General features: G+C 46.8%; 115 protein-coding genes, 2 tRNA genes and 1 pseudogene (2 of these 118 cut by a window edge). 62 read left to right on the plus strand and 56 right to left on the minus strand.

Going from position 1 to position 112,279, the window contains the following annotated elements:
* Positions 1-103 carry the final stretch of a DUF1223 domain-containing protein gene (locus ACOGW3_RS12830; protein WP_419903333.1) on the plus strand. Its footprint begins 740 nt before the window's first position, so 103 of the gene's 843 nt are visible here — the last part of the coding sequence; the start codon falls outside the window, past its left edge; it ends in the stop codon at positions 101-103.
* A gap of 100 nt (positions 104-203) precedes the next feature.
* On the opposite strand, the gene htpG is transcribed toward ACOGW3_RS12830, so the two are convergent.
* The gene (gene htpG, locus ACOGW3_RS12835; protein WP_419903334.1) at positions 204-2,105 is read right to left on the minus strand and encodes a molecular chaperone HtpG; all 1,902 of its coding nucleotides are present in this window, start codon (positions 2,103-2,105) and stop codon (positions 204-206) included.
* 254 nt (positions 2,106-2,359) lie between these two features.
* On the opposite strand from htpG, the gene ACOGW3_RS12840 reads away from it, so the two are divergent.
* Positions 2,360-2,971, plus strand: a complete 612-nt coding sequence (locus ACOGW3_RS12840) for a hypothetical protein (RefSeq protein WP_419903335.1) — start codon at positions 2,360-2,362, stop codon at positions 2,969-2,971.
* Between the two features lie 2 nt (positions 2,972-2,973).
* Here ACOGW3_RS12840 and ACOGW3_RS12845 read toward each other — a convergent pair whose 3' ends face one another.
* Both ACOGW3_RS12845 and ACOGW3_RS12850 read right to left on the minus strand, forming a co-directional pair.
* Positions 2,974-3,873 carry a copper resistance D family protein gene (locus ACOGW3_RS12845; protein WP_419903336.1) on the minus strand — a complete coding sequence of 300 codons (900 nt, stop codon included), beginning with the start codon at positions 3,871-3,873 and terminating at the stop codon, positions 2,974-2,976.
* 9 nt (positions 3,874-3,882) lie between these two features.
* The gene (locus ACOGW3_RS12850; RefSeq protein ID WP_419903337.1) at positions 3,883-4,239 is read right to left on the minus strand and encodes a copper resistance CopC family protein; all 357 of its coding nucleotides are present in this window, start codon (positions 4,237-4,239) and stop codon (positions 3,883-3,885) included.
* A 233-nt stretch (positions 4,240-4,472) separates the two neighbouring features.
* Here ACOGW3_RS12850 and ACOGW3_RS12855 point away from each other — a divergent pair, with 233 nt between their 5' ends.
* The 3 genes from ACOGW3_RS12855 to ACOGW3_RS12865 are packed head-to-tail and all read left to right on the plus strand — an operon-like array spanning position 4,473 to position 8,306.
* Positions 4,473-7,253, plus strand: coding sequence for a helicase-related protein (locus ACOGW3_RS12855; RefSeq protein WP_419903338.1), 2,781 nt, complete (start codon positions 4,473-4,475; stop codon positions 7,251-7,253).
* 12 nt (positions 7,254-7,265) lie between these two features.
* Positions 7,266-7,658, plus strand: a complete 393-nt coding sequence (locus tag ACOGW3_RS12860; RefSeq protein WP_419903339.1) for an RNA-binding S4 domain-containing protein — start codon at positions 7,266-7,268, stop codon at positions 7,656-7,658.
* 39 nt (positions 7,659-7,697) lie between these two features.
* Positions 7,698-8,306, plus strand: a complete 609-nt coding sequence (locus ACOGW3_RS12865) for a hypothetical protein (RefSeq protein ID WP_419903340.1) — start codon at positions 7,698-7,700, stop codon at positions 8,304-8,306.
* A gap of 16 nt (positions 8,307-8,322) precedes the next feature.
* Here ACOGW3_RS12865 and ACOGW3_RS12870 read toward each other — a convergent pair whose 3' ends face one another.
* Entirely contained in the window at positions 8,323-8,991 is a 669-nt protein-coding gene (locus ACOGW3_RS12870) for a DUF938 domain-containing protein (protein ID WP_419903341.1), read from the minus strand.
* A gap of 148 nt (positions 8,992-9,139) precedes the next feature.
* Between ACOGW3_RS12870 and ACOGW3_RS12875 the strand changes: the two genes are divergently transcribed.
* The 5 genes from ACOGW3_RS12875 (at position 9,140) to ACOGW3_RS12895 (ending at position 12,747) form a co-directional block, all read left to right on the plus strand.
* Complete coding sequence (locus tag ACOGW3_RS12875; protein ID WP_419903342.1) at positions 9,140-9,571, plus strand: TerB family tellurite resistance protein; 432 nt, start codon at positions 9,140-9,142, stop codon at positions 9,569-9,571.
* A gap of 80 nt (positions 9,572-9,651) precedes the next feature.
* Complete coding sequence (gene fdxA / locus ACOGW3_RS12880) at positions 9,652-9,993, plus strand: ferredoxin FdxA (protein WP_419903343.1); 342 nt, start codon at positions 9,652-9,654, stop codon at positions 9,991-9,993.
* A 477-nt stretch (positions 9,994-10,470) separates the two neighbouring features.
* Entirely contained in the window at positions 10,471-10,968 is a 498-nt protein-coding gene (locus tag ACOGW3_RS12885) for a CarD family transcriptional regulator (protein ID WP_419903344.1), read from the plus strand.
* 289 nt (positions 10,969-11,257) lie between these two features.
* Positions 11,258-12,058, plus strand: coding sequence for a hypothetical protein (locus ACOGW3_RS12890; protein ID WP_419903345.1), 801 nt, complete (start codon positions 11,258-11,260; stop codon positions 12,056-12,058).
* Positions 12,058-12,747 (plus strand): helix-turn-helix transcriptional regulator, encoded by a 690-nt coding sequence (locus tag ACOGW3_RS12895; protein WP_419903346.1) that lies wholly within the window; start codon positions 12,058-12,060, stop codon positions 12,745-12,747. The genes ACOGW3_RS12890 and ACOGW3_RS12895 overlap by 1 nt, the downstream gene beginning before the upstream one ends.
* Positions 12,748-12,767: 20 nt before the next feature.
* Here the strand turns inward: ACOGW3_RS12895 and ACOGW3_RS12900 are convergent, their stop codons facing one another.
* Entirely contained in the window at positions 12,768-13,496 is a 729-nt protein-coding gene (locus ACOGW3_RS12900; protein ID WP_419903347.1) for a substrate-binding periplasmic protein, read from the minus strand.
* Positions 13,497-13,526: 30 nt separating this feature from the next.
* Positions 13,527-14,759, minus strand: coding sequence for an ISL3 family transposase (locus ACOGW3_RS12905; protein WP_419901077.1), 1,233 nt, complete (start codon positions 14,757-14,759; stop codon positions 13,527-13,529).
* Between ACOGW3_RS12905 and ACOGW3_RS12910 the strand changes: the two genes are divergently transcribed.
* Entirely contained in the window at positions 14,746-14,907 is a 162-nt protein-coding gene (locus tag ACOGW3_RS12910) for a hypothetical protein (RefSeq protein WP_419903348.1), read from the plus strand. The two genes, ACOGW3_RS12905 and ACOGW3_RS12910, sit on opposite strands and share 14 nt — an antisense overlap.
* A 43-nt stretch (positions 14,908-14,950) precedes the next feature.
* Here ACOGW3_RS12910 and ACOGW3_RS12915 read toward each other — a convergent pair whose 3' ends face one another.
* The 4 genes from ACOGW3_RS12915 to ACOGW3_RS12930 all read right to left on the minus strand — a co-directional run bounded on the left by ACOGW3_RS12915 (position 14,951) and on the right by ACOGW3_RS12930 (position 19,784).
* The gene (locus ACOGW3_RS12915) at positions 14,951-16,789 is read right to left on the minus strand and encodes an adenylate/guanylate cyclase domain-containing protein (RefSeq protein WP_419903349.1); all 1,839 of its coding nucleotides are present in this window, start codon (positions 16,787-16,789) and stop codon (positions 14,951-14,953) included.
* Between the two features lie 73 nt (positions 16,790-16,862).
* Positions 16,863-18,347, minus strand: a complete 1,485-nt coding sequence (locus tag ACOGW3_RS12920) for a M48 family metalloprotease (protein WP_419903350.1) — start codon at positions 18,345-18,347, stop codon at positions 16,863-16,865.
* 82 nt (positions 18,348-18,429) lie between these two features.
* Complete coding sequence (locus tag ACOGW3_RS12925; RefSeq protein WP_419903351.1) at positions 18,430-18,840, minus strand: rhodanese-like domain-containing protein; 411 nt, start codon at positions 18,838-18,840, stop codon at positions 18,430-18,432.
* A 41-nt stretch (positions 18,841-18,881) separates the two neighbouring features.
* Positions 18,882-19,784: a thermonuclease family protein gene (locus ACOGW3_RS12930; protein ID WP_419903352.1), complete on the minus strand. Its 903-nt coding sequence runs from the start codon at positions 19,782-19,784 to the stop codon at positions 18,882-18,884.
* Between ACOGW3_RS12930 and pip the strand changes: the two genes are divergently transcribed.
* Positions 19,773-20,726 carry a prolyl aminopeptidase gene (pip, locus tag ACOGW3_RS12935; RefSeq protein ID WP_419903353.1) on the plus strand — a complete coding sequence of 318 codons (954 nt, stop codon included), beginning with the start codon at positions 19,773-19,775 and terminating at the stop codon, positions 20,724-20,726. The genes ACOGW3_RS12930 and pip overlap by 12 nt on opposite strands.
* 146 nt (positions 20,727-20,872) lie before the next feature.
* A tRNA-Arg gene (locus ACOGW3_RS12940) sits at positions 20,873-20,949 on the plus strand.
* A gap of 3 nt (positions 20,950-20,952) precedes the next feature.
* On the opposite strand, the gene ACOGW3_RS12945 is transcribed toward ACOGW3_RS12940, so the two are convergent.
* Together ACOGW3_RS12945 and ACOGW3_RS12950 are read right to left on the minus strand one after the other, a co-directional pair.
* Positions 20,953-21,630, minus strand: a complete 678-nt coding sequence (locus ACOGW3_RS12945) for a YczE/YyaS/YitT family protein (RefSeq protein WP_419903354.1) — start codon at positions 21,628-21,630, stop codon at positions 20,953-20,955.
* A gap of 41 nt (positions 21,631-21,671) precedes the next feature.
* The gene (locus ACOGW3_RS12950; RefSeq protein WP_419903355.1) at positions 21,672-22,577 is read right to left on the minus strand and encodes a radical SAM protein; all 906 of its coding nucleotides are present in this window, start codon (positions 22,575-22,577) and stop codon (positions 21,672-21,674) included.
* A gap of 674 nt (positions 22,578-23,251) precedes the next feature.
* On the opposite strand from ACOGW3_RS12950, the gene ACOGW3_RS12955 reads away from it, so the two are divergent.
* The 3 genes from ACOGW3_RS12955 (at position 23,252) to ACOGW3_RS12965 (ending at position 24,551) form a co-directional block, all read left to right on the plus strand.
* Positions 23,252-23,461: a hypothetical protein gene (locus tag ACOGW3_RS12955; protein ID WP_419903356.1), complete on the plus strand. Its 210-nt coding sequence runs from the start codon at positions 23,252-23,254 to the stop codon at positions 23,459-23,461.
* A 411-nt stretch (positions 23,462-23,872) separates the two neighbouring features.
* Positions 23,873-24,160, plus strand: coding sequence for a hypothetical protein (locus tag ACOGW3_RS12960; protein ID WP_419903357.1), 288 nt, complete (start codon positions 23,873-23,875; stop codon positions 24,158-24,160).
* A complete protein-coding gene (locus ACOGW3_RS12965) occupies positions 24,150-24,551 on the plus strand; it encodes a hypothetical protein (protein WP_419903358.1) in 402 nt (133 codons plus the stop codon). The genes ACOGW3_RS12960 and ACOGW3_RS12965 overlap by 11 nt, the downstream gene beginning before the upstream one ends.
* 197 nt (positions 24,552-24,748) lie before the next feature.
* Here the strand turns inward: ACOGW3_RS12965 and ACOGW3_RS12970 are convergent, their stop codons facing one another.
* Together ACOGW3_RS12970 and ACOGW3_RS12975 are read right to left on the minus strand one after the other, a co-directional pair.
* Entirely contained in the window at positions 24,749-25,261 is a 513-nt protein-coding gene (locus tag ACOGW3_RS12970; protein ID WP_419903359.1) for a hypothetical protein, read from the minus strand.
* A gap of 48 nt (positions 25,262-25,309) precedes the next feature.
* Positions 25,310-26,542, minus strand: a complete 1,233-nt coding sequence (locus ACOGW3_RS12975; protein ID WP_419901077.1) for an ISL3 family transposase — start codon at positions 26,540-26,542, stop codon at positions 25,310-25,312.
* Between ACOGW3_RS12975 and ACOGW3_RS12980 the strand changes: the two genes are divergently transcribed.
* The gene (locus tag ACOGW3_RS12980; protein WP_419903360.1) at positions 26,529-26,690 is read left to right on the plus strand and encodes a hypothetical protein; all 162 of its coding nucleotides are present in this window, start codon (positions 26,529-26,531) and stop codon (positions 26,688-26,690) included. The genes ACOGW3_RS12975 and ACOGW3_RS12980 overlap by 14 nt on opposite strands.
* Before the next feature lie 510 nt (positions 26,691-27,200).
* On the plus strand, positions 27,201-27,524 hold the full coding sequence (locus ACOGW3_RS12985) for a hypothetical protein (protein WP_419903361.1): 324 nt from the start codon (positions 27,201-27,203) through the stop codon (positions 27,522-27,524).
* Positions 27,525-27,653: 129 nt separating this feature from the next.
* Here the strand turns inward: ACOGW3_RS12985 and ACOGW3_RS12990 are convergent, their stop codons facing one another.
* From ACOGW3_RS12990 to ACOGW3_RS13005, 4 genes are all read right to left on the minus strand, one after another.
* Positions 27,654-28,139 carry a PAS domain-containing protein gene (locus tag ACOGW3_RS12990; protein ID WP_419903362.1) on the minus strand — a complete coding sequence of 162 codons (486 nt, stop codon included), beginning with the start codon at positions 28,137-28,139 and terminating at the stop codon, positions 27,654-27,656.
* Between the two features lie 120 nt (positions 28,140-28,259).
* Positions 28,260-31,415, minus strand: coding sequence for an efflux RND transporter permease subunit (locus tag ACOGW3_RS12995; RefSeq protein WP_419903363.1), 3,156 nt, complete (start codon positions 31,413-31,415; stop codon positions 28,260-28,262).
* Positions 31,412-32,680 carry an efflux RND transporter periplasmic adaptor subunit gene (locus ACOGW3_RS13000; RefSeq protein ID WP_419903364.1) on the minus strand — a complete coding sequence of 423 codons (1,269 nt, stop codon included), beginning with the start codon at positions 32,678-32,680 and terminating at the stop codon, positions 31,412-31,414. Before ACOGW3_RS13000 ends, ACOGW3_RS12995 begins: the two co-directional genes overlap by 4 nt.
* A 289-nt stretch (positions 32,681-32,969) precedes the next feature.
* Entirely contained in the window at positions 32,970-33,410 is a 441-nt protein-coding gene (locus ACOGW3_RS13005) for a MarR family winged helix-turn-helix transcriptional regulator (protein WP_419903365.1), read from the minus strand.
* Positions 33,411-33,553: 143 nt separating this feature from the next.
* Here ACOGW3_RS13005 and ACOGW3_RS13010 point away from each other — a divergent pair.
* Positions 33,554-33,808 (plus strand): annotated as a pseudogene (locus ACOGW3_RS13010) (glutathione S-transferase N-terminal domain-containing protein); the annotation flags it as partial.
* A gap of 18 nt (positions 33,809-33,826) precedes the next feature.
* Here the strand turns inward: ACOGW3_RS13010 and ACOGW3_RS13015 are convergent.
* Positions 33,827-34,024, minus strand: a complete 198-nt coding sequence (locus ACOGW3_RS13015) for a hypothetical protein (protein WP_419904075.1) — start codon at positions 34,022-34,024, stop codon at positions 33,827-33,829.
* Here ACOGW3_RS13015 and ACOGW3_RS13020 point away from each other — a divergent pair.
* Both ACOGW3_RS13020 and ACOGW3_RS13025 read left to right on the plus strand, forming a co-directional pair.
* Positions 34,011-35,243, plus strand: coding sequence for an ISL3 family transposase (locus ACOGW3_RS13020; protein WP_419901077.1), 1,233 nt, complete (start codon positions 34,011-34,013; stop codon positions 35,241-35,243). The two genes, ACOGW3_RS13015 and ACOGW3_RS13020, sit on opposite strands and share 14 nt — an antisense overlap.
* Before the next feature lie 22 nt (positions 35,244-35,265).
* A complete protein-coding gene (locus ACOGW3_RS13025; protein ID WP_419903366.1) occupies positions 35,266-35,943 on the plus strand; it encodes a helix-turn-helix domain-containing protein in 678 nt (225 codons plus the stop codon).
* A gap of 110 nt (positions 35,944-36,053) precedes the next feature.
* Here ACOGW3_RS13025 and ACOGW3_RS13030 read toward each other — a convergent pair whose 3' ends face one another.
* On the minus strand, positions 36,054-36,953 hold the full coding sequence (locus ACOGW3_RS13030; protein WP_419903367.1) for a leucine-rich repeat domain-containing protein: 900 nt from the start codon (positions 36,951-36,953) through the stop codon (positions 36,054-36,056).
* Positions 36,954-37,149: 196 nt separating this feature from the next.
* On the opposite strand from ACOGW3_RS13030, the gene ACOGW3_RS13035 reads away from it, so the two are divergent.
* Complete coding sequence (locus ACOGW3_RS13035; RefSeq protein WP_419903368.1) at positions 37,150-38,337, plus strand: glycine C-acetyltransferase; 1,188 nt, start codon at positions 37,150-37,152, stop codon at positions 38,335-38,337.
* A gap of 327 nt (positions 38,338-38,664) precedes the next feature.
* Entirely contained in the window at positions 38,665-39,699 is a 1,035-nt protein-coding gene (gene tdh, locus ACOGW3_RS13040; protein WP_419903369.1) for an L-threonine 3-dehydrogenase, read from the plus strand.
* Position 39,700: 1 nt separating this feature from the next.
* On the opposite strand, the gene ACOGW3_RS13045 is transcribed toward tdh, so the two are convergent.
* A complete protein-coding gene (locus ACOGW3_RS13045; protein ID WP_419903370.1) occupies positions 39,701-40,645 on the minus strand; it encodes a hypothetical protein in 945 nt (314 codons plus the stop codon).
* Between the two features lie 183 nt (positions 40,646-40,828).
* Between ACOGW3_RS13045 and ACOGW3_RS13050 the strand changes: the two genes are divergently transcribed.
* The 4 genes from ACOGW3_RS13050 (at position 40,829) to ACOGW3_RS13065 (ending at position 43,712) form a co-directional block, all read left to right on the plus strand.
* The gene (locus ACOGW3_RS13050) at positions 40,829-41,731 is read left to right on the plus strand and encodes a LysR substrate-binding domain-containing protein (RefSeq protein ID WP_419903371.1); all 903 of its coding nucleotides are present in this window, start codon (positions 40,829-40,831) and stop codon (positions 41,729-41,731) included.
* 270 nt (positions 41,732-42,001) lie between these two features.
* On the plus strand, positions 42,002-42,637 hold the full coding sequence (locus ACOGW3_RS13055) for a LysE family translocator (RefSeq protein ID WP_419903372.1): 636 nt from the start codon (positions 42,002-42,004) through the stop codon (positions 42,635-42,637).
* A 2-nt stretch (positions 42,638-42,639) separates the two neighbouring features.
* Positions 42,640-43,203 carry a cysteine hydrolase family protein gene (locus ACOGW3_RS13060; protein WP_419903373.1) on the plus strand — a complete coding sequence of 188 codons (564 nt, stop codon included), beginning with the start codon at positions 42,640-42,642 and terminating at the stop codon, positions 43,201-43,203.
* 23 nt (positions 43,204-43,226) lie between these two features.
* Positions 43,227-43,712, plus strand: a complete 486-nt coding sequence (locus ACOGW3_RS13065) for a cupin domain-containing protein (protein ID WP_419903374.1) — start codon at positions 43,227-43,229, stop codon at positions 43,710-43,712.
* A gap of 316 nt (positions 43,713-44,028) precedes the next feature.
* Here ACOGW3_RS13065 and ACOGW3_RS13070 read toward each other — a convergent pair whose 3' ends face one another.
* The gene (locus tag ACOGW3_RS13070) at positions 44,029-44,655 is read right to left on the minus strand and encodes a LysE family translocator (protein ID WP_419903375.1); all 627 of its coding nucleotides are present in this window, start codon (positions 44,653-44,655) and stop codon (positions 44,029-44,031) included.
* A gap of 223 nt (positions 44,656-44,878) precedes the next feature.
* Here ACOGW3_RS13070 and ACOGW3_RS13075 point away from each other — a divergent pair, with 223 nt between their 5' ends.
* A complete protein-coding gene (locus ACOGW3_RS13075) occupies positions 44,879-45,247 on the plus strand; it encodes a hypothetical protein (RefSeq protein ID WP_419903376.1) in 369 nt (122 codons plus the stop codon).
* Positions 45,248-45,426: 179 nt separating this feature from the next.
* On the opposite strand, the gene ACOGW3_RS13080 is transcribed toward ACOGW3_RS13075, so the two are convergent.
* Together ACOGW3_RS13080 and ACOGW3_RS13085 are read right to left on the minus strand one after the other, a co-directional pair.
* Positions 45,427-46,686 carry an MFS transporter gene (locus tag ACOGW3_RS13080; RefSeq protein ID WP_419903377.1) on the minus strand — a complete coding sequence of 420 codons (1,260 nt, stop codon included), beginning with the start codon at positions 46,684-46,686 and terminating at the stop codon, positions 45,427-45,429.
* A gap of 130 nt (positions 46,687-46,816) precedes the next feature.
* Entirely contained in the window at positions 46,817-47,698 is an 882-nt protein-coding gene (locus tag ACOGW3_RS13085; protein ID WP_419903378.1) for an AraC family transcriptional regulator, read from the minus strand.
* Between the two features lie 29 nt (positions 47,699-47,727).
* Between ACOGW3_RS13085 and ACOGW3_RS13090 the strand changes: the two genes are divergently transcribed.
* Entirely contained in the window at positions 47,728-48,135 is a 408-nt protein-coding gene (locus ACOGW3_RS13090) for a DUF2000 family protein (protein ID WP_419903379.1), read from the plus strand.
* A 306-nt stretch (positions 48,136-48,441) separates the two neighbouring features.
* On the opposite strand, the gene purH is transcribed toward ACOGW3_RS13090, so the two are convergent.
* The 7 genes from purH to ACOGW3_RS13125 all read right to left on the minus strand — a co-directional run bounded on the left by purH (position 48,442) and on the right by ACOGW3_RS13125 (position 58,298).
* A complete protein-coding gene (gene purH, locus ACOGW3_RS13095; protein ID WP_419903380.1) occupies positions 48,442-50,016 on the minus strand; it encodes a bifunctional phosphoribosylaminoimidazolecarboxamide formyltransferase/IMP cyclohydrolase in 1,575 nt (524 codons plus the stop codon).
* Positions 50,017-50,227: 211 nt separating this feature from the next.
* The gene (locus ACOGW3_RS13100; protein ID WP_419903381.1) at positions 50,228-52,153 is read right to left on the minus strand and encodes a polysaccharide biosynthesis protein; all 1,926 of its coding nucleotides are present in this window, start codon (positions 52,151-52,153) and stop codon (positions 50,228-50,230) included.
* Between the two features lie 152 nt (positions 52,154-52,305).
* Positions 52,306-53,316, minus strand: coding sequence for an MraY family glycosyltransferase (locus tag ACOGW3_RS13105; RefSeq protein WP_419903382.1), 1,011 nt, complete (start codon positions 53,314-53,316; stop codon positions 52,306-52,308).
* Positions 53,313-55,106, minus strand: coding sequence for a heparinase II/III family protein (locus ACOGW3_RS13110; protein ID WP_419903383.1), 1,794 nt, complete (start codon positions 55,104-55,106; stop codon positions 53,313-53,315). The genes ACOGW3_RS13105 and ACOGW3_RS13110 overlap by 4 nt, the downstream gene beginning before the upstream one ends.
* A 13-nt stretch (positions 55,107-55,119) precedes the next feature.
* Positions 55,120-55,782: a ribulose-phosphate 3-epimerase gene (rpe, locus tag ACOGW3_RS13115; protein WP_419903384.1), complete on the minus strand. Its 663-nt coding sequence runs from the start codon at positions 55,780-55,782 to the stop codon at positions 55,120-55,122.
* 150 nt (positions 55,783-55,932) lie between these two features.
* Positions 55,933-57,117 carry a diaminopropionate ammonia-lyase gene (locus ACOGW3_RS13120; protein WP_419903385.1) on the minus strand — a complete coding sequence of 395 codons (1,185 nt, stop codon included), beginning with the start codon at positions 57,115-57,117 and terminating at the stop codon, positions 55,933-55,935.
* Between the two features lie 11 nt (positions 57,118-57,128).
* Positions 57,129-58,298 (minus strand): M20 aminoacylase family protein, encoded by a 1,170-nt coding sequence (locus ACOGW3_RS13125; RefSeq protein ID WP_419903386.1) that lies wholly within the window; start codon positions 58,296-58,298, stop codon positions 57,129-57,131.
* A 124-nt stretch (positions 58,299-58,422) separates the two neighbouring features.
* On the opposite strand from ACOGW3_RS13125, the gene ACOGW3_RS13130 reads away from it, so the two are divergent.
* The gene (locus ACOGW3_RS13130; RefSeq protein ID WP_419903387.1) at positions 58,423-58,881 is read left to right on the plus strand and encodes an Lrp/AsnC family transcriptional regulator; all 459 of its coding nucleotides are present in this window, start codon (positions 58,423-58,425) and stop codon (positions 58,879-58,881) included.
* 313 nt (positions 58,882-59,194) lie between these two features.
* Positions 59,195-61,387, plus strand: a complete 2,193-nt coding sequence (locus ACOGW3_RS13135; protein ID WP_419903388.1) for a methyl-accepting chemotaxis protein — start codon at positions 59,195-59,197, stop codon at positions 61,385-61,387.
* Between the two features lie 9 nt (positions 61,388-61,396).
* On the opposite strand, the gene ACOGW3_RS13140 is transcribed toward ACOGW3_RS13135, so the two are convergent.
* Positions 61,397-62,776: an RsmB/NOP family class I SAM-dependent RNA methyltransferase gene (locus ACOGW3_RS13140; RefSeq protein ID WP_419903389.1), complete on the minus strand. Its 1,380-nt coding sequence runs from the start codon at positions 62,774-62,776 to the stop codon at positions 61,397-61,399.
* Positions 62,777-62,979: 203 nt separating this feature from the next.
* On the opposite strand from ACOGW3_RS13140, the gene ACOGW3_RS13145 reads away from it, so the two are divergent.
* Positions 62,980-63,240 (plus strand): DUF1674 domain-containing protein, encoded by a 261-nt coding sequence (locus tag ACOGW3_RS13145; RefSeq protein ID WP_419903390.1) that lies wholly within the window; start codon positions 62,980-62,982, stop codon positions 63,238-63,240.
* A 67-nt stretch (positions 63,241-63,307) separates the two neighbouring features.
* Positions 63,308-63,589, plus strand: coding sequence for a chorismate mutase (locus ACOGW3_RS13150; protein ID WP_419903391.1), 282 nt, complete (start codon positions 63,308-63,310; stop codon positions 63,587-63,589).
* 70 nt (positions 63,590-63,659) lie between these two features.
* Here the strand turns inward: ACOGW3_RS13150 and ACOGW3_RS13155 are convergent, their stop codons facing one another.
* Positions 63,660-64,580 carry a DMT family transporter gene (locus ACOGW3_RS13155; RefSeq protein WP_419903392.1) on the minus strand — a complete coding sequence of 307 codons (921 nt, stop codon included), beginning with the start codon at positions 64,578-64,580 and terminating at the stop codon, positions 63,660-63,662.
* A gap of 222 nt (positions 64,581-64,802) precedes the next feature.
* Between ACOGW3_RS13155 and ACOGW3_RS13160 the strand changes: the two genes are divergently transcribed.
* From ACOGW3_RS13160 to ACOGW3_RS13170, 3 genes are all read left to right on the plus strand, one after another.
* A complete protein-coding gene (locus ACOGW3_RS13160; RefSeq protein ID WP_419903393.1) occupies positions 64,803-66,344 on the plus strand; it encodes a PLP-dependent aminotransferase family protein in 1,542 nt (513 codons plus the stop codon).
* A 146-nt stretch (positions 66,345-66,490) separates the two neighbouring features.
* Entirely contained in the window at positions 66,491-67,279 is a 789-nt protein-coding gene (locus ACOGW3_RS13165; RefSeq protein ID WP_419903394.1) for an HAD-IIB family hydrolase, read from the plus strand.
* Positions 67,279-68,238 (plus strand): LysR family transcriptional regulator, encoded by a 960-nt coding sequence (locus tag ACOGW3_RS13170; protein ID WP_419903395.1) that lies wholly within the window; start codon positions 67,279-67,281, stop codon positions 68,236-68,238. The genes ACOGW3_RS13165 and ACOGW3_RS13170 overlap by 1 nt, the downstream gene beginning before the upstream one ends.
* Positions 68,239-68,244: 6 nt before the next feature.
* Here ACOGW3_RS13170 and pgsA read toward each other — a convergent pair whose 3' ends face one another.
* Positions 68,245-68,805, minus strand: a complete 561-nt coding sequence (gene pgsA, locus ACOGW3_RS13175) for a CDP-diacylglycerol--glycerol-3-phosphate 3-phosphatidyltransferase (protein ID WP_419903396.1) — start codon at positions 68,803-68,805, stop codon at positions 68,245-68,247.
* A gap of 246 nt (positions 68,806-69,051) precedes the next feature.
* Between pgsA and ACOGW3_RS13180 the strand changes: the two genes are divergently transcribed.
* Complete coding sequence (locus ACOGW3_RS13180; protein WP_419903397.1) at positions 69,052-69,618, plus strand: DUF2062 domain-containing protein; 567 nt, start codon at positions 69,052-69,054, stop codon at positions 69,616-69,618.
* Positions 69,619-69,666: 48 nt separating this feature from the next.
* Here the strand turns inward: ACOGW3_RS13180 and ACOGW3_RS13185 are convergent, their stop codons facing one another.
* Complete coding sequence (locus ACOGW3_RS13185) at positions 69,667-69,921, minus strand: DUF1344 domain-containing protein (protein WP_419903398.1); 255 nt, start codon at positions 69,919-69,921, stop codon at positions 69,667-69,669.
* A gap of 288 nt (positions 69,922-70,209) precedes the next feature.
* Between ACOGW3_RS13185 and ACOGW3_RS13190 the strand changes: the two genes are divergently transcribed.
* Together ACOGW3_RS13190 and ACOGW3_RS13195 are read left to right on the plus strand one after the other, a co-directional pair.
* Positions 70,210-70,632, plus strand: a complete 423-nt coding sequence (locus tag ACOGW3_RS13190) for a GFA family protein (protein ID WP_419903399.1) — start codon at positions 70,210-70,212, stop codon at positions 70,630-70,632.
* 3 nt (positions 70,633-70,635) lie between these two features.
* Complete coding sequence (locus ACOGW3_RS13195; protein WP_419903400.1) at positions 70,636-71,331, plus strand: DUF2461 domain-containing protein; 696 nt, start codon at positions 70,636-70,638, stop codon at positions 71,329-71,331.
* 25 nt (positions 71,332-71,356) lie between these two features.
* Here the strand turns inward: ACOGW3_RS13195 and ACOGW3_RS13200 are convergent, their stop codons facing one another.
* Positions 71,357-71,710 carry a winged helix-turn-helix transcriptional regulator gene (locus ACOGW3_RS13200; RefSeq protein WP_419903401.1) on the minus strand — a complete coding sequence of 118 codons (354 nt, stop codon included), beginning with the start codon at positions 71,708-71,710 and terminating at the stop codon, positions 71,357-71,359.
* Positions 71,711-71,869: 159 nt separating this feature from the next.
* On the opposite strand from ACOGW3_RS13200, the gene ACOGW3_RS13205 reads away from it, so the two are divergent.
* Positions 71,870-72,790, plus strand: a complete 921-nt coding sequence (locus tag ACOGW3_RS13205) for a hypothetical protein (RefSeq protein WP_419903402.1) — start codon at positions 71,870-71,872, stop codon at positions 72,788-72,790.
* 89 nt (positions 72,791-72,879) lie between these two features.
* Here ACOGW3_RS13205 and ACOGW3_RS13210 read toward each other — a convergent pair whose 3' ends face one another.
* The gene (locus tag ACOGW3_RS13210) at positions 72,880-73,440 is read right to left on the minus strand and encodes a histidine phosphatase family protein (protein ID WP_419903403.1); all 561 of its coding nucleotides are present in this window, start codon (positions 73,438-73,440) and stop codon (positions 72,880-72,882) included.
* A 31-nt stretch (positions 73,441-73,471) separates the two neighbouring features.
* On the minus strand, positions 73,472-73,786 hold the full coding sequence (locus tag ACOGW3_RS13215) for a hypothetical protein (protein WP_419903404.1): 315 nt from the start codon (positions 73,784-73,786) through the stop codon (positions 73,472-73,474).
* A 64-nt stretch (positions 73,787-73,850) separates the two neighbouring features.
* On the opposite strand from ACOGW3_RS13215, the gene ACOGW3_RS13220 reads away from it, so the two are divergent.
* Positions 73,851-74,765 carry a LysR family transcriptional regulator gene (locus ACOGW3_RS13220; RefSeq protein WP_419903405.1) on the plus strand — a complete coding sequence of 305 codons (915 nt, stop codon included), beginning with the start codon at positions 73,851-73,853 and terminating at the stop codon, positions 74,763-74,765.
* 83 nt (positions 74,766-74,848) lie between these two features.
* Here ACOGW3_RS13220 and acs read toward each other — a convergent pair whose 3' ends face one another.
* From acs to ACOGW3_RS13235, 3 genes are all read right to left on the minus strand, one after another.
* Positions 74,849-76,789 (minus strand): acetate--CoA ligase, encoded by a 1,941-nt coding sequence (acs, locus tag ACOGW3_RS13225; RefSeq protein WP_419903406.1) that lies wholly within the window; start codon positions 76,787-76,789, stop codon positions 74,849-74,851.
* 269 nt (positions 76,790-77,058) lie between these two features.
* A complete protein-coding gene (locus tag ACOGW3_RS13230) occupies positions 77,059-78,291 on the minus strand; it encodes an EAL domain-containing protein (RefSeq protein ID WP_419903407.1) in 1,233 nt (410 codons plus the stop codon).
* Between the two features lie 52 nt (positions 78,292-78,343).
* Positions 78,344-78,874: a PAS domain-containing protein gene (locus ACOGW3_RS13235; protein WP_419903408.1), complete on the minus strand. Its 531-nt coding sequence runs from the start codon at positions 78,872-78,874 to the stop codon at positions 78,344-78,346.
* A gap of 420 nt (positions 78,875-79,294) precedes the next feature.
* Between ACOGW3_RS13235 and ACOGW3_RS13240 the strand changes: the two genes are divergently transcribed.
* On the plus strand, positions 79,295-80,449 hold the full coding sequence (locus ACOGW3_RS13240; RefSeq protein ID WP_419903409.1) for an MFS transporter: 1,155 nt from the start codon (positions 79,295-79,297) through the stop codon (positions 80,447-80,449).
* Between the two features lie 26 nt (positions 80,450-80,475).
* Here the strand turns inward: ACOGW3_RS13240 and ACOGW3_RS13245 are convergent, their stop codons facing one another.
* Entirely contained in the window at positions 80,476-80,604 is a 129-nt protein-coding gene (locus ACOGW3_RS13245; RefSeq protein ID WP_419903410.1) for a hypothetical protein, read from the minus strand.
* Here ACOGW3_RS13245 and ACOGW3_RS13250 point away from each other — a divergent pair.
* Positions 80,591-81,823, plus strand: coding sequence for an ISL3 family transposase (locus ACOGW3_RS13250; RefSeq protein ID WP_419901077.1), 1,233 nt, complete (start codon positions 80,591-80,593; stop codon positions 81,821-81,823). The genes ACOGW3_RS13245 and ACOGW3_RS13250 overlap by 14 nt on opposite strands.
* Positions 81,824-81,972: 149 nt before the next feature.
* The gene (locus tag ACOGW3_RS13255; RefSeq protein ID WP_419903411.1) at positions 81,973-82,449 is read left to right on the plus strand and encodes a hypothetical protein; all 477 of its coding nucleotides are present in this window, start codon (positions 81,973-81,975) and stop codon (positions 82,447-82,449) included.
* Between the two features lie 27 nt (positions 82,450-82,476).
* Here ACOGW3_RS13255 and ACOGW3_RS13260 read toward each other — a convergent pair whose 3' ends face one another.
* From ACOGW3_RS13260 to tsaD, 5 genes are all read right to left on the minus strand, one after another.
* Positions 82,477-82,893 (minus strand): EVE domain-containing protein, encoded by a 417-nt coding sequence (locus ACOGW3_RS13260; protein WP_419903412.1) that lies wholly within the window; start codon positions 82,891-82,893, stop codon positions 82,477-82,479.
* 135 nt (positions 82,894-83,028) lie between these two features.
* Positions 83,029-83,715: a tetratricopeptide repeat protein gene (locus ACOGW3_RS13265; RefSeq protein ID WP_419903413.1), complete on the minus strand. Its 687-nt coding sequence runs from the start codon at positions 83,713-83,715 to the stop codon at positions 83,029-83,031.
* A 127-nt stretch (positions 83,716-83,842) separates the two neighbouring features.
* Complete coding sequence (locus tag ACOGW3_RS13270; RefSeq protein WP_419903414.1) at positions 83,843-84,124, minus strand: YciI family protein; 282 nt, start codon at positions 84,122-84,124, stop codon at positions 83,843-83,845.
* A 27-nt stretch (positions 84,125-84,151) separates the two neighbouring features.
* Positions 84,152-85,162, minus strand: coding sequence for an NAD(P)H-dependent glycerol-3-phosphate dehydrogenase (locus ACOGW3_RS13275; protein ID WP_419903415.1), 1,011 nt, complete (start codon positions 85,160-85,162; stop codon positions 84,152-84,154).
* A complete protein-coding gene (gene tsaD / locus ACOGW3_RS13280) occupies positions 85,159-86,229 on the minus strand; it encodes a tRNA (adenosine(37)-N6)-threonylcarbamoyltransferase complex transferase subunit TsaD (RefSeq protein WP_419903416.1) in 1,071 nt (356 codons plus the stop codon). Before tsaD ends, ACOGW3_RS13275 begins: the two co-directional genes overlap by 4 nt.
* Before the next feature lie 250 nt (positions 86,230-86,479).
* On the opposite strand from tsaD, the gene ACOGW3_RS13285 reads away from it, so the two are divergent.
* The 7 genes from ACOGW3_RS13285 to ACOGW3_RS13315 all read left to right on the plus strand — a co-directional run bounded on the left by ACOGW3_RS13285 (position 86,480) and on the right by ACOGW3_RS13315 (position 93,434).
* Complete coding sequence (locus ACOGW3_RS13285) at positions 86,480-87,289, plus strand: alpha/beta hydrolase family esterase (RefSeq protein ID WP_419903417.1); 810 nt, start codon at positions 86,480-86,482, stop codon at positions 87,287-87,289.
* Positions 87,290-87,444: 155 nt separating this feature from the next.
* The gene (locus ACOGW3_RS13290) at positions 87,445-88,308 is read left to right on the plus strand and encodes a hypothetical protein (protein WP_419903418.1); all 864 of its coding nucleotides are present in this window, start codon (positions 87,445-87,447) and stop codon (positions 88,306-88,308) included.
* 55 nt (positions 88,309-88,363) lie between these two features.
* Positions 88,364-89,317: a hydroxymethylbilane synthase gene (hemC, locus tag ACOGW3_RS13295; protein ID WP_419903419.1), complete on the plus strand. Its 954-nt coding sequence runs from the start codon at positions 88,364-88,366 to the stop codon at positions 89,315-89,317.
* Positions 89,318-89,363: 46 nt separating this feature from the next.
* Entirely contained in the window at positions 89,364-90,080 is a 717-nt protein-coding gene (locus tag ACOGW3_RS13300) for a uroporphyrinogen-III synthase (RefSeq protein WP_419903420.1), read from the plus strand.
* A gap of 81 nt (positions 90,081-90,161) precedes the next feature.
* Positions 90,162-91,832, plus strand: coding sequence for a COG4223 family protein (locus tag ACOGW3_RS13305; RefSeq protein WP_419903421.1), 1,671 nt, complete (start codon positions 90,162-90,164; stop codon positions 91,830-91,832).
* A 1-nt stretch (position 91,833) separates the two neighbouring features.
* On the plus strand, positions 91,834-93,270 hold the full coding sequence (locus ACOGW3_RS13310) for a heme biosynthesis protein HemY (RefSeq protein ID WP_419903422.1): 1,437 nt from the start codon (positions 91,834-91,836) through the stop codon (positions 93,268-93,270).
* An 88-nt stretch (positions 93,271-93,358) separates the two neighbouring features.
* Positions 93,359-93,434, plus strand: a tRNA-Thr gene (locus ACOGW3_RS13315).
* Between the two features lie 16 nt (positions 93,435-93,450).
* Here the strand turns inward: ACOGW3_RS13315 and ACOGW3_RS13320 are convergent.
* On the minus strand, positions 93,451-94,182 hold the full coding sequence (locus tag ACOGW3_RS13320; protein WP_419903423.1) for a hypothetical protein: 732 nt from the start codon (positions 94,180-94,182) through the stop codon (positions 93,451-93,453).
* A gap of 213 nt (positions 94,183-94,395) precedes the next feature.
* Here ACOGW3_RS13320 and ACOGW3_RS13325 point away from each other — a divergent pair, with 213 nt between their 5' ends.
* Entirely contained in the window at positions 94,396-95,013 is a 618-nt protein-coding gene (locus ACOGW3_RS13325; protein ID WP_419903424.1) for a hypothetical protein, read from the plus strand.
* Between the two features lie 123 nt (positions 95,014-95,136).
* On the opposite strand, the gene ACOGW3_RS13330 is transcribed toward ACOGW3_RS13325, so the two are convergent.
* Positions 95,137-95,370, minus strand: coding sequence for a hypothetical protein (locus tag ACOGW3_RS13330; RefSeq protein ID WP_419903425.1), 234 nt, complete (start codon positions 95,368-95,370; stop codon positions 95,137-95,139).
* A 295-nt stretch (positions 95,371-95,665) separates the two neighbouring features.
* Here ACOGW3_RS13330 and ACOGW3_RS13335 point away from each other — a divergent pair, with 295 nt between their 5' ends.
* A complete protein-coding gene (locus ACOGW3_RS13335) occupies positions 95,666-96,121 on the plus strand; it encodes a CoA-binding protein (RefSeq protein WP_419903426.1) in 456 nt (151 codons plus the stop codon).
* 75 nt (positions 96,122-96,196) lie between these two features.
* On the opposite strand, the gene ACOGW3_RS13340 is transcribed toward ACOGW3_RS13335, so the two are convergent.
* Together ACOGW3_RS13340 and ACOGW3_RS13345 are read right to left on the minus strand one after the other, a co-directional pair.
* On the minus strand, positions 96,197-96,856 hold the full coding sequence (locus ACOGW3_RS13340) for a substrate-binding periplasmic protein (protein WP_419903427.1): 660 nt from the start codon (positions 96,854-96,856) through the stop codon (positions 96,197-96,199).
* 259 nt (positions 96,857-97,115) lie between these two features.
* Positions 97,116-97,316, minus strand: coding sequence for a hypothetical protein (locus ACOGW3_RS13345; protein ID WP_419903428.1), 201 nt, complete (start codon positions 97,314-97,316; stop codon positions 97,116-97,118).
* A 495-nt stretch (positions 97,317-97,811) separates the two neighbouring features.
* Between ACOGW3_RS13345 and ACOGW3_RS13350 the strand changes: the two genes are divergently transcribed.
* The 5 genes from ACOGW3_RS13350 (at position 97,812) to ACOGW3_RS13370 (ending at position 103,680) form a co-directional block, all read left to right on the plus strand.
* Positions 97,812-98,342 carry a hypothetical protein gene (locus tag ACOGW3_RS13350; protein ID WP_419903429.1) on the plus strand — a complete coding sequence of 177 codons (531 nt, stop codon included), beginning with the start codon at positions 97,812-97,814 and terminating at the stop codon, positions 98,340-98,342.
* A gap of 135 nt (positions 98,343-98,477) precedes the next feature.
* A complete protein-coding gene (locus tag ACOGW3_RS13355; protein WP_419903430.1) occupies positions 98,478-98,963 on the plus strand; it encodes a hypothetical protein in 486 nt (161 codons plus the stop codon).
* A gap of 374 nt (positions 98,964-99,337) precedes the next feature.
* Positions 99,338-100,546 carry a M24 family metallopeptidase gene (locus tag ACOGW3_RS13360; RefSeq protein ID WP_419903431.1) on the plus strand — a complete coding sequence of 403 codons (1,209 nt, stop codon included), beginning with the start codon at positions 99,338-99,340 and terminating at the stop codon, positions 100,544-100,546.
* Between the two features lie 115 nt (positions 100,547-100,661).
* Positions 100,662-101,573: a LysR substrate-binding domain-containing protein gene (locus ACOGW3_RS13365; RefSeq protein WP_419903432.1), complete on the plus strand. Its 912-nt coding sequence runs from the start codon at positions 100,662-100,664 to the stop codon at positions 101,571-101,573.
* Positions 101,574-101,712: 139 nt separating this feature from the next.
* Complete coding sequence (locus ACOGW3_RS13370; RefSeq protein WP_419903433.1) at positions 101,713-103,680, plus strand: acetoacetate--CoA ligase; 1,968 nt, start codon at positions 101,713-101,715, stop codon at positions 103,678-103,680.
* Between the two features lie 77 nt (positions 103,681-103,757).
* Here ACOGW3_RS13370 and ACOGW3_RS13375 read toward each other — a convergent pair whose 3' ends face one another.
* From ACOGW3_RS13375 to ACOGW3_RS13390, 4 genes are all read right to left on the minus strand, one after another.
* A complete protein-coding gene (locus tag ACOGW3_RS13375; RefSeq protein WP_419903434.1) occupies positions 103,758-105,671 on the minus strand; it encodes an MOSC N-terminal beta barrel domain-containing protein in 1,914 nt (637 codons plus the stop codon).
* 174 nt (positions 105,672-105,845) lie between these two features.
* The gene (locus tag ACOGW3_RS13380; RefSeq protein WP_419903435.1) at positions 105,846-106,772 is read right to left on the minus strand and encodes an arginase family protein; all 927 of its coding nucleotides are present in this window, start codon (positions 106,770-106,772) and stop codon (positions 105,846-105,848) included.
* A gap of 27 nt (positions 106,773-106,799) precedes the next feature.
* The gene (locus tag ACOGW3_RS13385; protein ID WP_419903436.1) at positions 106,800-107,468 is read right to left on the minus strand and encodes an SOS response-associated peptidase; all 669 of its coding nucleotides are present in this window, start codon (positions 107,466-107,468) and stop codon (positions 106,800-106,802) included.
* 32 nt (positions 107,469-107,500) lie between these two features.
* Complete coding sequence (locus tag ACOGW3_RS13390; RefSeq protein ID WP_419903437.1) at positions 107,501-108,307, minus strand: dimethylarginine dimethylaminohydrolase family protein; 807 nt, start codon at positions 108,305-108,307, stop codon at positions 107,501-107,503.
* A 265-nt stretch (positions 108,308-108,572) separates the two neighbouring features.
* On the opposite strand from ACOGW3_RS13390, the gene ACOGW3_RS13395 reads away from it, so the two are divergent.
* Both ACOGW3_RS13395 and ACOGW3_RS13400 read left to right on the plus strand, forming a co-directional pair.
* Complete coding sequence (locus ACOGW3_RS13395; protein WP_419903438.1) at positions 108,573-108,998, plus strand: hypothetical protein; 426 nt, start codon at positions 108,573-108,575, stop codon at positions 108,996-108,998.
* Between the two features lie 335 nt (positions 108,999-109,333).
* The gene (locus ACOGW3_RS13400; RefSeq protein ID WP_419903439.1) at positions 109,334-109,744 is read left to right on the plus strand and encodes a hypothetical protein; all 411 of its coding nucleotides are present in this window, start codon (positions 109,334-109,336) and stop codon (positions 109,742-109,744) included.
* A 10-nt stretch (positions 109,745-109,754) separates the two neighbouring features.
* Here the strand turns inward: ACOGW3_RS13400 and ACOGW3_RS13405 are convergent, their stop codons facing one another.
* Positions 109,755-110,054: a PilZ domain-containing protein gene (locus ACOGW3_RS13405; protein WP_419903440.1), complete on the minus strand. Its 300-nt coding sequence runs from the start codon at positions 110,052-110,054 to the stop codon at positions 109,755-109,757.
* 253 nt (positions 110,055-110,307) lie between these two features.
* Here ACOGW3_RS13405 and ACOGW3_RS13410 point away from each other — a divergent pair, with 253 nt between their 5' ends.
* Together ACOGW3_RS13410 and ACOGW3_RS13415 are read left to right on the plus strand one after the other, a co-directional pair.
* Entirely contained in the window at positions 110,308-110,946 is a 639-nt protein-coding gene (locus tag ACOGW3_RS13410; protein WP_419903441.1) for a glutathione S-transferase family protein, read from the plus strand.
* A 252-nt stretch (positions 110,947-111,198) separates the two neighbouring features.
* Positions 111,199-112,279, plus strand: the 5' portion of a protein-coding gene (locus ACOGW3_RS13415; RefSeq protein WP_419903442.1) for an MFS transporter. 350 nt of this gene lie beyond the right edge of the window; only the first 1,081 of its 1,431 coding nucleotides appear in the window; it begins with the start codon at positions 111,199-111,201; its stop codon lies off the right edge, out of view.

Below are 112,279 nucleotides of genomic sequence, written 5' to 3' on the forward strand. Positions count from 1 at the left end.
CTTTAAAGAACTTGGTATCACGCCTGGTGATGGGTACGCCCTTATCCTTCAAAATGGCCTTGGTGGAGCGGTGCTCGGGGCAGCAATTCAAGATAAATCTTGAATTGAATTATTTGTGCTCAAGAATATTTTTTGTACAAAAAAAGGTGATGCAAAACGCATCACCTTTTTTACATAGACTAAACGAGCTTCAGGGTCGAAGCTTAAGAAAGGCCCTTGCCCATCACCCGTGACATACGTTGGGCGAAGGTGGTTACATCAGAAGGCATTTGCCCTTCGAGAATTCTCGCTTGATCGAGTAGTAGCCAGGCAATGTCTTCGAGATCAGAAGCGGCCCCATCCTGTTTGATAAGATCAGAAAGACGTTTGACCAAATCGTGCTTGGGGTTGATCTCGAGAACGCGTTTACTGTCTTGGTCAACCTGATTGTGGCTGCGAAGAATACGCTCCAGGTGGATGTCCATGTCGCCCTCATCAGCAACCAGACACACGGCAGAATCAGTCAGACGTTCTGAGCTTCTAATATCTTTAACTTCGTTTTCGAGCGTTAGCTTCATATAACCAAGTAAGGCACCGAGTTCCGCTTTATCGTCTTCTTTGTCCTCAGACTTTTCGTCTTCAGCTTCAGAACTGTCGATTTTACCGAGATCGGCACCACCACGTGTAACGGATTTGAAGCTTTTACCTTCGAATTCGTTGATAGAAGTAACCCAAAATTCATCGACTGAATCGTTGAGAATAAGGACGTCAACGCCCTTGGCTTTAAAGCCTTCGACCTGAGGACTTCTGCGGAGCGCTTTTTCATCTTCACCAGAAATGTAATAGATGTGCTCCTGGCCCTCTTTCATGTTTGCAATGTAATCCGCCAGACTTATCCAGCCATCGTTATTGACGGAACGGAAGCGACAGAGCTTGAGAATCGGATCTTTCTGGGACAGATCTTCGTATAGGCCTTCTTTGAGAACGGGGCCGAAGTTTTCCCAAAACTTGATGTATTCTTCAGGCTCATTCTCAGCTTTTTTATCCAGCAGACCTAGGACACGTTTGACAATGCCGCCGCGAATTTTGCGAAGCATCGGATTGTCCTGCAGCATTTCCCGGCTGATGTTGAGCGGAAGATCTTCGGAATCAATCACACCTTTGAGGAAGCGCATGTAAGCGGGAACAAGTTCCTGGCAATCATCAGTGATAAAGACGCGGCGAACATAAAGCTTTACGCCGTGTTTGCGATCAGGATGGAAGAGATCAAAAGGCTTGCTGCCAGGGATGAAAAGTAATCCGGAATATTCCAAGACGCCTTCGACGCGGAAGTGTTCACGCAGCCACGGATCGTCATAAGCGTGAGCGACGTGGTGATAGAATTCTTTGTACTGTTCATCTGATACGTCAGATTTGCTTCGGGTCCAGATGGCAGAAGCAGAATTCAGTGTTTCCCATTCTTCCACATTTTCAATTGTACCGTCTTCACTTTCTGAAGCAGCCTTTTTGAACCGGATTGGAATCGGGATGTGATCAGAATAGGTTTTGATGATGGTGCGCAGACGCAGCTCTTCGCCAAACTCTTTCTGTTCTTCTTTTAGATGAAGCTCAATGCTGGTGCCGCGTGTATCTTTGTCAACTTCGCTAACGGTAAAGGTTCCCTTGCCATCGGATACCCACTTCCAGCCTTGATCTTCACCAGCACGGCGACTGGTCACTGAAATTTTATCTGAAACCATATAGGCAGAATAAAAACCAACCCCAAATTGGCCGATAAGGTTACTACCGTCCTTGTTATTCTCCATCTGGGCCATGAAAGCGTCTGTGCCAGAACGGGCAATCGTACCGAGATTGTCGATTAGCTCCTGACGGTTCATGCCCACGCCATTATCGCTAATGGTCAGAGTTTTTCCGTCTTTATCGATTTCAAGATCAATCCGAAAATCGGGATCATCTTTCATCAAATCGCCATCGGTAACGGCGAGATAACGGAGTTTGTCACAGGCATCGGATGCGTTTGAAATCAGTTCCCGTAAGAAAATTTCTTTGTTGGAATAGAGAGAATGGGCAACGATGTCCAAAAGGCGAGAGACCTCGGCCTGAAAGGATAGCTTTTCCTCAGACATGATTTTTATGTCCACCTTTAACTTTTCAAATTGATGTTGTCGTGCAGATGATGAATATCCATCAATGCATAGAGAGATATGGCGTAAGATCGTTATTTTTTCAAGTTATCTCGGATTCCATTGCCGTCAGTTTTCTGAAGAGGGTTGCAGAGTTTTGCCATTTCTGTAACAAATCAAGTATAAGTAACGATTATGCAATGCAATCTATGCGCGAAATTAAGTGACGTATGTTAAGCTCAATTCGAGTCCCGTTATTGGTAGGTACAGCCACCTTATTGACTGCTTGTGCTGCGGGACCTAATTCCTCGCCCAATATGATTTTTGAACGCAAAGGGCTAACCGAACCTACCCTGAGCTCTTTTCAATACTGTCATGGATATGGTTGCCTGAAGAAAGAGAACTTATCCCTCAATGAAGTTGAAAAAACCGGTTTGATATCTGCTTTTGGAGCCGTAGCTTCTGCACAAGAAGAACGGGCCGCGATGGCGAATGCTGTCGCTTATATGGAGCGTATCAACGCAGCCAAAGCCGGGACTGAAAATGATGTCGGTGGTACCTTTGCCGGATATGGCCAGTCAGGGCAGCTTGATTGTGAGGACGAGGCTGCCAATACCACGACAACGCTGATTTTTCTTCAGGACTTGGGTTTATTGAAACATCACAGGTTACGCTCTCAGGTGACCCGCGGTTTCTTTATTGGCGGCTGGCCCCATACTTCTGCGGCTGTTGTTGATAACGTGTCAGGTGAAAACTTTGCCATTGATTCGTGGTTCGAAAGCAGTGGTGTGAAACCGCATGTGGTTCCCTATGATGCCTGGTCATCAGGTTGGGACCCGGCCAGGGATGGGCCGATCGTCGTTGAATAAGTCTAACTTATTCTGTGACCAAGCTCGGCTGGTGATATCAGGGTCGTGAAAATAGCGGTGGCGAGTAAAACGATCAAAACCAATGTGATTTCAAGTTTGATTGACCGGCGCAGTTTTTTAATTGCGATCTGATGAAAATTATCTCCATGACCAATCTTGCTCAGATTAGGCACAAGTCTAAATTTATTAATACCTGCGAGCCCGAGAACCAGTACGACGATTGCGAGTTTTCCCAATAACATCCAGCCGTATCTCGTTTCCGTAAGGCCGTGGTATCCGCCGGCAATAAACCAGGACATCGTCAGCCCGGAAATTAATAGGACTGGGATCGCCCAGGCTGCCGTTTTGCCAAAATGTTCAAGGGTGGGTGCTGCAAGTTCGTCGTGTTCTTTCATCAAAATAAGCAGTGGAACGAAGCTCCCGGCCCAGAAGCTGGCGATAAGAAGGTGGATGAGAATGAGGGGTTTGAGCAAGAATACCGGCTCGTATGCTCCGGTATGGCCACTGAGAATATAAAGTCCGAGAACGGTGAGAATACCGAGTAGGCTAAAGATCCAGTTTCGAACTTTTGTGGCGATAAAAATAATGGCAAAGCCCAGGCTGAGTAAGATTTGAAGCTTTCCGCTGGCCGAGAAAAGTACCAGATCAATCATGTCTGGATCTAACAAGGCTTCGAACTCGCCCCCTGAAAGCCAGATGATGTTTACACAGAGATGGACTAAGACGAGGACAACTCCAATTGTGCAGAGTTTTCTGATGTGCTGGTAGAGTTCTTCCTCAACAATTGAAATATCTGATTTATAGAGATGGCTGAATAAAATTGAGCCACAGGCAAAAAGGCTGGCGGCGTAAAGGCTGGCCTTAATCAGTGTCAGTACCAGCTCAATAGTGTCGAAATGCATGAATACTGCTTAAGGTGCTATGGTAAAGTTGAAGTGACCTTTGATCGGATGGCCATCCGAAGACAATCCTCTCCATTTTACGTTATAAGTCCCTTTATGAAGTTCAGGCGGTGTTGCATTGATCTCTTTGGTCGGAGTAAGACTTTTCCCGCCTTCGACGGATACTTCGTCACCGTTCTCATTTTCAAGCTTAAAGGATGTAACTTTTAAAGCCTCTGGAAAAGTAAGTGTAATTTTCTCTGGAGATGTTTGTAATACGGCTTCATTTGCCGGTGACGTTTTCAAGACTTTGGCATGACCAAAACTAAGTGTTGGTACTGCCGCGGCGATCAGAAATGTTACGATGATCAGGGTTTTATTAAACATACTCTTCTCCATATTGCCGGGGAATTTTAATCCTTCCCCTAGGAGGAAGGTCAAGAGAGGCAATACATCTAATTTGGTACGCATTACTTAGTGCTCAAATCTTATTATCACGACGCAGAATTTAATTTTCCATAACAGCGATTTCTGTGTATAGAATTATGCATTGATTTATGAATTTCAGTTCGGATTTTTCTATTGCGGTTGTTACAGCATCCCTTGGTTCGGAGGGATAGATGAGCCTTTTAACATCAGACAGAATTACCGCTGTTCTAGGTCCCACCAATACTGGGAAAACCTATTTGGCGATGGAGCGTATGTTGGCATACAGCTCCGGTATGATTGGCTTCCCGCTTCGTCTTCTTGCCCGTGAAAATTATGACAAGGCTGTTGCTATCAAAGGCGCGGCCAAGTGCGCGCTCGTGACAGGTGAAGAAAAAATTCTGCCCAAAGGGGCAAGGTATTTTTTCTGTACTGTTGAATCCATGCCGGTGGATCGGCTTGTAGAATTCCTCGCGGTTGATGAGATCCAGTTGGCAGCGGATGAAGAGCGCGGCCACATCTTTACGGATCGGTTGCTCAATGCACGTGGCACGTCCGAGACCATGTTTATGGGCTCAACCACCATCGAACCAATTTTGAAGAAACTCATAAAAGGCATTGAGTTTGTAGAGCGCCCTAGATTCTCTAACCTTTCATTCTCTGGCAGCAAGAAGATTATCCGTTTGCCGCCGAGATCGGCCGTTGTGGCCTTTTCTGCGGCGGATGTTTATAGCCTTGCTGAAACTCTGCGCCGGCACCGTGGCGGGACCGCCGTGGTTCTTGGCTCACTTAGCCCCAGAACCCGGAATGCACAGGTCGAACTTTTTGAAAACGGGGATGTGGATTATCTGGTCGCCACGGATGCGATTGGGATGGGGTTGAACCTCAATGTTAATCACGTCGCTTTTTCCCGCATGGAAAAATTTGACGGTAGAATATCCCGATATCTGTATCCGGCAGAGGTAGGTCAGATTGCAGGCCGGGCTGGGCGCCATACAAGTGACGGCACTTTTGGCACGACCAATAATGTTGGTCCTCTCGACGAAGATTTAATAGCTCGCGTTGAAAACCACGAATACGAATCTCTTCGCATGCTCTATTGGCGCAACGGTGACTTGGACTATGGAACGCCAGAAACTCTTCTAAAGTCTTTGGAACGCCGTTCTGAAGAAAAAATCTTGATGAAGATAAGAGATGCTGAAGATCATCAGGCGCTAAGGGCGTTGGCCCAAGAGGCGACGGTACAAGACAGCGCGACATCCAAAGCAACGGTTAAGTTGCTTTGGGAGGTTTGTCAGGTGCCAGATTTCAGAAAAATCCTAACAGATCAACATATTCGGTTGCTTTCTCAGATGTATCATTATTTGATAAGCAACCGTAGGCTGTTGCCCGAAGACTGGGTTGCAGCTCAAATCAGAAGAATCGATCGTACAGATGGTGATATCGATACCTTGGTATCCCGCATATCTCATATCAGAACTTGGACCTATATAAGCCATAGGGCGGACTGGATTGAAGATAATGAGCATTGGCAAGGCGTAAGTCGTGCGATAGAAGATCGGTTATCAGACGCATTACATGATCGTCTTACTCAACGTTTTGTTGATAGACGTGCAGCAAAATTAGTACGAAGCCTCCAGGCGGGAGAAAATATAGTGTCGGCGGTAAAAGCAAATGGTGATGTGATTGTCGAGGGTGAACACCTTGGGCGTATCATTGGGTTCTCCTTTGTACTGGATGAAAGTTTACAGGGAACAGATATTAAGCCTGCCCTGACAGCAGCGCGTAAAACCTTGTTGAGCGAGATGCCAACACGGGTAACCGTTCTCGAAGAAGATAATGATGGTTCGTTCTTGCTCAATGATACGGGTGAGCTGACTTGGCGCGGGGTTCCTATTGGGAAGCTGATCAAAGGTGATGTGCCCCTGAGCCCTGCTGTTGATGTGTACTCTACCGAGTTCATTGATAGTGGGATGCGCGAAAAGATTCGCTTACGTCTTGTTGCATGGCTAGAGCGCCATCTGCGTGCGCAGCTGAAGCCGTTGTTTTATCTTTCGGATGCGACGCTGGAAGGCACTGCCCGGGGGATCGCATTTCAGGTCCTCGAGGGTCTCGGCCTCGTGCCACGCTATCTCTTACGCGATCAGATCAACGGTCTTAGCAAAACAGATCGTAAAGCTCTGGCTGACTTGGGGCTACGTCTTGGCCGCGAGAGTGTTTTCTTGCCGAATCTAAATCGACCCCGTCCTAGCCGCATCCGGGCCCTTTTATGGGCTGCTTGGAACGAAGTTGACGTTCCTGTCATGCCGGAATTCGAAGAAAGTAGCTTTCAGCCGGTGGCTTCGCAAACGGATGGATTCTGTGCATCGGTTGGTTATCGTCACCTTTCTGACCGGAAAGGCAGGGAGCTGGTGTTGCGTGCAGACGCCTTGGAGCGGGTATCGCACGAAGCCTATAAACTACTTCGCCTGAGTAAAGACAGTGGGGAAGAGAAGCCCGCCAAGAAATCAGCTACTGATACTGCTAAAGTAACAGAAATAGAGACGCCTTCGGTCGAAGCGCCTGTTGTTGAAGATACTGTTGTTTCTGAGGCTACGAATACAAATGCAGGCAGTACGGATTCTGGTGTCGATAAAGCTGCCGCTGTTGAAGCAGAAACAAAGTCCGCTGAGGCATCACCATCTGAGGCATCCAAAGAAGAGAGCACGCCTCAGTTACCTGCGGGATCTTTTGCCATCAATGATGAGATGCGTAAGGTATCTGGCTTGGATGATCAGGCAATCTCATTTGTGTTGAAGTCGCTTCGTTTCCATCCAAATCGCCTAAAAGGTGGAATTACGGCATTTAGTCAGCGGGCCCCAAGAAAACAGGATCCGAAGAAAAAAGAAGCACGGAAAAAGCAGGTTGAGGCTGAAAAGGCACGTATGGCTGATTCTCCCTTTGCTGTTCTTCAGGATATGTCCTTCAAACGTTAAGGGTTACGATTGATGGCTGCAGAAAGTAAAGAAACTCTGCGCATTGATAAGTGGCTTTGGTACGCGCGATTTTTTAAAACGCGAACGCTTGCAAGTGCTGTCTGTAATGGTGGTCGCGTCCGGGTTGGGGGCGCGACTGTCCGTAAATCGAGCCATGTTGTTAAGGTCGATGATGTCCTGACATTCACCCAGGGGCCAAATATCCGGGTGATCCGTATACTTGGCCTGGGCTCTCGTCGAGGTCCAGCCTCTGAAGCACAACAGCTCTATGAAGACCTGGCTCCAATAGAAAAAACTGCTTCTAGCTCAAATGTCGACAGTGGGGATGGTGGTGTCAGGGACCTGGGGTCCGGGCGTCCTACAAAAAAGGAACGCAGGGATACGGATAAGCTCCGGGGAGATTGATCAATTTTCGATAAATTTGAGTCCGGATCTAAAGCAGATGTGAAACAGAAAGCTGCTTATCGTGAGTTTTTACATGAAGTTTTATCCAAGCTAGAAGATTCGAGCCATATCGGTATATATCATCACGTCAGGCAAATACCTTATGGCGGTGTCGGACAGAGAGACCCGCAGCAGGTATACGAGCGCAATCTAGGAACCTGTTCTGGAAAACACGTTTTACTTCGTGATTTATTGCAGGCTGCGAATTACAACGCGGATGTGCTCAATATTTTTACCCATTTCAATAAATACATACCGTCACACTCCACGATGTCACCCCACCTTTTGGAATTGCTCGAAAATGGAGATGTTCCCGACTTCCATAATATAGTTCAGCTCAGCCTGAGTTCTAAAAACGGTAATGTAGACCGATACTTGCTTGATGCAACATGGCCGGATGCTATGGCGTGTTATGGATTTAAGATAAACAGTTCTTGGGCTGGTAGCGGCGACACGGTCTTAGCAGGACCTTTGCTCACTAGATATCCTGTTTGTTCATCTGTGGTGGAGCAAAAAGAGCAACTTTTACTTACCCTGAGCAAACCGGATCTTGAAAGACGAGCATTCTTTCTCGACCTTCTGACAAGCTGGATTTCTGATCAGGAATGATTATTTAGATCCTTGGTTAAGCAGATTTTCTAAATATGACGGATAGATTATTAGCTGGCATTTGGATGACCTCCTCAAGGGTGAGGCCGTTGGATTTGGCAACTTCTTCAACTGTGTTGAGGTCTCTTATTCCCCAGGAGTCATTTTGTTGGCGGAGAGAATAATCAAACTGACTATTACTGGGCGCTGTTTCTACACTATCTTGAAAAAAGGGGCCGTAGAGATAAAGAACGCCATCTTTTTTAAGAATGTCCGCTGCTCCTGATAATAAGCCGAGCGTTGCTTCCCAGGGCGAGATGTGAATCATGTTGATACAAGTGATCACATCTACGTTGTTAATTAGCTTATCCTGGGTTTTGGTCTCGAAGCTCCAATTATTTTGAATGACGTCAACATATACAGGGTTGAGTATGTTGCTAGATTCTGTATGGGCAATATGAGCGCAAATACTCGGAAATAAGTCTTTGTTATATTCAGTCGTCTGCCACTTTACGGGGGCTATTTTAGGTCCTATCCAAGCTGCGTGATCTCCTGTCCCACTGGCGATTTCAAGTAAAATCCCCTTATTTGGAAGGAATTTTTTAAGAACCTTATATATGAAATCACGATTTCTTTCCGCAGAAGGAGAAAATCGCCTCTTGTCTGTTTTGTGTTGGACGGGGCTTGAAGTTTTATCTGATGACATAATGTTTAAGTTTGTGGAGTTGTTTGCGGGCGGAAGTGACATTAAGTTAAGTATGAAACGTGATCACGAAATCATCAAGTTTACAGATTTTAGCAAATAAGCGTGAGGTAAGACCTTGTTCGGCCGTATTAAAGAGTTATTAGGAGAGTTGACCAAGCAGCCTGAAGGGGCACTGGTTAGTCACAGTGATAAAAAGGTAGCTGCAGCTGCATTGATGGTTGAAGCCGCGCGCATGGATGAAGATTTTGGTTCTGAAGAACGGACAAAAATCATTGAGTTGATTGAAAGTCGGCTTGGCTTAAGTTCTGATGATAGCCAGGAACTTCTTGCGCTCGCGGAAGAAAAATCAGGAGAATCCAGTCAGCTTTTTGGTTTTACGCGTGTTATTAAAAATAGTTATAGCCCTGAAGAACGATTAGATTTCATGGAAATGATGTGGGAAGTGGTTTACGCCGACGGTGAACTGCACCATTACGAAGGCAGCTTGATGCGACGTATTGCCGGATTGCTCTACGTTTCTGATCACGATAACGGTACTGCTAGGAAAAAAGCACTTGCTCGTTTAGGCCTGACAGGTTAGGCCCTGTGCAATAATTCTGGGAACCAGAGTTGGGATCAATGATCCCGAGTATTGGTCAGGAGCCAAATGGAGATTAGACGATGACATATGTCGTCCTGGAAAATTGCATTAAATGCAAATACATGGATTGCGTGGAAGTTTGCCCGGTAGATTGTTTCTATGAAGGTGAAAACATGCTCGTCATTCATCCGGATGAATGTATTGATTGCGGTGTGTGTGAGCCTGAATGTCCCGCTGAAGCGATATTACCCGATACTGACCCTGCGTCAGAGGCCGTGATGGAGCTCAACAAAAAGTGGGCAGACATTTGGCCTAATATCACTCAGTTGGGTGTGAAGCCGGATGATGCAGATGAATGGAATGGTGTTCCTGATAAGCTGGAAAAACATTTCAGTGAGAAACCTGGCGATACCGACGGGTAACGTTGGTTGAGCACCTTTGCCAGACAAAAGGTAGGGGTGCTCATCTATAGTGTGCTTAACTTTATGGCTATTAAGTCATATTTATCATGTGTTTGAGTAAAGTTCGGGCAATGTCACGAAAGGATATGAGAAATAATCCCTAAAATATCTATGCTGTTTTCGCGCAGCAGACATGCTCTACGTGAATATTGAAATTTTGTTAAATTTCCTGTATAAGAATATCGTGACAGACGGATGCTGAGAAGGTGATGGGTGCGATAAGAACACTCTCACAGAGTTAGTTTCACATTTATGGATAGATTTACCCCCGCCAATTTTTTTTTAATTGAGTGGGGAGGTCTTGTCTGTGCGTGTTTTGGTATATTTTCTGCCGCATACACTTAATGCTGCATTTGGTGGGTTGGTAAATCCTTAAATGTGACTATATGAATATACAGCCTGTGATGTCAGGTGGTTAAAACGGAGAGACAAGATCCTATGGGTAAGCAGATAGAATACAGTGCTGGTGATTACGTGGTCTATCCAACACATGGTGTAGGGCGTGTTCAAGGCATTGAAACCCAGGAAATTTCTGGTGTTACTCTTGAATTACTTATTGTGACCTTTGAACAAGACAGGATGACTTTACGTGTCCCAATGGCACGTGCAGAAAGCTCTGGCCTGCGTAAATTGTCCAGCCGTAAACTTATGGAAGATGCCCTTACAACTTTAAAGGGTCGTTCACGTGCAAAGCGGACAATGTGGAGCCGTCGAGCACAGGAATACGAATTGAAAATTAACTCAGGTGATCCTGTGATGATCGCGGAAGTGGTTCGTGACCTTCACCGTGGTCCAGAACAGCCTGAACAATCATTCAGTGAACGTCAAATGTACCAAGCAGCTCTTGAGCGTTTGGCTCGTGAATTTGCTGCCGTTGAAGATATTGATGAAGATTCTGCTGCGGTAAAACTAGAAGAAATGCTTGCAGCAGCCTAGTTTTCCGGAGAACATGTAAAGCGCGGCTCCGTTTACGCGGAGCCGCGCTTGATTCTTCTTCGCTTTAACCGCTCGTTAGTTTGAGCAAAAGAGCTGGAAAATTAGTTGAGAATGGCCCGATAGGTAAATTTGGAAACTCTTCCAAGGTACATCTTACACTATTGCTGTTTGGGTCATGCGGCTCTGGAATTGAATAGTTTCCAGAGATACTGTTTGAGGGCCATGGGTTTCTTGGATTAATCGACTTATTTTCTCGTTCTAGCTGTAGACAGGGGTACCGTCCTTTCAAATGGGCGACCGTCAAAAATTTGCTGTCCTAACTGCTACACACCGTATTTGGGCCATTGGGGCCATTCACGGTGAAGTGGAACAATTGCGCCATATTCATGGGGCTTTGGAAACACGCCTCAAGCGTGGAGATAGAATAGTCTATCTTGGCAACTTTATGGGGCAGGGTTCTCATACCTGCGAAACCTTAGACGAGTTGATTTCTTTCCGTCGCTTCTTTTTGGCCAGATATCAAAACTTCCCTCGTGACATTGTATATCTTCGCGGCTCCCAGGAAGAGATGTGGCAAAAGCTTTTACAGCTTCAATTTGCTACTGACCCAAGGGGTGTGTTGCAGTGGATGCTTGATCAGGGTGTTGGTGCATCTCTTAGCGCCTATGGTTTTGATCCCAAAGAAGGTTTTAGGGAAGCTGCGGCGGGGGCAATGCAATTGACGCGATGGACAAACAAGGTTCGTCGTGCGATGCAGGAGAAGCCGGGGCATTACCAAGTTCTTGGGGAGCTAAAGCGGGCCGCTTACCCAAACAATGGGACAACACTTTTTGTAAACAGTGGGATTAACCCTAGTCGTCCTCTCGAGACTCAAAAAGATAGTTTTTGGTGGGCGAATAAAGGCTTTTCTCGTTTGAATGAAAACTTTGGTCCCTTTACCCGATTGATACGGGGCTACGATCCAAACCATGCGGGGGTTGCTTATACCAAACACTCCGTGACTGTGGATGGTGGCTGTGGTTTCGGTGGCAAGCTGGTTGCTGCTTGTATGGCTTTGGACGGTCAAGTCATCGAACTTTTGGAAAGCTGATGCGTCGGGCAGACCGATTGTTCCGTCTCGTTCAAATTCTCCGTAGGGGCAAGTTGATTACCGCGGCGAGCTTAGCCGAAGAGCTGGAGATCTCCACGCGGACCGTCTATCGTGATATTAAGGATTTGATCTGCTCAGGGGTCCCTGTCGAAGGGGAGGCTGGTGTTGGCTATTTACTATACGAAGGTTATGACCTGCCGCCTTTGATGTTTGATCCTGAAGAACTTGAAGCCTTGGCCTTTGGTATGACGATGGTACAGGCCTGGGCCGATCCGAAGTTGGCACGGGCGGCGACTGATGTTTTGCAAAAAATAGAGAGTGTTCTCCCTGATCCCTTACGTCCCCGTCTGGCAAAGCCAAGCTTGGTCGCGCATGGCGATGCCCTTCCTGAACCCATAACCATCGATGTCGGCGACCTGAGGTTGGCTATTCGTAGTCAAGCTAAGGTATTGCTGAACTATCGGGATGGTAAGGGGGATAAAAGCCAACGTGTTCTCTGGCCTCTAGGTCTTCAACTCTATCGTGCAATATGGATGCTTGGTGCATGGTGTGAGCTTCGACAGGGTTTTCGCGTTTTCAGGTTGGATCGAATAGAGCAAATGATTGTTCTAAAAGAAGAATTTCCTCACGAACGCGGGAAAACACACGATGATTTCCTCCGCCATTTAGAGCGCGAAAGCTCGGCCTGATCATTGTGAGCGTTTATGGGTTAGTTTAATAAAAAATACCGACGCTGAATTTCGTCGTATAGGCCATTTTCCTTTATGGATTGAAGTCCGGCCCTGAATTTGTTGACGAGTTCTGTGTCTGAGTTTTTATTGAAGGCCATGTAGAGAGAGCCTGATAGTTCCAGTAACGGGTTTATTTTTTCGAACTTGGATAAATCTAAACCCATTGAACGAACAATATAAACAAAAGAAGCATCGTCGTAGGCAATGAGGTCTACCCTGCCTGATAAAAGCTTTTTGATGTTTATTGAGTCGTGGTTAGAAATGTCGAAGGTTACGAAACCCTTACGCCGCAAGTAGGTCGTGATAACATCTTCACGAGAGACCCCGACTAGATAGTTTTTTGCATCGCTTAGGGTGTGAACTTTAATATTTGTATTGGATTTCAGTTTGTAGAGTGAAGTACTGTAAGGGGCTATCTTGCCGACCCATTGAAATTGCTCCTCTCTTTCTGGAATCCGCACAATTGAATAGATCAGGTGATTTTTTCGTTGTTGAGCTATTTTGTACGCCCTGGCCCAGGGGTAAAAATTAATTTCGGCCTGGACATCGATCTCCTGCAAAACCGCTTGAATTACCTCTGTTGAAAGCCCCTTTGCGTTCGAATCTTCTTGGTAATTATACGGGGGAAACTCTTCCGTAACGATGTGTACGGTATCGGCTATAACAGTTTTGGTGCACAAAACACATAAGGCGATTGCCAATAACAATTTGGCACTTCTCCGCTTTGTTGAGTAGATTTAGGATTTCAAATAGAGCATAGATTGATTATCTGGAATGGATGATTGTCTAATTTTGAGTTTGAAGTATTCGGTATCCTTGATGCCTCTGGCTCGCTTACGGATCATTCCTATACTGACATTACCAGCCTCTATCCTGGCGCTTGTGAGCTTGTGTTTGGCGTAGTTGCAGATGCCCACACAATGTTTCCGTAGGGATTTCGCGAACTTTTTTAGATAGAGCATCTGTGACTGATCTGCTATCAGGCACCAACGTTCCAGTTGCTCCGCCATCGCCTCAAATGAAGCGGCACTCCACAGCAGCTGAAGCTGTTCTTTCAAGACGTAAAGTGCATTCAGGTTGCTATTGCTCTCCAGCAACCTTTGCAGCTTGTCACTTTGTTTTTCACTCAACTTATCCGCATTTTTGAGCAACAGATAATGTGTCCCTTTCATCAACTCTTTACCACTTGGATCGGCCTTTCTGAACTCAAGTCGACGCTGATTATGGATAGCTTTGCTGTAGTTTTTCATGACGTGGAAACGGTCAAATACTATGTCGGCCAACGGCAAGGACTCTCTGACAGCCTTTTGGTAGGCAGGCCCCATATCCATCGCTACGGCCTTTATTTTGCAGGCTGTATCTGGTTGCAGTTGTTTCAAAAACCTTGAAAAAACCTCGGCAGTTCGGCCTGCTTCAACCCAGATCAGATGACCGCCAACCATATCGTAGACCACCGTCATGTAGTCATGACCTTTCGCCCGGGCAACTTCATCTACACCAATATATTCCAAGCCAGTTAGCTCTGCAGGATCAAGCGTAGGGAGAGTTTCAATAAGGTATGCCCTGTCGATATTCTTGACCGTTTCCCATCGTATATCCAAATGTCTGGAAACCGCTTGAATAGACATATGCCGACATAATCCACTGATCAGTCGGCAAAATCGGTGAGTGAAACGGCACCCTTTATCAACAAAATCACACCCCTCAATGCGGCGTTCGCCCTTGTTAATATAAACCTGCGCCAGCTCAATCTCGACCACACAAGGATACCCAAAAAGGGGGATGTCGTTTACTTGTCGGCGGACATGCTGGTTGATGCTTCCCTTCTGGCCTGTAGCAGGGTCTATAGCCCTCCTACGCGCGTCTCGGCTGCAGTGAATGACAATCTTAACACCGCCGTCATCCAGTTTAATTTCATTTACACGTTGCCCTTTGAGGCCTAAAATATGCTGCGAGATGTTGATTGTCATATACCTGCTCTATGTAAAGTTATCAGAAACCATACATATCAACAGGTTACTTGGCGGTCGGCATCTTTTTCTACTCAACAAAGCGGAGAAGAGCCAACAATTTCATGTCGAATACCTAGAGCAAGGGAGACCTATGTTTGTGCTCTAAGTATTTCATAAATGGTTTAACAAACAGGAAAATGATACTTCGATTATGATTCTGTATTCTTGGCAGAGTTCGTGAGCTCATAGGCCTCAGTTTTGTTTCCCTGTCCCCTTAAAGAGAAGTTACCCTTATGTTCGGTACTCATATCTGTTTCTTTGTTGATGTGATTCCATGTAGTTGATGAGATAAGTGTCTTGGCGGTTTGAGTACTTTCGTTAAGAACTTCTTTACCGAGGCTTTCCAAACGCTGGGCTGTGTTTACCGTATCACCAATCAGAGTGTAGTTTACCCGTCCCTTAGCCCCGATGTTCCCGGCAACGGCTAAACCACTATGAATGCCAATTCTGATATGTATTGGTTCTAGGCCTTGTTTTTGCCGGACTTTATTGTCCTCTTGTAGGGTTTTCTCTATTGCCAAGGCAGCACGACAGGCCCGTTGCGCGTGATCTTCCTGGATTGAAGGCGCGCCCCAGAAAGCCATGATTGAATCGCCGATGTATTTATCGATCGTGCCGTCTTCTGCTTCGATTTTTGCGCCCAAAAGGTCGAAATGATGATTAAGGAGGCCAGCAAGCTCTCGTGCGGGCATGCTTTCGCTCAAGGCCGTGAAGCCTACGATATCGGTAAACATAACCGTGATCTCACGTTCCTCAGATGCGATGCCCTCACCATCGGTGTCCATCAACTGTTTGACCAATTTTTTGGGAACATAGTTCTCAAACCACTTTAATCCACTGAGCATGGAATTATAGGCATTGGCAGCGGTGTCGAGCTCTCTGAACATGGATCCAGGCAGGCGCTCTGCATGGGCGAGATCAAGCTGTCCTACTTGCTGAGAAGCGTGGGAAAGTCTTTGCAAAGGTCTGGCGATAAACTTGCCTGCAAGGAAAATTGTAACCACAGTTATAAGGGCAATAACCAGGGCCAACACACCCGTGAACCAAAGGCGTTCGTAATAACCTTCGAGCTCGCCTTCCATAAAATAAATCCCGAGAGTGAGGTCATTAAAACCATAGTCGGAAAAACTTGTGTGTAAAAAGGTAAGTTCACCTGCGAAGGAATCAACTGCATGGCCCTTGATTTCCCCTTTGCCGAGGACTTCGCTAAATTCAAAAAGTGGTTCGTCCCAGATTTTGCGTAGGTTGCCATCGATCACCTGGTTTAAGGTCGGGAGTGGATTATCTGCTGTCAGACCGGACCTACTCATATCGATCAAGGAAGGGTGGGCCAGAACTTTGTTCCGATCCATAAGAAGATAGGTGTGATTCCCGGTCTCTTTATCCAGTTTATTAAGGTACTCGGACAGGGAGCTGATCGAAATAATCGCGCCCATTGCGCCTATATATACATCGTCTTTGTAAACTGGATGGAAGACGGAAATGTGCGGCTCTTTCACCTCTTCGATCCAGATGATGCCGCCCCAATAAATTCCATCCGCATTTCTGAGCTCTTGCAGAAGTGCTGCGAAACGATATTCGTTATCGCCTTTCTTGTTCCTGCTGAAAAATGACGTATCGTCGAGCCATCCGGCTTGTATAGAGGAGCCATCTGTTCGCATCAAAGTCATGCCCCGAACCTGGGGAGTGGCAGCCAGAGCCCCTTTGATCGTTTGGGTTATCGCTTTCTCATCACGAGGATCAAGCAGGCCTTGCTCTACCAGATCTGCCATATAGGTGACCTGGCGGGCAGCGGCAGTAAGATTGTTGTCGATGTGAGAGCGGATCGACCCGAAACTGATCTCGGTGACTTCCTGAGTAAGGGCAAAGGTATTGTCCTTAGCTGTATCAAAAGATAGCCAAATCACGATGGCCAGAGCAACCATAGTCATGCCCCCAAAGCCAAAGGATAGTGCCATTGCGAGTGAAGGACGCCAGTGTTGCTTCATGGCACAATCTGTTCTGCTTGAGATTGTTTTTGAGGTATTTTCCTCAGTTACTCTTGCCAATATCGGGTCCTACTCACTCGGTAATAAGTTTGATTTTTTGGCCGCGTTGCAAGCGACTGTTTTTGTTGAGACCGTTGAGAACCAATAATCTTTCCAGTTTGTAATCGGCAAAAGGCATTTTTTTAGCAAGGCTGGTCACGGTTTCACCGGAACGTACAGTATGAATTTTAAGGCGGTAGGGCTTCAGCTTAGCAGCTTCGGACCGGGAGAGCTTCCTGAAAGAATATGTTGTGCGCCGGAAGTCTTCTGACAAGCTATTTGTTTGATTTGGGTTTGTAATAAAGGTGAAACGGTAAACTTTGTTACCGTCAAACCGGATCGCGATCAGTCGAAAATCTCGTTTACCGTTTCTGCCATTAATACTGATACTGCCTGTAACGGCCTCCATGCCGTTGATGGTGATTTTTTCAACGTTTCTGATATCAGCTTTCTCGGCCCACTTATTCACAACATAGTTTTTGAGGCTACCGTTAAATTCGCCCTTGGCGCTGTCAAAAATAATGACGGAATCGCTGGGACCAACGGCGGCCACCTTGGTTTTAGAGTTGATAAGGCGAAAACCCTTTGGCGCGGTAAAGGTGAGCTTGAGTTCGGGGTGGGAGAATTTTTGCCCCCGGATGTACCCCTGACTAGGGTCGTCCCCGTAAAGCATGCCGTCAATCTTCTTTAGATAGACATCGCGACCGACGATGGGGTTTTTAACAGTGGTTGTGCCTGCCTGTTTGATCGCGCGATCAATCCGATCAGCGGTACGCGGGTGGGTTTGCATGATGTTGAATTTATCGGCGCGACCGGGGTCGCCGGCTATGGTCGCGTCCAGGCGACTGCTGGCCTGGAGCTGGGTTAAGAACTCTCCCATGCCATTGGGATCAAATCCACCGCGAGTGAGATAGCGCACGCCGAGAAGATCTGCTTCAAATTCCTGTTCGCGAGAGAACCCGGTAACTGCTAGGTTGCCCACGGTATTAACCGCCCGGGCAGCCTCGCCACTGCCTGTGAGTATACCAACCCCCGCGGCAAGAATTCCTGCTGTCAGGGTAGATCCGTAGCGCTCTGCAGAGTGCTTGGCAGTGACATGTCCTATTTCGTGTGCAATCACCCCGGCAAGCTCGGCTTCATCATTGGCGAGCGCGAGAAGGCCGCGGGTGGTGTAAACATAACCGCCGGGTAGGGCAAAGGCATTGACCACGGGACTGTCGAGCAGGGTGAAGGTGAACTTCTGGTTCGGAGTTTCCGATGTTTTGCCCAGGAAAGTGCCAAGCTTTGTGATGTAATTGGTCAGTGCCGGATCTTCGTCGTATACCCCGCCAAATTCCTTGACGATCTTGACGTGTTCGGTGCGGCCGACTTCCTGTTCTTGTTCCGGAGACATGCCGCCATTAAAAAACGTTCGCCCGGTCGCCTCGGATGTGGAACAGGCCGATAGCAGCGGTCCGGTCGCAATCAAGGCAATGGCGAGCAAGGGTTTTCTATAAGAAGACAGTTTTGAATAAGTCATCGGTCTTATGCATCTCACTTGGGAGTTCTAGGCTAAGTTAACGTAACGATTTTGATCGTAGCTTAAGAAATTTATCTGGAAATTATGTCTTTTCTTCGACCTCAAGGCCACTTTCTTTCCAGGCGCCAAAGCCGCCTTTCATGTGGCTGACCCTTGCCACTCCCATATCCTGCAAGGTCTTGGCGGCGAGGGCGGAGCGCCAGCCAGAGGCGCAGTGAAGAATGAAATGATGATCTGGAGACAGGGCTTCCTTGTAATAGGGGCTGCCGGGGGCAATCCAGAATTCCAGCATGCCGCGTGGACAGTGAAAGCTGCCGGGGATCTTGCCTTCGCGGCCCAGTTCACGCACGTCCCTGATGTCGAGCAACAGCACGTTATCTTGGCTGAGAAGTTCTTTGATCTCAGCGGGTGAGTGTTCTGTGATTTCCGTACAAGCGACTTCTAGCAGCGCCTTCAGGCTGACCTCGGAAGAGGCCTTCTGATTTTGTGACATGATTTCCCGATCCCTATTTTAAGTAACCCTTATTATGGGTCTTATTCTTGATTTAGAATTTCCAGCTGTTCCGGATTGTGCAGGGATATCATAGGGCCGTTTTCCCAGAACAGCCAGCCCCGGATGCGGATCGGGTGATCTTTCAGCGCGAGCAGGGATTGCCCCTTGTCGGCGAATTTATGACGCATGTCTTTGGCGAGCTTGATGGTGAAATCCTCGCGCCAGTTGTCACCAAAATTCAGGTAGATCACGCCCCTAACCTCGGCGGTTTTATGGATGGTACCTTCGATAATCTGAAAGCGGTCCATCCGGGCCTTGGGAATATCCGGCGTGAGCGGTTTAAAGGCCTTGAGTGACCAGATGCCCTTTTCCTGCTTGCGGGCGTTGGCTTCAATGCCGAGCAGAAGCGGCGTGGTTGTCGGAGAGCTTTCCGTGGCTTCGACCCGGGCCAGTCCCTGGTGAAACAGACTGTGTTGTAACCAGTGACCGTCAGCGCTTTGGATATGGGCGTGCAGCCGGTTATAGCGATCGTGGAACGAGCTACCTTTATCGATGTAAACCCGTCTTCCCACCATATGTTGCTGGTGATAACCCTGGATTTCTTTAACCAGAGTACAGACTTTCGGCAGGCGCTCACAATCCCCTGCTTTGGGCAGCATGAGTTCTGCGGGCCGCAAAATCTCTCCGGACTTCAGGATAAAATCACCCTCTTCGTTCATCGCCATGACTTCAACCTGCTGGTCAAAACTCAGGGCCGTTTGCGCGCGCACCGGACCAAAAGTGATCCCCGCCATAAACAAAGCCAATAATAGCGCCAATAATAGAGGGCGGGCAAAGAGAGGAAGCGCTAACAGGATCAGGGCTTTTAAAGAAGACATAGTCCCGTCATAGTGTGAGGAGTAACCGCTTGCAACCATTAATGGAATTTTTTGATGAGCCGCCAAGACCCCTTTCCTGAAATTGAACCCTATGATTTCGGCTTTCTTTCTGTTGGAGATGGCCACGAAATTTATTGGGAAACATCGGGAAATCCAGATGGTAAGCCGGTTGTTTTTGTCCACGGCGGTCCCGGCGGCGGCACCGCCCCCAAACAGCGTCAGTTCTTTGACCCGGCCCATTATCGCATTGTGTTGTTCGATCAACGCGGGTGTGGCAAGTCGATCCCGCTGGGCTCGCTGGTCAATAATGATACCCAGCACCTGATTTCCGATATGGAGGCCTTGCGCACGCAGCTTGATATCGAAAGCTGGGTTGTCTTTGGCGGGTCCTGGGGCAGCACCCTGTCTCTCGCCTATGCTCAGGCCCATCCCGCGCGGACAGAGGCCTTGATTCTTAGGGGGATCTTCCTCTCGCGGCAGAAAGAGTTGGACTGGTTTATGTCGAGCGACGGCATGGGCGCGATCTTCCCAGAGGCCTATGACGATTTTATCGCCAGTCTTCCTGAAGAAGAGCACGGCGATATCTTTAATTCTTTCTACACAAGACTGACCGACCCGGATCCGGCCATACACATGCCGGTTGCAAAGGCGTGGAGTGGTTATGAGGGATCGTGTGTCAGCCTGGTGCCTGACCCTGAAATCGTCGCGGCGTCGCGGATGGATAACAAAGCCCTGAGCACCGCCCGGATTGAAGCCCACTATTTCAAACACCGAAGCTTCCTGCCCGAAGAGGGCCTGCTCGGCCATATGGATACTATCCGGCACATCCCCGCTGTTATCGTGCACGGCCGCTATGACATCGTCTGCCCGATCACCACGGCGTATGAGCTCTCCAAGGCCTGGCCGGAAGCAGAGTTCAGGGTCATCGACGCCGCCGGACACTCCGCCAGCGATCCCGGCATCTGCTCTGCCCTGGTCGAAGCCACCGAAAAGTATAAGAGCCTCTAGGGTTCAAGAACCTCTAGAGTTCAATAGTCTAGGAAGTATAAAACACCTGGTTAGCCAAGGGGCATAACTCGGGGATCAAAAAGCTTTTACAGAGAGATTTTCGCCCCTTGGCAGCGACGGATCTCTCGATTATACAGAGTACAAGTGGTCCCGTAGCTCAGCAGGATAGAGCATCAGATTCCTAATCTGAGGGTCACGCGTTCGAATCGCGTCGGGATCACCATTTCTACTTCTCCCCGTCGAACATCTTGGTCAGCACGAACAGGCTGAGCGCGACGGAGGGGCCGATGAGCAGGGCGAACAATACCGTGCCGAGGCCGACGACACCGCCCAGGGTCCAGCCGGCGATAACCGCGCCGAGCTCTATGCCAGATCTAACCCAGGCTATGGGAAAGTTGGTCAGTTGCTGTAGTCCGGTCATCAAGCCGTCTCTGGGGCCGGGGCCCAAATTGGCGATCAGGTAAATGCCGCCGCCTAATCCGGTCACCAGAACACCTGATATGGCGAGTAAGATCTGAAACAGATAGGTTTCGGGCCTGGGCATGTAGGGCAGGGCGAATTCGAACACCAGGGCGATGATAACGGCGTTCAGGATGGTGCCGATGCCCGGTACCTGTTTGAGCGGCCACCACAGCACAAGCACGGTCAGGCTGACAATAAAGGTCGATAACCCGATGCTCCAGCCGGTTTTGTTGCTCACACCCTGCGCAAGCACAGTCCAGGGGCTCACGCCTGTTCCCGCGGCGATCAGAAGCGCTTCCCCAAGGCCAAATATGACCAGGCCAACCACCAGTAGCAACACGGTGACAAGGTCGGGCCGTAAATTCAGCGGCTTTGGCGAGCTCCAGGACAGGGAGGGGATACCCTTGACCGACAGGAATGAGAGAGAGGAAAGTACTTTCATTAAAACCTACGCATCACAAACTACCCATCATAACCCACGCATCACAACCCACGCATCCTGTGAGATCTGAGCATGTGGGTCTGGGTTTTTGCCGTGGTAATAACGTCCAGTAATTTGTCGCGGTCCCGGGGCAGATTACCCGCCAGTGGCAAGCAGTTCGACGCATGGTTGGAGCGAAAGATTACCGGCTTTGGCGGGTCGAGGAGCTTGAGCAACTGCTCCTGCTCGATGAGAATGGCATCGTCATCCTGAAACTCAAACCCCGCTTCCTGTCCTGCCATGAACTCATCAACCACCCCTTCATCGAGGGTGAGTTGAAGGGTTGAGAGATAGGTCGGCGGATGTTCATTGATCAGTTTTGCCGTCCCCGCAATGTGGTCTTCCCACCCTGCGCGCCCGGCGAGCCCCAGGATCACGGTCGCAGACACTTTCAACCCTGCCGCATTGGCATTGTCCAATGCCATGCCATGGGTCTTTTGCGAGGCCCCTTTGATCACGCGCTTGAGGACGTCCGTCGATCCTGATTCTATCCCCATGTAGACGAAGTTAAGCTTCATAGATTTCAGCTCACGCAATTCATCAACGGATTTGTCGATCAGGTTCTTGGGCGTTGCATAGGCCGACACCCTTGTCAGCGCGGGGAAGGTTTCGTGCAGTTTGTTGAGGATCGCGCGCAGTGTATCCATCGACAGGGTGAGGGCATCGCCATCGGCCAGGAATACGCGGCTTGCCGTGGGCCACTCACGCGCCGCTCTGTCTATATCTGCGAATACCTGCTCCAGCGGTCGGGCGATGTAGGACTTCGTCTTATACATAGAGCAAAAGGTGCAATAGTTTGCAGAGCACCCAAGAGTGGCCTGTATGATCAGGTTATTACCTTCACTCGGAGGGCGATAGAGCGGCATATCGTAAAAAATTGCAATTCCTCCAACGGGAGATTTTTCCATAGGAGGCACCACAGTAAAAGGCCCCCAACGGGAGGCATCATATTAAATGGCCTCCAAAGGAGGGCACCATAGCAAAAGGGGTGATACCCGACAAATTCAAACTCATTCTTGGCTTGGCCAGGATGTAACAGATCCTTGGCCTGATCTCTGGCCCGGCTTTTTGAAACAAGATATCGGTCCGGTTCTTGTTCTAATTATTGTCCCAATTATTATCCAGGCCACCGCTCAAGGACACTCTAGCCCCAATTCCCCCTTAAGCCGGAGCCCTACTGCGCCGCTTTTCGCATTACGCATTGCATTTTGCCACGACTGGCTGCTGTTTTTATTGCAATATGCAATTAAAAGACTGTGTGTTAATTGGTAAATACAGCCTTTGCGAGTGCTAAGCATCCGTTTTAATTGCATAAATTGACAATCATGAGCTGTGATTTGCAGTAGCCTTGCCACTTGAATTGTTTGAGGTCCGCAGAAACCCTCACTTTTTCATTTTTAAGTGGCGTGTCCCGCGTTGATTGAGTTTTTATCGAAAAATAATTTTCTTATTATATTCAGTTAGTTGTGGGTGAAATTCTCAATAAAAATGCACTCACTGCTAAAGTTGGCGCGCCACCTGCACTACTCATGGTTAGGAAGTCTGTTGCGAGCCAGAATTCCTAACATAACTGGAGAAACCCATGGCACAGCAAAACATGACAGCGAGCACCATCGGCAGCAGGGCATTGGCAACCGCCCTAAACGCCGTATCCGTCATGGGACAAACGGGTCATATAATGACACCGACAACTCCAAACCCTACGATCTCCATTGTAGGATTAAAGAAAAACGACTTAGGCGAAGATAAAATTCGGCAACTCTTCGGTGATATGATTGAGGCAGAACAGTAACCCCCTCACGCTCTCAATTATCTAGGTCAAATACACGTTATCTCAAGCCTGTGTGAGATAACATGTATGGCGGGAAGTTTACTTCCCGCCATTTCTTTATGCGCTGCACCCAAATTCTTCGACAATTCATATACCAGTATTTTGGGGCCGTGAAATATGGGGCGTAATTTCAGCTGATTTATGCTTGGCTGCTTCGTGCCAAAAGCGGTCATCCAAATATTATTAATTTAAGATACTTTGTCGTTATTAGAATATTTCAATAATTTTATACTTTACACGGTGATGAATCTCCTTCTAAAAAACCAAGAATAGAGACCCGTTATTAAATGAGTGGGCACTACTTTTGGTCGAATTGTCACTAATTTTATCAATTAGATTGAATCTCTAATTTCAGTATGGGATACATTACAAATGGGCATATTTTTAATTACTCATCACGGATCTCAAAAAGCTGAGCTTACGCAGGCAATTGAAACGAAATTTCCTGATGATCACTTTAAAGTCAGTACGATGACTTGGCTTGTGTCTTTCGAGGGTACAGCTGAAAGTTTATCAAGAGATCTTGGAATCGTATCTGATGATGGGTCAAATATTGGGAGAACAATGGTAACGGGAGTTTCAAGTTACTATGGTGTTGAGCCTGTTGATGTCTGGGAGTGGATTAGAGTCAATTGGCCAGGAGGTCCTCATGGTAGATAATAGAGAACGTTTACAAGGTGTGGTGCCTGAGCGGATGGCGGAAGCTGCTCCTAACTATTCTCAACCAAGCCATGACTTTACTTTACAAGCAGTTATGGAGCTTCAAAAAAGTGTCGGAAAATTAGAAGCCACACTTGATAATGTTGCTCAAAAAATTGATGACCAAAAAAATGAAGTGAAAGGAGTTTGTACTCGTCTCGACGCTGTAGATAAAACGTTAAATAGAACAATAGGGGGAGCCGTAGTAAGCGCTATTTTAATAGTTGCGGCCTCTAGTGTTGTATGGTGGTTGATCGGAGATACTGTTGTTAATATGCGTGATCAAATGATTTCAGCGCCCGTCGTCATAAAATCTCCTGTTGTAGATAACGTGTCCCCTAAGAAAAAATAATTATTTTATTCTGCTTATTTCCATCAAAGCTATTCGATTTCACTGCAATTTCCTTTCCCAAGCTCCCAAAAATTATCACCATTGTAATTTAACTAAATGTTGAATTCCTCTTCTAATGAAGCTTAGAATTCAGGCTGGTGCCAGAAGCAGAACTCCTAAGGCACTTAATAGATTTATTTATTAGACCTACTTAATAATTAGATTTTTTCTTCTAGTTTTGGATATATCCAATTCCAACTTGCATCTATTTGATTTTCTTTAGACACATGTCTGTCTACCAAAGACTTTAAATCAATTGTAATTTCATCCAAATTTTTAGTGAGTTGATTAATATTTTCTTGTGTTAAAGAGAACCTATATTCACGATTTTTAACAGTTATTTTTCTTGGAGATGTAACATCAAACGATACAACATAATTGCCTGATTTCCACCTAAATAGGCTTTTTAAGTGTTCAATGTAATTATACATTTCTTGTGTATTCATAATTTGATCACTATGAATTTCATCATTACTTTTGAGAAATGCAATCTTCTCAATAAGGGAAGCCATCAAATTAGGTTGAGTGTCTACAAATTGTGAACTTTGAAATCTGAAAAATTTCTCAACCAGTGAGATCATGTTTAATTTTACAGCGATTGCATTTTGGTTTTTTGATACTGTTTGTGTCGCCCCTGCAGAATCTCGAATTTCACTGAATGTCTCACTCATACCCATCCATTTAAAAATATGGGCTCTTCTCCGCTTTGTTGAGTAGATTTAGGATTTCAAATAGAGCATAGATTGATTATCTGGAATGGATGATTGTCTAATTTTGAGTTTGAAGTATTCGGTATCCTTGATGCCTCTGGCTCGCTTACGGATCATTCCTATACTGACATTACCAGCCTCTATCCTGGCGCTTGTGAGCTTGTGTTTGGCGTAGTTGCAGATGCCCACACAATGTTTCCGTAGGGATTTCGCGAACTTTTTTAGATAGAGCATCTGTGACTGATCTGCTATCAGGCACCAACGTTCCAGTTGCTCCGCCATCGCCTCAAATGAAGCGGCACTCCACAGCAGCTGAAGCTGTTCTTTCAAGACGTAAAGTGCATTCAGGTTGCTATTGCTCTCCAGCAACCTTTGCAGCTTGTCACTTTGTTTTTCACTCAACTTATCCGCATTTTTGAGCAACAGATAATGCGTCCCTTTCATCAACTCTTTACCACTTGGATCGGCCTTTCTGAACTCAAGTCGACGCTGATTATGGATAGCTTTGCTGTAGTTTTTCATGACGTGGAAACGGTCAAATACTATGTCGGCCAACGGCAAGGACTCTCTGACAGCCTTTTGGTAGGCAGGCCCCATATCCATCGCTACGGCCTTTATTTTGCAGGCTGTATCTGGTTGCAGTTGTTTCAAAAACCTTGAAAAAACCTCGGCAGTTCGGCCTGCTTCAACCCAGATCAGATGACCGCCAACCATATCGTAGACCACCGTCATGTAGTCATGACCTTTCGCCCGGGCAACTTCATCTACACCAATATATTCCAAGCCAGTTAGCTCTGCAGGATCAAGCGTAGGGAGAGTTTCAATAAGGTATGCCCTGTCGATATTCTTGACCGTTTCCCATCGTATATCCAAATGTCTGGAAACCGCTTGAATAGACATATGCCGACATAATCCACTGATCAGTCGGCAAAATCGGTGAGTGAAACGGCACCCTTTATCAACAAAATCACACCCCTCAATGCGGCGTTCGCCCTTGTTAATATAAACCTGCGCCAGCTCAATCTCGACCACACAAGGATACCCAAAAAGGGGGATGTCGTTTACTTGTCGGCGGACATGCTGGTTGATGCTTCCCTTCTGGCCTGTAGCAGGGTCTATAGCCCTCCTACGCGCGTCTCGGCTGCAGTGAATGACAATCTTAACACCGCCGTCATCCAGTTTAATTTCATTTACACGTTGCCCTTTGAGGCCTAAAATATGCTGCGAGATGTTGATTGTCATATACCTGCTCTATGTAAAGTTATCAGAAACCATACATATCAACAGGTTACTTGGCGGTCGGCATCTTTTTCTACTCAACAAAGCGGAGAAGAGCCAAAATATGATTATCACCATTTTCATGTTTTATGGTGATGTAAATTCCATCTAGAATAGCATCTTTTTGCTCTATTCCTATTGCCATATTCAAATTAAAAATTGGACCAAGGGTAGTAAAACCAATTTGAACAGATGATTCAGGAATGAATATCACAAGCGGTTTTATTAAATAACTACGAACCATATTCCAAAGATGCGGTGCCCATGCTGCTGCGCCTACGAAGGCAGCTATTTCTGCGGGTTTAAGCACTTCAAATATATCACTAAGTGTCTTCATGTAATAAATCCTATAATAAGAAACACTGGCCAATCAGTTCGTTTAGTTGGCATCGTTCCATGTGAGTTTGATGAAGGTCAGCTATGGGTCGAAAACAGTCATTCCTCGCCTAACATCCAAACGCGTTTACTTATTTGGTCACAACATGCTTTAGTTGTAAAACTAATATCAATTGATGCTGGGTTGATTTTATTCAGAAGATAGTGGGCTATGGTGGCTTGTCTGGATTGCAGTTAATAGGGAACTACACAGACATATGCACAAATACTTATGAGGTGAGCAGATTTGAGTGTATCGCGTCAAGATTCTCAGACAGAAATTCCAGAACTGGTAGGGACGCGCTGTGAAGAGTTTTGTGGAGTAGGGAGGAGTCTTAAAGATGGCCTTGGCGTATTTTATATTTGCCTCTCTCGAACGTCCTATAGGTTTTTTATTGATGTAGGCGTTTTATTTTGGAGTGAGTCTCCAAAAGATCCTGAAGATGATCTTCTTGAGGGGGAAAGTTACATAGATTTACTGCCATCTTTCGGTATTCAGCCTTTGAGTAAAGTCACCAAGATTGAAATGAAGGAAGGTAAATTACTCATTCAACTAAATGAAAAAAATTGATGTTTGGGAATGACGACGATGATTCTACCTATGTGGAACAGCTCTAGTTCTTGGTTAGAAAGGATCATTGCCCACAAATTCGCCTGATAAACCAAACCTCAATTCAGAGTGGTTAGCTCGTACCTCATATTACGCCATATTCTCAGATATTCTTCTCTGAATACTATACAACATCACGATATTCACATGCTCCCCATCTCCGGATAACGGTACAAATACGGTTTCGTCTTCGACCATGGCGCCGTTTGAATTTGGGATGTCTGAATTATCATAGGCAACGCCTTTGGTCAGGATGACGTGACCATAATTGCCCCAGGCGTCTTCCCAGCTGTTGGCGTGGAAATTATCTCTGACACGTTCTCCCGTGGGGTCTTTCCCCCTGACGTCGACTTCGTTGGTGCCCACCAGTCGATAGGTTAATTCGTGGGTTTCCCGGTCGACATCAACTAGGGTTATCCCGGATAAAAACTGGACCATTTCGACGGGGTCAAAATCGCTGCGCGAAGGGATGGTATCATCCCCGCATTTTGCTTTCCACATCTGATAAAAAGCGGCGATGCGTTCATCATATTGCTGCAAAAAACTATCGTCAAAAACCCGGGCATTAAATTTCATCAACGGTGTCATTACAATTTACTTTCACGAATGAAATTCAATTATCGCGCTAGAGTAATCGGTTTTGATAATTGATAGCAAAAGTATTTTCAATAAAGTTTCATGAACGGTTGTAATGGCTTAGACCTCAATCGCTTTGGGTGCGGGCGGGGCCTCAACCCGCTCGCGATGTAACAGCACATAAACCGCCGGCACAAACACCAGTGCCAGGATCATGGAACCACCAACGCCGCCGGCGAGCACGATCGCTAGGGAAGGCCAGAAGTCTCCCCCGACGATGATTAGCAGAGGTAAGAAACCCCCGATTGTGGTCAGAGTGGTGGAGAGAATGTGGCGGGTGGTGCCGATGATCTGTTCGGCAATGGCCTGCCTGTTGCCCGCTTTGGCATCCGGGTTCGACTGGATCGCGGCGAGGACCACGATAGAGTTATTAAAGGCGAGCCCGATCAAGCCCAAAGTACCCAAGATGGTGTTGAAGCTGATCGGGAACTGGATCGACCAGGTCGACAGGAAGCCAAGACCAACGGACAGAACCGCGACCACCCCAAGCAGGATGGCGAGTTGAACGGAACGAAACACCAGAATCAGTGTGGCAATGGTGAGAGTGACCAGAATGGGGACATAGGTCACAAGGTTGCCTTTGGCCTCTGAATCTTTTTCGATCGCACCACCGAGTTCAACCCGGTAGCCCGCGGGCAGGGCAAAGCCTTCGGCCTCGAGTTGCTCCAGAACCCGTTTGGTCACATCGATGGGCAGGGCACCATTGCGGGTATAGCCCTTTATGATGTTGGTGCGCTCGCCATTATAGCGGGTAATGCCGCCGAGCTCGGGCCGCAGTTCGATCTTTCCAATCGCGGCGAGCGGAACCCAGGTATTGCTTCCTCCAGTTCCCGGGCCAGACTGAATTCCAGGTGAAACCAGCTGCATTGAAGATATGTCATTTAAGCTTGTACGTTGGCTGTCGTGATAACGTACACGTACGGGCATCTGTTCCAGATTTTCAATCACCGAGCCGCCAACGTTGCCTTCCAGATTGGCCTGCATTTGCTGGGCGATGTTACTCAGGGTCAGCCCCGCCAGCTTTGCTTCGTTTTCATCGGCGTTGAGCCAAAGCTTGGGCTCTCCGCGCGGCATGGTGACCTGGGTGTGGAGGATTTCGGGGTTCGATTGCAGGGTCAAACGCACCCGCTCGCCAAGGTCCTGTAGCTGATCCATGCTAGGGCCAAAGATGCGGTATTCGATATCGGCAACCACGGGCGGGCCCTGGCTGAATTGACCGATCACGATCTGGGCTTCGGGAAAGCGCTGGTCGAGCTTGGTCTGAAGCGGGGCAATCATCGCCTTGGCGGCTTCGCTGGTTTCTGCGGTCACGATGGCCTGGGCGTAGTGGGCGGCATTGTCTTTGTTCATGACCAGATTGTAATAGACGGTAGGGAAGGATCCGCCGACCAGCCAATAGACGCGCTTGGTTTTGGTATCCTCGCGTATAACCGCCTCGATGGCCTCGACCTCACGGCGGGTGTTTTCAATCGATGAATCGCTCGGCATCCAGACCTGAACCTCGAACATGTCGCGGTCGACCGGGGGGAAGAACTCGTTACCGAGGGATTTCAGGGCAATAAAACCGCTGATCGGCATAAAGCAGGCCAGCAGGATCGCGGCCATCGGTAGGCGCAAACCAAGGTGCAGACTGCCCCGATAAAACTTGGTCAGCCATGGCATGCTCAACCCATCGCGCCAAAAGCGCTTGGGCAGGTGTGCTGGCGGGGGGTTGGCAAAGATGCCCGACAGCCCCGCGGTAATGGTGAGGGCGATGACAAAAGAAGCGATCAGGGCCATGATCACGCCGCTGCCGATAGAGCCGACAAAATCGCCGACCCCACCGGGCAACAACAGGATCGGGGCAAAGGCCAACACCGTGGTCAGGGTCGAAGACAACAGCGGACTAAAGAGGTGACGCACCGCCGTGTCGACGGCTTCCAGTGGCGACTTGCCCTGCTGTTTATTCTGGATCACTTCGTCGGCCATAACGATGGCATTGTCGATCAAAAGGCCCAACGCGACGATCAGACCATAGATCGACATCTGGTGGATGGCGTTGCCACTGATTAACAGGCCAAACAGCACAACGGAAACCACAAGTGGCAGGGCGAGCCCGACGATAAGCGCCAGGCGCCAGCCCATCATCAAAAAGACCACACCGATCACCACCGCGGCCCCGGCGAGCAAGTTTTTCACCAATTCGCTCAACTGGCTGGTGGTATAGCTTTCCTGCTCAAATATCGGGTCAATCGCGATGCCGCCGCCGACATAGGTTGAAAAGTCATCGATCACGGCGTTGACTTCATTGGCCCATTTATCGACCCGCTGGCCGGTGGCCATCCGCGCGGCAATCAGCACGGAACGCTGACCATCAATAAGGCCGATTTCCGTGGTCGGCTTGCGCCAGTCCTTTGTTACCTCTGCAATGTCGCCGACGCGCAGGATGGCCTTTTGCTGATCGCTGACAAGGGGGATCTGGTTGATGCGCTCCAGCGAATTCAGCTCGCCCTGGACCTCGAGCAACACATTTGACTGCGCCCCTCGTAGCACCCCGGCGGGGGATTTGCTATCGGCCGCGGCGATCAGGTCTGCGACCTCTGTGGCGCTGAGGCCAAGCTCGGCGAGTTCGGCCGGATCAACCGTGACGGTGATCTCTTCCTTTGGCTCCCCATAAAGCCGCACCAGTTCGGTGCCTTCGATATTGCGCAGGCGATCGGAAAGATCCCCGGCCAAACGGTTTAAGATGCCCAGTTGCGCCGGGCTATCTTGTACCCATCGCACCCCAACGATCAGGGTAAAGGCGGCGGGATCGCGCTTGTCATCGATCACAGGGACCTGGGCCTCTGGCGGCAACTGGGGGAGGGCGTCACTGATCTGGTCTCTGATTTCAGAAAAGATCGCCTTGTTCTGCGACGCTGTTACGCTGTCTTGAAGCTCTAGCGCGATGATGGAAACTCCGGCGCGCGATGTTGATTCGATATCCTTGATCGCCGCGACTTCCTGCAATGCCTCTTCCAGAACTTCCGTGACCAGGGTTTCAACCCGCTCGGCCGACGCGCCGGGGACGGATGTAATCACGATGGGGTTGCGATTGACAATGCGCGGGTCTTCCAACCGGGGCAGGGACACCACCGCAGACAGTCCGCCGACCAGAATGACCACGATGGATAAAACCAACAGGTATCGGTTGCGAAAGAACAGGGTGGTGATGCCAAAGGGATTGCCGGTGCTCATTGGTTTATCTCCCTTATCGGGGCATTTTTCTGGTCATTTCCCAAATCATTTGACGCAAGGAGGTCTGCGGAAGGGAATTTCCCCACGGGCTGAATGCGGACCCGCTGGCCGGGCATAAGACGGTGCAGGCCACCGACCACGACCTGCTCTTGATCCCCGAGGGTGCCGCGCACAAAAATACGGTCGGCTTCCTGATGCACGACTTCCAGTTCTCTACGCTCCAGAACACCAGTGTTTTGTAGTTTCCTGTTTTCAGTATCTGGGTCTACTTGGGGACTACTTTTTGCGTCGGTATTTTCCTGTTTAGCGACCGCGACGTAGACCGCCCACAGACCTCGCGAACTCTCGGTGAGGGCGGTCAGCGGTAACCAGAATCCGGTCAGCTCGATCTCTTTTGCGATGTCGAGACGGGCCAGATCGCCGTAACGAATGCCATTGGGTCGTTGATCCCCCGATTGCAGGCTGAACAACACATCGACGCTGCGGGTGCCGCGATCACGCACGGGCAGGATGGACCGCACCCGGGCGGGAATTTCCTGTCCCTTGATGTTTAAAGTGTGCAGCTGACCAAGCGCGATATCTTCGACAGCGCCGCCCGCGAGACCGATCCTGACCTCGGGATTGCTGCGCTCCAGCAGATCAAACACGGGCACACCTGCGCTGATAACAACGCCTTCATCAGAAAAGCGGGTGCCGACAATCGCGGCAAAGGGGGCCTTGATCTCGGACTTTTTGATGCTGAGCTGGACCGAAGCGATCTCGCCCTCAACCTGGAGGATCTTGCCGTGCAGCGCCTGTTCGCTGAAGCGGGCTTCATCGTAACGTTGCTGCGAAGAGTGACCTTTTTTGGCCAGAAGTTCCTGGCGGTTTCGGGTCGCACGGGCGAGGTCGATGTTGGCCTGGAGTTCGGTGCGGCGGCCGCGCAATTGGCGGAGCTGAACCTTGTAGCGGGCGGTATCGAGCTGCGCGATCACCTGTCCCGGCTCCAGCACATCACCCTCTTCGGCCAGGATTGCAGCGACCAGCCCACCGAGCTCAAACCCGACCTGGCTTTCTCGCCTTGCTTCAACCCGGCCAATGAACGTGCGGCGGACCTCATAGCCCGTAACCTGTTGCGCTGCAATGGTGGAGACCGAAAGGATGCGTGGCTCTGGCGCCTTGTTTGCCTCTTGGTCCGGCGTCGTGATCGCCGCAAAACCGCTAAGGCCACCACCGACAACACCCGCCACCAAAGCCGTAATTCCCAAACGCGATATCAATCCCATCGATGTATCCTCCAATAAGAAGTGTATATACACTTCAGAGATTAAAAAAATAGTGTGCAAGTGTTGCCCAAAAAGAGCCGATCTAAACCCGATATAAACTCAAATTGGCATTTGTCGACTTGCTCCAGGCTAAGATTAGTCTGCACTACCAGCCGATCCCCGGCGCTTAAATCGCCCCTAACGGCCAGTTAACTCCGCCACGCCCGGCTCAGCTCTGGTTCGATCAAGTTCAGGTCTCGCCAGCGCCACCAGTTGGTATTCACAGACTTTAGCCAGTCCCTAGCGTCTGTTAGCCAACAAGAGCAACCATGTCCTGTTGCAGGGAAGTCCATCGCTCCGACCCGATGCGGCCAACGGTGGTTTCCTGCGCCCTGCGCCACAAGGGGGCGGCGGCTTCCAGGGTCTTGCGGCCCTTTTCAGTCAGGACCATCCCGCGAGAACGTCGATATCCCTCAGGCAGAACTTCGACCAACCCCTGCTTTTCCAGCGGCCCGAGATTGCGGGTCAGGGTGGTGCGATCCATGGACAGCGCCTTGGCCAGGGTGCCGATCGGAACCGCCTCATCGATCTTGTTGATCGCCGCAAGAATAGTAAACTGGGTCACCTTCAAGCCCACCGGCTTCAAGGCATCGTCGTAGGCGCGGGTCAGGGTTCGGGCCGCCGCGCGGATGTTAAAACAGGCGCAATCCTCGACGTTCTTCAGTTCTGTAAGCGGGTTCTTATTTGTCATTATGTGTATATACACTTCTTGAGGCAGTATTTCAAGCCCTCCCTCCAATTTTTTATTACCGAGCTCGAACCGAACTCAAAATAAAGTCTACTTTCGCCGACCATTTTTTTGTTTCATTCTTTATGGGTATTATTGCAAAGATGATGAGATCGCGCCGATACAAGGAGGAATCTGTGAGCTACAAACTGTATTATGCACCAGGGAGTGCCGCAATGGGGGCGCGCGTGTTGTTGGAAGAAATTAAGGTGCCCTATGAGCTGATACAAACGACAATATCGGGTGATAAACAAAGGTCGCCGGAATTATTGGCACTAAACCCAAATGGCTGGGTTCCCGTGCTCATTTGTGATGATACTGCAATGTATGAAGGCGCTGCCATTGCGATGTTCTTGTGTGATCGTCATCCTGAAACAGGGTTAGCCCCTAAGGTTGATGATCCCGTGCGGGGCCTTTATTTGCAGACGCTGGTGTATTTCTCCAGCTCCGTTCAAAACGCTTTTCAGCTGGCTCTTCTCCGCTTTGTTGAGTAGAAAAAGATGCCGACCGCCAAGTAACCTGTTGATATGTATGGTTTCTGATAACTTTACATAGAGCAGGTATATGACAATCAACATCTCGCAGCATATTTTAGGCCTCAAAGGGCAACGTGTAAATGAAATTAAACTGGATGACGGCGGTGTTAAGATTGTCATTCACTGCAGCCGAGACGCGCGTAGGAGGGCTATAGACCCTGCTACAGGCCAGAAGGGAAGCATCAACCAGCATGTCCGCCGACAAGTAAACGACATCCCCCTTTTTGGGTATCCTTGTGTGGTCGAGATTGAGCTGGCGCAGGTTTATATTAACAAGGGCGAACGCCGCATTGAGGGGTGTGATTTTGTTGATAAAGGGTGCCGTTTCACTCACCGATTTTGCCGACTGATCAGTGGATTATGTCGGCATATGTCTATTCAAGCGGTTTCCAGACATTTGGATATACGATGGGAAACGGTCAAGAATATCGACAGGGCATACCTTATTGAAACTCTCCCTACGCTTGATCCTGCAGAGCTAACTGGCTTGGAATATATTGGTGTAGATGAAGTTGCCCGGGCGAAAGGTCATGACTACATGACGGTGGTCTACGATATGGTTGGCGGTCATCTGATCTGGGTTGAAGCAGGCCGAACTGCCGAGGTTTTTTCAAGGTTTTTGAAACAACTGCAACCAGATACAGCCTGCAAAATAAAGGCCGTAGCGATGGATATGGGGCCTGCCTACCAAAAGGCTGTCAGAGAGTCCTTGCCGTTGGCCGACATAGTATTTGACCGTTTCCACGTCATGAAAAACTACAGCAAAGCTATCCATAATCAGCGTCGACTTGAGTTCAGAAAGGCCGATCCAAGTGGTAAAGAGTTGATGAAAGGGACACATTATCTGTTGCTCAAAAATGCGGATAAGTTGAGTGAAAAACAAAGTGACAAGCTGCAAAGGTTGCTGGAGAGCAATAGCAACCTGAATGCACTTTACGTCTTGAAAGAACAGCTTCAGCTGCTGTGGAGTGCCGCTTCATTTGAGGCGATGGCGGAGCAACTGGAACGTTGGTGCCTGATAGCAGATCAGTCACAGATGCTCTATCTAAAAAAGTTCGCGAAATCCCTACGGAAACATTGTGTGGGCATCTGCAACTACGCCAAACACAAGCTCACAAGCGCCAGGATAGAGGCTGGTAATGTCAGTATAGGAATGATCCGTAAGCGAGCCAGAGGCATCAAGGATACCGAATACTTCAAACTCAAAATTAGACAATCATCCATTCCAGATAATCAATCTATGCTCTATTTGAAATCCTAAATCTACTCAACAAAGCGGAGAAGTGCCTTGGGCGGCTTATTATCGCGGCGCCCGCATTGTATCTATCTGCTCCGGGGTGTTCGTCTTGGCAGCGGCCGGAATCTTGCAGAATCAAAAAGTAACGACGCACTGGCGTTACGCTGATCTTCTCGCTGAAAAATATCCAGAATTAAAAGTCGACCCTAATGTGCTCTTTATCGATGAGGGGCGTATCATGACCTCAGCTGGTTCTGCGGCTGGTCTTGATCTTTGTCTGAACATTATCCGCACAGATTTTGGCCCTGCAGTGGCAAACAAAGTGGCGAAACGCTTGGTGTTGCCTGCCCAACGCGATGGTGGGCAAGCTCAGTTCATCGATCGTCCTCAGGTGCGTCGGGAGCAAGCGATGGACGAGCTATTGCAGTGGGTTCGCGAACACATTCAATTGCCAATCAAAGTCGAGGATCTTGCCAAGCGTGCCCACATGAGCTTGCGGACTTTTATCCGTCGGTTTAAAGAAGCCACGGGCCTGCCACCAGCCAAGTGGATGATTCAAGAGCGCTTAGCGCTGGCTTGTACTTGTTTGGAAGAAACCGTGATGACGGTGGAAGAGGTGGCAACTCATTGTGGTTTCGGTATCGCTGATACCCTGCGCCATCATTTTCGTGACCAGATGGGAATCAGCCCGACGCGTTACCGCCAGAACTACCAACTTATCTAGGCCTGATTCAGGCCGTTTAGTTGGGTTCTGTGTTTTTGGTAGGTCGCAAGGTTATCCGGAGAGTATAAAATCAGTTGGAATATGTGTGAACGAGAAACACGGAATTCGTGTTAGAGATAGACCGCACATCCCTTATCTTCGAGTGTTTGCAGCCACTTGGGCTGTTCGCGAAGGTGGCTCCAGCGCAGATCGAGCTTTTTCAAGTTTGGAAGTTCAGCAAGAGATTCAGGGAGTGAAGGAAAGTGGTTTGCTCTGAGATCGAGATGAATCAAGTTTTTGGCTTGGCCGAGAGATTCAGGAATCTCTTTGATTTGATTGTTGCGAAGATCGAGAACTTCCAGATTTTTTAGGTCACCAATATTTTCAGGAAGCTTCCGTAATTGATTCCCGTTGAGATAGAGTTCTCTTAAAGCTTTAAGTCCACAGAGTGAATCAGGAATTTCAGTAAAGCTGTTGTTATAGAGCCGAAGCTCACGCAGGGCATTTAAGCCAGATATTTTCTCAGGTATAGCGGTTAATTTGTTATCGGTGAGATTCAAGTATTTCAGGTTTTTGAGCTGCCAAAGTGAGTCAGGCAATTCTGCAATCAAAGTATTGCTGGCATAGAGAATCTCGAGCTTGCTTAATCGCCCGATAGAATCAGGCAGAGATAACAATGCTTGGTGACTGAGGTCGAGAATCTGAAGCTCTGACAACTTCCCAAGTGATTCAGGCAAAGACTTGAGCTCATTGCCATAGATATATAGCTCTTTCAGCGACTTCAATTGGGCGAGGCTATCGGGGCAGGCCTTGAATTTGTTGCGTCCGACAAAGAGTTTTTCCAGTTTATCGAACGATAAAAAGACATCTGGTAGAATCTCAAAGCCACACTTTTCAGCCGCAATATGAATTACGTCGCCATTTGACTCTCGGTAGCATACCGCACCATCAACCCGCTCAGTAATATGGGAAACCTCACAGATAGAGGTGACGGAGGTGAGCGTGCGAAGGGATTCTAGGGGATGCGCCATGGTATACCTGGGTTATTTCTGGGCTTAAGGATTCTTCCTGTTCTCCTGTGGTATTATTCATCTTTGCATGGCTATGGGAAGAATGAATCGAGTCTGATCATAAGATTTCAGTTAAAGAGTGGCTTGACGAATCCCATATACTAGATAATATATCTATTATATTGAATTTCTACTGAAACAGGATCCGGACAGGATAATGAGCAGATCGATCATCAAGCATCTCACGGGCGAACTCGCAACTCTGAAAGAAACTGGTCTCTACAAAGCCGAGCGGGTGATCGAATCTCCGCAAGCGTCAGAGATTAAGGTTCAATCAAGCGGAGAAGTCTTAAATTTTTGTGCCAACAACTATCTTGGTCTCTCAGACGATCCAGGTCTGGTTACTGCGGCACAAAAGGCTTTGGACGCTTATGGATTTGGTCTGTCTTCGGTAAGATTTATCTGTGGCACCCAGGATATCCATAAAGAGCTTGAAGCGCGCTTATCAAACTTCCTGGGCCAGGAAGACACCATCCTCTATTCTTCATGCTTTGATGCCAACGCAGGTTTGTTCGAAACCATCCTTGGCGCCGAAGACGCGGTTATCAGTGATGCTTTGAATCATGCCAGCATCATTGACGGTGTTCGCTTGTGCAAAGCCAAGCGCTATCGTTACGCCAACAGTGATATGGCAGAGCTGGAGCGCTGCCTGATCGAGGCACAAGATCAACGTTTCAGGTTGATCGTGACAGATGGCGTGTTCTCCATGGATGGATATATCGCCAACCTGCCTGCGATTTGCGATCTTGCTGATAAATATGACGCGCTGGTGATGGTCGATGACAGTCACTCCGTTGGTTTTATGGGGCCGAACGGTGCCGGAACCCCGGATTACTGGGGCCTGAGAGATCGGGTTGATATCATCACTGGAACCCTGGGTAAGGCTCTTGGTGGTGCGTCAGGGGGGTATACTTCTGCCAAAAAAGAGATCGTCGACTGGTTGCGCCAGCGGTCGCGCCCTTATCTTTTCTCCAATACATTGGCCCCTGTGATTACTGCAACGACTCTTTCGGTGCTTGATCTGGTAGAAAACGGTCAGGAGATGCGCGCGAAACTGGTTGAGAACAGTAACCATTTCCGCAAAGGCATGGCTGAGCTGGGCTTTGACCTCCTGCAGGGTGAGCACCCGATTATCCCGGTGATGATCGGTGACGCGGCGCTTGCGACCAAGTTGGCAGACGCACTGCTCAAGCGGGGCATTTATGTCATCGGGTTCTCTTTCCCGGTGGTACCAAAAGGTCAGGCGCGAATTCGCACGCAAATGTCGGCGGCGCACAGCATCGAACAAATCGACCGTGCCATAGTTGCTTTCGGCGAAGCCGGAAAAGAACTGGGAATAATATAGGTAGTTATTACGTTCAGGCGCCACTGAAAACTCTGTACCGCTTTCTTATTGAAAGCGTAGTTACGCTCAGGTGCCGCGCAGACTGGACCTCGTTGTAACTCGGGCGCGTGGTCACGCTTGCCAGATCCCTTTATAGGATCTGGTGGGAGTTAAGTCTTGAAAGTACAAGCGCGAACCAAATTGCTGGACGTAATTTGGCAAGCCCGAACGGGCGCCCGAGCTTATGCGAGGTAAGCCTCAGTGGCGTTTGAACGTGAGTGGAGTTCCCATTTATGGGGACGAGGCGACACAAACAAAATAATCGGCAAAGCCGATGGAGTTATTAAAATGAAAACCTTGGCAAAACTGAAGTCTGAACCCGGAATCTGGATGCGGGATGAAGCGAAACCGGAAATCGGCCCCAATGATGTTCTGATCAAGATTCGGAAGTCCTCGATCTGCGGCACGGATGTTCACATCTACAACTGGGATGACTGGGCCAAGGCAACCATTCCTGTCGGTATGACCGTGGGTCACGAATATGTTGGCACGATTGAGCAGGTTGGCAGCCAGGTCAGCCATCTGGAAATCGGCCAGCGGGTATCTGGCGAAGGCCATCTCACTTGCGGGCACTGTCGCAACTGCCGCGCGGGCCGCCGCCATCTCTGCCGTAATACAGAAGGTGTAGGTGTGAATCGCACCGGCTCCTTTGCCGAATATCTCTGCCTGCCAGCCACAAATGTTTTCATTCTGCCTGATGATATCTCTGATGATATCGCGGCGATCCTCGATCCCTTTGGTAATGCCGCCCACACAGCGCTGTCCTTTGACGTCGTTGGCGAAGATGTCCTCATCACTGGCGCTGGACCCATTGGCATAATGGCCGCGGCGATCTGTAAACATGTCGGCGCGCGCCACGTGGTCATCACGGATATCAACCCCTACCGTCTTGAGTTGGCAAAGAAGATGGGCATCACGCACGCCATCAATGTTACAGAAGCCTCTGTCGAAGACGTTATGCGTGACCTTGGTATGACCGAAGGTTTCGACGTTGGCCTGGAAATGTCCGGCAGTGAGCCCGCCTTTAACTCCATGCTCTCAGCCATGAACAACGGCGGTAAAATCGCCATGCTCGGTATTCCACCGGGGGACATGGGCATCGACTGGAATCAGGTAATCTTCAAAGGCCTGGTGATCAAAGGTATCTACGGCCGCGAAATGTTCGAGACCTGGTACAAAATGTCCGCCCTGATTCAAGGCGGCCTCGACCTCACCCCCGTGATCACCCACCACTTCGGCATCGACGACTTCCAAGAAGGTTTCGACATCATGCGCTCCGGTAACTCCGGCAAGGTGATTTTGGACTGGAGTGTATCGAAGTAAACTAGCTTGATGCTTGGGTTTGTTTGAAAGCATCCCAGGCATCAATCGCGTACCAATCCGTTTTAGTGAAAAGGTGGAGTTTTTTGCCTCTTCCTATCAGAGTTCCCTCAGTAAAAGATTCTCCATGGTCTAGCATTAAGATCACAGGAATTTTCAAGGTTAGTCTGTCACCCTCTTTAGTTACCAGGTAAGCCTTGCTGATTTCATCATTATATTGCCCATTAAAGAGCAGGTGGTTACCTGAAATAGCAAAAGCACTGCATCCTGCTAACTCAGTTGAAAAGAACTTGGTTTGAAAGCCTTCAGATATGGTGCAGAAGTCAAAATCAGTATAATAAAAAATGTGAGTTTCGTGAGATGTTACGTTCATTGCGTAACAATCTAAAATGAAATGTCCAGATTGATCAAAACGCCAAAGCAAATTGCCGTTAGAATCAAAACAGTTTAGACCAGAGCCACCTATTGATCTTGAATTACCTTTATCTTGGTTGAATAAATCATGGCCAGAATTCTTTAAAACCCCTTCATCAAAATATGACACCCAAATGTTATCTTTAGAATCAACCGCAACTTGTTCAATGCCATCCCCTACTGGGAACTGATATGATTTTTTAGTTAGGGGGTTGTATATAATTGCATTACTTACAAAGTTGTTCGGCTCATGATATTGACAACGACTATCAACTAGCAGAATTGATCCATCTGAGAAGATATCAAGAAAGGGGTAGTTAACTTTGAAAGGTGGGAGGTAAATTTCCTCAAATTTTTTCTTATTTTGCCTTAAGATCTTGTATTGGATATTTCTTTCCCCGAAAATCTTGAACTTAGGTTTCTTTTTGTACAGGAAAAGTGCATCCCCATTAATTGTTATGGAATGCGAGACAAACTCATAGCCCTTTTCAGCGCTTGGAATTGTACAGATATGTTCAAGTCGAATTTCTATCATCGTGAAATTAATGCAAATTTTTTAAGGGTGTAGCAATGTGTAAATGTAATTTACACTAACCGGAATTGCCTAGTTAGTGAGTATTTCTATAATTAAATTAATTCCCAAATTAACGTTACAAATTAAAAAATACCTGTTATTTGTTCCTATATGTCATAAATAATTCAGACTCAGGGCGAGCACATGGACAACCTTTCTGCGATGGGCATCTTTGTTAAGGTGGTAAACGAGGGCAGCTTTTCCGCGGCGGCGCGGGCTTCTGCGCTCACACCTTCGGCTGTAAGCAAGCAGGTTGGCCGTCTCGAAGATCGTCTTGGGGCCCGGCTGTTTAACCGCACCACGCGACATCTTTCCCTGACCGAGGTGGGCAAGGGGTTTTATGATCGCTGTTGCCAGATCCTGGTGGACGTGGAAGAGGCCGAGGATGCCGTGGCTAATCTTCATGCGGCGCCACGCGGAACTCTCAAGCTCAATGTACCCGTGGCTTTTGGTCGGCTTTGGATTACCGGGTTGATCCCCGAGTTTATGCAGCGCTATCCCGAGATTAAACTGGATCTCAATCTGCACGACCGCTTTGTTGATCTGCTCAGTGAAGGCTATGACCTTGCCGTGCGCATTGGCGATCTCGAAGATTCCAGTCTGATTGCACGCAAGCTCGCGGCCAATCGTCGGGTGGTCTGTGCATCGCCAAGATATCTGGAAAAACATGGCAGTCCAAAACAGCCGGCAGATCTGGAAAACCACGACTGTCTGATCTATGCCTCCCGCGCATTTCGCAACGATTGGCGCTTTGATGGCCCAGACGGTGAAGAAACCGTTCATGTGACAGGAGCGGTTGAGACCAATAACCCGGAAGTGATCATGGATCTCATCGGGAAGGATATGGGGATCGGCCTCTTGCCACTTTGGCTGGTCGGACCCGCGATCAAGTCGGGCAAGGTCACCGAAATTTTGCCGGACTACCACGTCCCCGACAGCGCGATCTATGCCATCTACCCTCCGGGTCGCCATCTCTCCCCAAAAGTAAGAGTCTTCGTTGACTTTATGGTTGAAAAATTCAACCTCCCAGAGAATAATTTCATCTAGGAGGCGATTGCCTCTTTTTCGTTTAAGTACTTTGCATCCAAGTTGATCTCTTCAATTTGGCAAGTCCGCCAAAAACCAAATGCGCACGCCCAAACTTATGCGAAGGCCACCTGCGCAGCGTGAGCGCAAAAGGGAGCTCAGTGGCGTTTGAACGATATCTCCAAATTGATCTTCTCAATTTGGCAAGTGTGACTACACGCCCGAGCTTATGCGAGGTAAGCCTCAGTGGCGCCTGAACGACAAATACGTAATAAAAGGACTCTCTCGATAATGGATACCCTGGGCGTACTATCGTCAATTGCCTTTGTAAATTTCATAGGGTGGATCACACCGGGGCCAAACATGTTTGCAATTATGAGTGCTTCCCTCAGCCGGGGGCGGCGGCAAGGTGTGTTGACGGGCCTAGGTATTTCTCTTGCGAGTTTTATCTGGGCAAGCATGGCTGTTCTCGGGGTAACGGCTCTGTTTGAGTTTTTCCCGAATGTGATCCTTGGCTTTCGGTTGTTTGGGGCGGGATATTTACTGTGGCTTGGTTTCAAATCGTTTCGAAGTGCAGCCAGTATGGGTAATGTGCATGTCTCACTTAACGCTTCTAACGATAGAGGCTTTCAGGCCTTTTGGTCCGGGTTTTTGATCTGTGCGTCAAACCCGAAAGCAGCCTTATTTTTTGGATCTGTCTTGACGGCATTTGTACCGGCTCATGCCTCGAGCGAATTGTTGGTTGAGATTTTGATGCTCTGTATTGCTTTCAGTGTTTGTGGCCATACCATAACGGCCACGGTTTTTTCTACGGACTTTATCACCCAGAAATTTATAGCTATGCGTCGTCAGATTACACAGGTCTTCGGTGCCCTATTTACATTGTTAGGTCTAGGCGTCGCCTATGACGCGCTAAGGCGGATTTAATTATGACTATAAACCTAGACGAAAACGCAGCCCTTCTTATCGTTGATGTGCAACAAGCCATTGATCAGCCTTTTTGGTCTGAACACGGCCCCCGAAATAATCCTGATGCAGAGAAAGTAATGGGGAGTGTGCTTGAGCATTGGCGCGAAAAGGCGCGGCCCATTTTTCATGTCAGGCATGATGGCCAAAGTGAAGGTGGTAATTATTATATCGGCGGTAAAACTCATGGCTTTAAAGCTGAAGTCACTCCCTTAGCAGGGGAGCAGGTGATTGGTAAGACCGTGAATTCCGCCTTTATCAGCACGGATCTCGAAGCGCGATTGAAAGATCAGGGTATTCACCAGCTCGTTGTTATGGGCGTGATTACCAACAACTCTGTGGAAGCCACGGTGCGCAATGCGGGCAATCTGGGTTTTGACACCTATCTGGTCGAAGACGCCTGTTTTACCTTTGCCTTCCCGGATTATGCGGGAACTCTTCGGTCTGCGCAGGTGGTACACGATATGTCACTGGCGAATATGGATGGCGAATATTGCCAGGTTATCAAGAGTACTGACATCTTATAAGAAGCAATTTATTAGGAGAGAAAATGGATAAATACCTGCTTACAAAAACTGAAATCGATGCCATGGAGGGCACCGACAAAGTGCACTTTCTCAATCCCAATGCGCAGCGCTCTAATAAATCTCTGGGCGACCTCACAGGTCTTAGGGGTTTTGGCTTTCATATTATTGAAGTTGAACCAGGGCGGGAATCAACTGAATGTCACGTGCATTATCAGGAAGACGAGTGTGTTTATATCCTAGAGGGCCGAGGCCTTGCTTTTATTGGTGGGGAAGAACATGAAGTCTCAGCAGGGGATTTCATCGGTTACCGCGCAGGTGGCAAGGCCCACAGCCTGACCAACACGGGGGATGAAACCCTAAAATGTATCGTCGTCGGCCAACGGCTGGATTTTGATATCGGTGACTATCCCAATCAAAACAAACGCATCTATCGCACAAAAGACCGCGCCTGGGATCTGGTTGATATCGATGATATCAAGGTCATCGGTGGTAATGTGGGTAAGAAATGATTGTATCTCCAGATCATTTCTTGATCTGGCAAGTGTGACGACACGCCCGAGCTAATGCGAGGTTCAGCCTGCGCGGCGTGAGCGCAAAAGGGCCTTAGCGACTTGAGCGATATCTCCAGATCATTTCTTGATCTGGCAAGTGTGACGACACGCCCGAGCTAATGCGAGGTTCAGCCTGCGCGGCGTGAGTGCAAAAGGGCCTTAACGGCTTGAGCGATATCTCCAGATCATCCCTTGATCTGGCAAGTGTGACCACACGCCCGAGCTTATGCGAGGTAAGCCTTAGCGGCTTGAGCGATACAAAGATAATAAATACCTACCTGCTAATCGTAACCCCAACCATTTTCAGGCCCGCAAATATCAACGCGCCGCCGGCAACCTTGTTCAGGCCGTTGACCAGCCAGGCCTTAATGCCTCCACGGGTCAGGCGCTCGCCCATATAGGCATAGGCACAATAAATCGGAATCTGGAGCGCATAGGTGGTGGCACCCATGATCAAAACCTGAGGTACGATGGGTTTGGAGACGTCAATAAACTGCGGCAGGATCGCTGTGAAAAACAGCATGGCTTTAGGGTTGGAAAGCATAATGAATAGCCCCTGAAAAAAGAACGCTGAGCGCTTTTTTTGGGGGGCACCGGGCTTTATGTCGATCAGGGCCGATCTGCTGAAAAGGGCCTTGCAGCCCAAATATAACAAATAGGCGACACCGATCCACTTTATGATCGAGAAAACCAGGGTTGAGGCGAGTATAAGCGACGCGACACCCGTTGCAGAGAGTGTGAAATAGATCATGCCGCCAACGGCAATGCCAAATATCCCAAAAATCGCTCGCCCTAAACCACTACTCGCGCCTTGAGAAACAACAAGAATGGCCGAAGGTCCCGGGGAGGAAATAATAACTGCAGTGGTTGCTGCAAACATGAGGAATAAATGGAGTTCCATGGTGTGATTCTCAACATCCAATAGTCAGGGTTCAATAAATCATTGCGCAATTGTTTCTGAAAACAGCTAACTAGAAAATGTATTCTCAAGGCAACTCATTTCTAGGAAATCTCTGTATCACGACATTTTATCCCGGTGTGCCTGGCCTCGTCAGATTACCGTCAGCCTCTCACTCTAAAACCGTTCCCAATATCTTTACAGAACTTTTATTGGGGTCACAAGAATGAAATTTTCCGTATATGTGGGGGCCGTTGCCATATTGGGTTTATCGGCTTGTAGTAACACAGGCGCTGATTACAGACCGATTGTGGATGGCGCTCAGGACACTGCTTATGAAACAGACCTTTCCGCCTGTGCCGAAGTGGCGGATCAACGGGGGTATCTGAACGGTGATGTGCAAAATGGTGCTTTGCTTGGTACAGGACTTGGGGCTGTCGTCGGTGGGCTGAGCGAGGGTCTTGGCGGCGCGTTAATTGGTGGTGTACTCGGCGCTGGAATTGGTGCTGGCAGTCAGGCCTGGGATACCCAGGATGAGCGAAAACAGATCGTCAAAAATTGCATGAAAGGCCGTGGGCATAACGTTGTCGGTTAACAGAGCTGATTAAAAGCCTGTATGTGTAGTTTGAGATTTAGACGCTTTTGGATGAGCGGTAAGTGCAGATATATCGTTTCCTTTTTTTAGATTCTATCCCCCTAGAAACTAAAGATGAAACAATTATTGATCTCCCGAATAGCCTCTTATCGTTCATCCATGAACGTCTAAAACTGATTTTATTTAATCTCAGAATCTTCTGAAGTTTTCTGATCGGCTGTGATGGCAGCAGTATAGAGCTGCTTACTGCTGACATTCATGCCGCCCAAGGGCATAAAGGTTGCTTTTTTCTCGAGATGCCGACGGCGCTGGTAAATACGAACCAGAGTAAAAACAACCAGCGTACAATTAACCCCAATGAGGAACATGAAAAATCCGTTGGGACCTGCGAGGGTCATAAATTGCGCTGCCACGACCGGGCCAATCGACGCGCCCACGCCATAGGCAATGAGCAATCCGGCAGAGACTTGTACCAATTTATCCCGGTCCGCCATGTCGTTTACCTGAGACGAAGATATGGCGTAGATCGTAAAGGAGAACCCGCCATAAAGGGCAATAGCCGCGATTAGGAAAATAATGTCCTGCCCTGTCGCCCAAATCACAACAAGGCCGAGGAGTGCGGTACTCCCTGCCGCAACTATCAAGACCGTGCGTCGATCAAAGCGATCAGAAATACGACCGATTGGAAACTGTAACAACATGCCGCCAAAAATGGCAGCAGCCATGAAGGTTGATACTTGGGCCAGACTCAAGCCAGCTTCTCGGGCAAAAACTGCGCCCATACCGTTAAGCGAAGAATTGGACATGCCAGCGCAGACAGTGCCGATAACGCCGACGGGGGAGGTCATAAAGAGCTTGGTAAACTTCATTCTTTGCGGGGTGATCGGCTTGGGAGCCGTGGCGCGGGTGAGCAATATCGGCACCAGTGCAAAAGAATAAACCATGGAGGCTATGACAAAGAGCTGAAACTGGGCGGGATCGCCAAGCAGCAACATAAACTGGCCTGACCCTGAGCCCACATAACTCGTGATCATATAGAGCGAAAGGATTTTGCCCCTGTTTTCGTTCACCGAACGTTCGTTGACCCAACTCTCCACCACCATGATCATGCCGGCCATACAAAAGCCAGTGGCGAGACGAAGCGCAAACCAGAAAATGGGATCGGCATAAAGAACGTGGGCCAGAACTGCGACTGACAGGATAGAGGCAAAGGCCGCAAAAGACCGTATGTGTCCCACAGCTGATATCACACGTACAGCCAGCAAAGCCCCGACCAACATACCAATAAATTGGCCGGTCATGATAAAACCTGTGGTTTCTGTCGAAAAACCCTCAATACGGCTACGCAGACCAAGCAAGGTATTGATCATCCCCTGGCCCAGCATCAGCATGGCAAAACTCAAAAGCAACGAGGAAATGGACTTAATTGTCTGCCACATGATTTATAGGTTCCGATGCCTTAGAATCTGGAGGAGTGTTCTTTGATCTAAATGCAGTCTGGTAGATTTCACCCGCGTGGATCAAGTGGTTATCTCATCACGGGTTATTTTTATTGAAATCCGTCCAGCATTAATGCGTGACGTGTTGGGCCCATTTTCCTGGCGTAACACCAAAGGCCTGTTTGAAATGACGGGTCAGGTGGCTTTGGTCGGAAAAACCAACAGCGAAGGCGACATCTGCTAAAGGTTGTTGTTGCTCTATCATGGCCCGGGCAAATTCAAGGCGACGCATCAACAAAAAACGATGCGGGCTGGTACCAAAACTCGCTCGAAAATGTCGGGAGAGGGCATAACGATTGAGGTTGGTTATGTCCTCTAACTCTTCGGACTTTACCGTTCTGAAAGCGTTTTCGTAGAGAAAGTCACGGGCAAGATAGGCTGCTTTCATACAGGTTTTATCCGAACGTTTGGCAAGGCCATCACTGTGTCGAACCAACGCTTGCGCAATACTGCTAAGGGCGTCATTGGCGGCGAGATCGTTTATTTCGTCATCCATCCGCCCAAGCATCTCTATCATGGCGCGTTGTAAGGCAGGATCTTCGATGATCGGGGCTTTAACAAAAGGCAACCCTTTGAACTTGTCATCCAAAGCCGCGCGAACGACAGAGGGTTCTAGATAAAGCATACGGTACAATAGTCCCTGATCTGTGCCTGACCCTCCGTCATGCAGTTCATCAGGATGTAAAACGATGATGCGCCCCGGCTGGCTGTATCGACGCTCTCCCCGGTATTTAAACGCCTGAATGCCCTGCATCGTAAGGCCAAGAGCATAGGTGTCATGCCTGTGGGGTTCAAAAAAATCACCGACAAAACTGGCTTCGATCCGGGACATACCCTGGACCGCAGGTGCGGAAGTTATTTTGGCTACATCACCCACACGAGACAAAGAAGTTGTGCACGAACGTTCAAGACGCGTGTCGTATTTTCCTTCTTTAATGTTGTCTTCTTCCATAGATAACAGCCCAGAAATTGAGACCCAATATGTTTGACACCAAAATAGCGATTGTTTTGCGCGATGATCTGATGCCTTGGCAGGCCTTGAATGTCACTGCTTTTTTAACCGGCGGTATAACGGCCCAAAATAGCGATATTATTGGTGCAGCCTATCAAGATCGAGCAGGAAATGCATACAATTCTTTAATCAGACAGCCCATTATTGTTCTTTCAGCAGCAAGCGAAACCCTGAAAAAAGTTCACGAACGTTCTTTGAGGCGAGGGGTAAAATCTTCGCTTTATATCGAAGAGATGTTTTCGACGGGGCATGATGATGCCAACCGGGCTGTCTTTGCAGAATATGCTCCGGAGGATGCCAGGGTTGTCGGTATTGGGCTTCACGCCGATAAAAAACTGGTGGATAAAATTGTTAAAGGGGCAAAGATGCATGGGTGAAGAGAATGGTTAGAGATTTTAAATCCCTGCTTAGGTAGGCGTTGCCTGGATCTGGGTGACTGGGGAGCTCTGTTTACAACGGGATGGGACCGGGTTGCCGATAAGACGGGTGCGGAAGGCAAGGCAATGAAGCAGATGATTAGTACCCAATGGATCTACCCGCCTTCAGAGACTTTGCCCCGAGAGAAAATATTCGCCTTCGTTGTCTTTGAGCAAGAAGATAAAGCCGCTTAACAACCGGTTTTTGTACAAAGAAAAAAGGCTGCCAAATCGGCAGCCTTTCTCTATTGGAACGGAGTTCGTTTCCTAGTGGCGGAAGTGACGCATTCCAGTAAATACCATGGCAAGACCGGCTTCATCAGCGGCGGCGATGACATCGTCATCGCGCATGGATCCACCCGGTTGAATAACGGCCGTCGCACCAGCATCAGCCGCCGCGAGCAAGCCGTCTGCAAACGGGAAGAAGGCATCTGAAGATACGACAGAACCGATTGTTCCAGCCTGTGCCTGACCGGCTGTTTCCGCAGCTTCTTTACTTTTCCATGCCGCGATCCTTGAAGAATCAACCCGGCTCATCTGGCCTGCGCCAATACCGACGATCGCGCCGTTTTTGGCATAAACGATGGCATTTGATTTCACATGCTTGCCAACGCGGAAAGCAAAGAGCATGTCTGCAATTTCTTGATCCGTTGGCGCTCGTTTGGTGACGATCTTGAGGTCTTCAGCAGTAATGCGTCCATTGTCACGGCCTTGAAGCAGGAAGCCGCCAGAGATGGTTTTCATCGCGATACCTGTATCAGCAGGGTTTGGCATTTCGCCAGTCACCAAGACACGCAGGTTTTTCTTCGCAGCAAAAATGGCCCGTGCTTCATCATCGATGGCAGGTGCAATGATCACTTCTGCAAACAGATCGGCAACCTGTGTGGCTGTTGCAGCGTCCATTGTGGTGTTGGTGGCAATGATGCCGCCAAAAGCACTGGTGGGGTCGCAAGCAAGGGCTGCTTTGTAAGCATCACTGAGGTTGTCGCCGGTGGCAACGCCGCAAGGATTAGCGTGTTTGATGATCGCGATGGTTGGAGCCTCAAACTCAGAGACCAGCTCAAAAGCAGCATCGGTGTCGTTCAGGTTGTTGTAGCTAAGCTCTTTCCCCTGAAGCTGCTCTGCCGTAACCACGCCCGGGCGGGCATCGATGGAGCTGTAAACAGCGGCGACTTGATGTGGGTTCTCGCCATAACGTAGAGATTGCTTGTGTCTACCGCCAAGCGTGGTTTCGCGGGGAAAGTCTACCCCACACTCACCTTGAAGCCAGTTGGAGATCATCGAATCATAGCGCGCGGTATGGCTATAAGCAGTTGCCGCCAATTTACGACGCAGGCCCTCTGACGTCGCGCCAGCGTTGGTTTTCATCTCTTCTTCAACAAGTTTGTAATCAGTGGGATCCGTAATGATGGTCACAAAGCCATGGTTCTTAGCCGCAGCCCGAACCATCCCAGGTCCACCAATGTCTATGTTCTCAACACACGTTTCATAATCCGCCCCAGAAGTAACTGTCGCTTCAAATGGATAGAGGTTAACAACAACAAGATCGATAGGAGAAATGTCATGCTCTTCCATCGCATCGGTGTGAGTTTTCAAATCCCGTCTGGCCAGAATGCCACCGTGGATCTTGGGGTGTAGCGTTTTGACCCGGCCATCCATAATCTCAGGAAAACCAGTGTGAGCGGAAACTTCTTTTACGGGAACACCGGCGTCGCTCAAGGCGCGAGCCGAGCCACCAGTGGAGAGGATTTCGATGCCTTGATCGGCGAGAAATTTGCCGAATTCAACAAGACCCGATTTATCGGAAACGGAAACGAGAGCACGACGGATGGCGTCAGACATAGCAGTTCCTTGCAGCTGTCTTCCACCCCGGTTGCCCGCCGGGGCGGGAAGTATGGACCGTTCTGATCCGTTCTTTCAGATCAGATAGGGCCCGAGTTGGCCGAAATTTTCTTAGGCGGGCCACTAATAGCCCGAAGAGAGATAGGATGCAACGAAGGGATTCAGCTATTTTATGCTTTGAATAATACAGAAAGGTATCAGTAGCTAAAACTTAAGAAGAGAGGCTGTTCAATTCGTGTTGCTGATCAACTTCTTGTATCAATTCAGACTTACCTTGATGCCCATTATATTCAGGAACTAGACGGCGAAGCTGTTGGATGACTTCATCTCTATTTCTTTCCTCAATCGATAGGCTAAGGCGATCAAGACTCTTCGATAATAATTCCAGGTCGGTAATCCTCGGTGCGGCGAGCTTCAAGCTGGTATGGTTGGTTGGCACCATAGGTTCGGTTTCATGGAAAAGTTCTTCGTATAGCTTTTCGCCTGGGCGCAAACCTGTGTATTCAATTTTGATATCTTTATCAGGTTCAAAGCCACCCAGCCGTATAACCTGACGTGCTAAATCAGCTATTTTTACCGGCGCGCCCATATCAAGAACGTAAATTTTACCAGCATCTTCGCTGGCCATTTCTGCGCCAAGTGTCATGGTTTGTAAAACCAGCTCAACAGCTTCTCGAATGGTCATAAAGTAGCGGGTAATATCAGGATGAGTGACGGTCAGGGGGCCGCCAGCTTTGAGTTGACGTTGGAAAAGGGGAACAACTGAACCGGTAGAGCCTAATACATTACCAAACCTTACAGTAACAAAGCGGGTATTGCCCTCGACTTTGCCATCAAGGTCCAAAGCCTGACAATAGCTTTCAGCAAGGCGTTTTGTGGCGCCCATTATATTTGGTGGATTGATGGCTTTGTCAGTTGAAATCAAAACCATGGTTCTAACCCCGGCCTTGCGGCAAGCATCAGCAGTATTCTTGGTGCCTATTGTATTGGTATGGACACCTTCAACCGGGTTTGCCTCCACCAAGGGAACGTGTTTTAGAGCCGCAGCATGAAACACAAGTTCTGGTTTGAAGCGCTCAAACACCTGATCCAGACGTGCACGGTCTCTTACATCACCGAGTATCGCATCACGCTTTAGTTCGAGATAGTTTTCGCTGATTTCTAGATCAATAGAGTAGAGGTTGAATTCGGAACTATCTAAGAGAATGAGGTGAGTTGGATCAAATGAAGCTATTTGCCGAGCAAGCTCTGAGCCTATGGAACCGCCGCAACCGGTAACCATTACCCTGCGGTTGGCGATTAGCTTCTTCATCGCAGGGCGATCTAGTTTTGCTTGTAGTCGTCCCAGCAGGTCTTCAATCGCGATAGGATTTACTTCTATGTCGCTACCTTCGCTGCTTTTGAACTCTGTTGGGTTAGGTAAACGCTCGATGCTAAGGCCATTTTTTTCAGCAACATCGTTGATCAACTGCATGCTTTCACGGTCGATAATCTTAGATATAATAATACGTTGAGGAGCTCTGTTTCCAATGGAGGTAATTTCTAGAGCATCTTCGAGTTTATTTAAGGGTCCCATCACCGGGACATCGTGAATGCGACGTCCGGCTTCTTCACCACTTGGATCCATAATGCCAACAACTTCATAGGCGCTAGAGGGATCTCTGGCGATGTGACGAAGAAATGCTTCCGCGATATCATCAAAACCAACAAGAAATACGGGTACGCGCAAATGGCTGTTTTTTTCCATCAAACGCCGAAGGCCTTGATCTTTCCAGATGCGGTAGACCATCCGTGGCCCCCCCAAAAGGAAGATCAGGACAAACCAGTTAATCATCAAAGAACTACGAGGAATATCTTCAAGCCTGTTCCAGAAAAAGAGTACAGGCAAGAACAGTAACATTATCAAGGTGGAGGCTTTGATGATGTTAAATAGATCGTTCATAGAGGCGTAGCGCCAGATGCCCTTGTAAAAATCCAGCATCCAAAAAGTAGCCGCACCAATCACGACGAACAGTCCCCAGGCGGGAAGAAGACTTCCTGTTGGGAGGAAAATCGTTTCATTAACATCCATGCGAAGAGCGAGTGAAATGGCAAAAGAGGCAGCAACCATGATCAGATCGTGCGAAAACGCGATCACTGATTTTGTGCTGGATTTAACCAAAAACCTCATTCGTGGACTTTCTTTATTCTCTTATCAACAGATGTCATCGGATATTTTGGCACAATAAGCGGTAAATCTAATATTTACCAGAAGCCATTTCCCGTGGTGAAGAAATGATTTTGTTGTCCCTAAGCTGTTTTTTTACGCGATAAATATCTCATTGTTAATGCGACAATAGAGCTCCCAATTACCAAGCTAACCCAAGGGTAATTTTGGCTAAAGAAGACTGTAATGCCAATGAGAAACAGGTTGCAGAGTAATATAATGAGAGCCACTTTTTTATGGCTGGCACCGTTTTGTACGGCTATTTGATAGCAATGCTCTTTATGAGCTTGCCAGATTTTTTCTTTTCGAAATCCACGTTTGGCTAATGTCCAAGTTGCATCGCACAGATAATATAAGGGGAGGATGAAGGCCGCCGCCCATAAGCCTTTAGCAATAAGCAAAAGGAAAAACCAGCCAAGGATGTAACCTAAGGGAACCGAGCCAACATCGCCCAGAAAAATTGCCGATGGCTCCCAATTCCAAACTAAAAACCCAAGCGTTGTAGCGAGTAAAATTAACGGGAGATAGTAATAGTCTTGAGGCCAGGAAAACAGTAGGGCTAAAGCGATTAAACCAATGGTAATCGATGTGGTTTCGACACCCGTAATTCCATCGATGCCATCCATGAAATTGTATAGGTTAATGAGCCATACCCAAGCTAGACCCAAAATCGTGTAATCGACAAACTGGGGTATGAATTCAGGAAATAGTTTGATAGGAAGCCCGCCTTGATCAAGGCCCCAAAACCCTAAAATTACCGCGGCAAGTTGAACAATTAATCTTATCTTTGCAGAGAGATTTCTAAGGTCATCTAGCCAAGAAATTGCCATAAGGGTTAAACTACCTGCTATGATCTCCCAAAATCCGGCTATTAAGTTGGGTGATGACAACCCATAACCAAGCCATCCTGTTAGCAGCACAGTCATTAAGGCAATGCCTCCCCCCCTCGGGGTTGGGATGGTATGACTGCTTCTTTCATTTGGATTATCTAATACACCTTTTCGAACTAAAACTTTGCGTAGTAGTGCGGTTGCGATGCAAGAAGCTAAAGCGAAAATAGCGACTATTGTTAATAAGTGCAGGTACTCGGTCATAGGTCCCATAAATTTGCTTGGTTGTTTTTAGCAGCCGCTTTTTTTGTCGCGACCCTTATCAGAGACCAGTTAACAGCTGTATCTTTGTTCGATGTAATGCCAGAAAGAACTATTTGTTGGCAACGACGGACTTCACCTGCTTTACCAAGATAAATACTGGGCTCGAGGGCTAGGTGAGCGTCAGCACAGGTAAACTGCCAACCTCCTCCTTTTTGGAGGCGAAGGAGTACGGCCTCTCCATCGTTAATAGAAGAGGCTTGAACGTCAGAGTGAAGATGGAATCGAACGGCAAATTCTTGACGTGAATTATCATGGTTGGTGTTGTTGCAGGTAAACAAATCGCAACCTTGAATGCCGGATCCTTTGGCAAGTGCAGTAAGTTTTCTGTGATGAATAAAGCCAAACTTTTCCGCATAGCCATCTTGGCTCATGTCCAAAGTGATTTCACCCTGATTTTCGTCGCGGCGGCAGGTAACGTTTTGCGGCCGTTTTGCAAGCCCACCATCAGGTGTGAGGTGGGCTGAGTTGGTTTCGGAGAGTGTTGCCGTTGAATGGGCTGCGGTCGCTCTTGGTATCCATTGCCATTGAGAGTGATGGCGTTGAACGCCGCAGTTGCTAATTAAACGCTCTCTGCCGACCGACATTTCAAAACTAAGGGTGCCAGCGTGTGCTGTGAGATCGTATCCAGGGGGAGGGGGAGCACCTGCATCGACAATTAATAGAATTCGGCCTGATTGTACGCGTTGAAATCCACTTTGAGGTGCAGACATAAGGGGTTGCTTTCGGCCTTCTGCCCTCTGCAAAACCATATCTATCTGCCAGCCATGGTCTTCGTTGGAATCATTAAAAAGGCTAAGTCCGCCGTCACCATGAAGAAAAAGTCTTAAGACTGGCGACATTGATTCGATAGCTGAAATGATCGAGCCCGGAACCTCTTTGCCACCTGCATGTAGGGTGGCACGGATATCAATTAAGTGCCGTAGAACTTCTAGATGGATATGTGGGCTACGTTGTATGTGTCCTCCATCAGGTAAAATCTGCAAGGAAAGCTCTCTTGCCAGATGCTTGAGCGCGCAGTTAAGCCAAACTTCACCTTCAGGAAGGCAGACACCTGCATATAACAAACCCTTGATCGCTCTTATTAAGCTTACCCCAGTTAACCCGGCAGGAAGGGAATGTGAGAGATAACGGGCTTGTTGGGCAAGGCTCTCATGCAAACTTTGCCGCATATCGATATCGGCAGAGTTGCCAATAAAATCATAATGACCAAGCCAGTTATAAAGCCGACAACCAGTTGTTGCTGGTTCCCAGGATAGGGCCCGCCATTGACGATTTTCTTCTATCCAACGCTTTACCATTTCACGGGCTGTTTTGCGAGCATTGTCGCCAGCTGCTGCACGGAGGGATCGGAGCCAACTGAAAGAATGGAACTCTTTAAGCCAGTCTGAAGTTGCACCCAATGGAGCCCAGAGGGGGGCGGGATTGGAAATCGTTTGGCCAGCCAGCTCTATTTGCCCGTTGAGAATACTACGCCCCTTTGTTGAATCCCCGAGCCACGGATCAGAGGGAATATAGATTAAGCTTGGGACGGAATTTCCCTGTAATATCCATCTGTAAAATGGGCTGGCATAGAGTGGGTATTTAAGTTTATAGCCCACTCTTTCGAGGGCAAGATGTGCCGGTAACCTTAGAAAAGCGGCCAAGCGTTCACTCAGACTGGTTTTCCCATTTAGCCAACGACCAACGGAATTATTCGTCTCTGATGTGTGCGTTTGGCTGCGCCCTTCCATGCGTTATTCGCTCTTACTGGCCCTTCAATTTTTTAATATTGGCTGCGTAATTTTCGGGCCCACCTTTAAATGTTGCAGTACCTGCAACAAGTAGATCAGCACCTGCAGATATTGCTTGGGGGGCGGTCTCAAAGTTAATGCCGCCATCGACCTGAAGGTCAATATCTTTACCAGTGGCATCAATCTTTTCGCGCAAGGCTGTAATTTTACCCAAGGCACCAGGAATAAATGACTGTCCGCCAAAGCCGGGGTTTACTGACATAACCAGTAACAGATCAAGGTCTTCAATGACATGATCAACAATATCAATAGGAGTCCCTGGATTTAGAGCTAATCCTGCTTTAACACCGAGGGATTTGATCAGCTGTATGGTTCTATGAAAATGGGGGCCAGCCTCTGGGTGGATGGTAATGATGTCGGCACCAGCGTCTACAAAGGCTTCGATGTAAAGATCTACAGGAGAGATCATAAGGTGGACATCAAAGGGCTTATCCGTAGATGGGCGAACAGCTTTGGTAATTGACGGGCCGAACGAAATATTTGGAACAAAATGGCCGTCCATTATATCTACGTGGATATAATCGGCTCCTGCTTGGTCTAGGCGCTGGATTTCTAAACCCAATTGCGAAAAATCGGCGGCGAGAATAGAGGGGGCGATACGAGTTTGCTTTTGCATTTATCCGGTTCGTTCTTGTCCAAGGGCGAAGAGCCCAATTACCAGTAGAAAATATAATAACTTTCGTACCAGTATAGACTCTTCTTCGCAAGGTTTTGCCAGATAAAGCTAGACGATAATGCCAGATGATAAAGTCAGGTTAAGAGAGAGTTATTCGTTTGCCATAATTTTCTCGTAAAGGGCTTTGTCTGTAGCACCTTCGGAGCCAATTACGAGAACCTTGGATTTCTCGTTAACCCCCAAAAGATCTTTCAATTTTGGATTAAGAGCTATTGAAATGACTGCTGCAAGGCCTGCAACGGCAGATTCTCCCCCTTCAATGAAGGGGTCATCTCCAATTGGGTTTGCCAAAAGCCGCATAGAAGGAGCAACGAGTTCATCGGTGATTTGGATGAAATCAGAAGCCTCTTCGCGTAAAATTTTCCAACCAATTGGAGAAGGTTCCCCGCAAGAAAGCCCAGCCATCATTGTTTCTTCGTTAATTTCGACCGTCGTCACCGTATCCTTGCGAGCACTTTCGAAAAGGCAAGCTGCGAGGTTAGGCTCAACGATTATGACTCGAGGAGTGTCCTGCCCCCAATGTTGGCGAAGAGCCGAACAAACAGAAGCCGCCAAGCCACCAACGCCTCCTTGGAGGAAGATATGGGTAGGTGGTGTTTTAAGCTGATCTGTAATCTCATTGGTCATCACACCATATCCAGCCATCACATCAAGTGGTGGATCTACATATCCTTCCCATGAAGTGTCGGAAACGACAAACCAGCCATTTTGATCGGCCTCTTTTCGGGCAAGGTGTACGGAAGCATCATAATCGCCATCTATCCGAATAACATTGGCTCCGAGCTGACGCATGGCTTCTGCGCGGCCTTCACTTACGCCTTTATGAATGTATATCTTACAAGTGGCGCCAAATCTCTGTGCTCCCCAGGCGAGGGATCGACCGTGATTACCATCAGTGGCCGATACCAGGGTAATTTCTTTGGCTTCTGATGCATAGCGACCATTTCTGATGTCAGCCAAGGTAACGGGGATGTCTAATTTTTTTGTTAGTTCGCGCTGGAGTACTTTTCCTGCAGCATAAGCTCCGCCAAGTGCTTTGAAAGAACCAAGACCAAACCGAGGTCCTTCATCTTTATAAAAGATATCACCAATACCAAGTTCAGCTGCCAGGGACTCTAGGGAATGAAGTGGCGTGGGCTTGTATCCTTCCCAAGCGGTTATTTCTGTTGTTGCTGCATTGAAAGCGTCACGGGTGATAATTTCTTCGCTGGCAGTTCCAATATGGCGCTGATAGGGGGTGTGAGATATGTCAGAAAATTGAAAAGTCTTGAGCATTTTTTATAATCCTATTTGGGAAGACGTTCGGATACTAGGGATGCCCAATAAGACGCACCAGTTGTCAGTATCTCATCATTGAAATCATAATCAGAGGCGTGTAACGGTTTGCCATTTTCTCCTTCGGTACCGTTGCCGATCAGTATGAAACAACCTGGTTTTGCATTGGAAAGGTGGGCAAAATCCTCTGAAAATGACATTGGAGTTCTATTGCCATCTACTTGACTTGAAAGACTTTGTGCAACCCTGATCGAGGCTTCCGTCTGCTCGGGTGAATTAATGGTTTCTATGAATTCAGTTTCGAATGTAAAGCTGATATCTATATCATGAGAGAGTGAGATGCCCTTGATGATACGTTGCATCAAGGATTGTATCTGATCCCGTGATTCCGGTGTTCGAGCTCTTACATCTCCTTTTAGGAGTGCCGAACCCGGAAGGACATTACGTTTTCCATCGGTTATGAACTCAGTTACTGAAACTACGCAGCCACTGCCAGGCTCCAATTTACGCGCAACAATATTTTGAAGAGCTTGGACTATTTCTGATCCCACCAGAATGGCATCCACTCCCTTTTGCGGCATTGCCGAATGGCCACCTCGGGCCTGGATATCAATTTCAAAAAGGCTTTCACTAGAGCATATTGTACCGATACGGGTGGAGAAGCTGCCTTTGGCTGCCCCTGGAAGGTTATGCATTCCGTAGACTTCATCAACCGGGAATTTCGTAAACAGATCATCTTTAAGCATTGCTTCGGCGCCGAGGCCATTTTCTTCGTTCGGCTGAAAGATGAAAACGACAGTGCCATCAAAATTTCGGTTATCTGCAAGGAATTTGGCGGCTCCGAGCAGCATGGCTGTATGTCCGTCATGCCCACATGCATGCATCACGCCATTTGATTGTGACACATAATTGTGGGTACTCGTTTCAGATATTGGCAATGCATCCATGTCAGCTCTTAATCCGATAGCTCTATTGCCACCTCCGTTCTTAAGGATGCCAATGACACCAGTGCCACCAATCTTTTCAAAAACCTCGAGGCCATAAGAACGAAGTTCGGAAGCGACCCTTTCGGCAGTTTTTATTTCATCAAACCCAAGCTCAGGGTTGCGATGAAGATCGTGGCGGATCTTTCTCATCATGTCATTGAGAGGATCAAAAGTTTCGGGAGTGATACAAGCCATGGTCAAAACCTCTATTTCATATGATCACAGGATATCATAAGTATTGTCCGAAAATAATTGAAGATGGTAAGATTGTGGATAAAAATTATTCTAATTTGGTCATTTTGTTCTGAAGGAGGTTGATATGGATTCATTTGACTACAAAATTTTGGCGCAGGTACAGACTGATAGCCGAATGACAGCTGAACGTATAAGTGAAGGAGTTGGTCTATCACCTGCGGCGGTTCAAAAGAGGTTGAAGAGGCTTAGAGATAGCGGCGTTATTCGCTCTGAAGTAGCCTTGCTCGACCCACGAAAGCTTGGGCACCCGATGACGGTGATTACGGAAGTGAGTCTGGAACGTGAAAATTTAAATGTCCTCGATGCCTTTAAGCGAAGGATGCGCCAGGCAGAAGAGGTGCAGCAATGTTATTATACAACCGGTGAAGCAGATTTTATCATTATACTACTGGTAAGGGATATTCAGCATTATGAGCAGTTCACGAGAGAGTATTTTTTTGGGAATTCTGAAATAAGTAAATTCAAAACTAATATTGTAATGGATCAAGTAAAAGTTGGTTTAAAAATTCCTATTCATGATTAAATACTTTATTTACTAAAATAATTTATTCTCATGTATTGTTATTAAATTAAAATTACTTTTAGAGAATTTCAACTAAAGATGGTTGAGTTGTATTGGGTCAATGCAATAAAAACAATTAGTTATGTAATATAGATTGCTTAAAGTTATAAAAATATCTTCGTGTTTAGATAGCTTCGTTCAGCAACTTTAAATTCTCATTAAGAATTTGTGCATATTATAGTATGCGTAATAGTAGTGATCTGGATAGTAATGGGTCGATAATAAAAAATAAAACTATCTGGGTATTAAGGGCGATAGGAGGATTTCTAGGGCGATGAATGTATCTAAGATATTTGGTATGAGAATATCCAAAAAGCTCCCCATTTTGTTTGTTGTAATTTCAGCCTTATCTGTAATCTCTGTGGGTATATTTAGTGTAATAAATACGTCGACAAGTTTACTGCATCTGGAAGAGCAAACACTTATAGCTTTGGCTGAGTCCCGAAAAACCTCATTGAACAGTTATCTGAAATCTATCGAAGAAGATTTGGTTGTATCTGCTCAGAATGGTTATGTGCAGAATGCGATGTCGAACTTCACTCTTGGGTTTCGCGATGAAAAAAGGATGCATAAGGATCCTCTAAAATCCCTACATGGGATTTATATCAACGATAAAACGGCAGAAGCGACCAACTCCCAGGGGAATCCTGAAAAAATTGGTGAGAAACATCTTTACGATGGACCAAAAATTGAAGGTGCTTATCATTCGGAACATCGACGCTTTCATCCCTGGTTCCGCCAAATGTTACTTGCGCGAGGCTACTACGATATCTTCTTGGTCGATGGCGATGGCAATGTTGTCTATACTGTATTTAAAGAACTTGATTATGCGACTAATTTAATTAGTGGGAAGTATAGTGATACTGGCCTTGCTCAGGCTTTTAAAGCAGCCTTGTCAAATAAAGCTGCAGGTAGTTTAAGCTTCATAGATTTTGCACCCTATTCACCAAGTTACGGTGCGCCTGCCAGCTTTATGTCGACACCTATCGTTTCTAAGAATGGTTTCCAGGGCGTTCTTATTTTTCAAATGCCAATAGATAGGATTAATGGGGTACTCCAACAGGAAACAGGAATGGGTGAATCTGGCGAAACCTATATCGTGGGTAATGATTATTTGATGCGGAGTGATTCCCGTTTTTCAGAGGAATCAACAATCTTGAACACCGAAGTAAAGACTGAAACCGTGCGCCTGGCTCTTGATGGAAAAGTCGGTATTGATATCGTTCCTGATTACCGTGGTATAAATGTATTATCCGCGTACCAACCGCTTGATTTTCTAGGTATTCGTTGGGCTCTGATGGCAGAGATTGATGAAGAAGAAGTTTTGGCACCATCACATCAAGCTGCACTTTACATCCTTATTATTGGTCTTGGTGTTTTGGTTTTAGTCGCACTGCTCGGATGGTATTTTGCACGTTCTATTGTGAAGCCTTTGCAAAAATCTACTTCGGAAATGCTTCTGTTGGCTGAAGGCGATAAGACTTTTGAAATTTCCGGCTTGGCCCTAAAAGATGAAATTGGGGACATCGCTTCTGCGCTGCAAACCTTTAAAGAGAATGCGCTTGCACAAGACGAGATGGCCGCCAAAGAGATGGAAATGGTTAGTCAACGTGAAGAACGTACCAAGAGGATTGAGGATCTCGTTGCTCAGTTTGAAACAGACAGCAATGAAATTCTGACCCAGGTTGGGGCAGCTGCTTCTCAAATGAATACCACATCAGGAGAAATGTCATCTGTTGCCCAGGATACAGCTGTACGCTCGAACACGGTGGCGGCGGCTGCTGAGGAAGCTTCCGTTAACGTGCAAACAGTGGCTGCTGCTGCTGAAGAGTTGAGCTGTTCTATCGAAGAGATTAACCGTCAGGTTGGGCAATCAAGTGAGATCGCCAGCGATGCGGTATCAAAAGCAGATGCAAACATTGCCACAATCAAGGGCCTCGAAGAGGCTTCGAACAGAATTGGGGAAGTGGTAGGGTTGATATCTGATATTGCTGAACAGACAAATCTACTAGCCCTTAATGCAACCATCGAAGCTGCTCGGGCAGGCGAAGCTGGTAAGGGCTTTGCAGTGGTGGCTAGTGAAGTGAAAAACCTTGCAAATCAAACTGCAAAAGCCACAGAAGAAATCAGTGGCCAAGTCGATGAAATGCAAGGTGTGACTCGTACAGCTGTTGATGCGATTGAGGCGATTGGTAAAACAATCGAATCAATGAACGAAATCTCTGTTTCAATCTCTACGGCGATTGAAGAACAGGGATCTGCAACCCAGGAGATTTCTCGAAATGTACAAGAAGCCTCAGCGGGAACAGCCGAGGTTACATCCAATATGCAAGGCGTGAGTGAAGCCTCAACCCAAACCGGAAACTCTTCACAGCAAGTGCTTGAAGCTTCCAATGATTTGGCTACTCAAGCAGAACAAATGCGTGAAAGCGTTAATGCCTTTATCGAGGGCATTCGCGCAGCCTAACCAAAAGGGTTAGGCTACTTTTCGAAGGCGGCAGGCGTAAAACCCGTCCATGCCGCCTTCGTCGTGTCTGTGGCACGGAAGACAGCGAAGATCGCCATTTTCAGTCAATAGAGAAGACAGCCATTCCGCTTCTCCAAGCTCATTACCCTGTACTGGAACGCGTTCGAATTTCCCTTGGTTCTTTGCTAAGAAATTCTCTATTTGCAGGTGACCTTCTTCAGGTTCCAAAGAACAAGTCGCGTAGACAAGAGTTCCGCCAGGATTGAGCATTTCAGCGCAATTATTCAGTAATTCAGCTTGTAATTCAGCAAGAGCCTCAATGTCTTCTGGACGTTTGATGCGGCCTAGTTCAGGGTGTTTGCGCAGGGTCCCTGTTGCAGAGCAGGGAGCATCGAGAAGCAAGGCGTCAAACTTTTCTTCAGGTTGCCAATTTGTGGCATCAGCAGTGATAACTTCTGCTTTCAATTGAAGGCGTTCTAAATTTTCATGGACACGTTTCAAACGTTTGGCAGATGAATCTACTGCTGTAACCGAGGCGCCAGCTGTAATTAACTCGGCAGTTTTTCCGCCAGGAGCAGCGCAAATATCACCAACACGCTTACCTGAAACAGGACCCAGCAAAAGGGCTGGCAAACTGGCGGCAAAATCTTGTACCCACCAATCACCATCAGCGTAACCTTCTAGGAATACAGGATCACCTGTACCTGCAGGTAAACGAATTGAATTTCCCGAAGTTACTGTACCCTCAAGTTTTTCAGCCCAATCCGCAGGGTTCTCCTTAACGGTAAGGTCAAGCGGTGCTTCCGCGAGGTGGCTTAAGGCTATCTTGCGTGCTGTCTCTTCACCATAGGTGCTTACCCACTTATTCCAAAGCCATCTCGGAAGGTTGTCATAACTCTCATCCATAGCGGAAATCATGTCATGGCCTTCGCGGGATAGGCGACGTAACACGGCGTTCATCAATGGTTTGTTTCCACTGATGCGAGGGCCGTTGGCCAAATCAAGGCTTGTACTGACGGCAGCATGCGGAGGGGTGTCGAGATAAAGTAGTTGAACCGCGCCAAGGCGGATGATGTCGCGAACATCTGCCATCTTCGATGGGAGCTTGCGTTTCATACAGGCGTTGATGGCTTTATCTATCTGACCGAGCCTACGCATAAGGGTCGAAATCAACAATCTCGTAAAAGCACGATCCCGTCTTTCCATACTTTCAAAATCAGCCTGATGTTTACTCAGGGCTTCATCAAGGGTTTGCTGTTCCCGCATGATGTTTTTTAAAAGGGCCAGGACGAGTTTCCGCGGGTTTGCGGGGCGGCGGGCCTTAGACCCTTTGCCAGAGTTATTATTCCGGGGCGTGGCTTTATTTGATTTGGTGTGATTTTCAGTCATAGGCATGGGTTTACCACGTCTGACTAAGGAGAAAAGAGCTAATTTTGCGTAGGTGCTATGTTTGGGGCAGAAATTTGTGTGCTTGGGTATTTGGGGGACGAGTAAAAGTAACCTTTTTTTGGTTAGGGGTGCGGCAAATCGTAGGTAGAAATTTGCATCGACAAGGGTTGGCATTGAGGTGGGGAAATGCCATATCATTAGGCATGACCAGATCTTTTACGACACACACGCCGAAACAGAAAAATCGAAAGAATCACTTTCCTTCATCAGGTGATGTGACTTTGGGTGCTAAGCGGAAAAAAATCACTCCTCAAGATCTTGATAACGCAATGGAAGCAAGACTTCAGCGTGAAAAAGAGCTTATGGATGGTCTGGACAAGAAAAAAGAGATTGGTGGTCCTAGCGGTCCCGAGCCAACACGATATGGCGACTGGGAACGAAAGGGGATATGCGTTGATTTCTAAAGAGTGCTTTTGTGTATTGGTTTCAGGCGTCAACTTTGTTGACCCGATTTCGGAGTAACGTAGAGCTATGGAGCTTCTCACGCCTTATCGCCGCCGCATTGATGATCTTGATGATCAGATAATGGAGCTTTTCTCTCAACGGTTTGATGTGATTCGCGAAGTTGCTGAACTCAAAAAAACACATGGCATTCCAGCAGTCCTGAAAGATCGGGTTGATGAAGTTCGTGAGAGAAATGCCGATACTGGAGCCTCAAAGGGTCTAGATCCTGAATTTATTCGTAAACTTTATACCCTTATTATCGACGAAGCTTGTGAGCTTGAAGATCGCCTGATGGGTAATAAGGAATAAGCCCAAAAGCTGGGTTTGTTCTTATAAACCTATAATCCCTTGATACTTAGAGCTCTCTACTGGTCTTTACCTAGCTAGGGCGGGTCCGCAAGCCAAAGCGCTTAAGCGGCCGTAAATTCACCAAAGCAACTCCTAGGACAGTCATAAGCATTCCGGCTAAGGCGGTTGAGTGGAAAGTCTCGTCATAGAGGTACCATGCCATAAGCGATGCTGTTGGTGGGACTAGGAAAAACAGGCTCGATACTTTGGAGGCAGCGCCTTTACGGATAAGAAGGTAAAGTAAGCTTATCGCCCCAACTGAGAGCACAATCACAAGCCAAGCCATGGCAAAAATCATCTCTCCCGTCCAATTTATGATCATTGTTTCAGTGAAAAAGGCAAGAATTCCTGTTGGAATTGCTGCTGCGGTATACTGGATCACAGCACCGGTACGCAAATCCATTTCGCCACAGAAACGTTTTTGGTAAATGGTCCCAATAGAGATGCCAAAAAGGGCAACTACAGCAATACCCACACCGAGACTGGTTCCTAGGCCGTCCTGTAATTTGGACCAAACAACGAGAATAACGCCACTGACACCCAGTATTAGGCCCAACCATTGTCTAGCAGAAACCCGTTCTTTTAAGAATACGCCCGCAACAAAAGCTACCAATAAAGGCTGGATACCGACAATAAGGGCGGCTACGCCTGCTTCCAAGCCTCGTTCAATGGCAGCAAATACCCCGCCAAGGTATGTCGCATGTAAAAGAATGCCAGCAACGGCAATATGCAGTGTTTGATTAATCGATTTAGGCCAACGCGCTTTCCAGATAATCGATATAACGAGTAATAGGCCAACAGCGATTAAAAACCGGACAGTAAGAAGTGTCATTGTCTCGGCATAAGGCAAAGCCATCTTGGCAAAGACAAATCCCGTGCTCCAGAGCAGGACAAAAGCACCTGGTGCTATAAGGGAGAGTAATTTTGATTGGTCTTCGCTTTGCTCTGGCATGCTTTTAACTCAAAATTTTTAAAAGACGGGTCACAATTCCTCATAACAATATCCTGGAGAAAATACAGTCACGATATTGTTAGGGTTCAATTTGCCTCGGTGCAATTATCGGCATCTATAAACAAAATTAATGAATCTAGTAATTGCCAAAACATAACTAATTGGACCTAATTGAAGTTAAATATTTAGATAAAAATAAGAGCCACAAAAGAACCAAATTAAATGGCAATACGAACAACAAATACGCCCCTCTTGGAAATCGAGCTGAATAGACTTGATGAAAAACCTCTGCAAAAGCAGCTGTTTAACCAACTTCGTGATTTGGTCTTAAAAGGGCGTCTTCAACCTGGAGAGCGGTTACCTTCAACCAGATATCTTGCCAAGGAGCTAAAGTGTTCGAGAAATACGGTTCTCGGGGCTTTCGATCAACTTCTTGCCGAAGGCTATTTGGAGGGGATGACGGGTTCGGGAACCTATATTTCTAAGGAATTGCCAGACGATATGGGAGATTTTGCAAATTACTCCCAAAAACGCAGCGGACAAGAAGAACAACAAGAAGGCCCTGGATTTTCAAAAAGGGGTCGTGAGCTGGCCGCTATGGAAAAGCGTGTTCATCGTAGTCACCCAACCTTTGCTCCAGGTACAACGGATGCTGGCTCTTTTCCTTTTCCCTTATGGGCACGATCTCTGGCAAGGACGTGGCGCTATCCAAAGCATGATATTCTGCACAATCCAGATCCTTGCGGGTATATTCCTTTACGAAAAGAAATCGCCAACTACCTCCGGGTTTCACGTGGGTTAAGTTGTAGCTGGCATCAAGTGATGATTACTTCTGGTGCTCAGCAAGCGGTGGATCTTATGGCACGACTACTGCTTGATTCTGGGGATGTCGCCTGGTTTGAAGAGCCTGGTTATCCCGGATTGCGGGGACCTTTGCATTCCGCAGGAGTGAAAATGGTGCCTGTACCCGTGGATGAAGAAGGCCTTTCTGTCACTGAGGGAAAACGTTTGGCAGCAAAAGCCCGTATGGCGGTAGTTTCGCCGTCGCACCAATATCCGCTCGGTGCAGTAATGTCCTTGCGTCGGCGTCTAGAATTACTGGATTGGGCGGAAGAAAATAATGCCTGGATCCTTGAGGATGATTACGAAAGTGAATTCCGATTTAGTGGAAAACCATTGTCTTCATTGCAGGGTTTAGAATCCGAACGCTATGGCGGGGGAAAGCAGGCCTCAAGAGTTGTTTATCTGGGGTCGTTTTCCAAAGTGTTATTTCATGTACTGCGATTAGGCTACCTGGTGGTTCCTGAAAACCTTGTTGAGGCGGTAGCCTCTGCTAGAACGTTGATGGATGAAAGATCCTCATTGTTGGCACAACCTGCATTAGCCGATTTTATGGCAGAGGGTCATTTCTCGTCTCATATTCGCCGCATGCGGCGTGTTTATGGCGAAAGACAACAGATTCTTGTTGAGAATATAAACCGTTACCTTTCCGATTATCTATGTGTATCCCCCGATGCAGCTGGATTACATATCACGGCCTATCTTACTGAGTTTGCAAAAGCTAAGGTGAGTGACCGGGCTATTGTTGAGTTGGCCGATAAAAAAGATATTTCCGCATCCCCGCTTTCGCTGTTTTACAGTGACCCAAAGTTGGCAAAACAAGGCTTATTGATGGGGTTTGGGGGCTGCAAACCAAACGAGATTGAGGAAGGCTGCAGGAAGCTTGCCACTGTTTTTGATCAGGCTGTGTATTCTAAGAAATAAGCTGGGGTGTTTCGTTCGGTCTTTATATAAAGGGCAGAGTAAAGGCTGAGAAAGAGGAGGTCTTTTCTTTTTGAATTTCAGAAGCTAGGTATAATACCAAAAGAATGTATAGGGCTCATTTCAGAGCCTTTAGAATTGGGATAATCATGAAGCCTTTAATCGAATTTCCTTCAGCTGTTCGCAATCAAATTCGCTATGTCCTAACCGACATTGACGATACCGTGACCAGCGATGGCCATCTTTCAGCAGATAGTTATCTTGCGCTTGAGCGTCTCTCCAATGCAGGCCTTAAGGTTATTCCAATAACAGGACGTCCCGCTGGATGGTGTGATCACATCGTTCGCATGTGGCCTGTCGATGCGATTGTCGGGGAAAACGGTGCTTTTTATTTCCGTTATGAACATGCAGAGAAGAAAATGACCTGCCGATTTTGGAAAGAAGAGACTGAACGCAAGGTTGATCGCTTGAAAATAGATCGCTTACGCCAGTCAATTGTACAGGCGGTTCCTGGATCTGGTATTGCATCTGACCAGGATTATCGTGTCGCCGATCTTGCGGTGGACTTTTGCGAAGATGTCGCTCCTCTGGGCCAAGAAGCTATTGATAAAATCGTTACGCTTTTTGAAGAGGCTGGTGCAAAAGCGAAAGTAAGCTCAATCCATGTTAATGGCTGGTTTGGTGATTACGACAAACTTTCCATGACAGAAGTTCTCTTTCGTGAGATTTATGGCCTTGAGCTTGACCAAATACTTGATCAGGTTGTTTTTTCCGGCGATTCTCCCAATGATGCTCCGATGTTTGCACGTTTCCCGCATTCTGTCGGTGTCGCCAACGTGAACGATTTTGTTGGTCGGATCTCTCATGAGCCAACCTGGGTCACCAGTAAAAGGTCTGGCGCTGGTTTTGTTGAACTTGCAGATATGTTGCTCGGATAATGTCCCATCTCGACCTCGACTTACGTGCTTTGGATATCTTCGTAACTGTTGTTGAATCAGGGGGCATGACGGCTGCTTCTCAACAAAAGGGGATTACTCAATCTGCGGTGTCTCAGGCTGTCGGTGGTCTAGAGAAAAAGATGAACGTGAAACTGATGGATCGATCTGTTCGTCCACCAGCTCTTACCCCGGTTGGTAGAACCCTTTTTGAACGTGCCAAATCATTACTGGATACCGCCCGGGAAACATCCTTTTTGGTTCGGGCGCATCAACAGAGGTCTTTGCCGCGCCTGAACGTTGGTATGGTTGATTCCTTCGGAACAACCGTTGGTCCTTATCTTGTCCGCGAGTTGATGAACGAGGCCGTGGAATGGTCGGTCTGGTCTGGACTTACTAAGCTCCACTTCAAACGCCTGTTCACCCGAGAGGTGGACGTTGTCATCACTGAGGGATCCATCCCAGCAGATGAACGCATTATCTCTCACCGTCTTTTGCAAGAGCCTTTTGTTCTTGCTTTGCCTGTGAGCTATGACAAGCCAGTTGATAGTTTGGAAGAGTTGATAGAAGACCTTCCGCTTGTGCGTTATAGCTCTCGCTCCCTAACCGGTATCAATATTGAGACACATCTTCGCCGTCTCGGTCTTGAGGCGCGTCGAAAATTTGAGTTTGATACCGCCGATGCGACGCTTGCTATGGTTGGGGTTGGGATTGGTTGGGCGATTACAACACCGCTTTGCCTCTTGCAGGCTAAAACTCATTTGCCGTCTATTCGTTGCGAGCCTCTACCCGGGCCTGTGTTCTCACGCAGCCTTATGCTGGCAACGCGACGACATGAGCTGGAATCACTGCAAAAAATGATCAGTACAAAGTCGCGTGAAATACTAGAGCTACAATGCTTACCCGAAATTTCTCAGTTTGCCCCATGGGCTTTAGAAAAAATTCAAATCGGCGATGAGTAATAAATATTAGCTCTCGTCTTTACGCATAGATTGAATGTAACCCAGGGCGTAATCAATACCAGACCAGGCTGTCACGGCTGTTGCAATGGCAAGTAACCAGAAGGAAACTTCAATCGTGTCCATATACTGGCTGAAAAATCCACTAAGGGCATAAAGGCCGACAGTCCACACCTGGGCACAGGCTTGGACGATAGCTTTGATCTTACCGCTCGTACGCGCAGCCATGGTATAGCCCTGTTGCTGAGCGAAGATGCGAAGGTAAGAAACGACAATATCTCTGGTGATAATAATGGCAACAAACCAGACCGAGATCCAACCAATACCTAGAAAGCCGATAAAGACCATGGCGCGATAGAGGCTATCGCTCATGGGGTCGATGATCATCCCGAGTTTTGTGACTTGGCCATAACGACGGGCAATATGGCCATCGGCCATGTCAGATATTTCTGCAATCATCATGACGACGATTGCGGCAATGAGGTAAGATTGAGTACCCGCCAACAACAGGTAAATCACAATAAAACCTGCGCCACTTCTGAACACACTAAGCCAATTGGGAAGATTCATGCTGTTGCTGCCCTCTGCATGAGATAGTTTTGACGTCCTATGGTCTTCGCTATCTCTCGAAGCGAGGATTTTTGTCCGTGGACTATAGATAATTTTGGTTTATAACAGTCGCTAAGTGCGGTCACAAGTATGATAAAAAAAAGATCGCAGAGAATCGGTTAACAGAGGGCGTTCACAAAAAAATAAATGAGATTCTGGTTCAAGAAAAAGATGCATGCCCGAAATAAGAAGGAGGCAATCGCCGGATTGCTTCGCCTTCTCTATTTCCGGCTTGTCATACCTGTTCTTCGATCCGTTGATCAGCCTGAAATTGTTGCCCGCGGCGTTTTTGTCGGACTCGCTCTTGGCATGACACCGACAGTTGGCATCCAATTATATACCGTCTTTTTTGTCTGGTGGTTTTGTCGATATGTGGTGGGATGGCACTTTAGCTTGATTATCGCTATGGGCTGGTCATGGCTCTCAAACCCGCTCACGATGATTCCGCTTTATTACCTCTATTACATTACTGGCCGGATCTTATTGCTAGATTTTGATGGCGAGCAGGACTTCGAAACTTTCTCACGGATGATGGCTGAGAAATTAACCCTTGAGGGGGGAGTCTGGGAAACTGTTGTCGAGGTGTTCCATTTTATGCTGGAGCAGGTGGGCACATCGATTTTGGTTGGCTTTATACCCTATAGTCTTGGCCTTGGTGTTCTGGGGTATTGGCTTTCGTTTAAATTTGCGACCCGTTATGCCGAAGCTCGTAAAAAACGATTGGCTGGGTCTCGTGCGAAAGACAACAATACCTCTTCATCTGATATAAAATAACAGCAAGAACGAGTGGGGTTGTTACCCGTTCTTGCTGCCAAATCGCGTTTAGGATGCAGGTGCGATATCTGTTACCATGTTCTTTCCGTCTTTTTCATCATAAGTAACAACGACCTCTGTTCCTGGGGCCAGACCTTTAACCGAAAGGCCGCCAGCTAGCTCTAGAACTGTGCCGTTTTCCATGATGATTGTGTTGGTTGCTTCGTCGGTCGTCATAACCCGACCTGTCATTTCAGCTGCTGATGCGGCTGAAACACTGCCGAGAAGACCAAGAGCAATAATGCCTGCGATAAATTTATTCATTGTCTATTCCTTTGTTGACAAAGTGGTTGTGTGGATGACCAAAAGGTAAGTCTGAACAACCCCTTTTGAGAAGGAACAAGAAGAGGGCAAAATGTAGTATCTCTTTCAATCATTCCTGTGTCAGAAAAGAGGTAAGTGTCTGAAATATGGCAACAAAAGATGATCTCTGCCTTTGTTGCCTTCCGAACGATAGGTCACGTAGGTTGTTTTCTGGAAGAGAGTCACAATTTAGTCACTTTTATTTTGCAAGTTACCATTCTCAAAAATCAACAGAAGGGACTTTAGACGATGGCTGATGTTATCAAAGGGGGCTGCTTATGTGGTCAGGTAAGGTATCAAACCACCTGTAAGGAATCATCTTTCAAGGTAAATTGCCACTGTAGGGATTGCCAAAAATTAAGTGGTGGACCTTATGTATCTCTAATGGGGGTACCCGAAGCGAGCTTTAGTACATCGGGGAAAGTAACTTGCTTTGCGCGTGAAGGCGGCAGTGGCAACAAGATCAAAGCTTATTGTTGTACAGTGTGTAACGGTCGGGTGTACGGTAGACCTGAAATCGCCAAAGGGCTCATCTTGATTCTAGCAAGCAGTCTCGACGATCCCGATCTCTATCGTCCTAACGCAGATGTGTTTGTTCATCAGGCGCTGCCTTGGGATAGAATGGACGAAAATTTGCCAAAATTTGAGGGTGCATTTCAAAGGGGGAGTTAATTCATGGCAACCGAATTTGTGGGATTTCCAAAAGCTGGTTTCCAGTTCCTGGAGGATTTGAAGGAAAATAACACCAGAGACTGGTTCGCGGAAAACAAATCACGTTATCGGGAAACCCTTCAGGATCATTTGCTCGATTTTATCCAGGCTATGGTCGATCCCCTTTCCGAAATCACACCACATTTTGTTGCGGATGCCCGTCGAAACGGCGGGTCGATGTTCCGGATTCACCGTGACGTTCGTTTCTCCAAAGATAAACGCCCCTATAAAGAACATGCGGCTTGTCATTTTCGCCATTCCCTTGGTCGGGATGCCCATGCCCCAGGTTTTTATGTGCATCTGGCTACTGATGAGGTTCTTTATGGGGCCGGGATCTGGATGCCGCCAAGTGATGCCCTCTATATGATCCGGCGTGCTATCGCTGATCGGCCTGATGCTTGGGAAAAGGTCCTAAACGATAAAAAAATGCAGCAAATGTTTGGAGAAATTGGGGGCGATGGTCTCAAGCGCCCGCCCAAAGGTTTTTCAGCAGAAGATCCGCATATAGATGATCTGAAAAGAAAGACCTTCTTTCTTATGCACAGGACAACGCCTGAAGCGGCCCAACGTCCAGAGTTCCTCGGTGAAGTGGTTGAGGGATTTAAAGCCACGATGCCGCTGATGCACTTTCTATGTAAAGCGGTAGATGTGCCCTGTTAAAGTAATTTACATTGTACTGTAATGCTCAATTTTTTTGGACCGTTTCTTGTTTTAGGGAAGGTGGAATCTGGGTATCTTCGACGTACTCAAGCCCCCATTTGCATACTTCGCTAAGTAGGGGACGAAGATCACGGCCCTTTTGTGTTAGGTGGTATTCATAGCGTGGTGGATTATTTTGATACGCCTGTTTTTCGATTATGCCTGCTTGTTCCAACCGTTTTAGGCGCTCAGCCAAAATGTTTGTCGAAATTTTCTCAGGTGAGTTTAGAAACTCTCCATACTGAGTTTTTCCGACGAACATAAGATCTCTAATGACAAGAAGGGTCCAGCGATCGCCAAGTATATCCAGAGATTGGGCTATTGGGCAGGTGGAACGCATAAATTACCTGTAGGGTTATTGAATATATTTTAGATAGTCTATCAGATCTAAGCTTTCAAAAGAAAAGTAACCAAGTTTGGTACTCCTGCGGCCTTTTGGCCCTTGATCGCTATTGTCTCTAAGAGGATAAGGTAGGGAGATATAAAGCGGAGCGCAAAAATGTACCTCATTGCTGATGCTGCCGGGCCAGTTGGCCGCGCGGCTACAGAACAACTCCTTGGTCAAGGACAGCTATTACGTATCTTAACAGCAGATACTCAATGCCGTGATCTATGGCGAGGTCGAGGGGCTGTAGTTAATGAGGGTGATCCAAGACATGCTTCCAGTTGGGTACAAGCTCTCGATGGCATTAAAAGTGTTCTCCTTCTAGCGCCACCGTTTTCGACAGAAGTCGGGTCTTTAAGAGACTATAAAGCGTATCATTCCGCGTTAATCGAGGCATTATCAAAGGTTGAGAAGAAGCCGAATGTTATCTTTCTCTCGGCCTTAGGAGCAAAAGAACAACTTGGGTGGGCGAAGCAGCTCGGTGAGATGGAGGGGCAATTACGAGATGTGTGTCCAGATCTGATAATTATCAGAGCTTCCTTTCTTATGGAAAATCTCGCCCCGGCTTTGTCGATGGCAAAACACCATTCCGTGTTACCAAGCTTCCTATCAGAGAATGTTTCCTTTTCCATGGTGGGGACAAAAGATTTGGTATCCGTCCTTGTTGGTGCGGTTCTGGATCCTGTTGAGGGGGTTAATCTTATGGAGTTACATGGTCCTGAAACCTATGATCTAAGTGATGTTGTTGAGGCAGGTCATAAGGTTTTGATAAAACACATAGCTTCCTTGTCCTTACCTGAGGAACAATGGCAATCGATCATGGAAGATCAGGGGCTTGATCCTGAATCAGCAAAACTGTGGATAGATTACTACCGTGGCATGAATAAGGGGCTGATTGTGTCAGACCCAATTGCAACACCTCTAGCTGGGGAAACCAGTTTGTCAGACGTACTGTTTCAAGTGTGGAAGAATATCCGAACAGTTGAAAGAGCTGCAATTGATCCAGAGAAAAAGCTTCATAAAAGCCTTGAGTAATAAATCGGGAAACGTTTTTTCAACCTATCAGCAGTGTGGGGATATTGCTGCGTTAGCGTTACTCAATCAACTCCGATAAAAGCAGGATATTAAAAATCGGTCTTTAGAAGCCAGTCTTTACAATTATTACTGGGAGGATCGAGATATATTGGTTGGGCATTTGAGAGATCAATACCCTTACTTAACCCCATGGTATCTGCAATTGGCCAGAAGACGGCACGATGGGCAACAATAAGGGCAGTTTCCTTTGAAGATAGGATTTCATTTACCGCTTTTATGACTCTTATTGAAAATTCCTGATAACTTTCAGCTGCTTGTGGTGTGTATCCGGCCCTCCACCGAGAATCAAGGGTCGGGTCGGTTTTAAGCTGACCCTCCAGCTCACCGTAGTTGCATTCTCGCAAGGAATCATAAGAGTAAAGGGGAAGCTGCAGGCTTGCGTTAACAATTTCGGCTGTTGCTTTTGCTCGAATTAGGGTGCTCGAATGAATTTCAGAGAATGGCTGCCCCACTAATTGGCTCCGAGACTTTTCAGCTTGGGAAATTCCCCTTGGATTAAGGGGAATATCTTGCTGGCCCTGATAACGGCCTTCTTTATTCCAATTAGTTTCTCCGTGTCTTAAAAAATAGAACGGCTTTTGTATCAGCATTCGTAATAACCAGAGTTTTATCAGAGATAGTTCAATCGATGTTAAGCGGGCTTGATTCTTGTAGGGGTAACAATACTTCTATGCTGAGGCTGTCTATGTCAATCAGGGCAATAAGGTTATGTAGGGAAACTTTGTCTGCCATGAGCTCATTGGAACGATGGGCGTCTTCAGACGTCTCCCAATAGTAGATCTCTACCCAACGGCCAGCATCATTTTTCGAAAGCGATTGGTATTTAAACCCGGGTAAAGTTTTCAGATCGGGAAGCATATTATTAACAGCATCGACCATTTGTTGATTTGATACATCTGCTTGAGCATTCCAGCTAACAGTTTCTACGACATACATTGGTAACATCCATAAGTTCTCGTTATTGATGTCGCCATATTATTATTTGTAATATTGAAAACAATTGGGCAAATTATTAAGTATCTATTCTCAAATTGGAATGAATGTGGATATTTTCGACCGCGCATTGATATTCAAACTTGTCGTTGAGCAAGGTACGATGGCTGCAGCAGCACGGGTCATGAATGTTAGTCCCTCGGTAATCAGCAAGCGTATTGCTGAACTGGAATCCTCTATTGGAGTTCAATTATTAAGACGCACTACACGTCGAATCTCGGTAACGGAAGCTGGGGACAATTTTTACCATCGCATGCGCTTTCTTCAGGGCCAGTGGCAGTCATTGTTGGATGAGACCGAAAGCTTGGGGCAAACCCCACGCGGGCGTTTAACGATAGCAGGACCTCTGCCCGTCTTAAGTCGGGTATTGATGCCTGTTCTTTCTGGGTTCACTTCCAGATATCCTGAAATAGAGATCGAATTGCAATCCACGGATTTTGGTAATCTCCCCTTGGATAGCGCAGATCTTTCTCTCTCCAGGCGTATTCCTGATTTTGATTCAGGGGCTTTTGTCGGGTTGTCTCTCTGCCGATATCACAACCAGCTTTTTGCTTCTCCTGAGTACCTTAAGGAACAGGGAGTACCCGAAAGCTTATCTAATCTCACAAAACACAAATGCCTCTTATATGGGGGAAATAAAAATCAAACGCTGTGGCTGTTCAATGATCAGGAGACGGTCACTGTAAGCAGTAAAATGGTGAGTAATAATACGGAAATTATTATATCAGGGGCACTCAAGGGACTCGGAATTGCTTATATTCCAGAACTGATCATTGCGGACGAACTTGACCGTGGAGATTTGGTTCCAGTTTTGACGGATCATACAAGCGACCCTTTTGAAATGTGGGCCTACTATCAGCAATTGGATTATGTTCCGCTTAAACTCCGAGTATTCCTCGATTATCTGAAGATCTGTTGGTGAAGGCTAATTTGGGCAAGCAGCGGCACAATAGAAAAAGGGCCGCACACTAAAGAACGGCCCTTTTAAATGTTAAGCGATGAGGCTTATTTGTTCATACGGTTGTCGATGAGATCATCAACGACACTTGGATCTGCAAGTGTCGACGTGTCGCCCAGGCTGCCAAAGTCATTTTCAGCAATCTTGCGGAGGATACGACGCATGATTTTGCCAGAACGAGTTTTTGGTAATCCAGGTGCCCACTGCAACATATCAGGTGTTGCAATCGGTCCGATTTCTTTACGGACCCAGGTTACAAGTTCCTTGCGCAACTCGTCACTTGGTTCAATGCCTATATTTAGGGTGACGTAAGCATAGATACCTTGTCCCTTAATGTCGTGAGGGTATCCGACAACTGCTGCTTCTGCGACCTCGTGGTGTGCAACCAAAGCGGATTCGACTTCTGCTGTTCCCATGCGGTGACCAGAAACGTTGATAACATCATCAACACGTCCCGTAATCCAGTAGTAGCCGTCTTCATCACGACGACAACCGTCACCAGCGAAATAGAGGCCATCATAAGTGGAGAAATAGGTCTGAACGAAGCGATCATGGTCACCGTAAAGGGTTCGCATTTGGCCTGGCCAAGAATCTGCAATACAGAGATTACCCTCAGTTGCTCCTTCAAGTATTTTTCCATCATTGTCGACCAGCAAGGGCTGGATACCAAAGAAGGGACGTGTGGCTGAGCCAGGTTTGAGCGGCGTAGCTCCTGGAAGTGGAGTGATCAAGATTCCACCAGTTTCCGTTTGCCACCAGGTATCAACGATCGGACACCGACTTTCCCCAACAACCTCATTGTACCAGTTCCAGGCTTCAGGGTTGATTGGCTCACCAACAGTACCAAGTATGCGTAAGGAGGAGCGTGATGTCTTCTCAACCGGGCCATTACCCTCACGCATGAGTGCGCGAATAGCAGTGGGCGCCGTGTAGAAGATGCTAACTTTATGTTTGTCACAAACTTCCCAAAAACGAGAAGCCGTCGGATAATTGGGAACGCCCTCAAATACTAGGGTCGTAGCCCCATTGGTAAGCGGTCCATAAACAATGTAGCTGTGTCCTGTAATCCAGCCAACATCGGCTGTACACCAATAGATTTCACCATCGTGGTAGTCAAAGACGTACTTGTGAGTCATTATGGCATAAACCAGATAACCACCCGTGGTATGAAGAACACCTTTGGGTTGCCCGGTTGAACCAGAGGTGAACAGAATGAAAAGTGGATCTTCTGCATTCATTTCCTCTGCAGGGCAGTCGGTATCTGCGGCCAAACAGGCTTCGTGCCACCAAACATCCCGATCAGCATTCCAGCTGATATCTCCGTCTGTGCGTTTTACCACAAAAACGGTATCTACATTCGGGCAGCTTTCCAATGCTTTGTCAGCATTGGCTTTAAGGGGTACTTTACGCCCGCCACGAAGTCCTTCGTCAGCCGTGATAAGACAGTTAGACTCGCATCCAAGAATACGTCCTGCAAGAGCATCAGGAGAGAAGCCACCGAAGACAACTGAATGCACAGCGCCAATTCGGGCACAAGCAAGCATGGCATAAGTGGCTTCAGGGATCATCGGCATGTAGATGGTAACGCGATCTCCTTTTTTTACTCCACGTGCTTTCAAAGCGTTTGCAAAGCGGCTTACACTGTCATGGAGTTGTCCATAGGTGATGTATAGTTGCTCGCTTGGGTCATCACCTTCCCAAATAATCGCAGTGTCATCTTCTTTTTCAGGTAAGTGGCGATCAATAGCGTTGTAACAAACGTTAGTGGTGCCATCTTCGTACCAGCGAATGTGAACATCCCCGGGTCCGTAATTTACGTCTTTAACTTTAGTAAAAGGCTTGAACCAGTGAATGCTTTTTCCATGTTCGGCCCAGAATTGTTCAGGGTTTTCGACAGATTGTTGATACATTTCAAGGTATTTTGGTTCGTCTACCCAGGACTTAGCAGCGAGTTCTTCCGGAACGGGGAATACAGTGGCGTCCGACATGTTGCGGTCTCCCATATTATTTTTATTGTTGCGCTGCTTTATTTTTTACAGCGGTTTTTTGTTCGCAGGGATTATTCACGGATTTTGTTGATTTCTCAAGGGCTTTCTGGAAATAAACGATAAGTTATTGCTCTGAAATTGAAAATTATATTGCAATGCAGCAATTTTCTTAGGCTGATTATTTTGAATTCATGATTCCAGGATAAATGATATCTATGAAAACCATAGGTTTCATAGATGTGTGATTTACCATTATTGACTTGAAGTTGTTAAGACCATGATTCCATAGTTTCGCCACGTCTGACCATAACGCGGGGTTTGTCTGGTTCTTCAAAAACAGACACGTCATTACAGGGGCGACCAAAATAATACCCTTGGCCAAGATCCACATTACAGTCGATCAATAACTGAGTAGTTTCTTCATCTTCAACCATCTCGGCAACAGTATGTATTTTGAGTTTTTTACAAAGGTCAGCGATGGCTTTGAGAATATGAGCGGAAGTTTCATCCCCGAGCGCTTCGCGAACATAGGAACCATCAATTTTTAAGATATCTACCTGGAATTGGCGGAGGTATTGCAGGGAAGCCTCTCCGACCCCAAAATCGTCCAGGCAGACCTTATGGCCTAATTTTCTGAGCGATTGTATTGCTTTATTTGCAAGTACGGGATCCGGTATCTTGGTTGATTCTGTGATTTCAAATAAGAGAGAATCCGGGGTGTTTTTTAGAGGAGCCAGCATAGGAACCAGTTGAGAGAGAAACTCTTTGTCTCCGATAGAGGCTGCAGAAAGGTTCACAGCAATTGATCGGTTGTGCTTTTTACTTGGGTTGTCCTCGAGCCAGTTAATTGCTTTACGGCATAGAGCAAGATCAAAGCCCTTGATTAAATTGAGATCTTCTGCCGATTTAATGAAATCCTGTGGTGATCCGGTTTCACCGTTAATTCGGGCGAGCACTTCGTAGTGGTGTATGCCGCGGGTTTTAATGTCGACGATGGGTTGGAAAACCATCATAAATTCAGCGCCATCGATAACACTCTTAATTCGGTGGGCCGTTTTTTGTATCCGCGCAAGAATTTCAGGGAGTGAGTGCGCAAGTTCTTCCAGACTAAATGTTTGGTTTTGATCTTGTGCAAATTGCTGAATCATAAAGCTCAATGCTTGAGCGGCATTGCCGCCAGAAATACCACTGTCTGCCAAGGCGATACTGGCTTTTTCGACCTTAAGACCGACACCTGAAGGATCAGCGGCTTTTACTTGGCGGGAAATTTCGTCGCTTAATTTTTCAAGATCGAGATCTGGTCGGCCAATAATACCGTATTTACCGTTGCCAAAAGAAGCTGCCGAGTTGGCTTCTGATGAACTCGCGCGTAAATAGCTATTAATAGTTTCAGATAATTCCTGTTGGGTCTCTCTTTTTAATTTTTTGGCAAATTCGTCGTAATTTTCGAGCTCAATAAATGTTAGTTTGTCTTCTGGGTGGGTGGCTAAGTGCTTAGTCACAACTTCCCCAAAACTAATTCTATCATGAACGACTGCGCCACTTGCTGCCCTATCAGGGTAAGAGCTTTTGGCCCTGATGGAGGAGGGGGTTTTGCACGAGAGAAAATAGTGGTTTTTTAAATCTTGAACATAATACCCTGTTATGGATGGAGGAGGGGGTTTTGCACGAGAGAAAATAGTGGTTTTTTAAATCTTGAACATAATACCCTGTTATGGAAAGGGGGCGGGGAGCACCATCCTTTTTTTTGAATATAATTTCAATGGGTTCAGGCCGGGTACCGCCCACCATACCGGCGAGCAAATTGTCAAGGACAGGCTGTTCTTGGGGCAAAACCAATTCTGATAATGAAGTCCCCATTAGCTCTTCGATAGAGGAGCCAAAAATGCTTTGGGTCGCCCCACTGATGAAAACAATATCATGGTTATCTGACAATTCAATGAGCAAATCGGCCCTGCAAAAGGCAAAAGCCAAGAACCGGTCTCGCTCATCTTTTAGAGAACTAATTAGGCTCTCTTGATTCATATAAAATTCCAGACGTATTTTGCGAACACTGAAAGCGAGAAATTGGTTATTATTGCGCAAGCCTAGAGATGAGTCGTTAATGCTTAATAAAAATGGGAGGAAAACGAATTTTTATTATAACCCAGTTCATAACGCTAGATTGATGATTTAACCGGGTGTTCATAATATTTTTTAATGCATTTCATTAGATAGATTTGGTTGGTTAATTGTTGTGAGAGGAGTAATATTGGCAGTATGAAACCAGTTATACGACACCTCTTAGTCATCCTGGGGATGACAGTGGCCTGCCTAGCCGTGATTTTAATTTTCCCCGGATCTCTTGAGGCCTTTGGGGCAAAATTCTGGGACGCGGCCTTGTGGGTCGGCGGCTGTTTTTCCTGATTCCTTTTTGAATGTGATCTTATGAGCTCTGTAGAAAGTAATACGGCGTCATCTAAGCCGGTATGGCCTGTGATTGTCGCAGGGTGTGTCATCCTTTGTTTGGCATTTGGCATTCGTTCAAGTTATGGGCTATTCGTAAAACCGATAACGGACGAGCTTGGATGGGGCCGAGAAGTTTTGGCCTTTTCACTCGCCATTCAAAATCTCATGTGGGGACTTGGTCAGCCCTTTGCAGGAATGATTGCTGATCGTTACGGCGCGGGTAGAGTTCTAGTGTTTTCAGCTTTGCTCTATGCAGGGGGTGTTATTCTCGGAGCCGTGGGTTACTCGCCAATTGCTTCGCATCTTGGACCAGGTTTTTTTGTAGGCTTGGGATTAAGCGGCACAACTTTTGGTGTTGTTCTCGCCGTTATTGGCCGTTCAGTTTCAGAGGATAAAAGATCTCTCGCGCTTGGTATTGCGACCGCCTCGGCCTCTTTAGGGCAATTTTTGATTATTCCACTTGGCAGTACTTTGTTGCAAAGCTTTGGCTGGAATGATGCACTCTTGATGCTCGGCTTTATGGTTATGGCAATTATTCCTGCGGCATTCTTTCTCCGCGGCGTTTCAACAGTTAAGGGCGGATCTTCTGAAGTAACTCAAAACATGAGTATGTCAGAGGCGCTGAAAGAGGCGAGCAGTCACAGTGGGTATTGGTTGTTGATCGCAGGATTTTTTGTCTGTGGCTTTCATCTTGCTTTTATCACGGTTCATTTCCCCTCGTACGCAATAGATAAAGGAATGGCCCCAGAAATAGGGGCCTGGACCTTGGCGCTGGTCGGATTAGCTAATATTTTTGGCTCATACGCAGCCGGTGCTCTGGGGGGGACTTATCGTAAAAAGTATCTACTATCGGCAATCTATGTTGCCCGCTCAGTGGCAATACTTGCTTTTATATTGCTTCCACCTTCAACGGAATCGTTTTTGATTTTCGGCTTTGTCATGGGGTTGCTTTGGTTAAGCACCGTTCCTTTGACGTCTGGTCTTGTTGCTCAAATTTTTGGCCCTCGGTATATGGGAACGCTTTTTGGCATTGTTTTCTTTAGTCACCAGGTCGGAAGTTTTATCGGGGTATGGCTTGGTGGTTACCTTTATGACACAACAAAATCCTATGACTTGGTGTGGTGGATTTCAATCTTCCTAGGGATTTTAGCTGCACTCGTTCATTGGCCGATTTCGGATGGCTCCTTGCGCCGATCTACTCGAACGGCATAATCGAACAAACCAAGGCTTAGAAATTTTTATATTTGTATGCTAATTGGGCTCTTCTCCGCTTTGTTGAGTAGAAAAAGATGCCGACCGCCAAGTAACCTGTTGATATGTATGGTTTCTGATAACTTTACATAGAGCAGGTATATGACAATCAACATCTCGCAGCATATTTTAGGCCTCAAAGGGCAACGTGTAAATGAAATTAAACTGGATGACGGCGGTGTTAAGATTGTCATTCACTGCAGCCGAGACGCGCGTAGGAGGGCTATAGACCCTGCTACAGGCCAGAAGGGAAGCATCAACCAGCATGTCCGCCGACAAGTAAACGACATCCCCCTTTTTGGGTATCCTTGTGTGGTCGAGATTGAGCTGGCGCAGGTTTATATTAACAAGGGCGAACGCCGCATTGAGGGGTGTGATTTTGTTGATAAAGGGTGCCGTTTCACTCACCGATTTTGCCGACTGATCAGTGGATTATGTCGGCATATGTCTATTCAAGCGGTTTCCAGACATTTGGATATACGATGGGAAACGGTCAAGAATATCGACAGGGCATACCTTATTGAAACTCTCCCTACGCTTGATCCTGCAGAGCTAACTGGCTTGGAATATATTGGTGTAGATGAAGTTGCCCGGGCGAAAGGTCATGACTACATGACGGTGGTCTACGATATGGTTGGCGGTCATCTGATCTGGGTTGAAGCAGGCCGAACTGCCGAGGTTTTTTCAAGGTTTTTGAAACAACTGCAACCAGATACAGCCTGCAAAATAAAGGCCGTAGCGATGGATATGGGGCCTGCCTACCAAAAGGCTGTCAGAGAGTCCTTGCCGTTGGCCGACATAGTATTTGACCGTTTCCACGTCATGAAAAACTACAGCAAAGCTATCCATAATCAGCGTCGACTTGAGTTCAGAAAGGCCGATCCAAGTGGTAAAGAGTTGATGAAAGGGACGCATTATCTGTTGCTCAAAAATGCGGATAAGTTGAGTGAAAAACAAAGTGACAAGCTGCAAAGGTTGCTGGAGAGCAATAGCAACCTGAATGCACTTTACGTCTTGAAAGAACAGCTTCAGCTGCTGTGGAGTGCCGCTTCATTTGAGGCGATGGCGGAGCAACTGGAACGTTGGTGCCTGATAGCAGATCAGTCACAGATGCTCTATCTAAAAAAGTTCGCGAAATCCCTACGGAAACATTGTGTGGGCATCTGCAACTACGCCAAACACAAGCTCACAAGCGCCAGGATAGAGGCTGGTAATGTCAGTATAGGAATGATCCGTAAGCGAGCCAGAGGCATCAAGGATACCGAATACTTCAAACTCAAAATTAGACAATCATCCATTCCAGATAATCAATCTATGCTCTATTTGAAATCCTAAATCTACTCAACAAAGCGGAGAAGTGCCGCTAATTGTTTGAATTGACACTTGATTAAGGTTTGGTGCCTAAGCTGTCCAAATTAAAGACAGAGGTTGCTATAGCCGTTGGAATGATTCGGGGGGATCAGGAATTGGAAGCGATATTGCATATGCCAACTAACAATTTGAAGCCCAAAGTGCCTTCAAAAGGTGGACCAGAATTGAAAGATATTGTTGCAAAAGCAGAAGCTGCTCTTTCAGATATGGAAAGCGATTATGAGCTTTGGGTTGCGGAAGATGTCCGGAAAATTTCCGAGTTTCTTGCGAGTGCTAAAAGCAACGCAAAAAATGATGGGGATGGACAAGATAAATACATCGAAGAAATTCATGTTATTGGGCATAATATCAAAGGCCAGGCCGCTACTTTTAATTTCCCACTACTGACGTCTGCAGCAAAATCTCTTTGTCATTTCATTCAAGAAGATGAGACAGCTGCGGGAAAAAGGTTGGATCTCGTTGAAGCCCATGTCGACGCAATGAAAATTATCATAACTCAACGGATTAAAGGCAGTGGTGGTAAAGTGGGACGCGGGTTGATTACTGCCCTCGAACAGGCTGTGGCTAAAATTTTAGCGGACGAAAAATAAGCTTTACGATAGCCCGATCTTCCATAATTATTCCGGTTTAGTATTCCCCATCTGACAGATTATCTCCCACTCTTTATCCCGAATTGGCATGACAGACAGGCGTGATTGTTTCAATAGAGCGATTTCGTGTAAGGCATCGTTGTTCTTGATGTCGTCTAAACTGACGGGAACTTCCATAGGATAGAGCGCTTTGACATCAACCATACCAAACCGCCCTTTGGCATCGGTATGGTCGGGATAATACTCTTTGCAAACTTCGACGATCCCAACGATTTTTTTTTCTTTCACGGAATGATAAAAAAACACTCGGTCGCCAAGTTCCATGGCCTTCATGTTATTGGAAGCCTGATAATTCCGTACACCATCCCAATGCTCAACACCCTTGGCAACTTGATCATCCCATGACCAACTGCTGGGTTCCGTTTTCATAAGCCAATAAGCCAAAACATTCTCCTAAAATTGCCGATTTAAAGCAGAATAGCACCGCTTGATTTGGTTACAACCTTCTGGACACAATCAAACATTTATACCAGCGAGTGATAGAAGGGTAAGATCAAATATGTTTTATAAAGGAGGCTTTTATTTTAGCCCTATGTCTTGGCATGCATTCTCAGAGCCGCTTTCACAGGCCTTTTGGTATAGTACTTTTACTCTTTTAAGATCCTTACCTACACCTAATCCTTTGCTGTACATATTAGCAAGACCATAACAACCTAGGGAATTATCTGAGTTACAGCTTTCTTTAAAAAGCGCGATGGCTTTTTGGTGGTCTGTATTAACTCCTTCGCCTTTTAGGTACATTGCAGCAAGTGCACTACAGCCATAGGCATCATCTCCATCACAGGCTTGCTCAAATAGTTTAGCGGCAATGGTATCGTCCTGTTTTACCTCATTCCCATTCATATACATGCCCCCTAATATGAAACAGGTTTCGGCATCTCCACGATCACAGCCAAACTGCAATAACGCGGCCATATTACCCTCCAACCCTCGCTCTTCTTTAATTAGGCGAGTAAAGGCGGTGCAGCCGGGTAGATATTGGCCTTCACAAGCCTTTAGATAAAGAGCGAAAGCTTTACCATCGCTTTGCTCGACACCTTTACCTAATAAGTAGATATCTCCAAGATCTGTACACTCTGCCTGTTTGCCGTTTCTACAGGCGAGTTCAAGTTTATCGATATTACTTTTATGGTCTAATCCTTTAGCCAGAGCAGTAAAGCCGGGCACCATAAAAATTAATACCAATATCCAGGAAAATATCTTCATTTTTCTTTCTCAGGTTCGGACTGTTTAACTCTTACAAATTCTTATACCGATGATTTTCTTAAACGATAGCACCGCTTGATCCGTTGATAAGCGGTGCTATGTAGTCAATTCCGGTATTGGGAAGAGATTATTTCGGCAGAACCTGCTTCCAAGGCGTGATGGTAACCTGTTCGAACAGACCAGCTTTTTTGTAAGGGTCGTTATCCGCGAAATTTTGAGCAGCTGCGGCATCATCAAATTCCAGGATCAACAAACTACCGGTCATGCTTTCACCGTCAGTTCCAAGTGTTGGGCCGGCGACGACAACTCGATCCATGTATTTTGTCAGATATTCAAGGTGTGCTGGACGGTTGTCAGCGCGTACGTGGGAATGGTCTTTTTTATCTACGCAAGAGAAGATGAATTTCATAAGGGTTCGTTCCTATTGGTCTAATTGTTAAAACTCAGCTTTTTGTGGACGGGCCAATAAATTGGCGATGGTGTGGTCAATATCAGCTTTGTGGTGCAATACATCGCAAATGGCATTGCAGATAGGCATATCAATTTTCAGGATTTCAGCCAGAGCTGAAACCGACTTGCTCGAGCTTAATCCCTCGGCAACGGTAATGCGGCCGCTCATATAGGTTTCAATGCTAACGCCTTCACCTAGGGCCTTACCAAGGGCATAATTGCGCGATTGGGTAGCGGTGCACGTCAGGGTGAGATCACCCATCCCGGCCAAGCCCATCAGGGTCTCTCTGCGCCCGCCTTTGGCAAGTCCGAGTTTAACAATTTCGGAGAGGCCTCTGGTAATGAGGGCGGCTCTGGCGTTATCCCCAAGTTTGCGTCCCTCAACTATCCCACAAGCGATGGCAATAACGTTTTTAACTGCACCGCCAATTTCCGCGCCGATGGGGTCCGCCGAGTGGTAAATGCGAAATGATCTGCTGCCAAGGGTTTGGGCCAGCTGTTTTCCAAGCTGCTCATCGAGGCAGGCAAGGGTCACAGCTGTTGGGAGTTCATTTGCAACTTCGATGGCAAAGGTGGGCCCAGACAAGACCGCGATCGGGTTATCGGGCATAACTTCTGCCAACATCTCTGTCATCAGCAAGCCGCTTGAGATCTCAACACCCTTGGCACAAAGTACGAGGGGGATATTTTTCTTTATCTTATCTCGATTTGCTTCGAGAACACTGCGTAGGTGTTGCGACGGAACCACAAGTAAGATGAGGTCACAGTCAGAAAAGTCACTTATTTCAGAAGTCGCCTTAATGGATGGGTTGAGATCGGCGCCCTTTAAATAAAGTTTGTTTTCATGTTCGATGTTAATATCGGCAACGACTTGTGTGTTCCGAGACCAGATTGTGACATTATTTCCTGAAGCAGCAGCCACGGCAGCGAGGGCCGTTCCCCAGGCGCCTGAGCCAATCACACCTACGTTTTGTTTTGAATCAGGTTGAGGTGTCATTTATTCAGATCCTTCACACCTGTGAGCTGATCAAGCGGCCATCTTGGACGTGGAGCGAAATTAAGTGAATCCGTAAGCCCAAGACGTAACCTTTCCAGTCCCGCCCAGGCGATCATGACAGCATTGTCAGTACATAGTTTGACCGGGGGAGCCAGTAGTTTTGTATCACGCGTGTCAGTAAGCTCAGTTAAGCGTGCGCGTAAGGCAAGGTTGGCCGCGACACCCCCGGCGACGACAAGAGGGCCAGGGCGTCCAAATTTATCTTCAAAAATGTCCATCGCTCTTTTGCAACGATCAACCAGAACATCACCAACAGCCTTTTGAAAAGAAGCAGCAAGGTCGGCTTTATCCTGATCACTCATAGTCGCGGGGTCGCCGCCTTCACCGATGATTTCGATTATCTTTTTACGAACGGCGGTCTTAAGTCCGGAAAAAGAGAAATCGCACCCGGGTCTTCCCTTCAAGGGGCGGGGGAGATCGAAGCGATCCTCATTACCCTGTTTGGCAATCTGCTCGATTAAGGGCCCCCCAGGATAGGGAATGCCCATCATCTTGGCGGTTTTATCGAAAGCTTCACCTACCGCATCGTCAATGGTTCCGCCAAGCCGGGTGTAACAGCCGACATCTTCGACAGCGAGTAATTGACAGTGGCCACCAGAAACCAGAAGCAAAAGATAAGGAAATTCTGCTGCTTCTCCTTCGGTAAGACGGGCTGTGAGCGCATGTCCCTCTAGGTGGTTTACAGCGAGAAAGGGAAGTTTTCGGGCTGCGGCAATAGCCTTTGCCGTCATAACACCAACAAAAACACCGCCGATCAAACCTGGGCCTGCCGTTGCTGCAATACCATCGAGATCTTCAAAGTCGACATTGGCTTCAGCCAGAGCTTCTTTGATAAGGCGATCAAGGTGGTCCATATGGCTGCGGGCAGCAATTTCAGGAACCACACCGCCATAGGGTTTATGTTCCTCAAGTTGAGTAAGAACTTTATTGGCGAGGATAGTATGGTCACCATCAACAATTGCTGCAGCTGTTTCATCACAGCTGGTTTCTATACCGAGGACCTTCATAGCTTCCATATAATGTTGAGTTGGTAGAGCCCATAAGGCTGTACCTAGTTTAACTATTACGCCCTAGAAAATAGCATATTCAGCATTTCGGCAAGCCTTCCCTCTGAAAATTGTCTTAATGAGTAAATACAAAATCCATATTTACCGATATTGCTTCTTTTCCTCGATCCAATAACTAAAAGTTGAGTTTACTGTGAGGATAAAAAGAGAGCTATTAAGGTTATTAATTTCCTGTATCTCTGGAGCTTGCATGAAACCCGTTGAAACCATAGTTGTTATAGGATTGCTCCTTCTCGGTTTGGTCTTTGCAACACTCTCTCAGGCAGCACCTGTTGTTGAGACAAGAAATGTTGTCGGGGGGAGATATGTTACGGTGATGCCCGAAAATATGCCCGTCAATACATCTTTGCCTGTCCTCTTCTATTACCATGGGTATGGTCAATCAGCACAGACGGTCAGAAACAATAAGTCTTTACTCAGGCTTGCTTCAGAGCGCGGTATTCTTTTGGTGATTCCTGACGGGTTAAATCGCAGCTGGTCAAATGTTGGCGCACCCAGTGAAAAACGGGATGAAATAGAATTCACCCAAAATGTTCTTCACGATGTTCGTAAGAACTGGAAAACTCAGGAAAGCCGAACCTGGGTCACGGGCTTTTCTCAGGGTGGGTCTATGGCATGGGATGTCGCTTGTTACTTGGGAGAGGAGTTTTCTGCATTTTTCCCTATCGCAGGCTCTTTTTGGCGCCCTCATCCCGTGACTTGTGAAAGCCCGGTCAACATTCGGCACATTCATGGTCTGAGTGATAGGGTTGTTCCGATGAAGGGGAGGGCAATAGGAGCACGTTGGCACCAGGGCGATGTTCGTCAAGGCGTGGCAATATGGGAAGGTGTAAATGGATGCGAGGCCCTTCCAGTCGAAATTTCTCTAGAAGATATGGACTGCAAAATTTGGAACAAATGTCGTTCGGGTAAGGCGTTGGAGCTCTGTCTTCACAACGGAGGACATAACGTCAGAACCGAGTGGATCGCCCGCGGAATTGATTGGGCCGAAAGCCTTTAATATTTTCCGAACTGTACAAATTTGAAGTGGATCTATCGAATTTATTAGGAGTTAACCGGTTCCTGCGTCATAACAACAATGCATTGTTACAGTTATATTAAATCAGGCTCTCATTCATACTGATTGAGCCAGTTGATATATTGTTGGGGGACGAATTGGGAATAACCATTGCTGTACTGGTAATCTTATCTGCCTGCCTTCATCCTTTGTGGAATACACTTATTAAGAAGGATGATGATCAACGGGTAGCCTTCCTGGCCCTGACAGTTGGTATGATCCTTATTTCCTTCACACACATTCTACTTGCTGATTATGATTTTGGTGGTGCTTTATTGGTCTGGGATAGTGTTCTGTTCTCCTGGATCGGGCAGATGTGTTACGGCACCGGCCTGGTTATTGTTTTAAGACGCGGGGATCTATCGGCCTATTATCCCATCGTACGCTCTACGCCCATAATTGTTATTTCATTTAACTTTCTTGTCCTTGGGCAGTCATACGATTTACTGGTTATCTTGTTTGTTATCATAGTTTTAGCCGGGGCATTTGCTTTACAGTACAGACGCGGGCGACGTTTGTTGGATGATCCAGTAACTCTTGGGTTTGCCTTTCTCGCACTTTGTGGCACGGGAATATATACGCTTGCAGATGCGACAGCGATGCAGTTGGTGGAACCTCCGGTACTAAATTTTTGGGTAAATGTGTTATGTTTTCCGAGCTACTGCCTGCTCTATTGGATCATCGACCGGGATAATACAGGGGTGCGAAGCCTTAAGGCCATTATCACGAGACCCCTACACTATTTGATGATCGCGGCTATTTGTTACAGCTCTTATTATCTTATTCTTTATGTCTATAGTGAAGGGGCAGATGTTGCGGCTGTCGCCACTGTTCGTCAGGCTTCAATTCCAATATCGGTTCTGATCGGAGGCCTATATTTAAGAGAAGGGGCCGTTCTGCGTCGCTTGGTCGCGTCGCTTCTTCTCGCCGTAGGAATTGTCGGAATCATCTTGAACGGTTAAGGTGTCGCTGAAAACGGGATTGACCCCAAAATTTTTAATATAATGGCTGTTATTGATGACTGATCACCCTATCCTCCGACTTGGTACCCGCGGTAGCCCGCTTGCTCTTGCTCAGGCTTACGAAGTAAAGCGCTTATTGGGAGAAGCCCATGCCGATCTGGGGTCAGACAGTGCGATCGAAATTGTTGTGATCAAGACCACTGGGGACATGATTCAAGATCGCGCCCTATCAGCAATTGGTGGGAAAGGCCTTTTTACCAAAGAAATCGAAGACGGTCTTCAAGATAGCAGTATCGATATCGCAGTACACTCCATGAAAGATGTACCGACATGGTTGCCTGACGGATTGGAGATCTCAACAGTTTTGGAACGCGAAGATCCAAGAGATGCGCTTTTCTCGAATAATGGGAAAACACTGGCGGATCTTCCTAAGGGGGCTGTTGTTGGCTCGGCTTCATTGCGCCGGCAGGCCCAAATTAAAGCTAAGCGTCCCGATCTTGAAGTGATTACCTTTCGCGGATCAGTGCAGACCCGGCTTCGCAAGCTCGAAGAAGGACAGGTTGATGCCACTCTTCTCGCCGTTGCAGGTTTGAACCGTCTTGGTCAGTCTGAATTGATTACTTCGGCGCTTTCTACAGAAGAGATGTTACCTGCACCAGCTCAAGGAGCGGTTGGTCTGGAAGTCCGTATTGGTGACACTCGTGTTCGTTCTTATGTAGATGCTATCCATCATGAGCCTACCATGCAGCGTATTTCAGCTGAACGTGCCTGTCTCGCTGAACTGGACGGGTCTTGCCGTACACCAATTGCGGCCCTTGCAGAAATAAACGGAGATGAAATGCATCTGCGTACCATGCTTGCTGCGACAGATGGTAGTGAGATCTTTACCACTGAACGTCGAGGCCCAATATCTGAGGCAGAGGAAATGGGGCGTTCTGCAGGTCGTGAACTAAAGGAACAGGCCGGTGAAGAGTTCTTTAAAACACTCGAAGCACAACAGTCAGAATAATCATCAGAGCTTAGGGTAATTTAGAAGTCAGGAAAGCCCAGGGATCATGGTAAAAAGGCATCTCGTTACCCGGCCAGCCGTAGATCAGGAGCCTTTTGTCTCTGAGCTTAAGGACATGGGGAGAGAAATCCTGCTCTCTCCTGTGTTCGATATTGAATTTTTCGAAGGTAAAGCGCTTAATTTTTCAAACGTACAGGCAATTTTGATTACCTCTGCAAATGGTGTACGTGCGCTTTGCCATAAGACGAATAATTTAAAGATCCCAATCTATTGCGTCGGCGATTCTTCTGCTCAAGCTGCCCGACAAGCTGGATTCGAACAGGTGGTTTCAGCAAATGGAGATGTATCCGACCTAGCTGAACGTGTGATTTCTGATTTAAGTCCCAATGGGGGGACTTTACTTCATCCGGCAGCTTCAAAATTAGCCGGTGATCTCGGGGGTATTCTTGAGGCGGGAGGGTTTTCCTATCAACGGGAAATTCTTTATGAAGCAAAGGCAATTGAGCAGTTAAGTGCAGACGTTATAAGCCAAATAAAATCTAATGAAATAAATGAGATAAGCTTTTTTTCTCCCCGGTCATCCAAAATATTTTCAAGGCTGTTAAAACAGGCAGAATTGGAGCGAAAACTGAAGAGCTGTAAAGCCTACTGTTTGAGCCCTGCTGTCGCCAAGTATCTTGAGCAAATTACTGGGTTGGAAATCGCTGTTTCTGAGCAACCGACGCGGCAGTCTTTGTTAAAGTTAATAGCAACTTACAAATAAGTGTACGTACGTACTAGATTTTCCCTTAACTCTGGCGCATAGTTTTCTTTAAATTAGATTTCTGGACGACTGAGGTTAAGAATGGCCAATAAACAGGGCGACAAATCAAAAAAATCTGAAGGCAAAATATCAGGGCAACTCTCTGATAAAGATAAGAAATTTTCCGGGGCTGCGTCGGAAAAATCGACAGCAGAAAGCCCGACGAGCGAGATTATTACCGCCTTTGGTGGCCTGCGCCCACTGGCCAATAAACTTGGGATAGCCGTAAGTACGGTGCAGGGTTGGAAAGAACGCGATTCTATTCCCGCTGCGCGCCACGAAGACATTCTCCAGGCTGCTGCAAAAGCCAACCTTGTCTTGGATGTTAATCGTGTACGTGAAAGTGATCTCCTGCAGGGGGAGGCTTCTGAGCAAGACGGCGCGGATAACAAGACAGATAATAAAAAAGCTTCCGATTCTTCATCTGAAGCTAGCGTCGGGTCCAAGTCTTCGTTTTCTGGGGGGAAAAGTTCGGTGCCCTCTTCTGGGAATAAGGCTTCTGTAGATAAAACGGCAACGAAGGATGATAAGGCAGAAGAGCCAGATATAGATCCCTCCCAGATACCAGATCCTCAAATTGTAACTGTTCGTAAAGGCGGCGGCTTGAACAGTTTCTTATATGGCATGGGATTTTGTACTCTTGCTGTTGCGGGAATTGTTTTTTTTCGCGGACATTGGCTTCCGCTTGTCGAAAATATTCCATCCCTCGGCGGCGATACATCTAAGTCTTCCACAGCGAATCTGGAAGAGAGGATTATTGGTCTCGAACAACACGCCTTTGATAACCAAAATCAGGGTGTTGATGAGAACCGTTTCTTGTCCCTGTCTGAAGAGGTTCGCACCCTAAAGCTAGATCAGTCAGAGTTGGACCGCCAGCTTAACGACCTAACCAGTGGTGGTGTGGTTGTTACGGCGGGAGATGTTGATAAAGGCCTGATGGATGCCCTTCGCGGCGAGATGGGTAAAACCCAGGATCGAGTTGAAAAGTTGGAGAAGTCTATCGCATCTGTGAGCTCTTCCGGTGCTGGTTCGATATCCAGTTCAAATGTTTCTTCTGCAAACAGCGCTTCGGTTCAGCAGCTTGATGCCTTGAAATCTCAGTTGTCATCACTGACGTCTCAAATTGACAATCTTAAAGGCGGGCAAAGTGTTCGTTCAAGCCCTGCAACCGGTGATGTGTACCTTGCTCTGGGGGTGTTGCAATTACGTGATGCTCTACGTGGATCCGGTCCTTTCATCAAGGAGCTAGACCTTGTTCGTGCCGTCGCCCCTGCAAACGGTACCGTTCAAGATCTCATCACCCCGCTCTCATCATTTGCAGCTGCGGGTCTTCCTAGTCTAACCGAACTACGTGCTGACTTTCCTGCTGCAGCCAGAAACGCGATTACTGCGGATAAAATTGCTGGGGGACAAACCTGGGTAGATAAGGCGATTGGGCGCGTAAGTGATGTGATTTCCATTCGTCCGATTGATATCCTGGACGGAATGGGGACCTCAAGTGTTCTAGCCAGAGCCGAAAACTATCTTGCCGAAGGTGACCTCTCTGGAGCTTTGCGTGAGCTTGAAAATCTTACAAGTGCAGCAACAAGTGGCATGGATAACTGGTTGGTTCTAGCCAAGCAGCGTCAGGATGGAGAGCGGATTAGTGGCAAGCTTGCTTTGCTTTTGATCGGTGTGACCGAACAGGGTAGTGGCGTGGGAGGAGTGCAATAATATGAAACGTGCTCTTATTTATTTCATCAAACTTGCCCTGATACTGACAATCGTTATCTGGATTGCCAATCGTCCTGGAACTGTCGCTGTCGATTGGATCGGTTATCGGCTGGAAACCACGGTTGGTGTTCTCTTTCTCGGGGCTGTGGCTCTTGCAGCATCGGCCGCATTTCTCTACCGCTTTTGGCGAAGCATGATCAATGCGCCAGCTCTTTTTGGACAGGCACGGGCAGATAACCGTAAAAAGCGCGGTTATAAAGCCCTGACCCATGGCATGGTCGCTGTCGCGGCAGGGGAAGCGCAGACGGCAATGGCTATGGCACGTAAGGCAGAGACGCTCCTTTCTGATGAACCTCCCCTTACCATGTTGCTGTCGGCTCAGGCCGCCCAGCTTCAGGGCAATGAAGAGGCTGCCACCAATTATTTTACGGCCATGCTGGAAAGTAAGGAAACCAAGTTTCTTGGGTTGCGGGGACTGTTGATGCAGGCACAACGTCGTGGCGATCTTAAAGTCGCACTCGACCTGGCCAGACAAGCCCATGTCTTGAGCCCGAAAACCCCCTGGGTTCTGGAAAGCTTGTTCGAGCTCTCAGAAGCGACGGGGGATTTTGTTTCTGCGGATCAGGCTCTGAGGGAAGGGGCGAAAACAAAAGTGTTGAGCAATGCAGATGCCGGCCGTAAACGTGCCGTTGTCAAGCTGGAGCAAGCCTTGAGCGCGGGAGACAAGGGACAGGAACAAGAAGCCCTTACTCATGCTAAAGAAGCTTATAAACTCGCGCCGGATCTTGTGCCTGCGGTTACCTTTCTGGCGGGGACATACGGACGGTTGGGAAAAACAAAGGACGCCGAAAAAGCACTTCGGAAAGCCTGGACCAAACAGCCCCATCGCGATTTGGCCCGTGCCTATGTTGCTCTTTGGCCAGCGGAAACAGCTGTTGAGCGTGTGAAACGCTTGGGACAGATGGTCTCTAAAAATTCCGATCATTACGAAAGTCACATTGCCCTTGCCGAAGCTAATTTATCAGCCAAATTGTGGGGAGAAGCGCGTCGGCACTTAAAGCTCGCTTCCGAAGAAAGTGGTCCAAGCCGTCTTGTTTGTCGTCTGATGGGACGCCTTGAAACCGAAGAACACGGGGATACCCGTGCCGCTGCTGAATGGTTTGAAAAATCTGAAACTGCCTTGATTGCTCACAATTGGGTTTGTGGATCATGCGGAGCCATTGCCGATAGTTGGCAGGCACACTGTGGCGATTGTGGATCTTTCGATACTCTGAGTTGGAAGCGTCCAACGGTACTCCGTGAAGAAAAGGCCCTGGAAATTAATAGCCAAAAGCAAACTTCAAGCCCTCCAGTGGTTTTGGAACATAAAGGTGACCACGAGGTTATTATTGCTCAGCCGACAGCTATTGAAGGTGCTGCAAGGGATGTCGGAGCTTAAGAGATCGTTCTCTAGGTTGTTCCAGATACGCGCTAAACGAAAGCCTAAGCGTTAGATCTGGTAAAATATCTATGGTATTTTTATGTGTGCCCCAATAGCTCAGCTGGTAGAGCACTTCATTCGTAATGAAGGGGTCAGCGGTTCAAATCTGCTTTGGGGCACCATAGATCAGGAATAAGACTATTCCGGATTGTTTTCGACGTTAATCAAGTTTTGCAGCTTACCTAAAATTTCATTGTTTTTATCACTGTTTGTTTTGATGAATTTTTCGGCGGAGCTGGTGTGAATTGCCAGCATTTTCAGGCTGTCGAGCTGTTCATCCTTTGTGTTAACAGTGATATCGCAACCCATGAAAACCAGATTTATTTTTTGGTAGAGAGTTCTCTCGTTGTTAATGGTTTCCAGGATTTCACTTTTAATTTCAGCTGGGATGTCCGCGATGTATTTGGCTAGATCGTAGATGTTTATATGGCTTCTATTGTTAAATCTGGCTTTGATATCACGCCCGATTTTTCCAAGCTTTTGGGGCGTGTCCAAAGCTTGTTCTCCCTCTGCCAATAGTATTGATAATGACTGAATGGATGTTCTGAATTCACTTAAACGTCTTTGATACTCGTCCAGAGAAACGGTGATTATAAGCGCTGAGATTTCCGAGTTTTTACTTTCTTCGAGATGATGTTTTCTTTGTTCGAACTCTAAAGCTTCTTGAGCTTTTCTAGTTTGTTTTTGGGTTGCCCAATAAACTCCTCCAACGGCGAGGATTGCACCAATGATACCACCGCTAAAGGCGAGCCAATCCCCAATATCAACCGTTGTCTCATTCTCAATCTGTAAGATAACAGTTAGGATCATCAGTAGGGTAATAATTGGAAAAGTTCCCAAGAGTACGTAACCCAAAAACTTATTAACCATCTTGTTTCCTGTTTTAAATGAGGTGAGAAATCACAACCCTTAAGAGTTTAAGCATACCGTGTGCCCGTTAAAGATCGAGCCGAGCGTATTACCATTTTTTAGCCAATAATATTCGATAAACATAAGATTTGCTATACAGCCGAATAGTTACATAATTAAATCAATGATTGAAATTTAGCAAAATTCCTTTTCATGATAACTAGGAGTAGCGCAATGAAACCTAAAGAGCTTGCGAATGAAATTCTCGAAGTATTTGAGGGCCTTTGTTACGTTTTAGATCTTGAGGGTAACATCCTACATGTTGGTACGCGTCGTTGGAATAGTTTCGCGGATGATAACTCGGCCAAAGATTTGACTGCCGAATACGTTATAAATAAAAGCATTTTCGACTTTATTTCTGGAGACGATGTCCGCAAAGAAATTCATCAAGTGCTGGATGAATTAAAGGGGGGAGAGCAATCGGAATGGATCATGCCCTATCGCTGTGACAGCCCTGATCGAAAGCGAAATATGCGCCTTTCGATTGCCAGCATAAAGGATGATGAAATTATTACCGGATTTATATTTCAATCAATTACCTTAGATGAAGAGATGCGCCCACCGATCGATCTTTTTGATTTCAAAGCAATTGAGAACTATCTCGCCAAGCAACGAACCCTGCCCTTATTGAGAATGTGTAGTTTTTGCGAGCGTGTCAGAGATAGTAATATAACCGCGGATAATTGGACTGAAGCTGAAACTTATTATGCTAAAGGGGGGAGCTCTCAAGTCAGGATATCACACGGGATATGTGGTATGTGCCGTGAGAAATCAAAAGACGGGTATAACTAATTTGGTATCAGGAAATACCATTTTCATTATTATCGGCCTCATCTCTATGTATTTTTGTAAATAGTTGTATTGGGTCTGTACTCAGGGCGTGCAAAGTTTTCTGAGATCCGTTGTATGAATTATCTAGTGCGGTTCTTTTTGTGTAATAAATTCCCAGATGTTCTTTTTAACTCTGTAATAGATGATGGTGAGTACACATCCCAAACCAAAGCCTATGGATTGGGTCGAAGAATGATATGAAATGAGGGGGGCGATTAAAAGTTCGGTGAAAATCACCGCGGCTACTTGGAAGAACATAAAAACTCCGCCGAATTCAGAAATGCCGAATATAAAGCGGATGATTTTGACGGATTTCATGATTAGCACTTTCACTTTGTTCGAGCCTCTTGAGTAAACTCTATATTATTGAAGTTAATGACATATTTATTCTCTTAGGCAAATCAGCTGTTGTTCGTCAGACTTAACGGGAGGATTTTTGTGTATCAGCTCTGCGTAGTTGCTAAGGGAAATGTTTCAGGTTTCAATACTTCCTCGCATAAACATGAACCATGTTGCCGAACTCATTTGACATGACCTATGAAAAATACTGGCGGTGCAGGGAAAAACATTCCAAGATATTTTAATTAAAGCCTAGATCACGGGACCATCGTCGATGAACAACGGTAACTATCCTGAAGAATATCTCAGGGATATCTTAATGGATGTGAGCTCAATTGCGCTTGTTGGGGCGAGCCCAAAGCCAGAAAGACCTAGCAATTATGTCTTTAAGGCATTGCTTGACGAGGGGTATGAAATGTTCCCCGTAAATCCTGGGCAGGACGGTCATGAAATTCATGGGCGAACTTGTTATCCATCGTTGTTATCTCTTCGCGAGGATCTAGGGAGAAGCGTTGATATGGTTGATATTTTTCGCTCGTCCGAGGCAGCTTTACAGGTTACCAAAGACGCAATTGAGATTGGGGCCAAGGTGGTGTGGATGCAGCTTGATGTTTGGAATGAAGAAGCTGCGAAACTAGCCGAGGCCGCAGGTTTACAGGTCGTGATGAACAGGTGTCCCTTAATCGAAATATCTCGCCCGTCCTGGGAGGGGCGGTTTATTTCTTCGTGAGGTCTTAAGTCTAAAGCTATGGCTTCCTTCTTGGGCTTTTTAATATTTGCCGGTTCTCATTAGTCAAACGACTATTTATTTCAACGTTTTGTTTGAAATGCATTCTTTCATACTATTGTTGTATTCGCCTAGAAAATCTGGGTTCGCTTTCAAGAAGATATTACTGAAATATACAGCCAAGGGTTTGGTGAGCGCCGTGTAGGTTTGGAACTCTGATTGATCTAAACCAGCATTAGTCAACACTGACACCCAGTTTGCACTATTTTCCAAGGCAACGTCGTATCTCCCTTTCAACAGCATTTGCAAAGTTTTTGCAGGATCAGAGGTCCCTTGGGCAGGGTATTTGATTTTTTTGTTCTTAAATCTGGTGGTAAGCCAGGTTAATCGAGCACTGCCAATGTTGGCAGCAAAAGTAAGCTCACTGAATTCAGGGTCTTTTGGCTGAATTAGCGTATCCTTGCGGAGGACATATAGCCATTCGATGAATAATAAAGGATGGGAAAAAGTCGCATAGCTGTCACGGTTTTTGTTTTGCGATGCCATAAAGAACCCATCAAATCTTCCTTGTTCAGTCCAGATTTGCGCACGTTTCCAAGGTGTTTCTAAAATTTGATAAGCTTGGTTCATTCTCTTTAGGGCGCAATCGATAAGTGGCTTTGCTTTTTTTACCAATGCGCTGTTTTTCTCTGCTGCGAGTATGAGTTTCTTATCTGCAGCAAATGTTGGGTTGGTCATGAAAATGGATAAAAACAAAGAGATGTATATGAGGCGAATTATCCCCAGGTAAATGACAGAACCGCATAGAGAAAGAAGCCTGCGCCAACACATGGAACTCTCCAATTATGATAGAGAATTTCGCTTTTTCGATCATTCATTATAAATCAGTAAGATCCATAAAGGGTTAACCGGTTTATGGTCTTAATTTTATTACTGGATTTGGGTTTCTGTATGAGTCTGAAGTCAAAAAATAGTTATTACGATAAGAGTTTCAGGATTATTCCTGAGGTCTTAACTCTAGGGCGATGACTTCTTTTTTTGCGTCTTCATCATCAAGACCTGTAATCGCTGCCAAGAGCATCGCTGCAGCTGTCACACCTTCTTTATGGGCCGTAAGGAGGGATTCATTTCGGGCCAAGGCTTCTGTAACAGTTTCGAAATAAGCTTCTTCGATCATTTCTTTTGACGCAGAGTCCAAGGTATAAACCTTTCACGAATCTTATCAGTTAAGCGCCGTTATCAGCGTTACTTAGTACCTTATATGAATCAGAAATGGTTCAATTTCTCTTCATATTTTTAGACCGTGGTTTTTGTGTTTTTGTAAGAGCGTTATAGTAATCAATGATCCGTTATTTTTTTGTTAAATATCGCTGATTTTCATCCGTAATATTATCATATTGTTTGTTGCAAAAGTGTTCATCCATTTTTAATCTAAGTGTTGATAAATTTATATATATCAAATAGTTAAACAATAATCGACAGAAATTGAAAATTGAATGTTGCGATGAGATTCTTAATTTCTCTGGAATAATTAAGAGCAAGATTTATCGCAATCGATTCGAACTTAAGGTATTCTAAAATAAGATAAGTTTGAGGCGGGTAATTATTTTTTCCATTAATTTCTTTTAGGCATTTTTTAAGCAGTGAAATGTATGATTTTTAGTAAGGTTTTAATGTTCAGAGAGTACTGCAAATGAGCTTCACTTTTTTCGTACGGCTTTTATTTTGTGTCGGGATCGTTGGGTTTTCTACCATGGTTCAGGCTCAAGGACTTTCCGTAGAAATATTTGAGGGAAATATCGAAGAATCTACCAGCAATAACAGAATTTTACTGGTTATCGATGGTGAGAAGAGGACAAAATTTCGGCTCTCAGATCTCGAGAAAATTACTTTGTACGAAATTAAGATGCCTCCGATATGGAAGGGCGAAGACGGAAAATACCAGGGTGTTTTGCTAAAAGATATTATGGCGTTGGTGGGTGTAACTGAAGCCAAGACAGTTCGGCTTGTTGCCATAGACGGGTATGTCATCGATTTGGAAAAGAAAATATGGCAGAGCAGCTGTTCCTTTATCGCTACTCGTCATAAGAAGCAGGAAATTTCCATTGATAAAAAGGGGCCGACCCGTTTGTTACTCCCTTGTTCTGTTTTGATGCCAGACTATGAAGACACGGGTACATCAGACTGGATCTGGAATTTAAAAGAAATACACATACAGAAATGAATTATGAATCGGGAAATCTGCATTATCGCTTTATATAGCTGTGAAAGTATTTTAAATTTTAAACCATAGATAGAAGAAATTATTAATTTTTGATGAGTATCATGAACGATAATTATTCATTTTAAGGCCAGTATTTTGCAGACTGAGGGTATTCGTACTTTTTCACAACATAATCTGGATAGGCATTGTTACTCTCTAAAGGCATTACCAGCTTTGGAGGGGTTCGAAGGGATTGTTCATCTTTGGGAAACGAAAAAAAGAGGACACTTATTGCCCGCCTGGAGCGATTTTAAATACGACGATTTTTTGGGGATTCACAGTAGAATTTCTGTATCAGAAAAAGAAGAAAATGATTTTAGGTTCAGAGTTTATGGATCTGAATTAGTCAGGTTACTCGATCAAGATTTAACCAACAAACTTCTCTGTGCCTCGATAGGTGTTAAATGGAAGGGGGGAGCTTATGCCTACTTTGAAGAAATTAGCCAAGGTCCCTGTATTGGAAGAACGCAAGGGTTTGTAGCTAATTCAGAGCAACAAATGGTTCCAATTAATGCCATTGATTTACCCATGGGCGAAGATGGAGAAAATGTAAGTCATTGTCTTCATTTCTTGAATGTATAGAATTCAACTATACTGTATCTATTTGATATAGTTAAAAATTTATACAAATTTATGGCAATTAAATCATGTTGATTTAGGTTCAAAACTAGGCTTTACGGATACTTGTAATTAAAAATTACGCCTTTTGATCCGCTCCTAATTTGGGTCGTTAGGGGTAATTAATTTACGTCTGAGCCGTTTTCTTTTCCCTTAATAGAAGGTGGCTCAGCGTCGCGAGGGCTGCCTTCCCCCGAAGGGAGTCCTCGCATTGTTTTTCCCTCGTATTCATTTTATAAATAATATAAATATTGTAATTCATATTATAAATTATCCTTATGTCCGTTATCTTGTTATTACTGGGATAGGAATTACCCAAATTTTTAGTGGAGCAAGTGATGGAACGCACCCTGCGCATCAGAAATGGCGAAAAAGTCCAAGGTACATTTTCTCGACAGGAAATGGCTGCCCGGATAGCGAAATTACGCAAATATATGGCTGAAAAAGATATTGATGCTGTTGTTTTAACGTCCTATCACAACGTCAATTATTTCAACGACTTTGTGTATTGTGCTTTTGGTCGCCCTTACGGCCTTGTTATTACTCAAGACAAACATGTGTCTGTTACTGCTAATATCGATGGCGGTCAGCCATGGCGCCGGAGCTTTGATGACAACGTTATCTATACTGATTGGCAAAAAGACAGCTATTTCTACGCCATTCAGCAGGAACTGGTAGGCGTTAATCTTCGTCGCGTTGGCCTTGAGTTCGATCACATCAATCTTGATAATAAAGAAAAGATGTCGCAAGCCCTTGGGATGCCAGAGTGTGTCGATATTGCCGCGCCGACCATGCGCATGCGGATGATTAAATCAGCTGAAGAAATTGAAATTATCAAACATGGTGCTGCCACTGCTGATATTGGTGGCGCAGCCTGTGCAGAGGCCATTGCTGTTGGGGTGCCTGAGCATGAAGTTGCGCTTCATTCCACTCAAGCCATGATCCGCCATATCGCAAATACCTTTCCTCACGGTGAGTTGATGGATACTTGGACCTGGTTCCAATCCGGGCTCAATACAGATGGAGCTCATAACCCTGTAACGAGTAAAAAGATTGAAGCAGGGGATATTCTCAGCCTGAATTGCTTCCCAATGATTGCTGGTTATTACACGGCGTTGGAACGCACCTTGTTTGCAGGTCACGTATCTGATGCTCATATGCGTTATTGGCAAGCGAATGTAGAAGTGCACGAAGCAGGCCTAAAACTGATCAAGCCAGGTGTGCGCTGCTGTGATATTGCTTTGGAGCTCAACGAGATCTTCAAAAAGCATGACATGCTGCAATATCGTACCTTTGGGTACGGGCATTCCTTTGGTACTCTAAGCCACTATTATGGTCGTGAAGCTGGCCTCGAACTACGTGAAGATGTCGAGACCGTTCTGGAGCCGGGTATGGTGGTTTCCATGGAACCAATGATTATGGTTGAAGAAGGTAATCCAGGAGCCGGGGGTTACCGGGAGCACGATATCCTTGTTGTTGGTGAAGATGGAGCCGAGAACATCACGAAGTTCCCTTATGGGCCGGAACACAACATCATCCAAAACTAAACAAACTAGGTTCTGATCCTAGATTTTGAATTATAGGAAGCCCGGCATTGGTTCTATCAGTGTCGGGCTTTATCTTTGATTTGACTATTTCCTCATAAGGATAGGCCTGTGCATAATGGGAACGGATAATACGACAGACAAAGAGTCCTTTGGCCTTATGATTAACATACAAACTGATTTGTTACGGACTTTCTCTACGGTGCATGACCTCGGAAGCATCACACGTGCTGCTGATGTGTTGGGTCGATCACAACCTGCGATTAGTCTTCAACTCAAAAGGCTGGAAGATCTTTTAGAGGTGTCCTTGTTAAATCGTTCTGGCGGAAAAATAATTCTAACAGAAGAGGGCGAAATTCTTAGAGATTATGCGCGACAAATGTTGGCATTGAATGATGAAGCGATATCCCGGCTAAAATCTCCAAAAGTAGGTGGTGTGGTTCGCGTGGGCCTACCCAATGATTTTGCAGTTTCATTGCTCCCCACTATTTTGGGGGGATTTACCAGTGCTCATGAAGGCATAACCCTTGAAGTCAATTGCGGAATCAGTCGGGATTTGATTCAGGGGATAGATAAAAGTGAATATGATGTCGTTATTGCCCTATGTGGAGATGAGAAATCCCCTTCGTTGGCAAAAGCCTGGTCTGATCGATTGGCGTGGGTCAGCAACGGTGATGATCAAATCCTCCAAGAAGAAACCTTGCCGCTGATTGTCTATCCGCAAGGCTGTCTCTACCGCCAACGGACCGTAAATGCCTTGAACCGGGCAGGTAAGAAGTGGCGCGTGGCTTATAGCAGCCCGAGCCAATCTGGAATCGAGGCGGCGGTTAAAGCGGGATTGGGTTTAACCGTACTGTCCGAAAAAACCGTGCCAGACAGTCTAAAAGCCCTGACTTCTGAAAGTGGATATCCAGGTTTGGCAGATGTTGAGGTTGGTTTGTTCTACCGTCAGGGTAGTTTGAGTGAGGCAGGACTTCGCCTGGTCAATTACATCACGGCTTCAATGGATGAGCTGCACCTCGAAAATTAGGTGCGAAAATTAATATCAATGTTCCGGTTTATGGGCATTTTTGTCGCGTGACTTGACGGCTGGTGTGCAGTGCAGCATAAATGTCTGAGAGATTAAAGTTGGCGACAAAATAAAAAAATATCTGGGAGCGATAGACAACATGAATTCTGTGGCAAAACCTCAATGGATACCAAGTGAAGACCGTGTGAAGAATGCGGTTGTCACGGATTTTATGACCTGGTTAGAGACACAAGGCAGAGCTTCCGTAAGTGACTTTGCTTCTCTGCATAAGTGGTCAGTAGAAAATATAGCCGATTTTTGGTCTGCTGCCTGGGATTACTTTGAAATATCAGGTCACAAAGGTGGCCATGTCTATACGCGTAATGATACCGACATTAAGGCCAGTAAGTGGTTTTCTGAGGCAAAGATAAATTTTGCGGAAAACCTTCTGCGTTATCGCGGAGATCAAGAAGCAATTGTCTTTTGGGGAGAGAAGGGACGCCAACGCGCTTTGACACGTGATGACCTCTACAATGAGGTGTCGCGATTATCCCAAGCCTTAAAAGCACAGGGTGTTGAGCCTGGTGATCGTGTTGCCGGACTTATGCCTAATATGCCAGAAGCCATCGTGGCCATGCTTGCAACGACGGCAATTGGTGCTGTTTGGTCTTCGGCCTCTCCGGATTTTGGAACCCAGGGGATCCTAGATCGATTTGGTCATATCGCCCCGAAGGTTCTAATTGCGCCTGATAGTTACGACTATAATCTTAAAAACCATGATGTTCTGAGTAAGGTTCGTGAGGTTGCCGAGGAAATTACTTCGATTGAAAAGGTGGTCGTAATATCCTGGTCGGGTGAAGCCCTGGATCTAGGGGGAATCAGTAAGGCCGTTGATATGCGCGATTTTGTTGCGCCCTACGAAGCTAAGGATATTGAGTACGCCCGCCAGGGTTTTGATCATCCGCTCTATATTATGTTCTCTTCCGGGACCACGGGCGCGCCTAAGTGCATTGTCCACCGTGTTGGTGGTGCCTTGATGAAACAGGTGGTTGAACACAAATTTCATGGCGACCTTAAAGAGGAAGATCGCCTGTTTTATTTCACCACCTGTGGCTGGATGATGTGGAACTGGTTCGCTGCGGGGCTTGCTTGTGGCGCCACCCTGATTTGTTATGACGGCTCTCCTTTTGCTGGCAGTCCAACTATTCTTTTTGATCTGGCGGAACAGGAAAAAGCAACTCACTTTGGGACGTCACCGAAGTATTTGGATACCCTCAAAAAAGCGGGCGAGAGTCCAATTGAGAACTACAAGCTTCCCCATTTGAGAGCGATTTACTCTACGGGATCTCCTCTGTTGCCGGAGGGTTTTGACTTTGTATATGAGCACGTGAAAAAAGATGTGCAACTTGCATCTATTGCTGGCGGTACAGATATTCTCGGGTGTTTCATGCTGGGGAATCCGGTTGGTCCCGTATTCCGTGGTGAAATCCAAACCCCTGCACTCGGTTGTGCGGTTTCAGCATTTGATGATACGGGCAAGCCTGTCTCTAATGACCGTGGAGAGCTAGTTTGTACTGAGCCCTTCCCATCGATGCCTTTGTGCTTTTGGGGCGATGATGACGGGGCGCGTTATCATAAGGCTTATTTTGCACGTTTTGATAACATTTGGACCCATGGTGATTTTCTGGAAGTCACGGAGAATGGTGGTTTAATCATTCATGGTCGCTCAGATGCGACCCTTAATCCCGGCGGTGTTCGTATCGGTACAGCCGAGATTTATCGTCAGGTGGAAACACTTGATGAAATCCGTGAAGCTATCGTCGTTGGTCAGAACTGGGATGGGGATGTTCGGGTGGTGCTTTGTGTCATTCTTCAAGATGGCGTTGAAGGATTGAACGACGAATTAACCAAAAAAATCAAAACCCGGGTACGTACAGGCTGCACGCCACGCCATGTGCCGGCAAAAGTGGTTGCGGTAACGGATATACCAAGAACCCGTTCTGGCAAAATTACTGAACTTGCGGTTCGCGATATTATCAATGGACGCGAAGTCGGTAATAAAGAAGCCTTGGCAAACCCGGAAGCTTTAGATCTCTATCGCAATATTCCCTCTCTTCAGGAAGACTAAGACGCCTTAAAAGTAGTAGAGAATTGAAAGCCTATTCTTTCGGAACTAAATTTTGAAAGAATAGGCCGGTTTCTTAGTTATAATTCGACTTCAATATCCGACTTGGCATAACTGCAACAGGGAAGAAAATGACCTTCTGCACTATCGCCCTCTGACAGGCCCATCGCGTTTGGAGCCTGAACGTCACCCTTTTTGATGCCACTTTTGCAAGTACCACAAAGACCTGCACGACAGCTATAGGATACCTCGACCCCAGCGGCTTCAGCAGCATCAAGTACGGTCTGGTTGCCACGAATTTCAGTAGAAATACCTGATTTTGAAAAGTGTATATTATAAGATGCCCCCGACATATCGTCTGGTATAGGTAGGGGGGCGATAGAAAAACTCTCTTGGTTATAGCTGTCTTCTGGAAGGCCCAGATTTAACAATAGTTCTTGGGTCGAACGCATAAAGCCATCGGGACCACAGACAAACACATCTCTTTCGACAAGATCTGGACAGATATTATCTAAAAGCTCGGGTGAGATTCTACCTTTGTATCCTTGCCCTGTCGTATCTGAGTCGGGTGAGGCCTTCGAAGTGTTGTATGAAAGTTTGAGGCCTGGGAGCTGTCGCGCCAAAAGGCTGAGCTCTTGCCAGGCAATCAAATCAGAAGGCGTCTGGGCAGAATGATGGAAACAGATGTCACGGTTTAGTCCAACGTCTGCCATAAATCGAACCATAGAAAGCATAGGCGTGATCCCGGATCCGCCTGAAATGAATAGCAGTTTGCTTTTCTGTTCTTCCTTTAAATGGAAAGCACCAGAGGGCCCACTGGCTTCAAGACTTGAGCCGGCCCTTATATGATTGTGCAGCCAGTTTGATACGGTGCCACCTTCAACCCGCTTAACAGTGATGGTTAGAGTATCAGGGCGGGATGGGCTTGACGATATTGTATAGCAGCGGCTAGCAATGCTGCCATTAATCGGCACATAGAGGGTTAAAAACTGTCCGGGTTTATAGTCGAAACGTTGAACTGGATCGGCGGTAAACTTAAAGGTCTTGACGTCAGGTGTTTCGTCAATGACCTGAACGCAGCGCAATAGGACAGTGCTGTCGCCAAAGGAGCCCGCAGCTTTAGGGGTGAGGTGCTTGGCAAGACGACCAGTCTCAGGCTGCCAATTATCAATGTAGACGGGTTTACTCTTGGTTTTGAGGACCTCTACGGGATCGCCTACCCTTATGATTCCAGTATCAATGGGGATCATGTTTTCGCCAAACATGACATTGTTACTGTCTTCTTCTTTCCTGAACTTAGTCAATGTTTTCAAGGGCTCAATTACTTTGTCAGCGACATGAGCGTGGGGATCAACCGTGGTGAAGACACAACGTGCACAAGGGGCTGGCAGCTCAAACTTGACGTCTCCGATACGGATTTGAGACCACGCGTCTTCTTGGAAAGGGTAGGTACCAGATATGGTAATGTTGGGCCGGAAATTTGCCATCGAGACGGGCGCAAGAAGGCGTCTATTTAATTCAACTAATGAGCTGTCACCAATCAATAAAAGAGGAAAGCCATCGGCAAAGCTGACATCATTCTCCGGGTGCTGTTTGACAAACCTCTCCGAGCGATCACCAAAATATAACAGCTTTAGGGGCTCACCAAGCAGCTCACTAATCCAGCCATCTGCGATTTGCCCGCATTCCTGGCCAATCATATCTGTACCCCATACGCAGGTATCGAGGTACTGATCTTGAAAGTCAGAGGGGCTAAGAGTTAAATCGGCGACATCCTCATGAGAAAGTGTGATTAATTGTCCCCGATATCGGCACGTAATAGCTGTGATTTTTGGGTGGGTACGACCGGTCACGAATGTACCGTCAGGCTTGGTTATTAAGTAGCGTCGATCCCCTGCAAGACCAGAAGTCAGGATGGATGCTTGTTGCATCGAAAGTCCCGCAGTTGATTTTATCGGGTATATGAGAAGATCACTTACAACTGCTTTTGACATTTGGAGGCCTTTTAAAGGAAATTGATGAATATCAAGAGGCAAAGGATAACGATTTTAACTTTGGTGAACAGGCAGGATTGAAGAAATCGTAATTTCATCCTGTAACCAGGTTCTGATTATTTTGATCTGAATAAGAAGGGGTGTTTTGTCTGGGAATCGTCGGGGGCTTGCCGCTTACTTTTTTTCTTGGGCAATCAGGTGCAGAGCAAGGAGGGCGACATTTGCGGCGAGATGGGCAGACATATTGGTGTGATCATGTGGTGGACAGACGGTATTAATGTCGACACCAACAATGTTTAGCCCGGATAAACTCTTCAATATAGACAACCCTTCCCGCGCGTTTGGGCCACCCCAGGTTGGCTCACAGACTCCTGGAACGCATGAGGCGTCAAAAAAATCCATATCCCAGCAGAGATAAACGGGTCGATTGCCAAGCTTGTCCTTGATCTCACGGATTATCTGTTCTGGTCCTTCATCAAAAAGCTGATCCATGGAAATGACACGATAACCGAGTTGTCCGGCGAATTCTGCCAATGCGGGTTGTGATGCTGGCCCCCTGCAGCCAATGTGATAGGAGTATCGGGTATCTACCAGCTTTTCGTGGGCGGCGCAGGTAAAGGTCGTGGCGGTATTGTATAGATCTTCACGGATTGGATAGGCATCGCTGTGGGCATCAAAGTGTAATACAACAAGGTCTTCATGGTGTTTCGCCATAGCACGCATTTGTGGCAAGCTAACCATTCCATCCCCGCCAAAGGTGATGGGAATAGCCTCTTGGCTCAGAACGTAATCGATTGCCTGTTCAATCTTAGAGAAGGCATCGTCTAATTTTCCAGCCGTTAGGTCGATATCGCCAAAGTCTGTGAGATTCAATTTCTCAATCGGATTGATATCAGAAAACCCAAAAATATAAGGATCCAGGATCTGTGATTGTTTCCGAATTGATTCTGGCCCATGGCGCGCACCTATCCGGACAGGATCAGTGCCACAGTCAAACGGGAGACCCATGATAACAGCCTGGCTGTTTCCCTTATCGCAATAATCTTTTATGCCCATGAAGTTGTTCGATTTACGAGAAATTGAAGGGGCTTTATCGGGCATTTATTGTCTCACTCGAATAGGGGCACTTTAGAAGAGATCGGTTTGTTGCGCTTGTGGTTCCAGGCAGGCTGGGCCTTCGTTTCTCGCATTATTGACAAAAGAAGATACAGCTGTGGCTTTTAGACTGTTAATTGGAAGGGGCTGTAAAAGATCATGTCCGCCCTTATAAAGCCAATTATCATAGTTATTTTTTGACAGGATAACCGGCATGCGATGGTGGATATGACAAATGTCATGCCCGGCATCCGTGGTCAAAATGGCACAAGATTGCATTTCACTGCCATCAGCCCCAAGCCAGTCATCCCAGATACCGGCAAAGGCAAACGGTGCATTGTCAGGTTTGGAAATATAAAAGCCTTGTCTGCCCTGGCGTCCTGCCTGCCATTCATAGAACCCATTTGCAGGAATGAGGCAGCGACGCCCGCGAAAAGGGCCCTTGAAGGAGGGCTTTTCATTTACCGTTTCACTTCTGGCATTGTGCATGGGGTTATTGAGGTTGGGCTCTTTCACCCAATTCGGAATCAAGCCCCAACGATGAAGGGTAAAATGTTTCTTTCCCTTGGCACCGAGGATAACCACTGCAACAGGTTGGGTTGGGCAGATATTATAGCGTTCTTCAAGGTTTGGACGCTCCGGAAAACCCATAAGATCGCTCAATTCTGCGATAGGTGTTGTTAAGGCGAAGCGTCCACACATGTAGTTTAGTTTCTGTTGCGCGTATTAAAGCATTAATCCGTGACTGGATTAAAGCGTAGGGACATGCACGAAGGGCCACCATCAACCAGGGCTGCTTGCTGTGTGGGGATCAAGGTGACTTGGTATCCCTCATTTCTAAGTAGCTCTTCTGTTTTTGGGAAGCCTGCTGATAGTAGGACTGTGTCATTTACACAGATCGCGTTGGCTGCCGTTTCTTCACCTTGGGGAACTTCGATCACCTTCATGCCGGAAAAGCACTCGGCATTTGATAAGCGATAGGTTGCCAGAATGGCGTTAGGGCCAATTAAGCCGCAATCAGTTTTAAAGTGAAGTACGCCTTCTGGAGTGCTAATTGCTTTGGCTTCGTAACCCCATTTGGCGATTTTTTTCTTGAGGGCATCAAAACCTGCCTGGTTGGTGCGTTCTGACAAGCCAACAAGTACGGCATCTTCTGTGACGAGGATGTCACCGCCGTCAACATAGCCTTCATCTTCCCCAATGCGCTCGATATCTTCAAAGTGTGATAGGAGTACTTGATGCATTATCTCTGCTTCACCGGTCCTGCTCGGTGCGCCAGGCCGTAGAATTACAGCACCTTCGGGAAAACAAAGAGCAGCATCTTCAACAAATACTGAATCAGGGAAATTTTCCAATGCTGGATAGCTGGTGACCGTTACGCCTGCGTTTTCGAGGGCAGTAACATAGCTATTATGATCATTGGCAAATTGGTTTGCATCTGGCTCACCCCGGTCGTCCGCTCTCAGGCCCATAACCACGCTCTTACTTGGCTGGCGGACAATAGCTTTGGTGAAGCGATGAGATAAACCTGTATTCGACATTTGAAGCCCCGATAACATAAAAATTATACTGTGTTGGTATGTAGGCTAGTGCCGCATTTGCAATGGGGCAATCAAATTACTACAGATTTTGTTCTGTAAACTTATATTCTAAAGAAGATGTGGAGTTTTCTTTCTCTTGCCGATGCTTTATATCTGAGCACTTGTGGGCGTATTGGTGGCCTTGAAACAGGGAGTTATTTACTCAGGTTTTAGATCTATCTTTATTTCCAATAACTTAAATTTTTGCATAATGTAGGGCCCTAAGATGATCTTTGGTTTTTTTGGTCGTAAAAAAGAAATTCATATGATCAATGATGGCCTGCAGAGATCTGGTGCTTACAGCTCATCCATACCGGATGCTGTTAAATTGACTCTCTATGGCCTGGCGAAAGAGCGCGGTTTATTACAGAGCAATGCTGAGGAAACCCTGCATGATTTGGCTTGTTTTCTTACCTACTGCTTCTTGGGTGCGGAAAACTTTGAAGATGCAAACGGGGCTGAACTGAGCAACGAAATGCTTCGGCGTTTGGAGATGACAAAGGTTTTTGAAGATGGTGTCGATGCTGACATTGTCCTCCTTACCTTACATGCTGGCATTGCCCATGATACAACAGCGGGCCGATTCTCGGTTGAAACAGATGATGAGAGCCAAGGTGATGGTTCTGCCGAAGTTAATCAGAGAAGCTTATAGCTTATGGCACGCCTTGTTTATTACGTTATGTGGATCTTCTTTATCCCCTTTATTTTGTTATTGAATTTACTAGAGGGGAAACGAGATATGCCGGGGAAAAAGCCGGGTTCCTGGAAGCGAAATAAAGAAATATCTCAGAATAAAAATTAATTATTTTACTGCTCTTAAAGCAAGTTTTGCTTAGAATGTGCGATCTGACTCTAGATTAGGGAAACAAGGCGATTAGTGAAGGATTTACAGAGGGTGAACGTATTCGGTTCCACAACCTGTTACAGGTTGCGGCACTAAGCCCCTATGAAGGGGAAAGGGATAATGCCCTAGCCGCGGCCAAACGTATGGCTAAAAAGCACAACATGACTTTGGAAGAAGCTGCTGAAGGTGGTCCCAAAGAGGAGCCCAAACAAAAAGCTCGGCCGGCGTCCTACAGCATGTCAGCAACTGAACGCGTTTTTGCTAATTCTCTCCATCTGATGGATGGTCATCTTCGTGAAGAAAAGGCCCGCCATGAAGCCGCTTTGAAAGCGGCCTACGAACGGGGATTGGCAAAAGATGATAAACCACAGAAAAGTTTGGCAAGTCCTAAAAAAGTCAGAAGTAAAAAGCCTCGTGGTATGCCGCCAAAAATCCATGCCGCTGTACTCTTAAGAGAAACAGAGCTCTCTCTTCGGGAGATATCAAGCATAACTGGGCTTGATATTTATAAGATTACAGCACTTAAATTGAAAAATCGTAAGCCTGCTGCCTAAGGTAATAAGCCTAATTATCTTTGAACAGGGCGCCCTGTCTGTGATCATGGACAGGGATTGCGTGGGGATGCCCATCCCGAAATTGTACACCGACACCATCCCAAGCATGCCTGACAACGGTTCCGCAGTATCGACCTAAGCTGCTGAGATTAAGTTCTACGACAGTACCGATAGGGGGACGGCAGAAGGTTTCAAGGAACAAGCCATTACTGGATAGATTTTGAACAGAGCAAGGGTGCCAGGAGCCATCAAGGCCTAGAGAAGCACAGTCACCAGCTGCATATCGTTTATATTGTCGATTTTCATTCATAAATTAAGCTTGCACCATTTCATACTTGGGTATGATTCTAGGGTGTAATTCTTACCAATTCCTTTCGATTCCTCATCATTCAGTCTTACAGTTTGAGGTTTTTGATGATTTTGATTCTTTTAATTGAATTCGATTGCCCCTGATGAAATTACTAGGCGAGTGGACTTGTTTCTCAACAAGCAATTTTGCTTGACCGGATGATCTTATTATCAGAATTGTTAGTTCTCTCGATTTAACGACTGGAATCCAGCTCATGTATAAACTGCACTACTATCCCGGAAATGCGAACCTTGCTCCCCATATGTTATTGGAGGAATTAAGTGCTGATTATGAGTTGGTTTATGTTGATCGTGATAATCAGGCACATAAAAGTGCTGATTATCTGGCCTTGAATCCAACGGGGCGAATTCCCGTTCTTGAAGATGGCGCAATGGTTATTTCAGAAACCGCTGCGATTTGCCTACACTTGGCTGATCGACACCCCGAGGGCCGGATGGTGCCGGATGTAGCAACTCCAGAACGTGCAAAATTTTATCAATGGCTGATGTTCCTAACCAATACGGTTCAAACCGAGTTCTTGGTTTATTTCTATTCAGAGCGCTACAGCACTGATGTCGAAGACGCTGCTGGGATTAAAGCTGCTGCAGAGGCCCGATTGAACGATTATTTCCGCATCATTGACGAGCAGCTCGGGAAGAAGGGGCCTTACATGATGGGTAAGGCTGTGTCTTTATTAGATTTTTACGTGTTGATGCTCTCTCGCTGGGGGAGAGGCCTTACTCAAAAGCCAAGCGAGATGAAGAACATCAGTAAGAATGTAAAACTCATGACTAAACGTCCCTCTGTTCTCGCTGCGTTTGAGCAAGAGGGGCTCGAAGCACCGTTTGTTTAATCGCGAATAGTGACGGGATTAGAACTTTTAGGGCGCCCAAGGGGAAATTTTGGACGTCTTGAATTTTGCAAACACTTTTTAAGTCATTGAAAATAAATATAATATTTAATGGTTAGATTGATTCGTTATTTCTTACAGTAGTTTGAAGAAAAGTCGCTGTTAAATAAGAAGCTATTCACAACTTATTCCATATACTCTTCTTTTGGTTTAAATAGGTAACCATTGATCGCTCTGGCAAGGGACATATAGATCATGCTGACGGCTATAACTAATTCATGGGCACTGTTACTCGGCGTCGCTTTTCTAATGCTTGGCAATGGCTTGCAAAGTACGGTTCTTGGTGTGCGTGCCTCCATAGAAGGCTTTTCGACTGAGGCCACAGGTATCGTGATGACCTGTTATTTTGTGGGTTATCTTGTTGGATCATTTATTACCCCAAAAGCATTGTCGCGAGTCGGTCACGTTCGGGTATTTGCAGCTTTGGCCTCGCTTTCTTCTGCTTCAGCTCTGCTTCACGCTGTTTTTATCGATCCCTACGCCTGGGCGGCCATGCGGCTTATAACAGGTTTCTGTTTTGCGGGGTTATATATCGTTGCCGAAAGTTGGCTAAATGATAGTGCGACGAACGAGACTCGCGGTCAGCTTCTCTCAATATACATGATTGTGCTTTACGGCTGTGTGGCTCTTGGTCAATTGATGATCAATATCTCCGACCCAGGCAGTTTTACACCTTTTGTGTTGATGTCCGTAGTGGTGTCTCTTGCTTTAATCCCAACAGCTTTAACTGCGGCCCAAGTTCCGGCCTTTGAGAGCCCGTCACCCGTCAGCCTAAGGCGAGTATATGGTATATCTCCTTTAGGTTTTGTCTGCGCATTTGGCGTTGGTGTTGCGCAAGCCCAGATCTTTGGTATCGGATCCATTTACGGTGGAGAATTGAATATGAGCCCGAAAGATATCTCCCTCTTTATGGGGGCAGTATCTATTGGGGGTGTTATTCTGCAATACCCAATTGGTAAGGCATCTGATGCCTTTGATCGACGTATTGTTCTTATTGTCGTCTCTCTTCTTGCCGGTGTTGTTGCACTTTCCTTGAACTTGTTTTCAGGTCCAGAAGCAACGCCTATGTTCCTGATAAGCTCATTGTTATTCGGGGCGCTTTGCATGCCGCTCTACTCACTTGCTATTGCTCACACAAATGACCGTCTTGATGCTTCTGAGATTGTAGCAGCAACAAGTGCGCTTATTGTTATCGGCGGGGTTGGGGCCGTAATAGGCCCGATTGCAAGCTCATTTCTGATCGGCGAATTTGGGCCTAATTCATTTGTCTACAGTC

Origin of the sequence: Kiloniella sp. (assembly GCF_965205715.1) — a bacterium.
Classification (GTDB): Bacteria; Pseudomonadota; Alphaproteobacteria; order Kiloniellales; family Kiloniellaceae; genus Kiloniella.

What these genes read in the sequence shown, in the direction of transcription:
- ACOGW3_RS12970 (WP_419903359.1), bottom strand. Translation starts at nt 25,261, where the DNA reads ATGAGTGAGACATTCAGTGAAATTCGAGATTCTGCAGGGGCGACACAA.
- ACOGW3_RS12950 (WP_419903355.1), bottom strand. Translation starts at nt 22,577, where the DNA reads ATGGAAAAATCTCCCGTTGGAGGAATTGCAATTTTTTACGATATGCCG.
- ACOGW3_RS13005 (WP_419903365.1), bottom strand. Translation starts at nt 33,410, where the DNA reads ATGACAAATAAGAACCCGCTTACAGAACTGAAGAACGTCGAGGATTGC.
- ACOGW3_RS13325 (WP_419903424.1), top strand. Translation starts at nt 94,396, where the DNA reads ATGAAACCTAAAGAGCTTGCGAATGAAATTCTCGAAGTATTTGAGGGC.
- ACOGW3_RS13160 (WP_419903393.1), top strand. Translation starts at nt 64,803, where the DNA reads ATGGCAATACGAACAACAAATACGCCCCTCTTGGAAATCGAGCTGAAT.
- ACOGW3_RS13405 (WP_419903440.1), bottom strand. Translation starts at nt 110,054, where the DNA reads ATGAATGAAAATCGACAATATAAACGATATGCAGCTGGTGACTGTGCT.
- ACOGW3_RS12945 (WP_419903354.1), bottom strand. Translation starts at nt 21,630, where the DNA reads ATGAAAGTACTTTCCTCTCTCTCATTCCTGTCGGTCAAGGGTATCCCC.
- ACOGW3_RS12910 (WP_419903348.1), top strand. Translation starts at nt 14,746, where the DNA reads ATGTTGATTGTCATATACCTGCTCTATGTAAAGTTATCAGAAACCATA.
- ACOGW3_RS13380 (WP_419903435.1), bottom strand. Translation starts at nt 106,772, where the DNA reads ATGCCCGATAAAGCCCCTTCAATTTCTCGTAAATCGAACAACTTCATG.
- ACOGW3_RS12860 (WP_419903339.1), top strand. Translation starts at nt 7,266, where the DNA reads ATGGCTGCAGAAAGTAAAGAAACTCTGCGCATTGATAAGTGGCTTTGG.
- ACOGW3_RS13265 (WP_419903413.1), bottom strand. Translation starts at nt 83,715, where the DNA reads ATGAAGATATTTTCCTGGATATTGGTATTAATTTTTATGGTGCCCGGC.
- ACOGW3_RS12995 (WP_419903363.1), bottom strand. Translation starts at nt 31,415, where the DNA reads ATGAGCACCGGCAATCCCTTTGGCATCACCACCCTGTTCTTTCGCAAC.
- ACOGW3_RS13300 (WP_419903420.1), top strand. Translation starts at nt 89,364, where the DNA reads ATGGTAAAAAGGCATCTCGTTACCCGGCCAGCCGTAGATCAGGAGCCT.
- ACOGW3_RS13020 (WP_419901077.1), top strand. Translation starts at nt 34,011, where the DNA reads ATGACAATCAACATCTCGCAGCATATTTTAGGCCTCAAAGGGCAACGT.
- ACOGW3_RS13000 (WP_419903364.1), bottom strand. Translation starts at nt 32,680, where the DNA reads ATGGGATTGATATCGCGTTTGGGAATTACGGCTTTGGTGGCGGGTGTT.
- ACOGW3_RS13120 (WP_419903385.1), bottom strand. Translation starts at nt 57,117, where the DNA reads ATGCTCAAGACTTTTCAATTTTCTGACATATCTCACACCCCCTATCAG.
- ACOGW3_RS13195 (WP_419903400.1), top strand. Translation starts at nt 70,636, where the DNA reads ATGGCAACCGAATTTGTGGGATTTCCAAAAGCTGGTTTCCAGTTCCTG.
- ACOGW3_RS13410 (WP_419903441.1), top strand. Translation starts at nt 110,308, where the DNA reads ATGTATAAACTGCACTACTATCCCGGAAATGCGAACCTTGCTCCCCAT.
- ACOGW3_RS13185 (WP_419903398.1), bottom strand. Translation starts at nt 69,921, where the DNA reads ATGAATAAATTTATCGCAGGCATTATTGCTCTTGGTCTTCTCGGCAGT.
- ACOGW3_RS12955 (WP_419903356.1), top strand. Translation starts at nt 23,252, where the DNA reads ATGGCACAGCAAAACATGACAGCGAGCACCATCGGCAGCAGGGCATTG.
- ACOGW3_RS12870 (WP_419903341.1), bottom strand. Translation starts at nt 8,991, where the DNA reads ATGTCATCAGATAAAACTTCAAGCCCCGTCCAACACAAAACAGACAAG.
- ACOGW3_RS13360 (WP_419903431.1), top strand. Translation starts at nt 99,338, where the DNA reads ATGGAACGCACCCTGCGCATCAGAAATGGCGAAAAAGTCCAAGGTACA.
- ACOGW3_RS13155 (WP_419903392.1), bottom strand. Translation starts at nt 64,580, where the DNA reads ATGCCAGAGCAAAGCGAAGACCAATCAAAATTACTCTCCCTTATAGCA.
- ACOGW3_RS13210 (WP_419903403.1), bottom strand. Translation starts at nt 73,440, where the DNA reads ATGCTGATACAAAAGCCGTTCTATTTTTTAAGACACGGAGAAACTAAT.
- ACOGW3_RS13340 (WP_419903427.1), bottom strand. Translation starts at nt 96,856, where the DNA reads ATGACCAACCCAACATTTGCTGCAGATAAGAAACTCATACTCGCAGCA.
- ACOGW3_RS13395 (WP_419903438.1), top strand. Translation starts at nt 108,573, where the DNA reads ATGATCTTTGGTTTTTTTGGTCGTAAAAAAGAAATTCATATGATCAAT.
- ACOGW3_RS12925 (WP_419903351.1), bottom strand. Translation starts at nt 18,840, where the DNA reads ATGTCACAAAATCAGAAGGCCTCTTCCGAGGTCAGCCTGAAGGCGCTG.
- ACOGW3_RS13090 (WP_419903379.1), top strand. Translation starts at nt 47,728, where the DNA reads ATGTTTGACACCAAAATAGCGATTGTTTTGCGCGATGATCTGATGCCT.
- fdxA (WP_419903343.1), top strand. Translation starts at nt 9,652, where the DNA reads ATGACATATGTCGTCCTGGAAAATTGCATTAAATGCAAATACATGGAT.
- tsaD (WP_419903416.1), bottom strand. Translation starts at nt 86,229, where the DNA reads ATGAAGGTCCTCGGTATAGAAACCAGCTGTGATGAAACAGCTGCAGCA.
- ACOGW3_RS13140 (WP_419903389.1), bottom strand. Translation starts at nt 62,776, where the DNA reads ATGACTGAAAATCACACCAAATCAAATAAAGCCACGCCCCGGAATAAT.
- ACOGW3_RS13390 (WP_419903437.1), bottom strand. Translation starts at nt 108,307, where the DNA reads ATGTCGAATACAGGTTTATCTCATCGCTTCACCAAAGCTATTGTCCGC.
- ACOGW3_RS13335 (WP_419903426.1), top strand. Translation starts at nt 95,666, where the DNA reads ATGAACAACGGTAACTATCCTGAAGAATATCTCAGGGATATCTTAATG.
- pgsA (WP_419903396.1), bottom strand. Translation starts at nt 68,805, where the DNA reads ATGAATCTTCCCAATTGGCTTAGTGTGTTCAGAAGTGGCGCAGGTTTT.
- ACOGW3_RS13275 (WP_419903415.1), bottom strand. Translation starts at nt 85,162, where the DNA reads ATGACACCTCAACCTGATTCAAAACAAAACGTAGGTGTGATTGGCTCA.
- ACOGW3_RS12890 (WP_419903345.1), top strand. Translation starts at nt 11,258, where the DNA reads ATGGGCGACCGTCAAAAATTTGCTGTCCTAACTGCTACACACCGTATT.
- ACOGW3_RS13110 (WP_419903383.1), bottom strand. Translation starts at nt 55,106, where the DNA reads ATGGAAGGGCGCAGCCAAACGCACACATCAGAGACGAATAATTCCGTT.
- ACOGW3_RS13070 (WP_419903375.1), bottom strand. Translation starts at nt 44,655, where the DNA reads ATGGAACTCCATTTATTCCTCATGTTTGCAGCAACCACTGCAGTTATT.
- ACOGW3_RS13330 (WP_419903425.1), bottom strand. Translation starts at nt 95,370, where the DNA reads ATGAAATCCGTCAAAATCATCCGCTTTATATTCGGCATTTCTGAATTC.
- tdh (WP_419903369.1), top strand. Translation starts at nt 38,665, where the DNA reads ATGAAAACCTTGGCAAAACTGAAGTCTGAACCCGGAATCTGGATGCGG.
- ACOGW3_RS13080 (WP_419903377.1), bottom strand. Translation starts at nt 46,686, where the DNA reads ATGTGGCAGACAATTAAGTCCATTTCCTCGTTGCTTTTGAGTTTTGCC.
- ACOGW3_RS13365 (WP_419903432.1), top strand. Translation starts at nt 100,662, where the DNA reads ATGGGAACGGATAATACGACAGACAAAGAGTCCTTTGGCCTTATGATT.
- ACOGW3_RS12845 (WP_419903336.1), bottom strand. Translation starts at nt 3,873, where the DNA reads ATGCATTTCGACACTATTGAGCTGGTACTGACACTGATTAAGGCCAGC.
- ACOGW3_RS12850 (WP_419903337.1), bottom strand. Translation starts at nt 4,239, where the DNA reads ATGTTTAATAAAACCCTGATCATCGTAACATTTCTGATCGCCGCGGCA.
- ACOGW3_RS13310 (WP_419903422.1), top strand. Translation starts at nt 91,834, where the DNA reads ATGAAACGTGCTCTTATTTATTTCATCAAACTTGCCCTGATACTGACA.
- ACOGW3_RS13150 (WP_419903391.1), top strand. Translation starts at nt 63,308, where the DNA reads ATGGAGCTTCTCACGCCTTATCGCCGCCGCATTGATGATCTTGATGAT.
- ACOGW3_RS12960 (WP_419903357.1), top strand. Translation starts at nt 23,873, where the DNA reads ATGGGCATATTTTTAATTACTCATCACGGATCTCAAAAAGCTGAGCTT.
- ACOGW3_RS13320 (WP_419903423.1), bottom strand. Translation starts at nt 94,182, where the DNA reads ATGGTTAATAAGTTTTTGGGTTACGTACTCTTGGGAACTTTTCCAATT.
- ACOGW3_RS12855 (WP_419903338.1), top strand. Translation starts at nt 4,473, where the DNA reads ATGAGCCTTTTAACATCAGACAGAATTACCGCTGTTCTAGGTCCCACC.
- ACOGW3_RS13125 (WP_419903386.1), bottom strand. Translation starts at nt 58,298, where the DNA reads ATGGCTTGTATCACTCCCGAAACTTTTGATCCTCTCAATGACATGATG.
- ACOGW3_RS13145 (WP_419903390.1), top strand. Translation starts at nt 62,980, where the DNA reads ATGACCAGATCTTTTACGACACACACGCCGAAACAGAAAAATCGAAAG.
- ACOGW3_RS12990 (WP_419903362.1), bottom strand. Translation starts at nt 28,139, where the DNA reads ATGAAATTTAATGCCCGGGTTTTTGACGATAGTTTTTTGCAGCAATAT.
- ACOGW3_RS12965 (WP_419903358.1), top strand. Translation starts at nt 24,150, where the DNA reads ATGGTAGATAATAGAGAACGTTTACAAGGTGTGGTGCCTGAGCGGATG.
- ACOGW3_RS12920 (WP_419903350.1), bottom strand. Translation starts at nt 18,347, where the DNA reads ATGACTTATTCAAAACTGTCTTCTTATAGAAAACCCTTGCTCGCCATT.
- ACOGW3_RS13065 (WP_419903374.1), top strand. Translation starts at nt 43,227, where the DNA reads ATGGATAAATACCTGCTTACAAAAACTGAAATCGATGCCATGGAGGGC.
- ACOGW3_RS13305 (WP_419903421.1), top strand. Translation starts at nt 90,162, where the DNA reads ATGGCCAATAAACAGGGCGACAAATCAAAAAAATCTGAAGGCAAAATA.
- rpe (WP_419903384.1), bottom strand. Translation starts at nt 55,782, where the DNA reads ATGCAAAAGCAAACTCGTATCGCCCCCTCTATTCTCGCCGCCGATTTT.
- ACOGW3_RS13190 (WP_419903399.1), top strand. Translation starts at nt 70,210, where the DNA reads ATGGCTGATGTTATCAAAGGGGGCTGCTTATGTGGTCAGGTAAGGTAT.
- ACOGW3_RS13200 (WP_419903401.1), bottom strand. Translation starts at nt 71,710, where the DNA reads ATGCGTTCCACCTGCCCAATAGCCCAATCTCTGGATATACTTGGCGAT.
- ACOGW3_RS13135 (WP_419903388.1), top strand. Translation starts at nt 59,195, where the DNA reads ATGAATGTATCTAAGATATTTGGTATGAGAATATCCAAAAAGCTCCCC.
- ACOGW3_RS13050 (WP_419903371.1), top strand. Translation starts at nt 40,829, where the DNA reads ATGGACAACCTTTCTGCGATGGGCATCTTTGTTAAGGTGGTAAACGAG.
- ACOGW3_RS13270 (WP_419903414.1), bottom strand. Translation starts at nt 84,124, where the DNA reads ATGAAATTCATCTTCTCTTGCGTAGATAAAAAAGACCATTCCCACGTA.
- ACOGW3_RS13075 (WP_419903376.1), top strand. Translation starts at nt 44,879, where the DNA reads ATGAAATTTTCCGTATATGTGGGGGCCGTTGCCATATTGGGTTTATCG.
- ACOGW3_RS13170 (WP_419903395.1), top strand. Translation starts at nt 67,279, where the DNA reads ATGTCCCATCTCGACCTCGACTTACGTGCTTTGGATATCTTCGTAACT.
- ACOGW3_RS12915 (WP_419903349.1), bottom strand. Translation starts at nt 16,789, where the DNA reads ATGAAGCAACACTGGCGTCCTTCACTCGCAATGGCACTATCCTTTGGC.
- purH (WP_419903380.1), bottom strand. Translation starts at nt 50,016, where the DNA reads ATGTCTGACGCCATCCGTCGTGCTCTCGTTTCCGTTTCCGATAAATCG.
- ACOGW3_RS13015 (WP_419904075.1), bottom strand. Translation starts at nt 34,024, where the DNA reads ATGTTGATTGTCATATACCTGCTCTATGTAAAGTTATCAGAAACCATA.
- acs (WP_419903406.1), bottom strand. Translation starts at nt 76,789, where the DNA reads ATGTCGGACGCCACTGTATTCCCCGTTCCGGAAGAACTCGCTGCTAAG.
- ACOGW3_RS13030 (WP_419903367.1), bottom strand. Translation starts at nt 36,953, where the DNA reads ATGGCGCATCCCCTAGAATCCCTTCGCACGCTCACCTCCGTCACCTCT.
- hemC (WP_419903419.1), top strand. Translation starts at nt 88,364, where the DNA reads ATGACTGATCACCCTATCCTCCGACTTGGTACCCGCGGTAGCCCGCTT.
- ACOGW3_RS13085 (WP_419903378.1), bottom strand. Translation starts at nt 47,698, where the DNA reads ATGGAAGAAGACAACATTAAAGAAGGAAAATACGACACGCGTCTTGAA.
- ACOGW3_RS12895 (WP_419903346.1), top strand. Translation starts at nt 12,058, where the DNA reads ATGCGTCGGGCAGACCGATTGTTCCGTCTCGTTCAAATTCTCCGTAGG.
- ACOGW3_RS13060 (WP_419903373.1), top strand. Translation starts at nt 42,640, where the DNA reads ATGACTATAAACCTAGACGAAAACGCAGCCCTTCTTATCGTTGATGTG.
- ACOGW3_RS12975 (WP_419901077.1), bottom strand. Translation starts at nt 26,542, where the DNA reads ATGACAATCAACATCTCGCAGCATATTTTAGGCCTCAAAGGGCAACGT.
- ACOGW3_RS13245 (WP_419903410.1), bottom strand. Translation starts at nt 80,604, where the DNA reads ATGTTGATTGTCATATACCTGCTCTATGTAAAGTTATCAGAAACCATA.
- ACOGW3_RS13055 (WP_419903372.1), top strand. Translation starts at nt 42,002, where the DNA reads ATGGATACCCTGGGCGTACTATCGTCAATTGCCTTTGTAAATTTCATA.
- ACOGW3_RS13130 (WP_419903387.1), top strand. Translation starts at nt 58,423, where the DNA reads ATGGATTCATTTGACTACAAAATTTTGGCGCAGGTACAGACTGATAGC.
- ACOGW3_RS12885 (WP_419903344.1), top strand. Translation starts at nt 10,471, where the DNA reads ATGGGTAAGCAGATAGAATACAGTGCTGGTGATTACGTGGTCTATCCA.
- ACOGW3_RS13035 (WP_419903368.1), top strand. Translation starts at nt 37,150, where the DNA reads ATGAGCAGATCGATCATCAAGCATCTCACGGGCGAACTCGCAACTCTG.
- ACOGW3_RS13255 (WP_419903411.1), top strand. Translation starts at nt 81,973, where the DNA reads ATGCCAACTAACAATTTGAAGCCCAAAGTGCCTTCAAAAGGTGGACCA.
- ACOGW3_RS12980 (WP_419903360.1), top strand. Translation starts at nt 26,529, where the DNA reads ATGTTGATTGTCATATACCTGCTCTATGTAAAGTTATCAGAAACCATA.
- ACOGW3_RS13215 (WP_419903404.1), bottom strand. Translation starts at nt 73,786, where the DNA reads ATGTATGTCGTAGAAACTGTTAGCTGGAATGCTCAAGCAGATGTATCA.
- ACOGW3_RS13205 (WP_419903402.1), top strand. Translation starts at nt 71,870, where the DNA reads ATGTACCTCATTGCTGATGCTGCCGGGCCAGTTGGCCGCGCGGCTACA.
- ACOGW3_RS13285 (WP_419903417.1), top strand. Translation starts at nt 86,480, where the DNA reads ATGAAACCCGTTGAAACCATAGTTGTTATAGGATTGCTCCTTCTCGGT.
- ACOGW3_RS13400 (WP_419903439.1), top strand. Translation starts at nt 109,334, where the DNA reads ATGGCTAAAAAGCACAACATGACTTTGGAAGAAGCTGCTGAAGGTGGT.
- ACOGW3_RS13385 (WP_419903436.1), bottom strand. Translation starts at nt 107,468, where the DNA reads ATGTGTGGACGCTTCGCCTTAACAACACCTATCGCAGAATTGAGCGAT.
- ACOGW3_RS13250 (WP_419901077.1), top strand. Translation starts at nt 80,591, where the DNA reads ATGACAATCAACATCTCGCAGCATATTTTAGGCCTCAAAGGGCAACGT.
- htpG (WP_419903334.1), bottom strand. Translation starts at nt 2,105, where the DNA reads ATGTCTGAGGAAAAGCTATCCTTTCAGGCCGAGGTCTCTCGCCTTTTG.
- ACOGW3_RS13375 (WP_419903434.1), bottom strand. Translation starts at nt 105,671, where the DNA reads ATGTCAAAAGCAGTTGTAAGTGATCTTCTCATATACCCGATAAAATCA.
- ACOGW3_RS13105 (WP_419903382.1), bottom strand. Translation starts at nt 53,316, where the DNA reads ATGACCGAGTACCTGCACTTATTAACAATAGTCGCTATTTTCGCTTTA.
- ACOGW3_RS13350 (WP_419903429.1), top strand. Translation starts at nt 97,812, where the DNA reads ATGAGCTTCACTTTTTTCGTACGGCTTTTATTTTGTGTCGGGATCGTT.
- ACOGW3_RS13045 (WP_419903370.1), bottom strand. Translation starts at nt 40,645, where the DNA reads ATGATAGAAATTCGACTTGAACATATCTGTACAATTCCAAGCGCTGAA.
- pip (WP_419903353.1), top strand. Translation starts at nt 19,773, where the DNA reads ATGAGCCGCCAAGACCCCTTTCCTGAAATTGAACCCTATGATTTCGGC.
- ACOGW3_RS13370 (WP_419903433.1), top strand. Translation starts at nt 101,713, where the DNA reads ATGAATTCTGTGGCAAAACCTCAATGGATACCAAGTGAAGACCGTGTG.
- ACOGW3_RS13165 (WP_419903394.1), top strand. Translation starts at nt 66,491, where the DNA reads ATGAAGCCTTTAATCGAATTTCCTTCAGCTGTTCGCAATCAAATTCGC.
- ACOGW3_RS12905 (WP_419901077.1), bottom strand. Translation starts at nt 14,759, where the DNA reads ATGACAATCAACATCTCGCAGCATATTTTAGGCCTCAAAGGGCAACGT.